The organism is Vreelandella sp. ssv (assembly GCF_059448525.1).
Genome location: NZ_CM182545.1, coordinates 345544 through 460886, shown reverse-complemented (window position 1 = coordinate 460886; position 115343 = coordinate 345544). Strand labels below are relative to the sequence as shown.

The following is a 115343-nucleotide window of genomic DNA, read 5'->3' as shown; positions in this document are numbered from 1 at the left end:
CCAGCGTCAATTTTGGCACCCACTCCGCCCAGGTGTTTGGCAGTGCCGAGACCCAAGCGTTAATCGCCGCCGTTGAATCAGCGGGCTATGGTGCCGAACCGATTGTGGACATGCGTGAATCCGAACGCTCCCGTGCAGAGCAGGATGCCAAGACATATCAAGAACGGCTGCGCGGCAGTGCTATCTCGTTGGCACTGGCGATTCCACTCATGTTGAGCATGCTATTTTTCCACCCTCATCCGATGGGGCTGGGGCGTCTCTACTGGCTGGTGATTGGTCTATTAACCCTGGGCGTTATGGCCTTCCCTGGGCGGCATTTTTTCGTCAACGCCTGGAAGCAGTTTAGGCATCGCCAAGCCAATATGGATACATTGGTTGCCATGGGCACCGGCACTGCCTGGCTCTACTCCATGGCGGTGGTTCTGTTCGCACCGTGGTTACCGGAAGTCGCTCAAGGCATCTATTTTGAAGCCTCAGCCATGGTGATCGGGCTGATTCTGCTCGGCAATGCCATGGAACTGCGCGCCCGCGGCCGCACCAGCAATGCTTTAAAGCGCCTGCTTGACCTACAGAGCCGTACCGCACGAGTTATTCGTGAAGGCCGCGAAATGGAGATTGAGATTGACGCCGTGGCAACTGGCGACCACGTTCGAGTACGGCCCGGCGAACGCCTGCCTGTGGATGGCCAAGTCACCGAAGGCGAAAGCCATATCGACGAGTCGATGCTTACAGGCGAACCTTTACCGGTAGCGAAACGTGAGGGAGATGAAGTCAGCGCTGGCACGGTGAATGGCCGTGGTGGGCTGGTGTATCAAGCCACCCGAGTAGGCGCCGATACCCGACTGGGCCAAATTACCGAACAGGTGGCGAGTGCTCAGAACTCGCGACCTCCGATTGGCGAGCTCGCCGACCAGGTCTCCAGCGTGTTTGTACCCTCGGTGATGATTATTGCCGTGCTGACAGCCCTGGTGTGGTTCAACCTAGGGCCCGCCCCCCAGGTGATCCATATGCTGGTGACAGCAACCACCGTGCTGATCATTGCCTGTCCTTGCGCGCTAGGCCTAGCCACGCCGATCTCGACCATGATCGGCGTCGGAAAAGCGGCAGAACACGGAGTGCTGGTACGCAGCGGCGATGCGCTGCAAACCGCCAGCAAGCTGACCACGCTAGTCGTTGATAAAACCGGCACGCTCACGCAGGGCAAGCCTAGCGTTACCGATGCACAGATGTTTGGCATGGAGCAATCCACCGTGCTGGAATTGGTGCACGCGCTCGAGCGCGGCTCCGAGCACCCATTGGCGGCGTCGTTAATGACCTACGCGCAGGAACATAACGCCCACCCTGCCGAGATTAATGGTTTCGACAGCGTGACCGGTGGCGGGGTAAAAGCCCAAGCTGCCGACGGCAAAGCGCTGCTGCTGGGCAATGCGCGCCTGTTAAGCGAGGCTGGAGTGGACCTCAAAGCGGGTGAAGAGCAGGCCCGCGCTCTGGAGGAGCAGGCCCGCACGCTGGTATATCTAGCGGTGAATGGCAAGCTGGCTGCTCTGTTTGGCATTAGCGACCCGCTTCGCCACGATACCGTGGCCGCAATCAAGCGCCTGCAAAAAGACGGCTTAACCATTGTTATGTTAACCGGGGATAACGAGCACACCGCCAAAGCCATTGCCCGGGAAGTGGGCATCGATGAGTTTCGCGCGGACTTGTTGCCTGAAGACAAGCACGCCGAGATCGAGCGCCGTCAAAAGGCGGGGGAAATCGTTGGCATGGTGGGCGATGGCATCAATGATGCCCCAGCGCTGGCCCGAGCAAATGTGGGCTTTGCGATTGGCCAAGGCACCGATGTGGCGATAGAGAGCGCGGGCATCACGCTAATGCGCGGCTCGCTGCACGGCGTGGCGTCAGCGATAGAAATCAGCCGCGCCACGCTGCGCAATATCAAACAGAACCTGGTCGGCGCCTTTGGCTACAACCTACTGTGTATCCCCATCGCGGCTGGAGTGCTCTACCCGCTCACCGGCATGCTGCTCTCACCGATGATTGCGGGCGCGGCCATGTCACTCTCTTCTATCACCGTGGTGAGTAACGCTAACCGCTTACGGCTATGGAAAGCCAGTCTGGAGGACGCCTCATGAGTTTATTGATCAACTTGGCAGGCCTGGGGCTTATCGCACTGATAGTGTGGTGGTTCTGGCTTGGCTAAGAAACCTCTGATTCACTATTGCGCTTGGCCATACGGCGTTAATCAGAGGTTCCTTAAACGTTTTTAGCTCACGCCAATATAGCGCCCTGGCTTATGGTTCAGAGCGATAATCAGGTTGAGTGTTAGTGCCCCCAGCACCGAGTAGCCCACGCGATCCAGCGGCAGTTGAGTCAGCGCAATCAGCAGGATAACGCCATCAATGGCGAGTTGAACGTAGCCTGCACGCAGGCCGTGTTTATCCTGCAAGTAGAGCGCGAGAATATTGATACCGCCAAGGCTTGTGCGGTGGCGAAACAGCATCAGCATACCAATGCCCATCAGCGCGCCGCCCATTAAGGCGGCGTAGATGGAGGGCACGCTGGCAAACTGCACCCAGCCTTGGGTTAACTCTGAAAACAGCGAGACCAAACCAATGGCAGCGAAGGTGCGCAGGGTAAAACTCCAACCCATGCGTTTAACCGCCAAGTAGTAAAATGGCAGGTTAATGGCGAAAAAATACACCCCAAAGCCCCAGCCGGTCACGCTGCTGGTCATATAGCTGAGCAGCAGCGCCAAACCTGCCGTACTGCCGGTCAGCAGCACCGCATGGGTGTAAAAGGTCACCCCCAGCGCGACAAAGAACGTGCCCAGCAGCATCGCCATGAGATCTTCATAGGGGCGATGTTGGTCCTTGGGTAAATCTTCAACACGCATGGGAGCGTCCTTACTTAGGCTGTTGAGGTTATCAAGTGATTAGTTTAGATAGTGCTAGCGTGCTCAACCATTAACTGCAGCGTCTCGCGGCCGCGCCAGCGGTTGCGGTTGAGCTTATAGGCGCAGTGCAGCGTATCGCCCACGTTAAACCCTGGCAGTTCCCCAGGCGTTAGAGCGCGAAACCAGATTGCTTTGCAGATCATCGGGCCAGTGGAAAGCTCTAGCATAAGGTGTGCGCCATCGGCACCCACCGGGCGCAGCGCCTCGACAATAAAACGCCCTTCAAACAGCGGCGGGTCGAATTCACGCCCGTAGGGGCCAAGGGTTTCGATCTCTTGTAAGGTGGTCAGCGAAAGCTGTGCTGTGGAGAGCTCGCCATCCGTCCAAAGGCGCGGATAGAGCGTTCGTCCCTCTAACTGCTCGCCCACTGCCTGCAAGAAAGCCGTTTTAAAGGCATCAAGCTGATCCCGTGGCACGCCCACCCCTGCCGCGCCACTATGGCCACCAAAGCGTGGTAACGCCTGGGGAGCAAGCTCAAAGGTGCGCTGAAGGGCATCGCGCAGGTGCAGCCCGTCAATCGAACGGCCCGAGCCGGTTAGCATGCCCGGTGCCGAGGCTTGCGTTAGCACCAGCGCCGGCCGCCCGTAGGCCTGCACTAACCGCGAGGCAACGATACCCTGTACGCCGGGGTGCCCGTCTTCAAGTAGCACCACCACAGCGGGTTCGTCAGCGTCCAAAGCCGCTGTGGCGAGTGTCCGCGCCTCGGCGGCCATATCTGCCTCAATCGCTTTGCGGGACTGATTATCCTGATCCAGCACGTCGAGCTGTCGATTGGCAACTCCATCGTTTTCAGCCAGCATAAAGTGCAGCGCCGCGTAGGGGTCGTCCAGCCGCGAGCGGGCATTGATACGCGGCCCCATCTGAAACGCTAACGTCTCAGCGTTAAACGGCACGCTGTCAGCGCCCAGGCGCGTGGCCATGGCACGCCAGCAAGCCGCATCCATCCGATTGATCAGCTTTAACCCTTGATTAACCACCGCGCGGTTGGCGGGACTGCCACCCAATGATACACAGTCAGCCACAGTGCCCAACGCTACGTAGGAGAGCCAGGGCGACAGCTTGGGCGTCGACTCTGACAGCGCTCCCCACTCAATCAGCACACCGCGAGCCAATGACATCAACAGCCACGCCACCATACAGCCAGCAATGGTTTTGTCAGGATATTCACAGTCTGAGCGGGTAGGATTTACGCAAGCATAAGCAGAAGATGGCGGCCCCTCGATGGGCAGCGCATGGTGGTCGCTGACGACCACATCGATACCCGCCGCTTTTAGGCGCGCGATTCGTGGCTCATCGGAGCTGCCGCAGTCGGCAGTAATCACCAGGGTTGGAAACGGCTTTTGCGCAAGGGTGCGCTCAACCAGCGGCAGACTAATACCATAGCCGTCGTGAATACGATGGCCGATTAGACTGTGCAGCTTGCCTTCCGGCACCCCAAACAGCTCCACCAGCGTGCGTCTAATCACCACGTGGGAGGTAATGCCATCCACGTCGTAGTCGGTGAGAATACCGATCGCCTCGTTCTCTGCCACCGCCTGGGCGATGCGTTCGGCGGCGCGGCGCCCGTCCGCAAGCTTCTCGGGATGCGCGAGATAGCGCAGGCTAGGCGAGATTAACGGCAACAGCTCACCGCTGTAGCCGGGCAAGCGGGACGCCAGCAGCCGTGCCTGCAGTTCGCTTAAGCCTTCAGCTTGAGCACGGGCATAAAGCGCCTCGTCCACCGGACGAGGCTCTAAACGCGGTCCGGTCTTGCTAGACGACAGCCCGCTTTGGGGTAAATCGGTCACTGAGGCCATTAATACATCAACGCCGGTTTTCCGCGACATACTGCTGCACAGCGGCAAGCTCTGCTGGCAGCACGGTGTAACGCTCTTCGCGCTCTAGCAGGTCTTCCATATGCGGCGGTAGTGGCACCCCCAGGAAGCCCGCTTTTACCACGGCTTCGGCAAACTTGGCCGGATGTGCAGTCGCCAGGGTAATAACAGGCGTTGACTGATCAGCGCGGGCACGCTCAGCGGCAATATAACCGGTCGCCGTATGCGGATCGAGCATCTCACCGGTGCGCTTATGAGCGTCACGAATCACTTCCAGAATCGTCGCATCGTCCACGCTGTAGCTGGAGAACTTCTCGCGCAGCTTGGCAAGCGGTGCATCAGCCAGGGCGGTGGGCTCCTGCTGGAAGCGCTCAAGCAGCGCCGCCACGGCCAAACCATCGCGGTCGTAGGCGTCAAACAGCAGCCGCTCGAAGTTAGACGACACCACGATATCCATGGAAGGTGCCAGCGTCGCCGCCAGCTCTTTTTTGGAGAAGTCATTGGCGGCCAACGTGCGGTGTAGAATGTCGTTGGCGTTGGTGGCGATGATGAACTGCTTCACCGGCAGGCCCATTTTGTAGGCCATGTAGCCCGCAAACACGTTGCCAAAGTTGGCGGACGGTACGCAGAAGCTCACCTCGCGGTGCGGAGCACCCAGTGCGACGCCGGAGGCAATGTAGTAAACGATCTGCGCCATAATCCGCGCCCAGTTGATCGAGTTCACTGCGACCAAACGCGTACCGTTGAGGAACGACTGGTCAGCAAAACTCGCTTTAACCATCGCCTGGGCGTCGTCGAAATTGCCTTCGATGGCAATATTGAAGACGTTATTGGCCAGCACCGAGGTCATTTGGCGGCGCTGAACTTCTGAGACCCGATTGTGCGGGTGCAGAATAAAGATATCCAGGTTGTCGCAGTGGCGACAGCCCTCAATCGCCGCGGAGCCGGTATCGCCCGAGGTCGCGCCCATGATCACCGCACGTTCGCCGCGTTTTTTCAGGAAGTGATCCAGCAAGCGACCGAGCAACTGTAGCGCCACATCTTTGAATGCCAGCGTGGGGCCATGAAACTGCTCAAGCAGGAAGTGATTGGCATCTAGCTGCTTAAGCGGCACGACCGCATCGTGATTAAACGTCGCGTAGGCTTCGGTCACAATGCGGTGGAAAGTGGCATCGTCGATTTCACCGTTCACAAACGGCTTCATCACCCGGAATGCAATCTCCGCGTAGGAAAGCCCTGCCATCTCGGCGAGCTCCTCACGAGAAAACTCCGGCAGCGTCTCCGGCACATACAATCCGCCGTCGCTGGCCATGCCGGTGAGCACGACCTCTTCAAAGGAGAGCGCGGGCGCCTGCCCACGCGTGCTGATATAGCGCATCTTGGCTTACTCCCCTTCGTCCAGGCTTTCCACGCGGATACGTGTTACCGGCCCGGCGATATCGGCCATCGACTCAATTTCACGGATCGCTTCGTTCATCTGCTTCTCTTTGGTGCGGTGGGTCAGCAGAATAATCGGCACCAATTCGCCCTCGGTGGCCTCTTTCTGAATCAGCGCTTCGATCGAGATGCCCTGCTCGGCCAGAATCGTTGCCACTCGCGCCAGCACGCCGGGGCGGTCTACCGCCAGCAGACGCAGGTAATACGCCGTGATGATATCTTCCATCGGCATAATAGGCAGTTGAGTGACATCTTCGTCGATACCGCTGAACGCCAGGTAAGGCACTCGATAATGGTGATCGGTGGAGATATCCCGCGCTACGTCGAGCAAATCGGCCACGACCGCTGAGGCAGTCGGCTCTGCGCCCGCACCAGCACCGTAGTAAAGCGTCGGTCCAACGGCATCGCCCATGATCGCAATGGCGTTTTTCACACCATGCACATTGGCCAGTAGGCGCTCTTTGGGAATCAGCGTGGGGTGAACGCGCAGCTCCAGACCTTGATCGGTGCGTTTGGAGATACCCAGGTGCTTGATCACATAGCCCAGATTATCGGCCTGCTCGATATCTTCAGACGTAATCCGTGAAATGCCTTCAGTGAAAGCTTTCTCAAACTGGAGCGGCACGCCGTAGGCAATCGAGGCCAAAATCGTCAGCTTGTGCGCGGCGTCGATACCCTCCACATCAAAAGTGGGGTCGGATTCGGCGTAGCCCAGCGCTTGGGCTTCCGCGAGCACATCTTCAAACGCCCGGCCTTCGTCGCGCATATGGGTAAGAATGTAGTTGCCGGTGCCGTTGATAATGCCCGCCACCCACTCGATACGGTTGGCACCCAAGCCTTCGCGCAGCGATTTGATCACCGGAATACCGCCTGCGACCGCGGCTTCAAACGCCACGATAACGCCCTTCTCATGAGCGGCCTTGAAGATTTCGTTACCGTGAACGGCAATCAGCGCTTTGTTGGCGGTGACCACGTGTTTGCCGTTGGCGATCGCCGTCAGCACCAGCTCGCGAGCAATATCGTAACCGCCAATCAGCTCTACCAGGACATCCACATTGGGATTGGTGGCGACTTCAAACACATCAGAAGTAGCATTGATGCCGGTAATATCGCAGTCAGGATGAATACTGCGGTGAGCAACCTGCTCAATCACAATAGGGCGGCCAGCGCGACGCGAAATATCGTCGGCGTTGCGGGTCAATACGTTAAAGGTGCCGCCACCGACAGTGCCTAAACCACAGATACCTACTCTTACCGGTTTCAAAATACTTCCCCTTTTGTGTTGGGCTCCCGCAGGCGCCGCCTCGTAAATCAATGTCTCAGCGTAATGTGCCGTCTATTCAAACGGCATTATTGCTTATCTCAATCGTCGCCCAAGCCTAACATGGCGGAGAGCCGCTCGGGGGGCACAAATCCTGGCACTAGCTGCCCATCGGGCAAAATAATCGCTGGCGTGCCCTGTACGCCCAATGCTTTGCCCAGATCATACTGACCTGCCACCGGGTTGTCGCAAGTTGCCGAGCTGGAAATAGTCTGGCCCTCTTTGGCTTGGGTCATTGCTTCGCTGCGATTGTCCGAACACCACACTTGCTGCAGCGTGGTGGCAGCTTGGCTTCCCATGCCCGCACGCGGAAACGCCATATAGTGAACGGCAATGCCACGCTCATTCAATTCGGGAATAGTGTCGTGTAACCGCGCGCAATAGGGGCACGTTGGGTCGGTAAATACCGTCACTGTTGCTTTTGGCTCATCGGCACCGCGGAAGACCACCAGCTCACTTTCAGGCACCGCCGCTAGCGCATCGGCACGCGCTTGGTTCTGCTCTTGCTCGGTTAAATTCACTAAACCATCAGGCGCATTTTGATACAGGTCGCCGACGATAAAGTGACTACCGTCCGCGTTTGAGTAGAAGGACTCTCCGCCCTCCAGCTGCACATGGTAAATACCGCTCATGGGCGTCTCTGTCACCGCTGCCACCGGCATCGCCTGACCATTAACGCTAAGGGATTCTGAAAGGCGGTCTGTTACCGCATCAGCCTGTGCAACAGCCGGTAATAGGCTGCTCGCGATCAGTAAGGGAAATACTAAAAAACGGCGTTGACGCATCATCAATTCAACCTCGTGGGTGATGTTCTGCATGTAAGCTCTCCAAGCGCGCTTGGGCCACATGGGTATAAATTTGGGTCGTCGATAAATCGCTATGACCCAGCAGCAGCTGTACGACCCGCAAATTGGCTCCATGATTCAATAAATGGGTCGCAAATGCATGGCGGAGCGTGTGCGGTGACAGTGGTCGGGTAATTCCTGCCGTGATGGCATGTACCTTAATACGGTGCCAAAACGTTTGCCGAGTCATGGCTTTATCGCCCCGGCCTGGAAATAGCGCTGGGCGTGTTGGGTCGCTCATCAAGGTCAATCGCGCGGTCTGCATATAGTGCGCCAGCCAATCCGATGCCTCTTCGCCCATGGGCACCAGGCGGTCTTTATCGCCTTTACCACGCACGCGTACCACGTTTTGACGCAAGTTGACTGCGTCGCCAGTGAGCCCTACCAGTTCAGAGACCCGCAAGCCACATGCATAAAGTAGTTCCAGCATGGCACGATCACGCACGCCTAAAGGCGTGTCCGTATCCGGCGCCATCAGCAGACGTTCCACCTCATCCTCTTCCAAGGTATTAGGCAAGCCGGGGATTACTCGCGGCAGCTTGATGTCGGTGAGCGGGTCACTCATCACCTGGTTATTTAAGCGCCCCCAGCGGTAGAAACTGCGCAACGTCGACAGCAGCCGGGCATTGCTACGCAGCTGATAGCCCTGTTCGCGGCGGCTCGTCAGCCACTCGGCAAGCCGCTCTGGCGGCGGCGCCAATAACGTTTCACCCTGGCTCTCTAGATGGCTCTGCCACGCGGTTAAATCACGCCGATAAGCGGCTAACGTATGATCGCTGGCGCCCTGTTCCAACCATAGGGCATCCAAAAAAGCATCAATAACGCTCATACGTCAGCACTCTCCGGCCGTCTTGGTAAAGCGGCATAAACATGCATGTAGATAAAAAAACCCCGCCCCGCAAAGCGGTGACGGGGTCTTGGTATCCAGGCGCAACGCAGATCAAAGTGCCGCGCTCGCCTTTGGAACAGTGGCGGTTTAAGCCAACTTTTCCTTGATACGTGCAGAACGACCGCTGCGCTCGCGCAGGTAGTAAAGCTTGGCTTGACGCACGTCACCGCGACGCTTGACTTCGATTGAGTCAACCAGCGGGCTGTAGGTCTGGAAGGTACGCTCAACGCCAACACCGTGAGAAATTTTACGCACGGTGAATGCGGAGTTCAGGCCACGGTTACGCTTACCGATGACCACACCTTCGAACGCCTGAAGACGCTCACGGGTGCCTTCCTTTACTTTAACCTGAACGACAATGGTGTCGCCTGGGGCAAAGGCAGGAATTTCCTTGCCCATTTGCTCAGATTCGATCGCCTGGATCACTTTGCTTTTGCTGCTCATCATCATACTCCTGAATAACGTGTTGGCTTGACCGCTCAATCATGGGTGGCGGAAGCCGTGATCCCGGCGCTCGAAACGAGCTTCGCGGGAGTCGTTATGGGTGACACAGGTGCGTTTTTCTGCCCTGCACCGCCGCTCTGGTTTAAGTAGTTGAAAACAAACTAGTTGAAAACAAGCTACTTAGCGGACAGAGCGTGTTCCTCGATAAACTCGTTCAACAGCTTGCGCTGTTCGGCGTCTAACGGTCGCCCTTCCAACAAATCCGGACGACGCTGCCATGTACGGCCTAGCGACTGCTTTAACCGCCAGCGTTTGATGGCTGCATGATTACCGCTTAACAGCACATCCGGCACTTGGCGCCCGTCAATTATTTCCGGACGGGTATAGTGCGGGCAGTCTAACAGACCGTCATTAAACGAGTCTTCGACAGCGGAATCCTGATGGCCCAGCACGCCGGGAATCAGCCTTGCCGCTGCATCAATCAGCACCATCGCTGGCAGCTCACCGCCGCTCAGCACATAGTCGCCAATCGACCACTCTTCATCGATATCACTTTCTACCACGCGTTCATCAATGCCTTCATAGCGACCTGCCACGACCACTAAAGGCCCGGCGGAAGCCAGTGCTTGAACGCCCTGCTGATCCAGCTTGCGCCCTTGAGGCGATAGGTAGATCACCGTCGGCACTAGACCGGTAGCTTGTTGCGCCCGCTCACGGGCAGCAAAGATCGCCGCACGCAGGGTGTCGACTTTCATCAACATACCTGGACCACCGCCATAGGGGCGATCATCTACGCTACGGTGACGATCGGTGGCATAATCCCGCGGGTTCCAGAACTCCAGTGCAACACGCTGTTTCTCAACCGCTCTGCCGACCACACCTTGCTGCGTTAGTGAGTCAAACATTTCAGGAAACAACGACACAACACCGATCCACATTGCTGGAGCAATGTCCAACGTAGGTGCTACCGTTTCGTTGCCAGTTTCCAACTCAGTTGAATCTGTACGAACATCACTACTCAAACTGTTCATAAGTTTGGTCAAAATTCAGAATCCCAATCGACGACCATACGGCCCTCTTGGGAGTTGACTTCGATAATGACATCGTCTGGCAAAAATGGCAGCAGCCGCTCACGTTTGTCGATTGCGTCTGAATCACCGCGAACCACCATGACATCGTTGGCGCCGGTTTCAAACAGGTAGCTTACCCGCCCTAACCGTTCGCCGGCCTGAGTGAAGACCACCATGCCTTCAAGCTCATGCCAGTAGTACTCGTCGTCAGAAAGCTTAGGCAGTGCTTCTTTGGGCATCAGAATGTCCGTCTGGGCCAATGCTTCAGCCGCACTACGGTCATCGACCCCTTGCAGTTGCACCACAACGCCTTTGCCCTGCCGACGCCCCTGAACGATGCTAATACGCGTAAGGGTTTCACCTTTGCGTACCCACCATTCCGGGTAGTCTAGAATGCTGTCCATCGGGCTAGTGTAGGAGTACACCTTAAGCCAACCTTTCACCCCATAAGGGCTAGTCAGCTTGCCTAGCACCACATGTGTGTCGTCAGTTTGGCTTATTTCAAAACGCGTCATCGACGACCTCGGCTAACCCAGCACTCATACTTTTATAGACAACAGTCCCACACGCAGGCTTAAGCCTGTTTGCGTGCTTCTTTAACCAGCTCAGCAACACGACCAGACAACTGGGCGCCTTGGCTCTGCCAGTGAACAACGCGATCTAGGTCAACGCGCAGGCGCTCTTCCTGACCACGGGCAACCGGGTTGAAGAAGCCGATACGCTCGATGAAACGACCGTCGCGTGCGTTACGAGAGTCAGTAACGGTCAGGTGGTAAAAGGGACGCTTCTTGGCGCCACCACGGGCCAAACGAATGGTAACCATACGATAACTATCCTTCGGTTGAGGTTACGAGAGTGTGTTTATAACGCTTACCGCTATCGGAACACTCTTCGTGCTGTTTTCTTGGCACTAAGCTTGCGCAAGGCTTTCTTAGTGCCATTAGGGCCTTCACCGAGACTGTTACCGCAACGTATTTAACGTATTTTAGGCAACACCCACGCATGAAGAGGCCGCATTCTACGCAAATGCGCTCGGCTTGGAAAGCCTGTCAGCCAGAAAACTGATAGGCCGTCAACCTCACCAAGCGCATCCGCACGTTACTATTGGTGTCTTAGCGGCGGGGTAAGCCGCCTGGGCCACCCATTCCGCCCATGCCGCCAGGACCACCCATACCGCCGGGTCCGCCTGGGCCACCGCCGCCCATCATGCCTGACATGCCGCGCATCATTTTCTGCATGCCGCCTTTCTGGCCCGCCTTTTTCATCATTTTTTGCATCTGCTTATGCTGCTTAAGCAGGCGATTAAGGTCAGGCACTTGCAGGCCTGCGCCCGCGGCAATGCGGCGTTTGCGTGAGCCGTTGATAATGTCCGGCTTGCGGCGCTCTTTGGGCGTCATGGAATTAATCAGCGCTTCTAGCTTGCCCAGCTCTTTCTCAGGTCCAGGGCCTTGAGCCATTTCGGCCATTTGCCCCATGCCGGGCAGCTTACCGAGCAAGCCGCCCATGCCGCCCATTTTCTTGAGCTGCTGAAGCTGATCGCGAAAATCTTCCAGATCAAATCCGTCGCCTTTCTTGACCTTTTTGGCCAACTGCTCGGCTTTGGACTTATCGACGGTACGCTCGGCTTCCTCAATCAGCGACAGCATGTCGCCCATCCCCAGGATGCGCGAGGCAACCCGGTCCGGATGGAAAGGCTCTAGGGCATCGACTTTTTCACCGACACCCATAAACTTAATCGGCTTGCCGGTAATGTGGCGTACCGACAGCGCCGCACCGCCACGAGCATCACCGTCCGCCTTGGTGAGGATCACCCCGGTCAGCGGCAGGGCTTCGCTAAACGCCTTGGCGGTATTGGCGGCATCCTGGCCGGTCATGGCGTCGACGACAAACAGCGTTTCCTGAGGCGAGACTGCTTTATGCAGCGCCTGGATCTCCGCCATCATCGCTTCGTCAATCGCCAAACGGCCAGCGGTATCAATCAGTACCACATCGTGAAACTGAATCTTGGCGTGTTTGATAGCCGCTTCAGCAATCGCGACAGGCTGTTGGTCAGAGCGTGAGGGGAAGAAATCTACCTCGACCTCTTTGGCCAGGGTTTCGAGCTGATCGATAGCCGCCGGGCGATAGACGTCGGCAGACACCACCAAAACCTTCTTCTTCTCGCGTTCACGCAGGTAGCGGGCCAGCTTTGCCACAGAGGTGGTTTTACCCGCACCCTGTAAGCCGGCCATCAGTACAACGGCGGGGGATCCCTTAAGCACAAAGCCGTCATTGGCTTCGCCCATAATCGCTTCCAGCTCTTGCTGGACGATTTTGACGAACTGCTGTCCTGGTGACAGGCTTTTGGACACTTCCTGCCCGACCGCTCGCTCGCGAACGCGCTCAATAAACGCCTTGATGACCGGCAGTGCTACGTCGGCCTCAAGCAGTGCGCGGCGTACTTCGCGCAGAGTGTCTTTAATATTGTCGTCGGTCAGGCGAGCCTGACCCTTAATCGACTTTAACGTCTGGGAAAGACGCTCACTTAGATTCTGGAACATGGGGCCTCTCTGCCTCCGTCACTGCCGTCGGCGCGCACGCCCTGGACTCATTAGTAAAAAGATTATACGCGCTCATGCTTTGAGTCTCCATGGGGTGTATTGAGCGCCATACCTATTTTCGTGCATTTGCCCTGCTGGGCGACACCGCTTGGATTCGTTATAGTAGCTGAATAGATTTTCGTCATAATCACACTTAATTCGTTTATTTATTCACAGCAACGCGCTGCAAGGCGCACGGATAGCATCATGCAGGCGCTCCCTTTCGCCACGATTGCTTTTATTTTTTATGTCGCCGCTGCTATTTGGCAGGGCATGACGCTTTTTCGGCGCGTACCACCCCGCCAAGGCATGGTTCGCCTGCTTGCCGTGCTGGGTTTACTGCTGCACATTCCTGTCGTGGTCAAATTGATAGGCCAATCCCCGGGGCTGCTACCCGGTTTTACCACTAGCGCCACACTACTGATGGCGGTTGCGGTCAATGTCGTGCTGGTGGCCAGCCTGTTTAAGCCGGTACTAAACGCAGGGATTGCGCTTTTCCCGCTGGCGGGCATTGCGCTCATCGCCGCCACTTGGCTACCTAATCAGGGCGGCCATACGGGACTAACGCCCGGTATTTTGCTGCATGCCGTGAGCTCTGCCCTAGCGTTTGCCGTTTTGGCCATTGCCGCCGTACAAGCCGTGCTGGTCGGCCTACAGAATCAGGCGCTGCGCCATCATCATATTCGCGGCATCGTGCAGTCGTTACCGCCACTCACTACCATGGAGCGAGTGCTTTTTGAACTGGTGTGGGCGGGCATCATTCTACTGACGCTCTCCATTGCAAGCGGCCTTATTTTTCTAGACAACTTCTTTGCCCAGCATTTGGCGCATAAAACAGTACTCTCTCTGCTGGCCTGGGTAATCTTCACAACACTTCTGGTCGGCCGTTACCGCTTTGGCTGGCGTGGCATGCGTGCCGTACGCTGGACACTGGGCGGCTGCGGCCTACTCGTGCTGGCCTATTTTGGCAGCAAGTTTGTACTTGAGGTTTTACTCAATCGATAACTACTCAACCGCTAATGGGGCGCAACCACGCCTTTGGTTGTCTTGACACACAACTCGCGACCTTCTACAAATCGAGCCTAATCCGCCACAAAGGACTTTTCGACTTGAGCGACGACTTCCCCCTGGGGTTACTGTTCGGCCTGCTAGCCTTACTGATAGTGCTTTCTGCTTTCTTCTCCAGCTCTGAAACCGGCATGATGTCGATTAACCGCTACCGCTTGAGCCACCAGGCTAATAGCGGTGACCGCAGAGCCAAACGGGTCATGCGCCTGCTCACACGCCCTGATCGCCTGATTGGCGTCATTTTGATCGGCAATAACTTCGTTAATAACTTAGCAGCGTCAATTGCCACGATTATTGCGATTCACTTTTTTGGCGACGTATCAGGGCCCGCCATCTCTACCGCCTTGCTAACCATTACCATTTTGATCTTTGCGGAAGTCACGCCCAAGACCTACGCGGCTATCAAGCCCGAGCGGATTGCCTATCCCACGTCTTACGCCCTTGAACCGTTACTAAAACTGCTTTACCCGCTGGTATGGCTGGTCAACGTGATGTCCAACGGCTTGCTCAGACTGATTGGTGTGAAGAGCGTCGATAACGGTGGCGATAGCCTGACCCGCGACGAGCTACGCACGGTGGTTCACGAAGCGGGCACCCTGATCCCCTACCGTCACCGCGCAATGCTGCTGTCGATTCTCGACCTTGAGAACGTCACCGTGAATGACATCATGGTGCCGCGCCACGAAGTGCTGGGCATCGACCTGGATGATTCCCTCGAAGATATTTTGACCCAGATTCGTACCAGCCAGCACACCCGCCTGCCCGTTTATAAGGGCGACATCAACAATATTATTGGCATGCTGCATCTGCGCAACGCTGCACGCTTTCTCTCTCGCGACGAAGTTACCAAGGCCTCGATTGTCCAAGAGGCACGCGAACCCTACTTCATCCCCGAGTCGACACCGCTACACACCCAACTGCTTAACTTTCAAAAGCAGAAGCGGCGTATCGGTATCGTGGTCGATGAATACGGCGACGTAGAGGGCTTAGTCACGCTGGAAGATATTCTGGAAGAGATCGTCGGCGAGTTCACCACCGATGTCTCCGAGGATGAGGAGATTCACCAGCAGGACGACGGCAGCCATGTCATTGAAGGCACTGCGAATATTCGTGAGATTAACAAGATGCTCGGCTGGCAGCTGCCTACGGATGGCCCCAAAACGCTCAACGGGCTCATTCTTGAGCATCTTGAAGCCTTCCCTGAAGGCCCGGCGTGCCTGCAGATCGGCAACATGCGCATGGAGATACTAGAGATTCGTGACAACCTCATTACGTCCGCGCGCTGCTGGCAAAAGCTACGGGCGCCACGCCGCTAGGCAGCGGTGAAGACAGAACGAGTGAGTTGAGAGATAGCGCCACGAAAAACAGCTTAACGGCGGCTGGCAAGATCTTGATCAGCTGCCGCTTTTAACGCCCTCACTCGGGCTTCAAGAAACCGCCGCAGCGCCATATCATCGGCATCCAAGCGGTTGAGCGGCGGGCCAAAGTGCAAACTTACCCGCGCCCGAAATCGTGTTGGGCACTTCTTAAGCGCTTTGCCACCATGGTGAGATGTCCACGACCCCCACAAACCTGCCAACCCGGCAGGAATTACCGGCACATCATCCCGCGCCAGAATCGTCTCCAAGCCGCGCCGGAAGGCATGAATCTCGCCATCGGGGGTCAACCTTCCCTCAGGAAAAACCATCACAACCTGGCCCTGGCGCAGCGCGTCGCTAACATCATCCAGGGCACGCCGAATCGCCCCCGGACTGCGCCGCTCAGACTCTATAGGAATTGCGCCCACCAGTTGGAACCACCATTTCAGCCAAGGGGAGTCAAAAATGGGCTGATCCATAACAAAACGCAGCGGGCGCGGACTAGCGCCACCCAGCACAAGGGCATCCATAAAGCTAACATGATTACATACCACCAGCGCTGCACCATGTTTGGGGATATGCTGGCGACCATGCACTTGTAACCGATAGCAAAGCCGCATCGAGACAAATATCAGCGAGCGAAGCACCTGGCGAGCCACATTGACCCACCCCGTCACGTTGCCGCCTCACGATGGCGTAATCCGGCCAGGATGGTGCTCATCAATTGATCCAGCAACTCATCCACTTTTAATTGCTGCCCCTGCCAGTAGCCCAGCCGCTCATTCAGGCCAAGCTGAACCAGTCCATGGACACTCCCCCAAAGGGTACGTCCCAAACGACGCGCTTCGAGATCATCCAGTGCGGGCTGATACGATTTCAGCGATGCCTCCACTTGGGTAAATAACGCTTCAATCAAATCGCTTTGGCGCTGGTCGAGCTCACCCTCTTTTGCCAGCGGATAATCAAAAAGCAACTGCCAGCGATAGCAATCCTGTTCGGCGAAAAGCCAGTAAGCACGGGCCAGCGAACGTAACCAAGGCTCGGGATCATCATCGACCAGACTGGTAATGGTGTGTTGCAGGCGTGCGAGTGTTTCTACATTGACGTGCTGCAATAAATTATTGAAGCTGCCATATAATTTGAGCAGCGTGCTGGGTGCACAGCCCACTTCCCTGGCCAGGGCACGCAGTGAAAGACCATGGACTGGCTGCTTAGCCAACCACTCATCACAAGCTTTCATCACCTGCGAATGGAGGGCATCGGGCGCATGCTGTCTAGGACGGGCCATGGCGATCTCTTAAGGTCAACGGCAAACAAGGAGGAATGTCTCACTGCACTTTAGTGGGAGCAAGGGGTAATATAGGATACCTTACATCGAACACTGTTTTCGACACTAAAACACTACATTTCGTGCTTTATTGCGCGAAGTCTGCCGCTATCCGGCTACACTTCCACGACGATTTTGCTTAAGGAGATAGGTATGACGGGTCGACTGCATGTGCAAAACTTACCACTGACCCGCTTATTGCCGACACTCGACACCTCTGAGCCAATGATTGAATCGCCCAATTTAGCGCCGCGGCAACCCATTTCGGGGATTCGTTTCGAGCAGGGGAAGTATCGACTCTCGTCGCTCTTCTGGGGACTTACCCCACCTTGGCTGGAAGTACTGGATCATGCGCCCCACTGTGCACGGGCTGAAACGCTTGAATCACGGGCTATGTTTCGCGATGCTTTTAACGCTCGCCGCTGCGTTATACCGGTCAGCGGTTTCTACGTATGGAAAACTCAGCCACGCAGCAAACAACCCTTCTTAGTGACAGAGGTTTCGCGGACACCGTTGCTACTGGGCGCTTTATGGTGCCGCTACCACACAACGTTAACGGCGTTCACCGACTCCGCCGCACTGATTACCGTGCCCGCTAATGTTTTATTATCGCCGCTAACTGATCGCCTACCGGTGGTCATTCCCAGCCACGCGCTATCCGCTTGGCTGCACCCCGATACCGATCCCGAAACGCTTAATTCGTTATTATCGCCCGCCCCTTTGGAACTGTTGGGTGCTTTTCCTGTATCTAAATATGTCAACAATCCCGCCTACCAGTCATCGGCTTGTGCCCACCCTACTGGGTCGATGCTGCGTTGGGCTGTGTCGTCTCAGGAGCTGTAATGTTGCAACCCTCTCGTTTAGCGCGCTGGCGCCCACTGCCTCAGCGGGCACTGCTCGGCATCATCGTCACTTTCTGGATAACGCCTTCTGCACTTGCTTCTGGTGATGTCGATGATACCGTTGCCGAGCCCGATCTTGTTCAACAAACCGTTACCCCTATCATCAGTCCTTATGACAGCCGCGACTATCGCGTTTTAACGCTTGAAAATGGCCTCAATGTGCTGCTGGTCAGCGACCCGGAAGCCGATAAAGCGGCAGCATCGATGAACGTGCGCGTGGGCAGCGCTCAAGACCCCGATGATCTTCAAGGGTTAGCGCATTTTCTAGAGCACATGCTGTTTTTAGGTACCGAGCCGTATCCGGAATCCGATGGCTACCAGCGCTACATTTCAAATAATGCTGGCTCCCATAACGCCTTTACCGCGCAACAAGATACCAACTATTTCTTTGATATTGAGCCCTCGGCGCTGCCCGGCGCACTTGACCGCTTTAGCGAGTTTTTCCTTTCACCGCTGTTTAATGCAGATCACCTAGAGAGTGAGCGTAACATCGTTCACTCGGAATATATGGCGCGTATTCGTGACGAATCCCGCCGCGAAAATGATGTGCTCAATCAGTTGCTCAACCCCGACAACCCCACCACCGGATTTGCCGTAGGCAGCCGTGAGACATTAGCCAGCCCGCCGGAAGGTGCAGCGACGCTGCGCGAAAGAGTCATTGATTTCTATGACCAGTATTACGACGCCAATGTGATGTACTTAGCGATTGTGGCGCCACAGCCGCTGGACCAGCTAGAAGAGTGGGTCGTCGAGCGCTTTGCCGACATCCCAGATAATGACCTCAGCGCGCCGACCATTGACGCTCCCCTGATCGATACCGACACCCTTCCGCGCTATATCGAGCGCCAGTCGCTGCAGGATCGTCGCCAATTACGCTTCTACTTTCCAGTGCCCGACCCCACCGATGACTACCGCAGCAAGCCCACGCAACTCATTGCTCATCTGCTCGGCGATGAAGGCGATGGCAGTTTGCTCGCCGTACTGCGTGATGCAGGACTCGCCGATAGCCTTTCCGCTGGCGTTGGACGCGGCGATGGTAACGAAGCGCTATTCACTATCTCCATCAGCCTGACACCCGCAGGCGCCGAGCGCCTAGACGATATCGAAGCCACCCTCTTTGCGGCCGTTGAGCAGCTGCGCAACGATGGCCTGAGCGACTGGCGCTATGACGAGCAGGCGAATCTGAACGAGCAAGCCTTCCGCTTCCAGCAGCATGGCGCACCTCAGCAGGAAGCAACTCAGCTCTCCATGAGCCTATCGCGCTATCCGGTAGAAGACGTCCAGTACGCGGCTTACCGCATGGATGGACCCGATGCTGACCGTCAGCAAGCCTACCTGGAGGCGCTCACGCCGGATAATATGCTGCGTTTCTACTCAGCGCCCGATATTGAAAGCGAGACCGTCTCCCCCTGGTTCAACACCGAGTGGCGCGAGCAAACACCTAATCAACCTGGAAAAGCCTTAAGCGGCTTAGCGCTTCCCGGCCCTAACCCTTTTATTGCCAATGATTTAACGCTAATCGAAGGACAGGATGAGCACCCCAGTTTGCTAGTCGATACGCCTTCGTTTACCGCCTGGCACATGCAAGATGAACGCTTTACGACGCCAAGCGTCGAATGGCGAGTCAGCTTACAGCATCCCAGCGCCAGCTACTCCGCCGAAGAAGCCGTGTTAACGCGCCTACTTGCCAGCTGGCTTAACGACAGCCTGAACGAGTCGCTCTATCCAGCGTGGCTAGCAGGCCAGGCGTTTAGCGCCTACCCTCACTCACGCGGCATGACACTGTCGTTCTCTGGCTGGCGGGATGGCCAGACCCCGTTGATCGAACAAGCGATCAAGCAGCTCAAGACTGCTGAGATCACCGACGCCGCTTTTGAGCGCGTGCGTTATCAGCTACAGCGCGAATGGCGCAATGCCCCTCAGGCATCGCTCACCGGTCAGGCAAGCCGCACCCTTGGCGAAGCCCTGCTGACGCCACAGTGGTCTACCGCTGATTTTCTCACCGCCAGTGAACGCTTTGAGCGCAGCCATTTAGAAGACTTTCGAGAGCGCTTTTTAGATGACCTCTACGTCGATGCCATGGCGGTAGGTAATTTGAATGCTGACCAAGCGGGCGAACAGGCTAAGCTGATGCGTGACCTGCTCCAGCCGCGGCTAACCCGCGGCGACATCGCCAACCTAACTCCACTTACCGTGAGCGAAGAGCACAGCGTACTGCACCCTCACAGCTCGCGGGATGAGTCTTTGGTACTGCGCTACCTGCAGGGTCGCGACCAGACCCCAGAGGAGCAAGCAACCACCGCCGTGATCGCCCAGTGGTTAGAAACACCGTTCTATCAGCAGCTTCGCACCGAGCAACAGCTCGGCTACATCGTTAACGCGGGGTATTCGCCGCTACTCGAAGCACCCGGCATTGCCTTTATGGTGCAATCACCCGACGTTGAGAGTGGCACCATTGCCGAACGGATGGATGAATTTCTCGATGGGGCTAACCAGCGACTTGAGCAACTTAGCGAGGATGACTTAGCACCTTACCGCCAAGCCGTTCACGATCAGCTACGGCAGCGAGACACCAGCCTTGCAGGCATGGCCAACCGTTACTGGCAGGCAACGGCGCTAGAAGACGTGCGCTTTGATCGCCGCGACCAACTGGCCGAGCTGGCGCTGGACGTTAGCCTTGAGGATATTAAGGCGCTATGGCCATCGCTACGCGGGCACACCCTGGACATTCGCTTCAACCCAGGTGACGAGCCTAGTGATGTCGATGTTTACCGCGAGGCACGCTCGCCACTGCCCAAAGAACGCACTGACTAAAAGCGCTATTAGCCCAAGGGTGCCAGCTCAGGCGTCAAATGCCTGAGCTGGCATCATGGCCTCCACGAACATCACCAACTCTTCCAGAATCTGACGCTCGCGATCCGTGAGAGTTTGCTGATTGTATTGAGCAATTTCTCGCGCAAATGCCTTTAACGTAAAGCCCGATAGCGCAGGATCATTGATGCGCATCCAGCGATACGCCTCCCACTGCTCGCGCTCTTCGCCTTCCAATGTATCGGGGTAACTGCGCGCCCGAAAACGAAACAGCATCTCCTCCAAGCGTGGATCTTGAAACGCAAAGCGCTGCCCTACCAAGTCCCACGGCTCCATCTCCCGCACACGCTCCATCTGCTGGCGATCAGCGGCGGAGAAGAAACTGCCAGAATAGAGCATTAGATCAGGATCTTGCGGCTCATCTTCATAGCCTGCACTAAATACCTCAGCAACTTTGGCGGCAATACCACTGGCATCACGCAGGGTTTTCCAATGCTGCCGACAGGCCGTTACATCCAAACCTAAGCGCTCGACAATGGTGCCATATTCCCCCTGTTTCGGCCCGTCTACATCTTTTAGGGCACTGGCGGGGAACACCACCGGGCAGCGATTGATATGAATCACCTTCAGCGGAATGCGCGCTTCGCCTTCGGTCAAATCCTGCTGACTGACAAACACACGCTCACGAATCTGCTCTGCCGACAGGCTCAGCATATCGTTGGGGTCCACACTTAAATCGTAAACGATCACCCCATTTGGGTTAGTCGGGTGTTCGGCCAACGGCATGACTAACGCACTACAGCCCCGGCTGGCGGGATAACGGCGGGATATGTGCAGCAGCGGTTTGGCATTGGGCAAGTCGAGCTGCTTAGCCACCGCACGCTTACCGCGCAGACCAAGCAGATAGTCGAACAGCTTGGCATTGCGCGCTTTGAGCAAACGCGCCAACGCAATCGTCGCCCGCACATCGGCCACCGCATCGTGGGCGCCCTCATGGGCAATGCCGTTAGCGGCGGTTAAATGTTCAAGTTTAAAGCTGGGAGCGCCGTCTTCGCGCAGCGGCCACTCAATGCCATCCGGGCGCAGCGCATAGAAGGCGCGCACTATATCAATCAAATCCCAGCGGGAGTTGCCGTTTTGCCACTCGCGGGCATAGGGATCGAGTAGCGTGCGGTAAAACAGATGGCGGGACACTTCATCATCAAAGCGCAGGCTGTTGTAGCCGACTACGCAAGTGCCCGGCTCGCTCATATGGCGCTGAATCTCACCCGCAAACTCTGCTTCAGGGAGACCATGGCGCTGGGCTTTTTGAGGGGTAATGCCGGTAATCAAGCAGGCCGCAGGATGCGGTAAATAGTCATCCGCCGGTTTGCAATAAAGCTCGATGGGCTCACCAATCTCATTGAGATCGGCATCAGTACGCAGCGCGGCAAACTGTGCGGGTCGATCGCGACGCGGGTCAGCCCCGAAGGTTTCATAGTCATGCCAAAGAAAACTGGCAGGGGCAGCATTGGGTGGCGCCATGAACAAACACTCCGCTGGGCAATGAAAAGCCCAAGCCTAGCACACCCGCCACCCCTTTCGCCGCGTATTCAGCGCTTAAGATCAGCTCTTCGGAAGAGTGACGTTCAGTTCTAGCACAGAGCAGTTGTCTTCACTATCCAGCGAAATCTGAATGGCATCGTCGTCCACATGTACATAACGACGGATAACCTCAAGCAGCTCGCGCTCAAGCAACGGCATATAGTCAGGCTGGCCGCGCTGACTACGTTGATGCGCCACAATAATTTGCAAACGTTCTTTGGCTACCGAGGCGGATTTCCTGCGCTCACGCTTCAAGAACTCCAGCAGTTTCATCGACGACCTCCCCCGAACATGCGGCTCAGCAGGCCTTTACGCTGCACTTCGTGAAAACGCAGCGGCATGTCCTCGCCCAGTAGGCGCGATACCGTGTCGCTATAGGCTTGACCAGCGTCGCTAGAGATATCGTGGGTGACGGGCACACCTTGGTTGGAAGCACGCAGAACGGCTTCAGATTCAGGAATCAAACCCAGCAGATTAATCGCTAAAATTTCGCGAATATCGTCTAGCGTCAACATATCACCGGAAGTAACGCGCTCTGGATTATAGCGCGTGACCAGCAGGTGTTCTTTAATCGGATCTTCACCCTGTTCGGCGCGGCGGGTTTTAGAGGCCAGTAACCCTAAAATACGGTCAGAGTCTCGCACTGACGACACTTCGGGGTTGGTAACCACAATGGCTTCGTCAGCAAAATACATTGCCAACTGCGCACCACGCTCAATACCTGCCGGGGAATCACACAGAATAAAATCGAAATCTTCTTTCAATTTCTCCAGAATTTCCGCAACGCCTTCCTGGGTCAATGCATCTTTATCGCGGGTTTGTGAGGCCGGCAAAATAAACAAATTTTCAACGCGCTTATCACGAATTAGCGCTTGATTAAGCCCTGCTTCGCCTTGAATCACATTAACTAGGTCATACACCACACGCCGTTCGCAGCCCATGATGAGATCGAGATTCCGCAGACCCACATCAAAATCGATAACGACGGTTTTTTTACCGCGCAGGGCAAGTCCTGTTGAGATGGCTGCCGCGCTGGTGGTTTTGCCGACCCCTCCTTTACCAGAGGTCACTACAATTATCTTGGCCAAGATTCACTTCCTTCTTGAAGTCGTTCGTCGCGAGCGCAAGTAGTCTAGCGCTCTGCGCATAACGAGAACATCAATGTCATCAAACATGCCATACTGTAACGGATAGAGTCATCGGCGTCGCTAGGCATGAAGCATCAACGCAAACTCATGAAAACACCTTACCCTAAAGGCTTAATTTCAAGCTGCTCTTTTGTAAAGTGAACTTCTGCTGGACGCCCTGAAAGCTGCGGATCAATATCTTCCGATCGTTTGTAATTTCCCGCCACTGATAGCAGCTCAGCTTCCAATTCACGGCAGTAAATACCCGCATGAGTGTTGCCGTGGATGCCCGCCAGGGCACGACCACGCAAGGCGCCATACACATGGATACTGCCTGCTGCCAGCACTTCCGCCCCGGCATTCACCGCGCCAATAACGACCAGATCGCCTTCAGAGGCGCTCACCTGTTGCCCCGAGCGGACGGTACCCCGGTATAGGCGAGTGGCAATCGCAGGCGCTTCTGCTTCGCTCACCTCTGCTTCTTCGCGGGCCACTTCGTGCACGGGTGAACTGTTAACGCTTTCAAGCACCCTCGCTCGGCCCTCTTCTACCGGCGGGAACCAGCCCAACCCCAGCGCCCAGGCCGACTGACGCACAGGCTCGGTACCACCGCGCACCGCGACCGGCAGTAACTTATGGTCACGACACACGGCACAAATACGTTCAAGGGCTAAGTGCGGTTCATCCAGCTTTTCCACGCTGAGCACAACCGGTGTATGCTGAAAGAAAGCAGGTGATTGGGAAAGTTTGCCAGCCAACTGCTGCCGGATTCGCTCCGGATCAGCGCTACTTAGCTCCATGACGGTCATCGGCAGCATGCCGCCTTTAAAGGTAAAGGCCACAGCGGCACTATCCACGTTAAGGCTCATGGCCGAACTCCCTGTCATGTTCAAATAAGATAAAGGTAGCGTACTATCACGCATTGTGGTCTAGAAAATAGTCGCTTACCACACCATGCTTATTACAAAATAGTAATAAGGCCAAGCTAAGCGACAGCGCCGGCGACTGCAACTGCCGTGTTGCTGACTAACGATTTTTTTCACGCTACGCACCAGCAGGATGATCCATGCACGGACTGTTTAGACGCCTGTTCGCACCTCGGTGGCAGCACCCCGACCCCGAAGTACGTCGTCAGGCCCTCCAGCGACTCGACCCTCAGCAACCAGAACAGCGCCAGGCGCTGCAGTCGCTCTGTCAAGATCCAGATAGCCAGATACGCCTTGCCGCGCTGCTGGCCTTGGATGATTGCGAAGGCCTAGTCGATGCTTACCCGCCTCATCAGCAGGATGAAGCTTGGTTCAATGCCGTTTGCCAACGGCTAAGCGGACGCGAAGGCCACACCGACCTGCAGCAACGCCAAGCACTCGTTGAACGTATGGAAGAGTCGCGCGTACTGAGCGCGGTGGCCTTACAGGCCGACAATTTGACGTTACGCTTAATGGCACTGGAAAAGTTGACTGATGAAAATGATCTGATTCATCAGGCTTGCCATAACGGTGTGGCCGCTGTTCGTCACCAGGCTGCTGAGCGTATCGAGGACGAAGAGGGACTCAAACGGCTTTTGAAGGAAGCGCGCCGTGACCGCCAGGTTGTGCGCTTGGCGCGGGAGCGGCTTAACCGCTTGCGCAGCGACGCCCAATGGCTGGAAGCTGAAGTGCAGCAGCGCGAAACGCTGCTCAACCAACTTGAGCAACATGCCCGTGCGCCTTGGGAACCGCTTTACGGCGGGCGCTTCCGGCATCTTGAGCGGCAGTGGGAACAGCTCACTCAACCGCCAAGCATTGAGCAGGAGCAGCGTTTTCACCAAGCCCTGCTAAATTGCCGCAAGACGTTGCATGATCATGAAACCCGAGAGCAGGCTCGACAGCAGAGCCTAGAGCGCCGGGACGAAGCGGAGAACACCCGCGAGCAGTTGCTTGAAGGGATAGAAGAGACGCTGGATGGACTGCGCCATGCGGCGGCCATGACCGTACAGGATATAGACAGCCTGCGCGCTCAGCGCCAGCTACTCGGCCAACGTTGGCAAACCCTTTCCGACATGCACCCGCCCAGCGATGCTATGAGTCAACGCTATACGGTGGCGATTCAAGACTACGACCAGTGTCTAGAAGCCTGGCAGCGCTGGTGCGCGATTAGCGCTAACATGGAAACGGCGCTGGCTAACGGTGATCACTCAACTTTAGCGACGCAGATCAACCAATGCCAATGGCCTGACGCCTTAACACCGCCGGCGCTGCTTGGCCGTGCCCAAACGGCTCTTAATGCAGAAAACTCGGCCACCGCGCAGCCCACCGAAGACCCCGCCACACTCAATACCTATACCGACGAGCTCGACACTTTTGAGCACTTACTCGAACGCGGTGCCTTCAAAAGCGCCAGCCGCCTTCACCAGCGGCTTAAACCCCGCATTGAAGGATTGGAAAGCACCGCCGCTCAACCGCTCAAAGCGCGCTTAAAGCATTTAGCGGCCCGGCTAGCGGAACTACGCGACTGGCGAGGATTTGTCGCCGGACCTAAGCGCGAGCAGCTCTGTGCCAGCATTGAAGCGCTCGCCAATGATCTTCACATGGCAGAAGAAGCGCTTGATCGCCACCATCTTCAGTTGGTCAAAGAGTGGAAGTCGCTGGGTGATGCAGCTGCCAACCGGGAGCAGGCCACTCGCTTTCGCAGCGCCTCCGACCGTATTCACGAACGTTTAACCCCCTGGCGCCACCAGCTCAGCGAGGAGCGTGAGACTAACCTTCAAGCTCGTGAAGCGTTATGCGACCAGCTTGAAAGCCTGTTGGCTCAACCCGCTCAAGACGCCGACCCGGATGTACTTCGGCAAATTCGCGACAAAGCACGCCTCCAATGGCGCCACTATAGCCCGGTGCCGCGAGACCGTTCTGAAGCCGTTGGGCGCCGCTTCGGCACTATCCGCCATCAGCTACAGGCTTTGATTGACCAGCGCGCTGGAACTATCGCCTCACAGAAACGCGAATTGATTGGTCAGGTCACGGCACTTCGAAGTGATGACAGCCAACCGTTAGCACAGCGCATCCACTTAACCAAACAGCTGCAGCATCAGTGGCGCGCGCTAGGTCGTGCGCCCAAAGGCGAAGAGCAGGCGTTATGGAAAACTTTTCGTCATGAGTGTGACCAGCTTTTTGCCCAGCGCGATGCGCATAAAAATGAGCAAGCGGCACGTCAACAACAACAGCTTGACGAAATGCAAACGCTGATCGATCAAATGGATAGCTGGCAGCCGATTGAGGCCAGTGAAGCAACCACGCTGGATAACTTTCTAAACCAGGCTAACCAGCTCGAACCGCTGCCACGCAATCGCCGTAGCGAAGGTATGCAACGGCGCATAAGTGGTATTGTGCGGGCGCGTCGCGAACGCTTAAATCAACTTGCCGTCGCTAATACGGTTCAGCAGTGGCACGCTATTATGCCGCTCGTGAATGCTCATTTGGCCGCTGACCAGCACTACCTTAATGAGGGCATCTCCAGCGATGTAGATGCCCAAGCCGTGCTCAACGCCTCTCTACCCGCATGTTTTAGCGAAGCACATAACACTCGCAATCAGCAGCGCCATCATATAGCGGTGCCGCTATCGGACACTGATCATGCCAAGCTGGCTGAGTCGCTTGCCCGATTAAGGGTGCACCTCTCAATGCTGGCCGTGGGGAGCGTACGGCAGAGCGATGAACCATTGCGACTCGCCATTCAGGTAGAACGCTTGAACGAAGGCTTTAAACAAGAGCGTAGCCGTGATGTAGAGGTCACCGACATCTTAGCCGCTCTTTTGGCGCTGGGGCCACTGCCTGCCCCGCTGTGGGACGCTGAAGTGGAAGAACTGGATCATCTACTGAGCCGACTGGCCCGGGTTCCACTGCCTTAGTAATGGTTTAGTGGTAGCTTGTCATATCGTTCAATAACAACGGGAGGCTGATAGCCTCCCGTTTGCGTTTCTCCCTGATAAGGGAGCTAGCGTTTATCAGACCACTAGCCCATGAACTGGCCACCGTTGATATCGATGTTAGCACCGGTGATAAATCCTGACTCCTTGTCGGCTAAGAAAGTGACCAAACGGCCAATCTCTTCTGGCGTGCCATAGCGCTTCACTGGGATTGTTTCCCGAATTGCTTCGCGCACTTTTTCTGGAATATTCATGATCATATCGGTAGCAATATAGCCGGGCGATACGGTGTTGACGGTGATCCCTTTGGTCGCCGTTTCCTGCGCCAGCGACATGGTTAAGCCATGCATACCGGCTTTCGCCGCCGCGTAGTTAACCTGGCCAAACTGCCCTTTACGACCATTGATAGAGGAAATATTGATAATCCGGCCATAGCCATTTTCAAGCATCATCTCAATAACGCTACGGCAGGTGTTAAATACGCTATTAAGGTTAGTGTCGAGCACTTCATACCACTGCTCGTAGGACATTTTCTTCATGGTGCCATCACGTGTGATACCCGCGCAGTTTACGAGCACACTGATCGGACCATACTTATCATGAATTTCTTGGGCTCCTTGGAGACAGGCGTTATGGTCGGAAAGGTCGACACCGGACAGTTCGATATTGTTATATCCGTCGGCGCGCTGCGCTTCTAGCCAGGTTTTGGCCTTATCGGGGTTGCGGTAACCCGCGACGACCATATAACCCGCATCTGCCAACGAACGACAAATTGCCGTACCGATACCACCAGTTCCACCAGTTACCCAGGCGACGGGGGCTTGATTGGCCATTGACTACCTCCCTGATATGACAAATGGCTTGGATCTAAAAGCACGCACGTTGCGCCGCAAGCCATTGTGAAAAAGCGCATCTGCGCTTGTATTACCCTAGTGCATTATTCGCGTTAGCAATGCACCAGCGTAAGCTTTTTGTTATGGCTACCTGAAGCATAGCTGTACTCCCTTCATGTTGCAGTAGGATGCACGCCACCGCTATAAGCCGAACGTGTTAATCCCCCTATTGACTTCATCTAAAATCTCTGTAGAATACGCCACACGTTGATGCGGGGTGGAGCAGTCTGGTAGCTCGTCGGGCTCATAACCCGAAGGTCATCGGTTCAAATCCGGTCCCCGCTACCAAACATAGAAAAAGCCGTTACCGAAAGGTAGCGGCTTTTTTGTGTCTATAGATTATGGAGGCGACACAATGGATTACCTGCAACGCGATATACAGCGCTGCCCCAGGGTCGCTGTGTACGGCACGCTGAAAAAGGGGCGGCGTAATCATCATTGGCTTGAAGGTGCGGCGTTCATCGGTCATGACCGATTGGATGTTATTACTCTATATGACCTTGGCCCTTACCCAGGAGCGAAACTAGCCGCCTCAAACGGGACGGTGGTCGAAATTTATGCCATTAATGCTCAGCAATTAAAGCGACTTGATGAATTAGAAGACTACTTTTATTACGCGCCCAATGAAGGTGTATACGACCGCACCGTGCTACCGACCCAGCATGGGGAGGCGTGGTGTTATCTATATAATGCAGATATTGATGATGCCCAGCACATCACCAATGGTGAATGGTAAACGGCTCTATTGTAGAAAGGTAACCTACCCCCCTTTGCCCCCTTGATCAGAGCACACCTATACCTAACTGCGCTCACCGCTACGTAACGCATTGCGCTTTATTTCTCTCCTTTTCCTTGAATCTACTGGGTAATGCCTGCATATCATGGGGAACTGTTCTTCATTTTCTGCTGATGAGTCTACCCATGTCGATTATTGATCCCCGTACAGGTAAGCCGCTTACGGCGGATACCGGAAATGCCGACGCTGCGGCGCCGACCGATGAGCAAGCAACGGTGCGCCCTGAAGATGTCATTATCGAGCTGAACGCAGGGAATATTCAGCAAGTGCTGGAAGCCTCTATGCAGGTGCCGGTGCTGATGGGCTGCTACTCGCCTTCCAACGCAAGCAGCAGCACCCTCCTCGCAGTACTGGATAAATTGGTGGTTGAGTACGCAGGCGCTTTTCTGCTCGCCAAGCTCGATATCGAAGCGAATGCAGACATAGGCGGTCAGCTCGGCGTGCGTTCAGTGCCCGATGTAAAACTGATTAGCCAGGGCGGTTTAGTAGATGGTTTTCAGGGCGCCCTACCCGAGAAGGAAGTGCGCGAGTGGCTGAATCGCTACTTTCCCGCCCCGGGTGAAGCGCCGCCCACTCCCGAAGAGCAGGCGGAAGAAGCGCTGAAAGCGGGTGATACAGCGAGCGCACGTGAGATTTACCAAACGTTAATGGGCCAGTATCCGGAGCACTACGCCTATCAGGTCGCGTTCGCTCGCGTATTGGTCGCTGAAGGGCAAGGCAATGAGGCGCGGGAAATCCTGGATAACCTGCCACCGGAAGAGCGCGATGCCGCGCCTGCTCGGGGCGTACGCGCCAGCATCGAGTTTGGCGAACAGGCACTCTCAGCCGATGAGATCGCCGCCTTGGGCGATCGTACCGATAGCGAGGCGCAGTATCAGCGTGCCCTGCGCCAGGTTGCCGATGGCCAATATGATGCAGGGTTGGAAGCACTGCTGGCACTGATGAAGCAGGACCGCGCCTACAACGATGACGCCGCGCGTAAAACGCTGCTGCAGGTATTCGACGCCCTGGGCGCCGACCACCCGCTGACCGTTGCTTACCGTCGTAAACTCTTTGCGATGCTGTACTAAAGTCTTCTGGAAGCTTTCAATCCCGCTTCAGCAGGGAATCCATACGAGATAGCGCCGCTTCAAGCTGGGAAGCGGTGGTACCAAAGTTAAGCCGCACAAAGCCGGGGCAGCCAAAGGCAGCCCCGTCGGAAAGCGCCACCCCCGCCTCTTTCAGCAGCATCTTGTGCGGTGCCTCTCCCAGCCCTGCTTCGCGCATATCCAACCACGCTAGATAGGTCGATTCTGGCGCACTCCAACGAACGCCCGGCCAGCTAGCCACTCGTGCCTCCAGCGTTGCACGGTGCTCACGCAACACGCTTAATAGCTCCTGCCGCCAAGGCTCACCATGACGATACGCCGCTTCCGCTGCGACCAAGCCCAGTATGTTGCCATCGGGCAGCAGCCCTTTTGACGCGGCGGCAAAACGCTGGCGCAAATCGGGGTCGGGAATCACCGCGCAGGCACTGGTTAAACCAGCCAGATTAAACGTTTTAGACGGTGCCCAGAGAGTAATCGTGCGCTTCACTAAAGTAGGAAACGCCGCCACTAATGGTCGATGCTGTGCCCCTTCGTCTAATAGCAGGTCGCAGTGCAACTCATCGGACACTACCCAAAGGTTGTGACGCTCTACCAGTTCAGCAAGTGCAGCAAGCTCTTCATGACGCCAGGCGCGTCCCGTCGGGTTGTGGGGCTGACACCACAGTAGCAAGCGAGTCTGCGGGGTAATTGCTGCCTCCAAGGCGGCAATGTCTAGCTGCCAGGGCTCTCCGGAAGCAGCGGGGGCGGCCATCATCGCCTGTTGGGGTAAACGCCCAGTACGCTCTGCCACCGCCAGAAAGGGAGGATAAATGGGTGCCACCGTCAATACACCGTCGCCTGGCTCGGTCAGCGCTAACGCAGCTAGATGCAAGGCAGGCACTACACCTGGCAGCCACTGCTGCCACTCGGGGTGTATGGGCCAGTCATAGTGGTGAGCACTCCACTCGCACAGGGTTTCTGTTAACGTAGCGGGCACTTCGCCATAGCCATAAACACCATGGGCGACCCTCGCTTGTAGGGCATCAATCACCGCAGGCGGGGAGCGAAAATCCATATCGGCGACCCAAAGTGGCAACACATCATCGCCGTAGCGGTGCCATTTTTGCGATGCCCAGCCACCTTCTGGGTGGCGTCGTTCCACAGGCGTGGCAAAATCATAGGCCATAACTAATCTCACTCATTTAATAAAGGTTGTGCCGAGCATGCCGCAAGATGACTTTTATACCAAAATGCGCGCAGGGCTATCAGCCCTATTGCGCCAATGGCGCTCGCTTGGCCAAGCGAATACTGACCAGCTTGCGCTTATTCTGGCCGAAACGGCAAGGGTAGCTAAATTAGGCACACCCGATGCCACGCCGAGCGGCACTACGCTGGAAGAGTGGAGCCAGGATGAGCTCGGGGAGATGCCCCTGTGGGCACCACGTACCGCGGTATTCCTACTTAATCAAATGCCCGCTCGCCCGACCCCCGATAGCGATGCCGAAGCCTGCGCCTGGGCATACTGCTGGCTACGCAATCGCTCGTTTGATTCATTACAAGCAGCTCAGGAGGCCCTCCCCGCCCACCTAAAAGCTCCTCTGCAAGAGGCGCTTGAGGCCGCCTGGCGCGACCAGCAAGGGCTGCGTTTAGTTTAATTTGCAGCACCCACGCCTAGAGAACCGAAACGGTGAGGGCCATTAAAATGGCGCCATAAAACCTCGAAACACCAATAGCAGCAAAACAATAAAAGCAAGGAACACGCCGCATGATAGAAATTCCGCTCACTTGGCAGTTAGCGAAACTCGGCCTCTCCATCAGCATGGTGTTGGGGCTAGGTGCAATCGCGGTGCGCGCAAGCCCTCGCATGGCCGGTTTATTGGCGGGCTATCCATTGGGAACGGCATTGGCGCTGTTTTTTATCGGGTTAGAAATTTCCCCTGCTTTTGCTACACAAAGCGCGATACATACGCTGGCGGGGTTTACCGCGACGATGGCGCTCGGGGCCGGTTATTTGATTGCAGGGCGACAGCCCGGCGTTAAAGGCATGGTGAGCGGCATGTTGGGGGGATTCACCGCATGGCTGGCCGTCAGCACTCTCCTTGCCCAGTTTGAATTCACACGGTTAAGCGGCACGCTGGTAACACTGGGTGCTATCGCGGTATTTAGTGGCCTGTTTCGCACTATTCCCGATGTAAAAAGTCCCGCTGGCCGTGCATTTTCGCTGCCTGCGCTTGCCGCTCGCGCCTGTCTTGCCACTGTGATTATTTTTACGATTACACGCCTTGCCCACTGGCTACCGCCAGTCTGGGCAGGAACACTGGCTGCATTTCCCGTCACAATGCTGCCTTTTTTGCTGATCCTGCACCTGAACCATGGCGCTGCACCGGTGGCGACGGTGATCAAACACTACCCGATGGGACTTGGCTCGCTACTGAGTTACACGCTATGTGTTTCCTACACTTACAGCACACTGGGCTTACTATGGGGCACATTGGCCGGCTTCGTTGCTGCCACACTATGGCTACTGGGGTGGATGCAACTCACTGCGTGGTATCAACGCCGTACCGCTTGACCAAGCGCTTGCTTGGGTTAATCCTAACCGTTGCCGTTGCAACTACCCGTACTAATACCTGTTTTTTTAATAACAAGGACAAGCCATGTTTACCCGTACCATTGAGCCCGCATTTTACGATACCGACGCCTTAGGACACATTAACAACACACGCCTGCCAGCGTGGTTTGAGCTTGCCCGTAATGACTTGTTCAAACTCTTTACCCCTGACTTAAACCCTAAGCAGTGGCGCTTGATTATGGCGCGCATGGAAGTCGACTACCGAGCTGAACTGTTTTACGGTCATGATATCGAAATACGCACTTACTTAACGCGATTAGGCAATAGCTCGTTTACTGTGTCCCAAGAGGCGCGGCAGCACGGCAAGCTCACTAATCTGGGGCATACCGTTATGGTGCAGTACGACCACCAGGCCAAGTGCGCCATGCCTATTGAGGGCGACCTGCGCGAGGCGCTAACGTCGCACCTACAAGACGCGCCTGAGTCCGCCTGATTGACCCTGCCCCGCGCCGCCGGGGCAATAGGAGCCTTATAATGGCAATACGCTACAATCTCTGGATAGACCCTGACAACGTCGCCCAGCATCGCGCCGTGGAGGCAGACCTTGAGCGCTATTTCATTGAGCGCTTTGCCGACTATCCGCATATCCGCTTGTTTGGGGCAGACCCCTACGATTATGATGCCCCCTTCAATCGCCTTTATGATGTGCTAATGGCACGAGCCGCTGAATACTGTGAGCGGACGTGGTGCTATGTCGCGTCGCCTGAACAGCTCAATCGCTGCTTTTTCCGTGCCGTTGGCCGCTCAAATAAATTTGTGAGAGACCAACCCGATGGTGATACGCACCAATCAGGCGCCTGACGAACGTCAGCTTGCCATTATTGCTCAGCAGCTTGGCCGTGCTCCGCGTGGGATCGAAGCAGTCGCCGCCACCGACGGCGAAGGTACCCCGCTAGTATTGCGCATGGCGCCCATTGTCGATGGCAAACCCTTCCCCACTCTGTATTGGCTTTGTTCCGATGTGCTGAAGGTTGAGATTTCCCGCATCGAAGCCGTTGGGGTTATCAAAGCGCTCGAACAGCGCCTTCAGGAAGAACCTGAATTTCTTGAAGCTTACCAGCAGAGCCATCGCGACTATGTATCCGCCCGCTGGGACTATATGAGCAATGCTCAGCGTGAAGAAGTTGCTAAGTTGGGTTATACCAACGTGATGACCGAACGCGGCATTGGCGGTATTAGTAACTGGCACCAGATACGCTGCCTGCACACCCAGTATGCTCACCACTTGTGCGGCGATAACGTGATCGGGCAGTGGATGGATGAGCATCATCAGGTCGACCGCTTTTTACCCTAAGCCTCTCTGATTAACTTCATCTTCTTTTTAGCTACGGTTTTAGCTACGTTCATATTTTAACGACAGGGAATAAACGAATGGCTCGAATCTGCGTTTACCTTGGCTCTCGGGAAGGCAATAGCCCAGCGTTCCGCCAGGCGACTAATAAACTAGGACGCACGCTTGCCGAACGCGGCCATACGCTGGTTTATGGTGGCGCACGCATCGGTCTAATGGGGGAGTTAGCAAATGCCGCACTGGATGCAGGCGGTGAAGCCATCGGCGTGATGCCGGACCACTTAGTGGAGAGAGAACAGGCACACTTCGGGTTAAGCGAGCTGATCCGGGTCCGTAACATGCACGAACGCAAAGCCACCATGGCGGCTAACGCCGACGCCTTTATTGCTTTACCCGGTGGGATAGGCACTTTTGAAGAGCTGTTTGAAATTTGGACGTGGGGCTATTTGGGGTTACATGAAAAGCCAATGGGCTTGCTCAATATCGATGAGTTTTACTCACCTCTGCTGACATTTTTAGACAGCACCGTCAGCCATGGTTTTTTGGCATCCGCTACCCGCGACATGCTGCTCGACGCGGCTACACCCAGTGAATTGCTCGATATAGTAGAGGCCCAGCTATCGCGTTAATCAAAATAGCTGAACGTCGTTAGCGGTTCAGATGTTCAGTGAGTCTGAGGGTATGCTGATAAGTCAATTGCAGCAAACGTGCATCTTCACCTGCCCGGTGCCGGTGAATACCGCGCTCGGCAATCATTGCTTCTTTGGTATCGCTCCATAGCGCCTGCTGCTCTTCGCTGAGCAGTATTCTGAGCGCCTCAAGGCGAAAACGCGGCAGCATACCCGCGTGGTGGAAGAGCAGGGAAAGCCAAGTGTTGTCGTAACCCCAGCTATCACTGTAGGCCTTGCCTAGCTCGCGCAGCTCGTCATTTAACCAATGTGCTACCTGACGAACCGGATAACCTTCCTGTACGAGGCGATCGCGTGAGATACCGTGCAGCAACTCGGCTTTTGGATCCCAATGCGTCCACTCGTCTAGCGGTTGAATGAGAAAGGCACAGCAGCTCCCATCGGCACGAGCGATGCCTACTTCAATGGGATAGCTGCCACGCCCAAATCCGGACGCTTCAATATCTAGTACTGTGGGTAGCGTCTCGGACACAACCTTCCTCACTCAATCAAAACGCGGTAGCGCTTTATGCGACGGCCACGTCATCTAGCGGCTGCGGTTCCGCTTGTCGCTGCCAGTAAGCGGCTCGCTCATTATCTACCGCCAAACCCAACTCACCCAGGCGATAGGCTTGGGAAAGTCGCTCCGCCGCTAAATAGTGCCCAGATTGCGCGGCGCGTGCGTACCAAGTCACCGCGTAGTCTTCACGACGCGGGTACTGAGCACAGCCATGCTCATGGATTTGTGCCACCTGATACTGTGACTTTACATCCCCGGCATGCGCCGCTTCCAAGACATACCGCGCACCACGCGCCTTGTCTTGCGGCGTCTGACTGCGATGAAACAACATATGGCCGTATACAGAGAGCGCGTCGGGATGACCCGCTTCCGCACAGCGCTTAAACAAGCGCATCGTTAAACGCTGGGTGCGCGGTGAACGCGGCAACAGCCAGTGATTATGAAACAGCCGTTCAGCTAGGCGAAACTCTAGCCGAGTAAACAACGTTGATGCCTGCAGCATGGCAAACCACCCTGCCTATCTGTTGGAACCTTGGGCCAGCAGCCACGAAAAGAGCTGCCAACCACACGAGAAACCGGCCTTTAGCCGGTCGATGGGCTGGCAAGCATACGCCTGCCTTTGCGACGACTCAACCCCATTAATTTGCTGCTTGCCAAGAGCCTCGCTAACATGCCCTTCACAGGCCGTAAACCATCCTGGTAATGGCAGCTTATCTTGTGGCAATTTCGCCTTAGCAAGGAGATAAAAATGCAAACGCGCCCACTTGGCAGAACCGGCATCGAGGTAAGTCGACTCTGCTTAGGCACGATGACATTTGGCGAGCAAAATAGCGAAGCCGAAGCCCATGAGCAGCTTGACCGAGCCGTCGCATTCGGTATCAATTTCATTGATACCGCTGAAATGTATCCCGTTCCCCCTATGGCCACCACCCAAGGTCTTACGGAGCGCTATATCGGCAGCTGGCTCAAACAGCGCGGTGCTCGGGACGACCTTATTATAGCTACCAAAGCCGCTGGCCCAGGGCTTGATCATATCCGTGGAGGTCCACGCCTTACTCGTGAACATATTCATCAAGCTATCGATACAAGCTTAGAACGGTTAAATACCGATTACATAGACCTTTACCAGCTACACTGGCCTGACCGGCAAACCAACTTCTTCGGCAAATTGGGCTATGTGCATAGCGAAGACGAAGACGCAACGCCGCTAGAAGAAACACTCTCCGCTCTGAAAGAGCTGGTCAATGCAGGTAAGGTGCGAGCCATTGGGCTGTCTAACGATACCCCGTGGGGCGTTATGCGCTCCCTGCAGCTGGCGGATCAGTTGGATTTACCCCGCGTGGCGTCTATTCAAAACCCCTACAACCTTCTTAACCGTTCCTTTGAAGTCGGTTTGGCTGAAATTGCCCACCGTGAAGACGTCGGACTGCTCGCCTATTCACCGTTAGGGTTTGGCGTGCTCTCGGGTAAGTATCTGAACGGTGCGCAGCCACCAAAAGGTCGCTTGACGCTGTATGAGCGTTTCAAGCGCTACACTTCGCCGGAAGCCGAAGCGGCCACCCAGGCTTACGTCGCTCTGGCTGAGAAACATGAGCTAGACCCCGCCCAAATGGCACTGGCGTTTGTTAACTCACGCAGCTTCTTGACCAGCAATATTATTGGTGCGACCACCATGGAGCAGCTGGAAAGCAATCTTGACAGCGAGAGCCTCAAGTTGGACAACGAAGTGCTAGAGGCAATCGAAGATATTCACCGCCGCATGCCGAACCCCTGCCCTTAAACAGCTGTTAAAGTCTCAGTCGACTCTCACCAAGCTATCACCACTATAGCCTCGGCCTTCGCTGAGGCTTGGTATACTGAGCTCACTTATCAAGCTGTTATTTACTAAAGCACGACCAGGAGCATGCGATGCTGAGTGTTATCTCTCCCGCCAAAACGCTGGATTTCGAAACCCCACCGACCACAGAGCAAGTGTCACAGCCCGATTTTCTAAAACAAAGCAAAGCGCTTATCACTATTTTGCGCGACTACTCGCCGCAACAAATCAGCGAGCTCATGGGGATCAGCGATAAATTAGCCGGCCTGAATGCAGCACGTTTTGAAGAGTGGCGTACGCCTTTCACTCTGGACAATGCCAAACCCGCCGCACAGGCTTTTCAAGGCGATGTCTATACCGGTCTGCAAGCAGAAAGCTTCAGTGAAGCAGAGAACCGCTATGCCCAATCGCATCTGCGCATACTTTCTGGCTTATATGGTTTGCTACGGCCCCTGGACTTAATTCAGCCATATCGACTAGAGATGGGTACCAAGCTGCCTAACAGTGCAGGTAAAGATCTTTATGCCTACTGGAAGCCCACCCTAGCACTCGCACTCAATGAGGCCATTGCTGAAAGCGGTTCCAACGTGCTGGTGAATCTTGCCTCGAATGAGTACTTCAAAGCGGTAGATACCCAGCAACTCAATGCGCGGATCATTACGCCAGTATTTAAAGATGAGAAAAACGGCGCCTTTAAAATCATCAGCTTCTACGCTAAAAAAGCACGTGGGCTGATGAGCGCCTGGATGATTCAACAGCAAGTCAACGACCCAGATGAACTCAAGGCGTTCGATGTTGCTGGCTATCGCTTCGATGCCTCGGCGTCTCAGGGAGATACCTTCGTTTTCACTCGTAAAGAAACCGACCGCTAAAGTAGGCCGGGGTGGTACAACCTAGTAAAAACGTACGGGGCGTGAAGAACGCGGCTTTAAAAGCCGTTGGTGCGCCTCTTTAAACTGCGCTGTGCCACAGCGGTGTAGCCATTCATAAGCCACCATATCAGCTGTCACAGCCACAGCACCGCTGGCGCAAGCACGCTCACGCGCCATCGTAGCCTCTTGTGGCCGACGGCTGGCAGACGCTTCGCTAAGCCAATACAGCTCGTAACCTGCCGCTAGCAACCCCAATCCCGTCTGAAGCACGCAGATATGCGCTTCTGTTCCACACAGCACAATCTGCGTTTTCCCTGATGCTTTTAATGCTGATCCAAATTCAGCTTCTGCCATGACGCCGAAGTGCTGTTTTTGCCATAGGCGATAGTCGCTTAGAGCGGCCAGTAGAGATGGCGCGGTACCGCCTAATTTTTCAGGGTTTTGCTCTGTTAACCATACAGGTACCTCAAGCAAGCACGCCGTTTCGCCTAGCCAAGCAGCTTCGTTAACGGCCTCTTGACCACCATCGATGACTGGCAGCAGGCCAGCCTGAAAATCGACCATCAGCAGTAGGCTTTTTTCACGTTGCAGCTGCACAGTGCCTCCTCAATTTTTATCGTTATTGGGATCATAATAGACACGATACAAAAACAAAGCAGCCGCTTTTCAGCGACTGCTTTAACTAACTGATCAAACCAATGCTCGGCCTAGTTTTCGGCTGCATCTTCCATATCTTCGCCGAGCTCTTCCATGCTCTCCCCGGCATCTTCTGCGGCATCATCAATGTTTTCACCCGCTTCTTCTGCAGGGCCTTGATCATCACAAGCGACAAGACCACCTGCCATTAAAGTCATAAATAGGGCGATGGCTAGCTTTTTGGCTAATTGCGTCGTCATACCGTTTCTCCTCCTGAGATTTTACTTCTGAGTACGTGCAACATAATACTAGATGCTGCTTGGCAACAATACCATATCTAATACGCAACTTATTGTTATAGATATATTTAAAACAACTGCTTTAATATCACACACAAATAAGTGCGGCTTTGCCTTTGCGAATGCGGTGACGCAATCTCCGGAGGCATGCTGCTGCGGGTTAATATGGCAGCATCGCAAGCTCGTTGCCATGACATGGCTTTTTTCTTTCTTCCACGCACACAAAAAACCCAGCCGGGTGGCTGGGTTCTTCGTGGAATAGGTGCCTGACGATGACCTACTCTCGCATGGGGAGACCCCACACTACCATCGGCGCTAAGCGGTTTCACTACTGAGTTCGGCAAGGGATCAGGTGGTTCACGCGTGCTATGGTCGTCAGGCGTAACTGGCTATGTATATCATGCTGACTGTTTGTAACTAAATTGTGATCGTCTCATTGCCTGCCGCCCTGGCGGTTGCCGGGGCCACACGCTGCGTATCCGGTTCCTTCACGTCATCATCACGACCAGACCCCTTGGGTGTTATAGGGTCAAGCCTCACGGGCCATTAGTACACGTTAGCTCAACGCCTTGCAGCGCTTCCACACCGTGCCTATCAACCAGCTGGTCTCGCTGGGCCCTTCAGGAGGCTCTAGGCCTCAGGGATGTCTCATCTTGAAGGGGGCTTCCCGCTTAGATGCTTTCAGCGGTTATCCCGTCCGACCATAGCTACCCGGCAATGCCACTGGCGTGACAACCGGAACACCAGAGGGTCGTCCACTCCGGTCCTCTCGTACTAGGAGCAGCCCTTCTCAAACATCCAACGCCCACGGCAGATAGGGACCGAACTGTCTCACGACGTTCTAAACCCAGCTCGCGTACCACTTTAAATGGCGAACAGCCATACCCTTGGGACCGACTTCAGCCCCAGGATGTGATGAGCCGACATCGAGGTGCCAAACACCGCCGTCGATGTGAACTCTTGGGCGGTATCAGCCTGTTATCCCCGGAGTACCTTTTATCCGTTGAGCGATGGCCCTTCCATACAGAACCACCGGATCACTAGAACCTGCTTTCGCACCTGCTCGACGTGTCTGTCTCGCAGTCAAGCACCCTTATGCTCTTGCACTCAATGCACGATGTCCGACCGTGCTGAGGGTACCTTCGTGCTCCTCCGTTACTCTTTAGGAGGAGACCGCCCCAGTCAAACTACCCACCACACACTGTCCTCGATCCGGATAACGGACCTGAGTGAGAACGCCAATGATGCCAGGCTGGTATTTCAAGGTTGGCTCCCTCCGAACTGGCGTCCAGAGTTCAAAGCCTCCCAGCTATCCTACACAGGCAACATCAGCGTCCAGTGTGAAGCTATAGTAAAGGTTCACGGGGTCTTTCCGTCTAGCCGCGGGTACACCGCATCTTCACGGCGATTTCAATTTCACTGAGTCTCGGGTGGAGACAGCGTGGCCATCATTACGCCATTCGTGCAGGTCGGAACTTACCCGACAAGGAATTTCGCTACCTTAGGACCGTTATAGTTACGGCCGCCGTTTACCGGGGCTTCAATCAAGAGCTTCGCCTTGCGGCTAACACCATCATTTAACCTTCCGGCACCGGGCAGGCGTCACACCCTATACGTCCGCTTGCGCGTTAGCAGAGTGCTGTGTTTTTAATAAACAGTTGCAGCCACCTGGTATCTTCGACCGGTTCGGGCTAGGAGAGCAAGTCTCTTCACCCTACGCCGGCGTGCCTTCTCCCGAAGTTACGGCACCATTTTGCCTAGTTCCTTCACCCGAGTTCTCTCAAGCGCCTTGGGATTCTCACCCTGACCACCTGTGTCGGTTTGGGGTACGGTCGCACATGATCTGAAGCTTAGAGGCTTTTCCTGGAAGCGTGGCATCAGTGACTTCCTGACCGTGGTCAGTTCATCTCGTGTCTCGGCCTTAAAGGATCCCGGATTTACCTAAGATCCAAGCCTACTCACTTTCACCAGGACAACCAACGCCTGGCTCACCTAGCCTTCTTCGTCCCCCCATCGCAACCATGTCCGGTACGGGAATATTGACCCGTTTCCCATCGACTACGCCTTTCGGCCTCGCCTTAGGGGCCGACTCACTCTGCTCCGATTAGCGTCGAACAGAAACCCTTGGTCTTCCGGCGAGGGAGTTTTTCACTCCCTTTATCGTTACTCATGTCAGCATTCGCACTCGTGATACCTCCAGCAGACTTCTCAATCCACCTTCATTGGCGTACACGACGCTCCTCTACCGCTCATCCCTAAGGATGAACCCGTAGCTTCGGTACCTGGTTTAGCCCCGTTACATCTTCCGCGCAGGCCGACTCGACTAGTGAGCTATTACGCTTTCTTTAAAGGATGGCTGCTTCTAAGCCAACCTCCTAGCTGTCTGAGCCTTCCCACATCGTTTCCCACTTAACCAGGATTTCGGGACCTTAGCTGACGGTCTGGGTTGTTTCCCTTTTCACGACGGACGTTAGCACCCGCCGTGTGTCTCCCACGCGTTACTCACCGGTATTCGGAGTTTGCCTCGGGTTGGTAAGTCGGGATGACCCCCTAGCCGAAACAGTGCTCTACCCCCGGCGGTACTACGTGAGGCGCTACCTAAATAGCTTTCGAGGAGAACCAGCTATCTCCGAGCTTGATTAGCCTTTCACTCCGATCCACAAGTCATCCAAATCTTTTTCAACAGATCCTGGTTCGGGCCTCCAATTGATGTTACTCAATCTTCACCCTGCTCATGGATAGATCGCTCGGTTTCGGGTCTATATCCAGCGACTGTGTCGCCCAGTTAAGACTCGGTTTCCCTACGGCTCCCCTATACGGTTAACCTCGCCACTGAATATAAGTCGCTGACCCATTATACAAAAGGTACGCAGTCACAGAACAAGTCTGCTCCTACTGCTTGTACGCACACGGTTTCAGGATCTATTTCACTCCCCTCTCCGGGGTTCTTTTCGCCTTTCCCTCACGGTACTGGTTCACTATCGGTCAGTCAGGAGTATTTAGCCTTGGAGGATGGTCCCCCCGTCTTCAGTCAAGGTTTCTCGTGCCCCGACCTACTCGATTTCACATGATCAGATTTTCGACTACGGGGCTATCACCCGCTACGGCCAGACTTCCCAATCTGTTCGCCTAATCATTCACATGCTTAAGGGCTGGTCCCCGTTCGCTCGCCGCTACTAGGGGAATCTCGGTTGATTTCTTTTCCTCAGGGTACTTAGATGTTTCAGTTCCCCTGGTTCGCCTCTTACACCTATGTATTCAGTGTAAGATACTGACCTTATGGCCAGTGGGTTTCCCCATTCAGAAATGTCCGGGTCACAGGTTGTTGCCACCTCACCGAACCTTATCGCAGGCTACCACGTCTTTCATCGCCTCTGACTGCCTAGGCATCCACCGTGTGCGCTTCATTGCTTGACCCTATAACCCGAAGGAGTCTGGATGTCGCAATGATCACGTTTCATTTTGCCGGATACGCTTGAGACGTATCACAATTTAAGAAGCACTTCTTGCGAAGTGTTCTTGTCAGCATGATATACATTGTTAAAGAGCGACTGCTATAAGCAGTGATAAGCGTTCTTTCATAGTAAAAAAGAAAAAGACCTTTAAGACCTTAAAAGCTATTTTTTTCTTTTAACGTGAAAAAATCAGAGCCACTTATCACTGCGTATCAACAGCATTCTGATCAGGTAATTCATTGTGGACGCTTACTGACTGTGACGCATCGTTTAAGGAGGTGATCCAGCCGCAGGTTCCCCTACGGCTACCTTGTTACGACTTCACCCCAGTCATGAACCACACCGTGGTGATCGCCCTCTTGCGTTAGGCTAACCACTTCTGGTGCAGTCCACTCCCATGGTGTGACGGGCGGTGTGTACAAGGCCCGGGAACGTATTCACCGTGACATTCTGATTCACGATTACTAGCGATTCCGACTTCACGGAGTCGAGTTGCAGACTCCGATCCGGACTGAGACCGGCTTTAAGGGATTCGCTGACTCTCGCGAGCTCGCAGCCCTTTGTACCGGCCATTGTAGCACGTGTGTAGCCCTACCCGTAAGGGCCATGATGACTTGACGTCGTCCCCACCTTCCTCCGGTTTGTCACCGGCAGTCTCCTTAGAGTTCCCACCATTACGTGCTGGCAAATAAGGACAAGGGTTGCGCTCGTTACGGGACTTAACCCAACATTTCACAACACGAGCTGACGACAGCCATGCAGCACCTGTCTTACAGTTCCCGAAGGCACACCAGAATCTCTTCCGGCTTCTGTAGATGTCAAGGGTAGGTAAGGTTCTTCGCGTTGCATCGAATTAAACCACATGCTCCACCGCTTGTGCGGGCCCCCGTCAATTCATTTGAGTTTTAACCTTGCGGCCGTACTCCCCAGGCGGTCGACTTATCGCGTTAACTTCGCCACAAAGTGCTCTAGGCACCCAACGGCTGGTCGACATCGTTTACGGCGTGGACTACCAGGGTATCTAATCCTGTTTGCTACCCACGCTTTCGCACCTCAGTGTCAGTGTCAGTCCAGAAGGCCGCCTTCGCCACTGGTATTCCTCCCGATCTCTACGCATTTCACCGCTACACCGGGAATTCTACCTTCCTCTCCTGCACTCTAGCCTGACAGTTCCGGATGCCGTTCCCAGGTTGAGCCCGGGGCTTTCACAACCGGCTTATCAAGCCACCTACGCGCGCTTTACGCCCAGTAATTCCGATTAACGCTTGCACCCTCCGTATTACCGCGGCTGCTGGCACGGAGTTAGCCGGTGCTTCTTCTGCGAGTGATGTCTTTCCTAATGGGTATTAACCACTAGGCGTTCTTCCTCGCTGAAAGTGCTTTACAACCCGAAGGCCTTCTTCACACACGCGGCATGGCTGGATCAGGGTTGCCCCCATTGTCCAATATTCCCCACTGCTGCCTCCCGTAGGAGTTCGGGCCGTGTCTCAGTCCCGATGTGGCTGATCATCCTCTCAGACCAGCTACGGATCGTCGCCTTGGTGAGCCATTACCTCACCAACTAGCTAATCCGACATAGGCTCATCCAATAGCGGGAGCCGAAGCCCCCTTTCTCCCGTAGGACGTATGCGGTATTAGCCTGGGTTTCCCCAGGTTATCCCCCACTACCGGGCAGATTCCTATGCATTACTCACCCGTCCGCCGCTCGTCAGCATCTAGCAAGCTAGATCTGTTACCGCTCGACTTGCATGTGTTAGGCCTGCCGCCAGCGTTCAATCTGAGCCATGATCAAACTCTTCAGTTTACAATCATTGTGATCCTTACTCGTCACCCGAAGGCAACAAAAGCGAATCAAACTTGGCTCAAGGTTCAAACGAATTCATTTCAATTTACATTGTCATGACCGCTTGCCTTGATATTTGGTGATTTGTCACCAACGTCAGCAAGCGCCCACATGAATTACCTGATCAAATTGTTAAAGAGCGTTTCGCTGCTGGGGTTACTGTGAAAGCAACCGGCTTGCCGTTGACTTGGCTTGCCTCAGCGAGGAAGGCGTATTCTACGCATTTCCTGGCGGTTGTCAATATGCGATTTTCAAAACCGCTAACTCGTTGACTAACCAAGGCTTTTACACCTCATTCACCGCTGGTAACGCTAGGCGTCCCCGGCAGCGGATGCGTACTCTACGGATTCGCTGGCGAGTTGGCAAGGGTTTTTAATACTTAAGGCTAACAAAGGCGTCACAGCTCTTGGTTAAGCGTGCGGATCGAATCCGGAACCAGCGAATTCACACCAAGATCAGCGATACGGTGCGCACCCGTAAGCGTCATGGCTACGCGCATCTCCTTTTCAAATAGCTCGAGCAAATGGGCAACACCTGACTCACCGGCAGTAGCAAGCGCATAGATATAAGCGCGCCCAAGCAATACGGTGTCGGCGCCCAAAGCGATCATGCGCACAACATCGAGCCCGCTGCGTATCCCCGAATCGGCCAGTATCGCTATGTCGCCCTTAACCGCGTCAGCAATGGCAGGCAAAGCATGCGCTGTAGAGGGAACACCATCAAGCTGACGACCGCCATGATTAGACACAACAATGCCGTCCGCACCAAATCGAACCGCCTCACGCGCATCCTCTGGGTCGAGTATCCCTTTAATGATCATCGGGCCATCCCAGAATTCTCGAATCCACTCAAGATCCTTCCAGGAGATAGCCGGATCAAAGTTGTCACCAAGCCAGGCAATATAGTCCTCAAGCTCAGTTGGCTTACCGCGATAATCAGACACATTACCCAAATCATGAGGACGCCCATTAATTCCAACATCCCAGGCCCAGAAAGGGTGCATCGCGGCCTGGGCCATGCGTCGAATCGGTCCATACTTACCACTCATACCCGAGTGAGCATCGCGATAACGCGCCCCAGGCACCGGCATATCCACGGTAAAGATCAGCGTTTTGACCCCCGCAGCTTTGGCTTTCTCCAGCGCATGCTTCATAAAGCCGCGGTCTTTCAATACATAAAGCTGGAACCAAATGGGGCGATCGATTGCAGAAGCCACTTCATCAATTGGACATACCGATACGGTTGAAAGCGTGAAAGGAATGCCTTTACTGGTAGCGGCCCGCGCTGCCTGTACTTCACCACGCCTAGCATACATACCTGCGAGGCCCACCGGCGCAAGGGCAATTGGCATGGCAAGCGACTCACCGAACAGCGTCGTTTCAAGTGAAAGTGTGGACATGTCTTTCAATACGCGTTGGCGCAAAGCGATACCGGCAAGATCGTCTACGTTACGCCGCAGCGTATGCTCGGTATAAGAGCCGCCGTCGGCGTAATGGAACAAAAAAGGCGGTATACGACGCTTTGCTGCTTGGCGGTAATCGGTGGATGCTGAGATGATCATGGCGAGCCCTATGCAATGGATGCGATATATTCACCGCCCAAGGTGGTAATTGGTTTTACCAATTGACAAAAAAGCAGTATCAACACTAGTGAGCTGACATAAGCGTGTCAAACAGAGATCCTCTATGACACCACGCCAAGGGGCTATACTTTAGTTTAAAGAGACTCTTCAAGAAGCCGGAGCCCCTTAAACGCAACCCTACCGGCACTTGAGCTAACTTGGTAAAGCTTTTAATATTGGTCTTACCAATTAAGGAGCTAACCAACATGAGCTATCCACCGCTCCGCCAACAGCGCTTGGCTGATGTCATTACTGAGCGCCTAGAAGCCATGATGCTGGAAGGCAGCCTAAAACCCGGGCAGCGCCTACCTCCTGAACGCGAACTGGCCGAACGCTTTGGCGTTTCGCGCCCCTCCTTGCGTGAAGCTATCCAGAAGCTTGCGGCACGCGGGTTACTAACCAGCCGCCAAGGCGGCGGCACCTTTGTGAATGACGACCTCAGCAATGGCTATACCGACCCTTTGCTGGAAATGCTTTCCCGCCACGATGAATTCAACCTGGATTTGCTCGAATTCCGTGACGCCATGGAGGGCATTTCTGCCTATTACGCCGCCCTACGCTCAACGCCCGCCGACAAGGCCATTCTGATCCAGCGCTTTGAAGAGCTAGATGGCGGTTTTGCCGGTGCCGACCCCATTCAAGAAGCAAAGCTTGATGCAGCATTCCACCTCGCGATTGCCGAGGCTGCTCACAATGTACTGTTATTGCATACCATTCGTGGCATTTTCCACCTGTTAGAGAAGAGCATCGTGCACAACTTGGCCCACTTGTTCGCCAAGGAAGGCTCGCGCAGCCAGTTAATGCAGCAACACCGCGCGCTACTCAATGCCATTTTGGAAGGACGAGCAGAAGACGCTCGTGCTCGCGCCCATGAACATCTGGTGTTTGTGGAAGAGGGGCTGCTCGAGATGGCCAAAGCTGAGACCCGCGCCCAGCGCGCTCTTCGTCGCGCTCAAGGCAACAGTAAGACGCTGGCATGAACAGCCCAGGTAACGGCAACCAAGTACCTCCTCCTTTACCAGTACGCTGGCGAAGCTTATGGCTACTGGTTATTTCATTCGGCTTACTACTGTGTATGTGGCAGGCCGCCCAACTTTCGCGAGAACAAGCGCTTTCCAACTTACAGGACGATGCTGAAAACGAGTTGCGACTGTCTGCCGCCAACTTAAACGGCTACCTGCTGCGCTACGATTACTTACCGCAAATGCTTGCCACTCGGGAAGGCGTCCAGCGCTTTTTAGCCTCTCCTGATAGCCAAGATCCGATGCCACTGAATATGCTGTTGGATCGTTTCCGCTTCACAGCGGGCGTCTCGGATGTGTACTTGCTTAACCGCAGTGGCGACACTATCGCCGCCAGCAACTGGCATCGCCCCAACACTTTTATTGGCCAGAACTATGCGTTCCGCTCCTACTACACCGATGCCATTGCAGGCGGCCAGGGGAGATTTTTTGGCCTAGGGATCAAGTCCCTCGAGCGCGGCTACTATTTTTCATCCCCCGTGTGGCTGGACGATACGTCGCCCGATTCACAGCCAGATGGGGTGTTAGTCGTGAAAGTTCTGTTGGATGATGTTGAAGAGAGTTGGGCAGAGCAGGACGCCGAACTGTTTGTCACCGACAGCGACAACATCATTTTCATGGCCAGCCACCCAGAGCTGCGCATGAATGCTCTTTACCCCCTCAGTGATGAAGAGCGCCAAAGACTGCACGAAACCCGTCGCTACGCCATGGAACCTCTATCACCCTCAGGTATTGAGGTTAATGCGCCTTATGGCCTGGGCAGTCAGTTGGTTAGTTTTTCTAAGGGCCCGTTAAGCGATGGGGACTATCTCAGTTTGACCCGGCCTATCCCAGAGTTTGGCTGGCAAATGCATATCTTAAAGCCGCTGACGCCCGTGATTAGCGCCCAGTGGATAGCAGCACTGATGGCAGGCGGTCTTTACGGCATAGTGGCGCTGGGTGCTGGCATCGGCTGGCAGCGCCTAAGGTTACGTCGTGAACGGGAAGCGTTTGCTGAAAGAGAACGCAACACGCTGGCACGCGTTCGCGACGAACTGGAAGTCAGCGTGGAGCACCGCACACGCGACCTGGTGGCCAGCAACCAACGCCTATCCGATGAAATTGAAGAGCGCCGCCGGGCGGAAGCTAACCTTCGCCAGACCCAGGATGAGCTCATTCAAGCCGCCAAACTGGCGGTATTAGGCCAACTCGCTGCGGGCATCAACCATGAGCTGAATCAGCCGCTGGCGGCTATTCGCGCCTATGCCGAAAACGCCCGCCGCTTTATCGCCTTAACCCGCCACGACAAAGCCGATGCCAACCTGGAGCAAATTGTCGAGCTAACAGAGCGCATGGCAGATATTAGCGCCCAGCTACGCCAGTTTTCGCGCAAAAGCAGCGAGCACCAGGAATCTATTTCAGTACAGGCCTGTATCAATTACGCCCTACGCCTTTTTCAGAGCCGTCTGCGCGAAGGCAATATCACTATTATTCAAGACTGGCCCAAGGAAACGTTATGGGTAAAAGGTGACCTAGTGCGCCTGGAGCAGGTATTGGTGAATTTGATTGGTAATGCGCTGCAGGCTATGAAAACCGTCACCGCCCCTCAACTGACACTTGGCGCCTATGTCCACCAACAACAGGTCATTATTAGCGTGACCGATAATGGCCCAGGCATTCCTGAGGAGCACTTAGGACATATTTTTGAACCCTTTTTTACCACCAAAGCACCAGGGAGCGGTTTAGGGCTAGGGCTCTCAATTTCCTCCCGTATCATGGACGATTTAGGTGGCAAGCTACAGGCGACGAACCTGCCCCATTTGGGCGCTCGCTTTACCATTATTCTGCCCCACTCCCCGATAACCCATCCTCAGGAGAACTCCTCTTATGCATGAGCCGTCGACGCTGCCGGTCATGGTGATCGACGACGAACCGCACCTGCGGATCACCGCCAGCCAAACCCTCGAGCTTGCAGGCTATACGCCCTACTGTTTTGAATCAGCAGAACAAGCCCTCGCGGCATTAACTCCCGACTTCCCGGGGGTCATTGTCAGTGACATCCGCATGCCGGGGATGGATGGCATGGCGTTACTGCATGAGCTACACAGCCGTGACGCCACCCTGCCGATTATTTTAATCACTGGCCATGGTGATATTTCTACCGCCGTTGAAGCCATGCGCGCGGGGGCATGGGATTTTCTTGAGAAACCCTTTGCCGGCGATCAACTACTGGATGTGGTACGCCGCGGCATCGAGAAACGCCAGTTGAGCCTGGAAAACCATCGCCTAAAAGCTGAACTAGAGGTGCAACAAGCTGCATTAGGGCCGCGACTAGTGGGTCGTACGGCGATCATTTCCAGGCTTGCGGCGATGATTCAGCGCATCAGTCAGGTGGAAGCCGATGTACTGCTATTTGGTGAGACAGGCACCGGTAAAGACCTCGTCGCGCGCGCCATTCACGAACGCAGCGGGCGACGTAACAGCCCTTTTATGGCAATTAACTGCGGCGCGGTGCCCGAAAACACCATTGAATCGGAGCTGTTTGGTCATGAGAAAGGCGCTTTCACCGGCGCCGTCGAGCGGCGCATTGGTAAGTTTGAACACGCAAATGGCGGCACGGTGTTTTTAGATGAAATTGAATCAATGCCCATGGCGCTGCAGGTCAAGCTCCTGCGGGTACTGCAAGAGCGAAGCGTCGAGCGGCTAGGCGCCAATGAAACCGTACCGCTCAATATTCGCGTGATAGCGGCCACCAAGGTCGATCTCAAAGCCGCCTCCGAGGAGGGGAGCTTTCGCGAAGACCTTTACTACCGACTGAACGTGGTCACCCTACCGCTGCCCGCACTGCGCGAAAGGCGTGAGGATATTCCCTTGCTCTTCCAGCACTTTGCCGTAGTGGCTGCCAACCGCAGCGGACTGGAAGCCCCCACCCTCGACAGCCCTGCGATTGCCGCCCTGCTGGCCCACGACTGGCCAGGCAACGTGCGAGAACTACGAAACCTTGCCGAGCGCTACGTGCTGCTGGGTGCCGCCTTTGATTATCGGTTGGATGCGCTGCTGGAAGGGGTCAATGCTGATACCCAAGAACCCACTTTGCCGCGTCAGGTAGAGTTGTTTGAAAAGAGCCTGATCAGCCAATCACTATCGCGCTATCACGGCCGGGTAACCGACGTGTGTCGCCACTTAGGCATTCCGCGCAAAACTTTTTATGACAAGCTTAAAAAGCACGGCCTCAATGCCGACGACTATCGCCACAGCAGTGAGCCTTGATGCAGCAACTCACCCAATACAGACCAGGGCGGCACCCAGGGTACCAACGTTAATGTGGCAATCAGCATGAGCAAATTGGACATCGGCCGACGGCTGTCGCCTAGCTTAAGCGCCGTACCGAACGAACGCTTTAGCCGCGCGCCTTCAAGGTCAACGCTGTATATCTCATCCAAACTCAAGTGAATCAAAAAACCAATCAACGTCGCCGCACCGTGAGACCACGACAGTGACCCAGGCTGGTTAAGCAAATTAAAGCTTAACGCGGCGGTGAGCAGGCTACACAAACCGCCCGCTAATAAAGAGTGCCAAATACCGCGGTGCACAGTGAAACGCGAAAACAGAATGCCTGCCAAATAACGAACACAGAAGTAAATTCCACCACAGGCAACCAATAATGCCCCCGGCGTGAGCCATGGCTGAAGCAACAGCGCCCCAAGCACCAGCGCGGGCACAGAAAGTAAGTTAAATATCAGTCGTATAGAGTGGGAACGATCTGCATCAATATCAGGCAAAATACCGCCGAATGTGACTAATGCAATCATTACCACCGCTTGAGAGGGCGGCCACCAGTGACCTTTCCAGCCTGCGTAAGCTATCAACATGCCGCCCGCCGCTGCTACCGTAATATGCGTGCGAAAATTCGCCATGACGCGGCATCCCAGAACCTGTAAACAGAAAACTGTATAAATTAACAGATTTCTTGCATCCGCGACATGACTTATTTAGAAAAAAGGTTGGCTGAGCAACTGCTTAGGCTTTTCTAAGAAAAATGACTAAAGTGACGCTTCCGCCAAGAAACGGTCTTTCAATTTAACGTAGTTGCCAGCGGTATAGGGAAAGAAAGCGCGCTCTTTATCTTTTAGCGGCCGCAGCGCTTTGGCCGGATTACCGGCATAGACGTAGCCACTTTCCAAATGCTTACCCGGCGTTACGACAGCGCCTGCAGCAATAATGACTTCGTCCTCGACAACCGCGCCATCCATGACAATCGACCCCATCCCCACTAGGATTCGATTTCCTAGCGTGCAGCCATGCAAAATCGCCTTATGACCGATGGTCACATCATCACCAATGGTGAGAGGAAACCCCTCAGGGCTGAAGTCACTAGCGTGGGTAATATGCAGCACGCTGCCGTCCTGCACGCTGGTACGCGCACCAATACGAATACGGTGCATGTCGCCACGGATAACCGCCATTGGCCACACAGAGCAATCATCACCCAGCACCACATCACCGATAACCACACTGGCCGGATCAATATAAACGCGCTCACCCAATTGGGGTTCGATACCTTGATAGCCTCTTAGCGCACTGCTCATCACTCGCTCCTAACATGTTGGATGTAAAACATTGAGAATTCGATTACACCACTATAGCAACCCGGCCAATAGAACAATAAAGGTCAGTGGAATCGACACCCAGCGAATGATATTACGCCATACCAAATAGCCGCGTTCGCCCACACCTAACGCACTAACCACTCTTGCACGTGGCATGACCCAGGCCGCAAAAAGCGCGATCAAAAGGCCGCCTAAAGGTAAGAAAACATCCGGCGGAATACTACTGACAAGCTCGAAGACATTGCGCCCAAACAGCGGGCGAAATTCTGCCAGTGAGGAAAAAGAGAAGGCTGACAGCAGCCCGATCAGCCAGACGCTAAGCCCTACAATGGCCGTTGAAACACTGCGGCGCAGCCCCAACCCCTGCAGCGTGGCGACCATCGGCTCCGCCAGATTAATCGCCGATGTCCAGGTGGCCAGTAGCAGCAATAAAAAGAACACGCTTAGCCATACCGAGCCCCACGGAAGCTCAGAAAAAGCGATAGGTAACGTCACAAACATCAAGCCAGGACCGTCGGCAGGGTCCATGCCCTGGGCGAAGACTACTGAGAAAATGGCGATCCCCGCCAGTAACGCTACGCTAATATCAAGCACCGCAACCGCAACGGCGGCTTTTGGCAGGCTTTGCTCTTCGGGCATATAAGCGCCATAAGCCATCAAAGCACAGGCCCCCACAGCTAAAGTAAAAAACGCATGGCCCATGGCATGCACCACTACCGATGGCGTTAGCGCCTCGAAAGAGGGCAGGAAGAGCCACGCCAGCGCCGTCCCAAAACCGTCAGTGGTCGCGGCATAGCCCGCCAACAGCAGCAGCAAAAGATACAACAGTGGCATCAGCAGGTTATTTAGCCGCTCTAACCCTTTGGCGACACCCGCCGCCACAACGGTCATGGTCATAAACAGGAACAGTGAGTGATTAAAAATCAGTAGCCCTGGATTGGCCAAAAAAGCCTCAAAGCCAGCGCCAATCTCAGCGGCGCTCGCGCCATTAAAATTGCCGTTGATGGAGGCAACCAAAAACTCGATCGACCAACCTGACACCACCGAGTAGAACGATAAAATGCAGAACACAGTGAATGCACCGAACAATCCCAGCCATCGCCAGTGAGGGGATGCACCCGCCTCGGCCGCCAAAGCACCCAACGCTTGCATTGGCCCGCGCCGTCCAGCGCGGCCAATCAGTATCTCCGCCATCATGACCGGAATACCCAGCAGCAACACGAACGCCACGTAAATCAATAAAAACGCCGCACCGCCGTTCTCTCCGGCGACGTAAGGAAAGCGCCAGATGTTGCCTAACCCCACCGCAGCACCCGTTACCGCTAAGATAAAGGCCCGCTTCGACCCCCAGCGCTCCAGCGTCTCGCTCATTACTTGCTCCTGCCATTGGTGGCATTAAAAGGCGGCAAGACTAGCAGGCGCTTGCGTGCAGGCCAAACCTTGGTATTACACCTAGCATTCAACCTAGTATTGAAACGCAGCTTCACTGCCCGCACTGTGTCATCATTATCGCGCGTTTTGCGCTCCCTAACGGTTTTAAAAAACGATGCCACTCGAGGTGCCTATGTCCTCCAATCCGCTGCTTGAAACGCACGAGCTGCCCCCCTTCGCTGAAATTCGCGCCGAGCACGTGGAGCCCGCCGTGGAAGCGTTACTTAGCGAAAGCCGCGAGGCCATTGACCGGCTCGCCGAACAGGCTGCCGTCGCCCCACCCAGCTGGGATAACTTCGCGATGCCGCTGGAAGCCGTTAATGACCGGCTTACCAAAGCATGGTCACCGGTTTCGCACCTCAACGGCACCATGAATTCCCCAGAAATGCGTGAAGCGTATCAGGCATGCCTTGAGAAACTTTCCGCCTTTGGCACCTGGGTTGGTCAACACGAAGGGCTGTTTCATGGCTGGCAAGCGCTGAAAGATGGCCCGGCCTGGGAAACGCTGGATCCCGCACAGCGACGTACTGTTGATAATGCCCTGCGCGATTTTCGTCTGGCCGGTGTCGATCTTCCCGCAGACAAGAAAACCCGCTATGGCGAGATTCAGTCGCGGCTCTCAATGCTGTCAAACCAGTTCTCGAATAACGTGCTGGATGCCACTCAAACATGGCACAAAGATATCGATAGCCAAGAAGCCTTAGCGGGCGTACCCGAAAGCGCCCTTGAGACATTAAAAGCCACCGCAGACGCTAAAGGCGTGGCGGGCTACCGTATTACGCTGGATTTCCCCAGTTTCTTCCCCGTGGTTAGCTATGCTGACAACCGCGAGCTGCGTCGTGAGGTTTATACGGCCTTTGTTACCCGCGCCTCAGACCAAGGTCCAGATGCAGGCACCTTTGATAATGCGGCCATCATGGAAGAGATTTTGGCGCTACGTAGCGAGATTGCCCAGCTACTCGGCTTTGAAACCTACGCTGATTATTCACTGGCCACCAAAATGGCAGAGTCACCCGAACAGGTGCTCGACTTTCTCAACGATTTAGCCCGTCGTGCGCTGCCCCAGGCACAAGAAGAGTTTGCCGAGCTAAGCACCTATGCCCGTGATGAACTTGGCTTGGAGGCGTTAGAACCGTGGGATGTTGCCTACGCCAGTGAAAAATTGCGCGAAGCGCGCCATGCTATTTCTCAAGAACAGCTTCGCCCTTACTTTCCCGCGCCACGGGTGGTCGATGGGTTGTTTCAGGTGGTCGAGCGTCTTTATGGCGTACGCTTTGAAGAAGATACCGAAGCGCCCCTTTACCACCCTGACGTACGTTACTTCCGTATCACCGAAAACGGCCAGCCGATTGCCGGTTTTTATCTGGATCTATACGCCCGTGAAGGTAAACGGGGCGGCGCTTGGATGGCCGATTGCCGCGTACGGCGTCAAACAGAGCAGGGCTTGCAACTACCGGTCGCATTTTTGACCTGCAATTTCACCGCCCCGGTAGGTAGCCGCCCTGCACTGCTCACTCACGATGAAGTCACCACGCTGTTCCATGAGTTTGGTCACGGCTTGCATCACATGCTGACCAAACAGCATATTGCCGATATTTCCGGCATTAATGGCGTTGCTTGGGATGCCGTCGAACTGCCCAGTCAGTTTATGGAGAACTACTGCTGGGAGCGCGAGGGGCTAGACCTGCTCGCCAAACACGTCGATAGCGGCGAACCGCTACCTGCAGCGCTGCTTGAGCGCCTGCAAGCGGCTAAGAATTTCCAGTCCGCCATGGGCATGATGCGTCAAATCGAGTTCTCGCTGTTTGATTTACGACTGCACCACGAGTTAAGCGCTCCCAGCGCCAGCGACGTGCAAACCTTATTAGATGACGTGCGCGATGCCGTATCTGTAATGCCGAAAGTATCGTACAACCGCTTTCAGAATAGCTTTGGCCACGTATTCGCCGGTGGCTACGCAGCCGGTTACTACAGCTACAAGTGGGCCGAAGTGCTCTCGGCGGATGCTTGGAGCGCCTTTGAAGAGGCCGGTATCTTCGACCCTGAAACAGGACAGCGCTTTCGTCGCGAAATCCTCGAACAGGGCGGCGCCCGAGACGCGGCTGAACTGTTTGTCGCCTTTCGTGGCCGTGAGCCCAGCGTCGAACCGCTGCTGCGTCACTGCGGCATACGCGCCGCATAGGGCCTTTTAAAACCACTTTCTCATGCGTGGCGCCTTGTGCGCCACGCGCTTGGAGATTCGAATGTCGACTGTTAAACGCTTTATTGCGGGCGTGACCTGCCCGCGCTGCGCGGCGATGGATCGTGTCCGCGCCTGGGAACAAAACGGCATTCGCTATCGCGAGTGCGTTAGCTGCGATTTTTTCGAGCAACTGCCCATCGAAGAAGATGCACTTACCGAAATGACCACCCGGGTCAACCAGGTACGCGATGACCAGAAACAGCAGGATGTACAACCCGTGCGCATTCTAGATCCGGGCAAGCCTTCGCGCTAACTCCCTCCTCTAATATTAGCCGTCCCAGAACAACGCAACATGTGTGCGGTTATCCGCACACTAAAAGGCCGTAGCCGTGCGAATAGTCGGACACAAAGAGAAAAAACACTTTCCACCAAAGTTGAATATTAAATTCATAAGCATTTGATTTTAAAAAAACAAAGATTAAATGGCACAACTATCGCTGTTATAACTGCTGCATAGCCTGATTAATGCCGCTCGATGAGCGGGATTGGTCGGAACCATCAGACTATGACCCCAATAACAGCTAGGAACTTTCGCCATGCGCAATCAAATGCCTAAGACGTTCACTCTTCTCGCCAGCAGCGCCCTGCTTGTGGCAGCAGCCAGCAGTGCCCAAGCCCAAACAGACCGCTCCGATTGGCCGGATAACTTTACCGTCGGTACAGCCAGCCAAGGCGGCACTTACTTCGTTTACGGTTCAGGCTGGGCAAACTTTATTGCTGATGAATTAGGTGTATCTGGCGGCGGTGAAGTCACTGGCGGCCCGACTCAAAACCTGGCGCTCGTGCACACAGGCGACATGGCATTTGGCTTAACCACTATGGGCCCCGCTTCAGACGCCATTAAAGGTGAAAGCCCGCTGGCACCTGGCATGAAGATGGATAATGTATGTGCCATGTTCCCCATGTACGAAACGCCGTTCTCCATTACTGCGCTTTCCGACAGCGGCATAGAGTCAATTTCCGACATTCCTGATGGCGCACGCATCGGTTTTGGCCCGGCTGCCTCAACTTCCGACACTTACTTCCCCGCTATCCTAGAAACCCTTGGCGTTGACTTTGAACGTCGTAACGGCGGCTGGTCAGATCTAGGCGGTCAGTTACAGGATGGCTTGCTTGACGTTGTCGCCTTCGCTGCAGGCATTCCGATCCCGGCCGTTAGCCAGTTGGAAGTACAAACTGACGTCAACATCATCGAATTTAACGAAGAAGAGCTGGCCACTGTGCTGGAAAACTTCCCCGTTGCTGAATTCATGATTCCTGCGAACACTTATACAACGCTTGAAGAAGACGCTCGCGCTGTTTCCATGTGGAACTTCGCTATCGCTGGCTGCGATCTGCCGGAAGACTTCGTTTATGAAGTCACCAAGGCGACCATGGAAAACAACGACCGTATGCGCTCTGTACACCGCAGTGCTGAAACCACCATTCCAGAAAACATCAAGCACAACACCGTGCTACCGTTTCATCCCGGCGCTGCACGCTGGTACGAAGAGAACGGTTATGACATTGCTGATGACATGATCAACTAAGCAACGTTCACCGTTCTGACTGCCCCGTTTCCGGCCCAGCCGGGCGGGGCAGCTTTCGCTGCTACTACCCCTTTGTCTGCTTTTGCTGTGAGGGTGAACTCTAATGAGTCACAAAACCGACCAAGACCCCAATGGCCTCAACGATGAGGCTCACTCGTCGTCAGCGGTACCAGAGTCTATTGCCGATGGTGTCGATGATGACGTTGTTGAATCTAATCGTCGCCTGTTTACGGGCTGGCAATTTCTACTGTTTGCGGCATTAGCGATCGCTTACTCAAGTTTCCATCTGATTTCACTCAACGTGTATCCGATGGAAACCTGGTCGTTTCGTATCGTGCATATTGCTGGCGCGCTTATTCTCGGTTACGGGCTATTTGCCGGTGCCCGCTTTGCTGACGATGATCATCAGGCGTCTGGTGATTGGATTAAGTGGGTCAGCTATGCGCTGCTGATTCCCGCTGCCTATACATTGGCGCAAGTTTTCGTGATGTATCAAACGCTCAGCGGTAGCGCCATGCGCATCGAACCGAGTGTTGAAAACTGGCACTACGGGTATCCGCTCATGGCGACCACAGCGGGAGCCATCGTGCTGTCATGGTTTTATCGTCAGGCCAGGCACCGTTTCAACCCTGCCGACTTGGTACTGATGGTATGCGCGATGGCTAGCGCAGGCTATTTGCTCGTGGCTTATAACACCAACATCCGTATGTCGACGGGAACATCCTTTGCGCCGTCAGGCATTTCCTGGGCGGCCATTGCAGGTTCTCTGCTGATTCTAGAGCTTACTCGCCGGGTGGCTGGTTTAGCGCTCGTCGTGATTTCAGCGGTCTTTTTGACCTATGTTTTTGCTGGTCCTTATTTGCCGGGCTTCTTAGGCTATCCGGGCCTGTCACTGCAGCGCTTCTTCAGCCAGGTCTACACTGACGCCGGTATTCTGGGCCCCACCACGGCGGTATCGTCGACCTATATTATTCTGTTCATCATTTTTGCCGCATTTCTTCAGGCTTCAAAAGTGGGCGATTACTTCGTTAACTTTGCCTTTGCCGCAGCGGGTCGTGCTCGTGGTGGCCCCGCTAAAGTGGCTATTTTTGCCTCTGGCTTAATGGGCATGATCAATGGCACATCGGCAGGTAACGTCGTTTCCACCGGTTCCCTGACCATTCCCTTGATGAAAAAAGTCGGCTACCCCGCCCGAAGTGCGGGTGCTATCGAAGCGGCCGCCTCAACCGGCGGGCAGATCATGCCGCCAATTATGGGCGCTGGCGCGTTCATCATGGCTGAAGTAACAGGTATTCCGTATACCGAAATTGCCATTGCGGCGGTCATTCCAGCCATTCTCTACTTTGCGTCTATCTACTTTATGGTCGACTTTGAAGCCGCCCGTAAAGGCATGCGCGGCATGCGCAAAGATGAGATCCCGCTGTTCTCAAAGCTGGTGAAACAGGTCTATCTGTTTGCGCCGATTATTATTCTGATTGTCGCGCTGTTTATGGGTTACTCGGTCATTAGAGCGGGCACCTTGGCAACCGCTTCAGCCGCCGTGGTGAGTTGGATTTCGCCCAATAAAATGGGCGTTCGTGCGATTCTTAAAGCACTGCAGATTGCGGGCACCATGTCGATTCAGATTATCGCTGTGTGCGCCTGCGCAGGCTTAATCGTCGGGGTCATCTCGCTCACGGGCGTAGGAGCACGCTTCTCGTCGCTGCTGCTTGGTTTAGCGGGTGTCAGCCAACTGCTAGCGCTTGTGTTTGCCATGTTGATTAGTATTTTGCTGGGCATGGGCATGCCGACCACCGCCGCCTATGCGGTGGCCGCGTCAGTCGTAGCGCCTGGCTTGATCAATATTGGTATTGAACCGTTGATCGCGCACTTCTTTGTGTTCTATTTTGCCGTGGTGTCGGCGATCACCCCGCCCGTCGCCTTGGCTTCCTATGCCGCCGCCGGTATCTCTGGCGACAATCCCATGGGCACATCGGTGGCCTCGTTCAAGATTGGCCTAGCCGCGTTCATTGTGCCGTTTATGTTCTTCTACAGCCCGGCCATGCTGATGGAAGGTACGCCGATGCAGATCCTACGGGTTGGCTTAACGGCGACACTAGGGATTGTGCTGCTCTCGGGTATGGTGCAGAAATGGTTCTTTGGCCCCGTTAACACAGTGCAACGTATCGTCATGCTCGTAGGCGCTCTGTTCTTGATCTATGGCGGTATCTATACCGACATTGCCGGCCTGGCGATTGGTATCGTGCTATTCATGATGCAGCGTAAGCTTCATGGCGGTGGAAATAAGACGGCTCAAGCTGGCTAATTGATACAAACCACAAAGCAGTAAGCCTAAAAAACCCCGCTCAACATTCGTTGGGCGGGGTTTTTAGTGAACCTAAAACAAGTCAAACAATGACTTAATTACTCAGGTTATCGACGACCTTCAGTACCGGAGCGGCTTGGTTAAGCGTGTAGAAATGCAGGCCTGGCGCTCCACCATCCAGCAATCGTTGGCAAAGACGGCTCACCACATCGGTACCAAAAGCGGCTATCGCTTCACTATCATCGCCATACGATTCCAACTGCTTGCGAATCCAGCGTGGAATCTCGGCACCGCAGGCGTCAGAGAAACGCGCCAGTTTGGTGTAGTTGGTAATCGGCATGATACCGGGAATAATCGGCTGCTCAACGCCCAGCGCACGGGCTTTATCGACGAAGTTGAAATAGGCGTCGGCGGTGAAGAAGTATTGGGTGATGGCCATATTGGCCCCCGCCTTCATTTTACGCGCGAAGTTTTCCACATCCTTATCAAGATTAGGCGCCTGCGGATGGGACTCAGGATAAGCAGCGACTGCAATGTCGAAATGGTCACCTGTTTCCGCGCGAATAAACTCAACCAGTTCGTTGGCATACCGTAGCTCGCCAATGCTTCCCATACCGGAAGGCATATCACCACGCAGCGCGACCAAGCTATCTACCCCTTCCTCGCGGTATTGCGCCAGCAGATCACGCAACTGAGCTTTCTCACTGCCAATGCATGAGAGGTGCGGCGCAGTAGTGATGCCGCTCTCGCTGACGGCACGCACTACCTCGCGTGTGCGTGCCTGGGTTGAACCACCAGCACCGTAAGTCACCGAGAAAAAACGTGGTTTCCGAGCGGCCAGCTCATCGCGAACGTGTATTAGCTTGTCGCGCCCAGCGTCGGTATTGGGCGGAAAGAACTCAAAGCTGATACCTAACGGATGCTCGTGGCTGCTCATGGGATTTCCTTTTTTAGATCAATAGTGATGATATTTTAAGGTATTCTCGCTTTTCCATCGCGCTGGGGCTAATGAAAGATTCCACGCTCGGCCTTTAATTCGGCTCATGTTCGCTAGTCATTACACCTAGCTAATCATTAAACCTAAGACAGGAAGATAAATGGATCTTGCACCTGGGGCACTGGTTGGTCCGCTACTGATGTTACTGAGCTATGTGGCGCTAGGCTGGCTCGCCGCACAGCGGCTTAAACTAGACCCTCGCCCGATTGCGACGCTGCTGGTTTACCTGATAGCGCCCTTTACCATTTTTCGCGCGCTGATGAACGGCGGCCCCACGCCTGACTACCTATTGCTCACATTAGCGCTGTTCATCGTGGCAAGCCTGATGGCACTCGCCGTACAACGTTTCACTCGTCACCGATTTGGTGAGCAGGAGGCCGCCCTACTGGCATTCTCCTCAGGAACGGGTAATACCGGCTATTTTGGCCTACCGATTGCGCTGATTTTGCTCCCCCCTGAAGGGGTTACTCTTTACCTGTTCTGTATGCTGGGGATTAATATTTACGAATTTACCGTGGGCTTTTACCTTAGCGCACGGGGACGCTTTTCAGTGCGTGAGAGCTTGATCAAAATTTCCCGCCTACCGCTTATTTACGCTTTTTTATTCGCCTTACTGCTTAGTGCTTTGGAAATCACCATCCCCACCGCGGTAATGAGTTCGCTACAAGTCTTCCCCGCTACGTATACGCTACTGGGCATGATGATTATTGGCATGACGCTCAGCCAAGTCACCCTTTCTGCCTGGGATTCACGCTTTGTGGTCACCTGTTTAGGGCTGCGCTATCTATTATGGCCGCTCATCATGTTAGTGTCCGTGTTAATCCTGCAATGGGCGGCACCTCTTTCCACGGAACTGGCCTTGGCGCTGCTGCTACTGGGCGTGGTGCCTATGGCCGCTAACGTCGTGGTAGTGGCAATGGAGCTGGGTATTCAGCCACAAAAAGGCGCATTAGCAGTGCTGGTGAGCACACTGCTCGCACCGCTGCTGATTCCACTTTATCTCAGCTTTATGCTACGTCTCACTGGTCTGGGGTAACCGCACTCCTAGAACCCTGCAACGCCCGCCTGCTGTAGCTGTCGCGCCATACGCTGCACTTCCGGATGGCTGAAAAATGCGACCAGTGCGTCAGCACGAACCGGTCCGACGCCGGGAACGGCTTGCCACTGTTCGCGTTGGTAATCCGCCATATCCTGCCAATCAGCGCGTACCGATTCGCTACCCGGCGGTGCGCCAAGCGCACTTAGCCATGCCGAAAATGGCTGACGACGGGCGATTTGGAACTGCTCTATGAGCGCGGCAGCAGTGACCTCGCCAATGCCATAGGCCTGTTGCAGCTGGCGTGGATCGACATCCAGCCAGCCCAGTAACTGAGTCACCACTCCCGCCTCTATCAGCGCTTGCCAAGTGCCTTCTCCAACACCCTGCATACCCAGTTGCTCGCCAAGATAGGTAAGCCGCGCCAGCAGTTGCCCCTTGCAACCGGGGGTTAATTCAAAACAGCTCAGCAGGTGATATCTTTGCGCTGATGGTGCGCTTAGCGGCGAACGCTCTTGGGTATGCCATACCACCTCCGTTAACTGGGGAATCGTCAGCCCGGCCAGCGAGATCGCCACTTGGTCGCCAGGGCGAACATCCAGAGCCTCCCAGCGTTCCAACGAGCCTAACGAGACGCGGCTGATGCGCCGTCCCTCCAGCAGTACCGGATTAAGCCACACAAGCGGCGTCACACGCCCGGTACGCCCTACGCGAAATTCAATGCCGCGTACTTCCGCGAGCGCCTGCTGGGCGGGGTATTTCCAGGCAATGGCCCACTCCGGGGGCGACGATGACCAGCGCCGGACGCCGGGACGTTCTGCTTGCTTGATTACCACCCCATCGGTGGCAAACGGCAGAGGGCCGTTGAACCAGCTATCACGCCAATAAGTAGCATCGCGACGATCATCCAGCGGTTGGGTGTAATCCGCGGTATCAAAGCCCAGTGTGGTGAGATGCGTTAAACGTTCGCTCATACCAGTAGGCCCGTCTGGCCAACCCCAAACAAACAGGCCAATACTGTCAAGGGTGGCCGCCGTAGGTGAGGATTGCGCCATTGCTCCCGCCACTGCGCCTCGCGCACCCGATGTAGGCGATTGTGACTGCACGTGTTGGGTTAACTGCCAGTACAGTTCGCCTTGGAGCACCGCAGAAATAGGCTCAGGCAACGTATTGGGAACGGCGGGGAGTTGTCGGGCACGGGCTGTCCAGTCCTGGCCCCGCTCGCCATCGCCCCGACTAACGGCTTCGATCAGCTCGCCCTCGACATAGCGCAGCGTAATCGCCACACCGTCTACCTTAGGTTGAATCCATAGGTCTTCGCGGCGGCTGGTAAAGCGCCTGACACCATCGTCATCGGCTTTAGTGAGCCCACGCTGCGCCGCCGGATGATCGAGAGTACCGCTACTTCGGGTAACGCGCGAAAGCGGATGATGGTCAGGAACATTGCCCAAACAACGCTGCCAAGTGGCTAGGCGTTCTACCGCTTGGTCGTATAGGGCATCGTCAATCAGCGCGACACCTTCGTCATGGTAGGCGGTGTCCCAGCGCTGGACCTGCTCGGCCAGTGCAATGCTTTCGCGGCTTAGGCGCTCCTCCGACCAGTCAGGGCACTCGGCAGCCTGTGCGGAAAAAGTGACAAGCCCGAGAAGAGCGCCAATCGCCCATGTTAAGACTGCTCCAGATAATCTCCCTGCAGACATTCCAGCCCCCTTAACAGTACTCACAATGATCGACAAACAGACCTAGCCTAGCGCAACGGGCATCAAAAAAGCCCCCGGCCAGAGGCACGGAGGCTTTTTCATACATTTCTTACAAATAGCGTAGCGAATATCTTACAAATTGGCGGCCTGACGCAGCGCATCGGCTTTATCAATCTTTTCCCACGGGAAGGCGGTAAAGGTTTCCGTATGTTCTTCGCCTTTATCATCGCTCCAGGTGTAGCTGTGCTCGAACGGCGCACGACCAAAGTGGCCATAAGCGGCGGTGAGCTGATACATCGGGTGCAGCAAATCGAGCATTTTGGTGATCGCGTAAGGACGCAGATCGAAATGCTCACGCACCAGCGCAACGATCTGTTTATCGTCAATTTTGCCGGTACCAAAGGTATCGATCGACACGGAAGTCGGCTCGGCAACACCAATAGCGTAAGAGACCTGAATTTCACATTTGTCAGCGAGGCCCGCAGCCACCACATTCTTCGCCACGTAACGGCCCGCATAGGCGGCACTGCGGTCAACTTTAGATGGATCTTTGCCTGAGAACGCACCACCGCCGTGGCGCGCCATGCCGCCGTAGGTATCGACGATGATCTTGCGGCCAGTCAGACCACAGTCGCCTACCGGGCCGCCAATCACGAACTTGCCGGTCGGATTAATGTGGTACTGGGTGGTCTCATCCAGCCATTCAGCGGGAATCACTTGCTCAATGACCTCGCGCTTGATCATTTTGCGCAGATCTTCCTGGTCGATGTCGGGGTCGTGTTGCGTGGAAAGCACGATGGCATCGACGCCGCAGGGCTGGCCTTCGGCGTTATAGCGGAAGGTTACCTGGCTCTTGGCATCCGGGCGCAGCCACGGCAACAAGCCATTTTTACGCAGTTCGGCCTGACGCTCGACCAATCGGTGAGAGTAATGGATAGGCGCAGGCATAAACGAATCGGTTTCATTGGTCGCATAGCCAAACATTAAGCCCTGATCACCTGCGCCCTGATCTTCAGGCTTGCTGCGGTCAACGCCCTGGGCGATATCGACACTCTGCTTGCCAATCAGGTTAACCACGCCGCAGGTTGCGCCATCAAAACCGACATCAGACGAGTTATAGCCAATGCTGATAATCACATCGCGCACGAGGGTTTCTAAATCGACCCAAGCGGAGGTGGTAATTTCGCCGGCAATGATCGCCACCCCGGTTTTCACCATGGTTTCACAGGCAACACGCGCCTGTTTATCACGGGCGATGATGGCATCTAACACCGCATCAGAAATCTGATCGGCAATTTTATCGGGATGACCTTCGGAGACGGACTCTGAGGTAAACAGGGAATATTCGCTCATCGCGCACTCGACCCTCTGTATGACGGCTGCAGATAGTCCACAGCATCAGCAGGAAATCATGGCAGGTGTCCCCTGCCCGTATTAGCGAAGTGATGACATTCTCCATCACTTCGGGAGGCAGAGTCTACACGCTGTCGGCGACGCTTCCCAGAAAGTGATCCCGAGAATTTGTCGCTACATTTGCCGCAACATGGGAAGTCAGCGACAATAGCGCCTTTATAATTTCTGTTTTCAGGCGAGGAGCACCCCCATGCCGTCCCGTTTTGAGCTAGCCAATGCCATTCGCGCCCTGTCCATGGATGCCGTTCAGAAGGCCAAGTCCGGTCACCCTGGCGCCCCCATGGGTATGGCTGATATCGCCGAGGTGCTATGGAATGACTACCTCAAGCACAACCCCGAAGACCCCAAATGGGCCGATCGTGACCGCTTTGTGCTTTCCAATGGCCACGGCTCCATGCTGCTCTACTCGCTGCTGCACCTCAGTGGCTACGAGCTGAGCCTGGAACAGCTACAGAATTTCCGTCAGTTGCACTCGCCCACCGCGGGCCACCCGGAATTCGGTTATGCGCCGGGCATTGAAACCACCACTGGACCGCTGGGACAGGGTTTCGCCAACGCTGTGGGCTTTGCGATTGCTGAAAAAACCATGGCGGCGCAGTTCAACCGCCCCGGTCACACAATTGTGGACCATCACACATGGTGCTTTGTAGGTGACGGCTGCTTAATGGAAGGCATCTCCCATGAAGCGGCCTCACTGGCCGGTACCCAGCAGTTGGGTAAGCTGATCACTGTATACGACGATAACGGCATCTCCATTGATGGTGAAGTGGAAGGCTGGTTTACCGATGATACCGCCAAGCGTTTTGAAGCCTATGGCTGGCACGTGGTACCCAACGTTGATGGTCATAAGCCTGAAGAGATCAAAGCCGCTATTGAGCTGGCCAAGAGCCATGACGATAAGCCGAGCCTGATTATCTGCAAAACCATTATCGGCTTTGGTGCCCCCAACAAGCAGGGCAAAGAGGACGCCCACGGCGCCCCCCTTGGCGATGATGAAGTGGCCCTGGCCCGCACCCAGCTCGACTGGCCCCACGCTCCGTTCCATATTCCCGAACCAATCTACTCGGGCTGGGATGCCCGTGAAGCTGGCAAAGCGGCCCAGCAGACTTGGGACGCGCGTTTCGCCCGCTATGCTGAAGCCTTCCCCACGGAAGCGCGAGAGTTCACCCGCCGGATGAAGCGCCAGTTGCCTGCGGAACTGCCTACCGAAGCCTTGATTGAGCAGGCCCAAGAGCGTGGCGAGACCATCGCGTCACGCAAAGCCTCCTTTGAAGTGTTAAATGCCATTGGTCCGAAAATGCCGGAGCTGCTGGGCGGCAGTGCCGACTTGGCGCCGTCTAACCTGACCTTCTGGAAAGGCGCCAAAGCGATCACCCCGGAAGATGCTAGCGGTAACTACCTGCACTACGGTGTGCGTGAGTTCGGCATGGGCGCGGTCATGAACGGCATCGCCCTGCACGGCGGCTTGGTACCTTACGGCGCGACCTTCCTGATCTTTATGGAGTACATGCGTAACTCGATCCGCATGGCGTCATTGATGGGTCAGCAGGTGATTTACGTGTTTACCCACGACTCCATCGGTCTGGGTGAAGATGGCCCGACCCACCAGCCGATTGAGCAGCTCACCAGCCTGCGTACAACGCCGAATCTAAACACCTGGCGCCCCTGCGATGCGGTCGAAACCGCCGCCTCTTGGGATGCCGCCATCAAGCGTCACTCTGGCCCCACCGCGCTAGTACTGTCACGCCAAAACCTGCCCCACCAGCAGCGCACTAAAGCGCAATTGGCAGCCATTCAAAACGGTGCATACGTTCTTAAGGACAGCGAAGGAACGCCAGAGTTGATTCTGATTGCCACCGGTTCTGAAGTCGGCCTGGCGATGGATGCCGCCGCCGAGCTTGAGCAGCAGGGCAAAGCCGTACGCGTGGTCTCCATGCCGTCGGCCTACCGCTTCAACGGTCAAGACGCCGAATACCGTGAAAGCGTACTGCCTAAAGCAGTAACTAAGCGTATTGCTATCGAAGCAGCTCACGCCGACTACTGGTACAAGTATGTGGGTCTGGAAGGCCGTGTCATCGGCATGACCACTTACGGCGAATCAGCCCCGGCAGGTGATCTGTTTAAACACTTCGGCTTTACTGTCGAGAATGTGGTCAAGCAAGCCAACGAACTACTCGGCTAAGCCATGTCCGTACTCAGTGGCTTTCTATGGTTGATTAGCTACTGGCTGATCGGTGAAGTGGTGATCCACTTCACCGCTTTGCCGATCTCGTCAGGCGTGATCGGCATGCTACTGCTATGCGTTACTCTCGCCATCCGTGGTCGCGTTCCCAGCAGCATCGCTGCGGCCGCCCAGCCGCTTATTGCCCTGCTCGCGATGCTGATAATGCCCGGTGTTGTCGGTGTATTTTTCATCATCGGCGAGCTGGCCGGGCAGTGGAGCGCTATCCTCATCGCGCTACTGTTAGGCACGCTGCTAAGCGTGGTGACAACACTATGGCTGCTCAAACGGCTGATCAAACCTACCCATGCTCGCTGATACATCACTGCTCGCCCTGTTAACGTCCACTCCGTTATTTGCCGTGGGGTTAACGCTGACTGCCTATTTAATAGGTAATGGTGTGTTTCAGCGTCTCAAGCGCCCCTCTTGGCTACCCGCCATCTTAATTGCGGCACTGCTACTGGCGGGTGCATTAGCGCTGATAGGGCTGCCTTACGCGACTTATTATCAGGGCGCCACTTGGCTCACGGTGCTGCTGGGGCCTGCTACCGTGGCGTTGGGTATGCCGCTTTATCAACAGTTGCCACGTATCTATGAACTATGGCGGCCGCTAGCTATTTGCCTGCCCATTGCCGCTACGCTGGCGGCCTGCTACTCGCTGGCCATTGCTTGGTTGCTGGGCAGCGCGGACACCATACTCGCCTCCATTGCCGCTAAATCGGTGACTGCCCCCATTGCTATCGGTATTACCGAGCAGCTTGGCGGTACGGTTGCACTCCTTATGGGGGCGCTATTGATAACCGGAGTGATCACGATTCCCTGCGTTAGCCTCGCCGCACGTTGGTTGGATATCGATGACGAGCGGTTAATCGGTTTCGCGCTTGGGCTTAATGGACATGCCATTGGCACAGTGCGGGCTTTTGAGATTAGCCCTACCGCTGGGGCGTTCGCGTCACTAGGGATGAGTCTAACCGGTATTTTCACCGCTGTGCTGCTACCGCTCGCCTGGCGGCTGATCGGTATGGGAAACTGATGGGGAAAGGCCGTCGATAAGAATCGCTGGCTGAAATGCGTTATCATCCCACTGTTTTCGACTTCGTTTTGTTCATTGACTCACTTTTAAGAGCCACCCTTCTGCATGGCTAATTCTGCTCCCAGATATCGCATCGCCATTAACGGTTACGGTCGCATTGGCCAATGTGTGCTTCGGGCTCTCGTTGAGCGGCATCATCCCGAGCTAGAAGTGGTCGCCATTAACGAGCTCTCTGATCTTGCGACCATCACTTACCTGACGCGCTACGACACCACCCATGGCCGCTTTCCAGGTGACGTCGACCATGATGGTCAGAGCCTCATGGTTAACGGGCAGCGCATCCAGGTGTTATGCGAACAAGATCCACGCAAGCTACCCTGGAAGGCGCTTGATGTGGACCTGGTGCTGGAGTGTTCTGGGAGCTTTAAAGATCGCGTCACCGCCGAGCAGCATCTAGAGGCTGGCGCTAAACGCCTGCTGTTTTCTCAGCCTGCGGAAAATGATGTCGATGCCACCATCGTTTGGGGCATTAATGAGCGTGAGTTAACGCTATCTCAGCGAATCCTTTCGGCCGCTTCGTGCACGACCAATTGCCTTGTACCGCTGTTAACCATTCTTGATGAAGCCCTAGGGCTTGAACACGGCGTTACCACCACCATTCACTCGGCAATGAATGACCAGCCGGTGATTGATGCTTATCACCAAACCGACCTGCGCCTGACTCGTTCGGCAATGCACTCTATTGTGCCAGTGGATACCGGCTTGGCACTCGGCATTAGCCGCTTAATGCCTCATTTAGCGGGCCGATTTGAGTGCCTGCACGTGCGCGTTCCTACCATTAATGTCTCTGCCATGGACCTCGCGCTCTCGGTCAGTTGCGACACTCACCGTGATGACGTCAATGCGCTGCTTCTGGCCGCCAGTCAGCAGCGCTTAAAAGGTGTACTTGGCTATACTGAAGCCCCCATGGCGTCGGTTGATTTCAATCACGACCCACGCTCAGGCATTCTAGACGCCACGCAAACCCGGGTGGCTGGCAAGCGTCTTATCAAGCTGCTGTGCTGGTTCGATAACGAGTGGGGATTCGCCAACCGGATGCTCGATATTAGCCAGCGGTTGGCCACGCTTTCGGCACAGAGCTAACCTGATTGCATTAATTGTTTACCTTTAGTTCAACGGCATAAACACGAGGAAACCGCTCACATGAACGTGAATAAGATGACTGACCTTCCCTTGGAAGGGCAACGCGTGCTGATCCGTGAAGATTTGAATGTGCCCATCAAACATGGCCGCGTCTCCAGCGACGCCCGCCTGCGCGCCGCACTGCCGACGATTCAAGCGGCTATGAAGGCTGGCGCGAAAGTAATGCTGATGAGTCACTTGGGCCGTCCCAATGAAGGCGAGTTCGCTGATGAGTTCTCCCTTGCGCCGGTGGCTGAGCAATTGGGTGAGCTGTTAGGACGCCCAGTCCCGCTCATCAAAGCGTATCTTGGTGAGACGTTAGAAATCGCCAACGGTGATGTGGTGCTTCTAGAGAACGTACGCTTCAACAGTGGTGAGAAAAAAGACGATGAGCAGTTGGCAAAGCAGTACGCCGCGCTGTGTGACATTTTTGTGATGGATGCTTTTGGCACAGCTCACCGCGCACAAGCGTCTACCCACGGCGTGGCGCGCTTTGCTCCCAGCGCTTGTGCAGGACCGTTACTCGCCCAAGAGCTCGATGCTTTACAAAAAGCCTTGGCGAACCCTGCACGTCCCATGGCGGCTATCGTTGGTGGCTCAAAAGTCTCTACCAAACTGGATGTGCTCACCGCGTTGGCTGATAAGTGCGATCAGCTCATCGTCGGCGGCGGCATCGCCAACACCTTTATTGCCGCCGCAGGCTACAATGTCGGCAAATCGCTATACGAAGCCGACTTGGTAGACCAGGCGAAAGCCCTGATGGAAAAAGTGTCGATTCCGTTACCCACCGATGTTGTGGTTGCCACGGAGTTTTCTGAATCAGCACAAGCCGTCGTTAAACCGGTCGATCAAGTGGCCGACAACGAGATGATTTTAGATATCGGCCCAGATACCGCCGCTCACTTGGCAAGTATGCTGAAAGATGCTGGCACTATCCTGTGGAATGGCCCTGTCGGGGTATTTGAACTAGATCAATTCGGCAAAGGAACTCAGGTAATTGCCCAGGCGATCGCCGATAGTGCAGGTTTCTCTATTGCCGGTGGCGGTGATACGTTAGCGGCTATTGATAAATATTCCATTGCGGATCGTGTGTCCTACATTTCTACCGGCGGCGGTGCGTTCCTTGAGTACGTCGAAGGTAAACAGTTGCCTGCCGTTGCTGCACTCGAAGCCGCCGCCAAACGCGGTTAACATTGCATGACTTGAATGTGCACGCTCAAACTTCACAACTCAGTCTCTACAACTCAGATAAGGTAACTTCATGGCTTTGATCAGCATGCGCCAGATGCTCGACCACGCCGCCGAATACGGCTACGGCATCCCGGCATTTAACGTCAATAACCTTGAGCAGATGCGCGCCATTATGGAGGCTGCTGATGCCACGGATTCTCCCGTGATCGTGCAAGCCTCTGCAGGCGCCCGTAAATATGCTGGTGCCCCATTTCTACGCCACCTGATTTTAGCTGCCGTAGAAGAGTTCCCGCATATTCCCGTCGTTATGCACCAGGATCATGGCACTAGCCCTGCGATTTGCCAGCGCTCTATCCAGCTTGGTTTCTCCTCGGTGATGATGGATGGCTCTTTGGGCGAAGACGGCAAAACACCCACCGACTATGACTATAACGTCGATGTCACTCGCCGTACGGTTGAAATGGCCCATGCCTGCGGTGTTTCCGTTGAAGGCGAACTGGGCTGCCTGGGAAGCCTGGAAACGGGTATGGCCGGAGAAGAAGACGGTATTGGCGCTGAAGGCAAACTGGATATGGAGCAACTGCTTACCGATCCAGAGGAAGCGGCCGAATTCGTCAAAGCGACGCATGTCGACGCCTTGGCAATTGCCATTGGCACTAGCCACGGCGCTTACAAATTTACCAAACCACCCACTGGCGACACGCTCTCTATTCAGCGCATTAAAGAGATCCACGCACGCATTCCCGATACCCACCTCGTTATGCACGGCTCTTCATCCGTGCCGCAGGAGTGGCTGGAAGTTATCAACCAGTACGGCGGCAAAATTCCAGAAACGTATGGCGTTCCGGTGGAAGAGATCGTTGAAGGGATTAAGCACGGCGTACGTAAGGTAAATATCGATACCGACCTACGCTTAGCCTCTACCGGCGCTGTACGTCGTTTTCTGGCACAAAATCCTGCCGAATTCGACCCGCGTAAATTCCTCAAAGAAACCGTTACGGCAATGCGGGACCTATGTATTGCGCGCTATGAAGCTTTTGGCACTGCTGGCAACGCTAGCAAGATCAAACCGATTAGCCTTGAGGCGATGTCCCTGCGCTACGAGCGCGGCGAAATGGCTCCTAAAATCAAGTAAGTCTGCTAGTACAATTGCTTAATAAAAAGACGACCAGCCGGTCGTCTTTTTTTTAGTTAACCCACGTTATGCTCGACGAAATACATGTTGTATTGCTGCATTGATACGCTAACACTGGTGATGTGTCCACGAGGTTTCGTGTTCAAATATAGAGGCCAATACTCATGAAAAGCACCAAAACGACGCCGTTTATGCCTGTTACTCCGCTAGCAATGTTCGATGTTTGGAAGGCCGGCCTAATGGCATTTGAGCTCTGGACTACGTCTCTATCGACCATCAGCATGCGCAATCATTTATGGCAAACACAGCCCTTTTTCAGCCCTAATATGATGAAAGAAAATCAGAAAATGGTCACCGAAAAGCTCGAAGCCAGTATGGAAGCTGGCCTCGAAATGCAGAAAGCGCTGATTAATTCAATGAATGGGCAGTTAGCTCCCTGGTGGGTTACCAGCCAGCGCACAATGAAACCTTACCATAAGCGCAGCAGCGCGAATTCACGCCGCCTTGCTAAATAGTATTACTGGCACTGACGTTACTCGTTATCGTCAGTGTCATCGTTTTTATCATTTTCGCTATTTTCTTCTTCACTGCTATGGATGGCGTCATCTGGGCTACCGGTGCCGCCAGTACCCGCTGCTGGGCTTCTTTCTTCACTGCTGCCCGGCTCTAGTTCTACATCATCCTCTCCAGCGCTAGTAGCTACTTCTTCGTTTTTCTCTTCCTCTTCTTCACGGTCATCAGCACCTTCAGAATCGCTAGATGAAGTGACTTCATCACGCTTTACTGATCCCGCTTTAATGCCGTACTCCTCTTCAAGTGCAGCATCATCAAGAGGCTCGTGCTGCTGTCCCTCTGACTCGTGAGTATCAGCAAAGACATAGCCAGTCGTCGTTAGCAAAGCAGCGCTGAGTGCAAACGGTAGGAACCAAGGGGCTAATCGCATTGGGCGTACTCCATTTTTGGTTATGACAGAATAGTGTATCCATATTACCTCTTCCGCGCAGGCGTCTTAAAACATTCATTTCAACTGTCAGTTGCCCAGCGGCCACTGTCATTAAAAAGACAGCATCAGACACCTTTTATACACAACGTTTAGCATCAAAGTCAGCCTAGTCGTAAAAGCTGGCTCAAAAGTGATACCCAGGCAAGCAAAAAATAACAAAACAGTGTTCACAAATGGCGTAAAATCCCGTTCAATAGAGGTATGGATGGCCTTAACTAACACTGGCAGCGCTTGAGCCGCTGCAAGGAACCACAATGCCGCTCCCACTTTTGCTGTTTGACTGTGATGGCACTCTCGTCGATAGCGAGCCGCTGCTGGCCGAAGAGATGGCCGCCGGACTTAATTCAGTAGGGCTGCCATTTGCTTCTACCGATTACCTAGGCGAATTTCGTGGGGCGCGCTTTCGACGTATTGTTGCTGAACTCCAACAGCGCTACGGTGAAGTCGAACCTGACAAGCTTGACCGCATGGAAACCTCAATGCGAGCCAATCTGGCGACTCGACTTGCCCAGGAGTTAACGGCCATACCAGGTGCCCGTGAAGCATTAGCCATACTAGCCTCCTACCCTAGTGCAGTGGTTTCTAATGGCCCTGATAGCAAAATTCGTACGGCGTTAGACGCTACGGGCCTTAGCCACTATTTTGGTAAACGCCTGTTCAGTGGTTATACCGCCAACTGTTGGAAGCCTGAGCCCTGTTTACATTTACACGCAGCAAGTATCATGGGCTATGCAGCACGTGACTGTATCGCCATAGACGACGCTTTGGTTGGGGTTCGTGCGGCGCTGCAAGCAGGGATGACGGTCATTCATTTAAACCGCTTTCCAGATGCGGAAACGACACCAGAAAATGCCATTATGATCAGCAATATGTACCAGTTACCCGCCGTGGTGGAGCGGCTCACGCGTGAATATTGGCAAACACCCGTGCCTCAACACTCCATAGGAGGATGATAATGGCCTCTTTGCGTGACCAATTGGGTGGGCTTGTTTACTCGACTGAACATGGTAAAACCTGCCCTACCTGCCGAGAAGCACTTGAATCCTGCCTGTGCGATGATCTAAACGAACAGCAACGCTTAGCAGCCCTAGATGGCGTAGTACGCATTCGGCGCGAAACCAGCGGTCGTAAAGGCAAAGGCGTGACGACTGTTAGCGGCATTCCTTTGCCCAGCGAAGAACTCAAAACGTTGGCAAAAACGCTTAAAAAGCGTTGCGGAACCGGTGGAGCCGTTAAAGAAGGTATCATTGAAATTCAAGGCGACCATCGCGATGTTCTGCGCCAAGAGCTAAGCGCACTCGGCTACAAGGTTAAACTCGCTGGGGGTTAAAGCCTTCTACATCACCAAGACTTACCTTTAAGTAAGTCGTTATAGGGCAAGGCACTGCAATGGCTTGGCTGGAATACTTGCTACCCCTCATTTTTTTATTCCCCATGGCGGCCATGGCCAGTATTGTTCTGGCGCTGCGCAATCTTCACGATGCTCGCGTTCATTCGCCCTTCAAGGCTCCTCTTCATGAACCCGGCCAAGCGTTACGGCACCGTCTTGATCAAGCTTTTTCCAGCCTATTTCTAAACGGGGCATTAGGGCCCATCATTAGCTTGGCCCCACTGGTGTACGGCATGGGCCGAATGCTATTTGTGGATCAGCAGGATTGGGTCGAATGGGCCTTGTATGGGCTACTCAGCACGCTACTCGTACTGACATTTTCATTACTGCTGGTACGTGATTATCAACGTATTCGGCGCTTGAAATTAGGCCTCGCTTGCGAGCTTGCCGTTGGTCAAGAGCTTGAGCGCCTAGTTCGCCCTGATGCACACCCGTACTACGTATTTCACGATGTGCCCACCGATAGCTTCACAATTGACCACGTTGTAGTAACACCCCATGGGGTATTTGTGGTGGAAACAAGGGCAAGAACACTCGCTATCGGCACTGATGGCAACGAACTCAATACCGTGGCGGTAGAGCGCGAGCGTTTGCGCTTTCCACATTGGCAAGAGCGCCGACCGCTCCACAAAACACGCCAGGGGGTCAACTGGCTTACTCATTGGTTAGAGCGCCGCTGTGGCATGCCTGTACCCGTGCGTGGCGTATTGGTATTACCAGGCTGGAAGATAGATAACAGCGAAGCCGCGCCGGATATACTGGTCGTAAGCGGAGATACGTTAGCGAAACAGATAACGGAGCTAACGCCAGGCCCGCTCAACGACGCGACTCATGACAAGGTTATTAATGTTTTACTGGAGCGCGCCAGATTGATGGAATTGAAGCACTTACGCCAACCTTCGGTATAAGTGCTACAGGCCTAATCTCCGCGTAACCGACCGCCCATCTCCTGGGCTAAATCTACTGCGTAGTGATCCGTCATTCCCCCAATAAAGTCCAGCATTCGACGGTAGCTATCATAAAGAGGCCAAGAAGGTAGCGGGGTGTTTTCGCCAATAAGGGCCAACACACGCTGGTGTTTAAACGATGAATGCCCGGTGTGATGTAGCTCATGGGCAGCGCCAATAAAAGCCTCTAAGAGAATACCTAGCGTCGTATAGGCGCCAATCTCTAATTTTGCTTTACGCTCGTTTTGGAAAATACGTTCTCGTGCAAGCTGCTTGGCCGCCTGCACCCCCCAGCCTAAATCGGGATGGCATAACTCTAATAGATCGTCGCTTAGAGTGCCGCTTAACAGAGCCTGCTCATGCTGTACAAACACCGCGCCGACATCATTAACGGCACGCTCCATCGCAGCACCACGTAGCAACGCAATGCGACGCCGCTGGGACACATTACGCTCTTGCATATCGGCATACTCTGGCGGGAATTCTCCAGCAATCTGGCGAAGAATATCAACCACCTCTTCATAGCGCAGGATGCCCATCTCAAGCCCGTCTTCCAGATCGAGCAGCGCATAGCAGATATCATCGGCTGCCTCGACCAGCCAAGCCAGCGGATGGCGACACCAACGTTGCTCTCCATTGGGTAGCAAACCCACGGCTTCAGCGACCTCTTTGAGCAGTGTCTGCTCGGATTGGTAGGCGCCGAATTTGCCTGCGCGCCCGCTGTAACGAACGGTCCATGGGTACTTGAGCAGCGCACCAAGCGTGGCTGCTGATAGGCGCATACCGCCATTGAACTGGTTGTACTCGATCTGGGTAATCACCCGAAAGCCTTGGGCGTTACCTTCGTAAGTCAACAGGTCTTCACGCTCTGCATCTGAAAGCCCTTCCAATAGGCCGCTACTCTGGGCGCGCTGAAACCAGTCGCGAATAGCATACTCACCGGCGTGGCCAAAAGGGGGGTTTCCAATGTCATGTCCTAAACAAGCTGTCTGAACAATGACGCCAAGATCGGCGGGTGTTATCCATACAGGCAAGCGATCATGTAACAGTTCGCCCACAATCATACCCAAAGAACGACCGACACAGCCGACTTCAAGCGAATGAGTTAAGCGAGTATGAATATGATCATTTTCTGTCAGCGGATGCACCTGCGTCTTACGCCCAAGACGCCTAAACGAGCCTGAGAAAACAATTCGGTCGTGGTCTTTATGAAACGGGCTGCGACCGATTTCACGGGTACTTGTTGAGCGTTGGTCGTGAAGACGTCGTGGGGAAAGTAGCTGTTCCCAGCGCATCTGAGTCATGGGCATTCCTCCTTGAGGAGTGCATTTTGCCATAAAAAAAACCCCCAGAGCGTTAGCCCTGGGGGTTTTTTGGTATAGGTGCCTGACGATGACCTACTCTCGCATGGGGAGACCCCACACTACCATCGGCGCTAAGCGGTTTCACTACTGAGTTCGGCAAGGGATCAGGTGGTTCACGCGTGCTATGGTCGTCAGGCGTAACTGGCTATATATCATGCTGACTATTGCTACATTGTGATCGTCTCACTGCCTGCCGCCCTGGCGGTTGCCGGGGCCACACGCTGCGTATCCGGTTCCTTCACGTCATCATCACGACCAGACCCCTTGGGTGTTATAGGGTCAAGCCTCACGGGCCATTAGTACACGTTAGCTCAACGCCTTGCAGCGCTTCCACACCGTGCCTATCAACCAGCTGGTCTCGCTGGGCCCTTCAGGAGGCTCTAGGCCTCAGGGATGTCTCATCTTGAAGGGGGCTTCCCGCTTAGATGCTTTCAGCGGTTATCCCGTCCGACCATAGCTACCCGGCAATGCCACTGGCGTGACAACCGGAACACCAGAGGGTCGTCCACTCCGGTCCTCTCGTACTAGGAGCAGCCCTTCTCAAACATCCAACGCCCACGGCAGATAGGGACCGAACTGTCTCACGACGTTCTAAACCCAGCTCGCGTACCACTTTAAATGGCGAACAGCCATACCCTTGGGACCGACTTCAGCCCCAGGATGTGATGAGCCGACATCGAGGTGCCAAACACCGCCGTCGATGTGAACTCTTGGGCGGTATCAGCCTGTTATCCCCGGAGTACCTTTTATCCGTTGAGCGATGGCCCTTCCATACAGAACCACCGGATCACTAGAACCTGCTTTCGCACCTGCTCGACGTGTCTGTCTCGCAGTCAAGCACCCTTATGCTCTTGCACTCAATGCACGATGTCCGACCGTGCTGAGGGTACCTTCGTGCTCCTCCGTTACTCTTTAGGAGGAGACCGCCCCAGTCAAACTACCCACCACACACTGTCCTCGATCCGGATAACGGACCTGAGTGAGAACGCCAATGATGCCAGGCTGGTATTTCAAGGTTGGCTCCCTCCGAACTGGCGTCCAGAGTTCAAAGCCTCCCAGCTATCCTACACAGGCAACATCAGCGTCCAGTGTGAAGCTATAGTAAAGGTTCACGGGGTCTTTCCGTCTAGCCGCGGGTACACCGCATCTTCACGGCGATTTCAATTTCACTGAGTCTCGGGTGGAGACAGCGTGGCCATCATTACGCCATTCGTGCAGGTCGGAACTTACCCGACAAGGAATTTCGCTACCTTAGGACCGTTATAGTTACGGCCGCCGTTTACCGGGGCTTCAATCAAGAGCTTCGCCTTGCGGCTAACACCATCATTTAACCTTCCGGCACCGGGCAGGCGTCACACCCTATACGTCCGCTTGCGCGTTAGCAGAGTGCTGTGTTTTTAATAAACAGTTGCAGCCACCTGGTATCTTCGACCGGTTCGGGCTAGGAGAGCAAGTCTCTTCACCCTACGCCGGCGTGCCTTCTCCCGAAGTTACGGCACCATTTTGCCTAGTTCCTTCACCCGAGTTCTCTCAAGCGCCTTGGGATTCTCACCCTGACCACCTGTGTCGGTTTGGGGTACGGTCGCACATGATCTGAAGCTTAGAGGCTTTTCCTGGAAGCGTGGCATCAGTGACTTCCTGACCGTGGTCAGTTCATCTCGTGTCTCGGCCTTAAAGGATCCCGGATTTACCTAAGATCCAAGCCTACTCACTTTCACCAGGACAACCAACGCCTGGCTCACCTAGCCTTCTTCGTCCCCCCATCGCAACCATGTCCGGTACGGGAATATTGACCCGTTTCCCATCGACTACGCCTTTCGGCCTCGCCTTAGGGGCCGACTCACTCTGCTCCGATTAGCGTCGAACAGAAACCCTTGGTCTTCCGGCGAGGGAGTTTTTCACTCCCTTTATCGTTACTCATGTCAGCATTCGCACTCGTGATACCTCCAGCAGACTTCTCAATCCACCTTCATTGGCGTACACGACGCTCCTCTACCGCTCATCCCTAAGGATGAACCCGTAGCTTCGGTACCTGGTTTAGCCCCGTTACATCTTCCGCGCAGGCCGACTCGACTAGTGAGCTATTACGCTTTCTTTAAAGGATGGCTGCTTCTAAGCCAACCTCCTAGCTGTCTGAGCCTTCCCACATCGTTTCCCACTTAACCAGGATTTCGGGACCTTAGCTGACGGTCTGGGTTGTTTCCCTTTTCACGACGGACGTTAGCACCCGCCGTGTGTCTCCCACGCGTTACTCACCGGTATTCGGAGTTTGCCTCGGGTTGGTAAGTCGGGATGACCCCCTAGCCGAAACAGTGCTCTACCCCCGGCGGTACTACGTGAGGCGCTACCTAAATAGCTTTCGAGGAGAACCAGCTATCTCCGAGCTTGATTAGCCTTTCACTCCGATCCACAAGTCATCCAAATCTTTTTCAACAGATCCTGGTTCGGGCCTCCAATTGATGTTACTCAATCTTCACCCTGCTCATGGATAGATCGCTCGGTTTCGGGTCTATATCCAGCGACTGTGTCGCCCAGTTAAGACTCGGTTTCCCTACGGCTCCCCTATACGGTTAACCTCGCCACTGAATATAAGTCGCTGACCCATTATACAAAAGGTACGCAGTCACAGAACAAGTCTGCTCCTACTGCTTGTACGCACACGGTTTCAGGATCTATTTCACTCCCCTCTCCGGGGTTCTTTTCGCCTTTCCCTCACGGTACTGGTTCACTATCGGTCAGTCAGGAGTATTTAGCCTTGGAGGATGGTCCCCCCGTCTTCAGTCAAGGTTTCTCGTGCCCCGACCTACTCGATTTCACATGATCAGATTTTCGACTACGGGGCTATCACCCGCTACGGCCAGACTTCCCAATCTGTTCGCCTAATCATTCACATGCTTAAGGGCTGGTCCCCGTTCGCTCGCCGCTACTAGGGGAATCTCGGTTGATTTCTTTTCCTCAGGGTACTTAGATGTTTCAGTTCCCCTGGTTCGCCTCTTACACCTATGTATTCAGTGTAAGATACTGACCTTATGGCCAGTGGGTTTCCCCATTCAGAGATGTCCGGGTCACAGGTTGTTGCCACCTCACCGAACCTTATCGCAGGCTACCACGTCTTTCATCGCCTCTGACTGCCTAGGCATCCACCGTGTGCGCTTCATTGCTTGACCCTATAACCCGAAGGAGTCTGGATGTCGCAATGATCACGTTTCATTTTGCCGGATACGCTTGAGACGTATCACAATTTAAGAAGCACTTCTTGCGAAGTGTTCTTGTCAGCATGATATACATTGTTAAAGAGCAGCTGTTCAATGAACAGTGATAAAGCGGCGTATAATAAATACAACAACGCAGCGACTTATCAGTGGTCACGAAACATTCACAAACGGTAGTTAAGGTAAAACAGCGTGATAGCGTAATGGTGGAGCCAAGCGGGATCGAACCGCTGACCTCCTGCGTGCAAGGCAGGCGCTCTCCCAGCTGAGCTATGGCCCCATCGAGTCACTCTTCGTCACAGTCACCTCTGGCCAATTTTATTTAACGCAAGGCATTTCATGGCGACACATAGCCTGCTATGCGAGTCATAAAATAACGCAGCGAGAGATAAAATTTGGTGGGTCTGGGCAGACTTGAACTGCCGACCTCACCCTTATCAGGGGTGCGCTCTAACCAACTGAGCTACAGACCCAAGAGGGGATCGTGCTTTTACCGTTTGCTCTATATCTGATCAGGTAATTCATTGTGGACGCTTACTGAGCGTGACGCATCGTTTAAGGAGGTGATCCAGCCGCAGGTTCCCCTACGGCTACCTTGTTACGACTTCACCCCAGTCATGAACCACACCGTGGTGATCGCCCTCTTGCGTTAGGCTAACCACTTCTGGTGCAGTCCACTCCCATGGTGTGACGGGCGGTGTGTACAAGGCCCGGGAACGTATTCACCGTGACATTCTGATTCACGATTACTAGCGATTCCGACTTCACGGAGTCGAGTTGCAGACTCCGATCCGGACTGAGACCGGCTTTAAGGGATTCGCTGACTCTCGCGAGCTCGCAGCCCTTTGTACCGGCCATTGTAGCACGTGTGTAGCCCTACCCGTAAGGGCCATGATGACTTGACGTCGTCCCCACCTTCCTCCGGTTTGTCACCGGCAGTCTCCTTAGAGTTCCCACCATTACGTGCTGGCAAATAAGGACAAGGGTTGCGCTCGTTACGGGACTTAACCCAACATTTCACAACACGAGCTGACGACAGCCATGCAGCACCTGTCTTACAGTTCCCGAAGGCACACCAGAATCTCTTCCGGCTTCTGTAGATGTCAAGGGTAGGTAAGGTTCTTCGCGTTGCATCGAATTAAACCACATGCTCCACCGCTTGTGCGGGCCCCCGTCAATTCATTTGAGTTTTAACCTTGCGGCCGTACTCCCCAGGCGGTCGACTTATCGCGTTAACTTCGCCACAAAGTGCTCTAGGCACCCAACGGCTGGTCGACATCGTTTACGGCGTGGACTACCAGGGTATCTAATCCTGTTTGCTACCCACGCTTTCGCACCTCAGTGTCAGTGTCAGTCCAGAAGGCCGCCTTCGCCACTGGTATTCCTCCCGATCTCTACGCATTTCACCGCTACACCGGGAATTCTACCTTCCTCTCCTGCACTCTAGCCTGACAGTTCCGGATGCCGTTCCCAGGTTGAGCCCGGGGCTTTCACAACCGGCTTATCAAGCCACCTACGCGCGCTTTACGCCCAGTAATTCCGATTAACGCTTGCACCCTCCGTATTACCGCGGCTGCTGGCACGGAGTTAGCCGGTGCTTCTTCTGCGAGTGATGTCTTTCCTAATGGGTATTAACCACTAGGCGTTCTTCCTCGCTGAAAGTGCTTTACAACCCGAAGGCCTTCTTCACACACGCGGCATGGCTGGATCAGGGTTGCCCCCATTGTCCAATATTCCCCACTGCTGCCTCCCGTAGGAGTTCGGGCCGTGTCTCAGTCCCGATGTGGCTGATCATCCTCTCAGACCAGCTACGGATCGTCGCCTTGGTGAGCCATTACCTCACCAACTAGCTAATCCGACATAGGCTCATCCAATAGCGGGAGCCGAAGCCCCCTTTCTCCCGTAGGACGTATGCGGTATTAGCCTGGGTTTCCCCAGGTTATCCCCCACTACCGGGCAGATTCCTATGCATTACTCACCCGTCCGCCGCTCGTCAGCATCTAGCAAGCTAGATCTGTTACCGCTCGACTTGCATGTGTTAGGCCTGCCGCCAGCGTTCAATCTGAGCCATGATCAAACTCTTCAGTTTACAATCATTGTGATCCTTACTCGTCACCCGAAGGCAACAAAAGCGAATCAAACTTGGCTCAAGGTTCAAACGAATTCATTTCAATTTACATTGTCATGACCGCTTGCCTTGATATTTGGTGATTTGTCACCAACGTCAGCAAGCGCCCACATGAATTACCTGATCAAATTGTTAAAGAGCGTTTCGCTGCGGGGGTTACTGTGAAAGCAACCGGCTTGCCGTTGACTTGGCTTGCCTCAGCGAGGAAGGCGTATTCTACGCATTTCCTGGCGGTTGTCAATATGCGATTTTCAAAACCGCTAACTCGTTGACTAACCAAGGCTTTTACACCTCATTCACCGCTGGTAACGCTAGGCGTCCCCGGCAGCGGATGCGTACTCTACGGATTCACTGACGGGTTGGCAAGGGCTTTTTGACAGAAAGTTCAAATAAGCGTCACACGGGCGTAACGTTTCTTACCCGCCTGAATAACATAGCTCTTACCTGTCGCCAGCATGGTGTCTTTAGCAACGACGTCGCCGTCGACTTTGACGCGGCCATTACCCAACATATCTTTGGCCTGGGCACTGTTGTTCGCAAGCTCTGCTCTATTAAGCACTGCCGCGATGGGCGCTTGCTCGCTGCCTTCAAAATCGACCGTGACTTCCGGCAGGTCTTCCGGCAGCTCGCCATCGGCCAGCTGATTACCCGCAGACTTGTGCGCATTGGCTGCTGCTTCGTCCCCGTGATAACGAGCAATCAGCTCCCGCGCCAGCTCCATTTTGATATCCCGCGGGTTTGCGCCCTGCTCAACGCTGTGCTTAAGCGCGTCGATCTCTTCGTTCGATTTCAAAGAGAGCAGCTCAAAATAGCGCCACATCAAGCTATCCGGCATGGAGACCAGTTTATTGAACATGGAACCCGGCGCTTCATCGACACCAATGTAGTTGCCCAAGGACTTCGACATCTTCTGCACGCCGTCTAACCCTTCCAACAGCGGCATGGTAATGACCACCTGGGGTTCCTGGCCGAAGTGCTTTTGGATCTCGCGCCCCATTAGCAGGTTGAACTTCTGGTCCGTACCACCCAGCTCGACATCGGCCTCAAGCGCTACCGAGTCATAGCCTTGTACCAGCGGGTAGAGAAATTCGTGAATAGCAATGGACTGATTGGCTTTATAGCGCTTTTCAAAGTCGTCCCGTTCCAGCATACGGGCAACGGTGCTTTGGGCAGCCAGTTCAATCATTTTGGCGGCGGAGAGCTCGCTAAACCACTCGGCGTTAAAACGCACCTCGGTCTTTTCAGGGTCGAGAATTTTAAACACCTGCTCTTTATAAGTTTCGGCGTTGGCTTTCACGTCCTCTTCAGTGAGCGGTTTGCGCGTCACGTTCTTACCGGTGGGATCGCCGATACGACCAGTAAAATCGCCTATCAAAAAGATAACCGTGTGCCCTAAGTCTTGAAATTGGCGCATTTTGGTTAATAACACGCTGTGCCCCAGGTGCAGGTCAGGGGCTGTAGGATCAAAACCCGCTTTGATACGCAGTTTGCGGCCTGAAGCCAGCTTCTTCTTTAACTCATCCTCTACCAGGATTTCATGCGTACCGCGCGATAACAGCGCTAAAGCCTGATCCACCTCACTCATTGCCTCTCTCCACTATAAAGAACCGCCCATACCGGGCTCAGGTGATAAATAGCCGACGATGTTACCATGCTCGCTCGCCTTGGTTGAGCCTTGGTTTAGCGCTGACCCTGGTTTAGCCTCAGCCCAGCTTTGTACGAGTTCGCTTATGAAAACGCCTACCGCTTCGCCGCTTTACTATATTGGCCTGATGTCCGGCACTAGCCTGGACGGGATTGATGCGGCACTCATCGCCATCGAAGGTGATTCGCCACCGCGCCTGTTGGCAACCCATGCCGAGCCCATGCCGGATGATCTGCATCGTCTGCTGCTCACGCTATGTCATGCAGCGCAGGTGAGTTTTGCTCAGCTCGCAGCAGCGGAGCACGCGTTCTGTCAATGCCAAGCCCGCGCCGTACAGCACTTATTAGCACCCCTTTCAGTGAGCGTAGAACAGGTCAGCGCCATCGGCAGCCACGGACAAACCATTGAACACGCACCCGTGGGACACAACGATGGACCGGCGTATACGCTTCAGTTGGATAATCCAAGCCTGTTGGCAGAACTGACTGGCTGCACGGTAGTGGCCGACTTCCGCCGCCGCGACCTTGCAGCAGGAGGCCAGGCCGCTCCACTGGCACCGGCGTTTCATCAAGCGCTGTTTGGTAGATCATCAGCGCATCAGTTGGTGCTGAACCTGGGTGGCTTTGCCAACCTCACCTGGCTTTCCAGCCAACCGAGCGACCCAGTGATCGGGTTTGATACCGGGCCCGCGAATGTTTTATTGGATGGCTGGTTTGCCTTGCACCAAGGGGGCCGCTTTGACAGGGACGGCGATTGGGCCGCGAGCGGAAAAGTAGATGAAGCGCTGTTAGCTCGGTTGTTGTCAGAATCCTTTTTCCAGCAACCACCGCCGAGAAGCACTGGACGAGAGCTATTTCATCTGGATTGGCTACGAAAACATCTTAGCGGGCAGGAAGCCGCCGCTGATGTGCAGGCGACGCTTGCAGAGCTCACCGCCGTCAGTGTCGCCCAGGGGATTGAACAACTGCGGATCAATGACGACCCGCTCACGCTGATCACCGCTGGCGGCGGCGCTCACAACGGCTACTTAATGCAGCGCCTTGCCCATCACCTGCCTCGCGCCACGCTCACTTCGCCAGCGGCGTACGGCTGGCCTGAAGACTGGATAGAAGCCGGCGCCTTTGCCTGGCTAGCTCACCAGCGATTGAATCATCTGCCTGGCAACTTACCTTCGGTCACCGGTGCGCAGGGCCCGCGAGTGCTGGGTGGTATTTATGCTGCGTAGCTTATGCTGCGTTGCTAACGCTTAGTAATCATCGCCATCGCGCAGTCCCAAATGGCTCGGCACCTGCTCCTCTAGTGAGAGGTTACGCTCCTTGGCGTCACTGACGTTGAGCAGCATGCGTAGGTCGTTAGCCGAGTCGGCGTGGGCCATGGCCACCTCTCTGCTTATATGCCCCGCCTGATGCAGGTCGTGCAACGCCTGATCGAAGGTCTGCATTCCAACATCACGGGACTTGGCCATTGCTGCTTTAATCTCGGCGACGTCTCCTTTACGGATCAAGTCGGCAATGCGCGGCGACTGCAGCATGATCTCAATGGCCGCACGGCGCCCGCCCGCAATCGTAGGTAGCAATTGCTGGGCGACGACTGCACGCAGATTCAACGAAAGATCCATCCATATCTGCTCATGGCGTTCATGGGGGAAGAAGTGAATGATGCGCTCCAGCGCTTGATTGGCATTATTGGCATGTAGCGTTGCCAAGCAGAGATGCCCGGTTTCAGCAAAGGTCAGCGCGTGTTCCATGGTTTCTCGGGTGCGGATTTCACCAATCAGAATCACATCCGGCGCCTGACGCAGGGTATTTTTGAGCGCCACCTCAAACGATTCGGTATCGATCCCCACCTCACGCTGATTGACGATAGCGCGCTTGTGCGGGTGCAGGTACTCAATGGGGTCTTCGATGCTGATGATATGGCCGCCAACGGTTTCGTTGCGCTGCTGAATCATTGCCGCCAGGGTTGTCGACTTCCCAGTTCCCGTGCCGCCCACCACTAGCACCAGCCCGCGCTTGGCCAGAGCTAATTCAGCCAACTGCTCCGGCACGCCCAGCGCCTCCAGGCGAGGAATTTCAATCGCGATGCTGCGTACCACCATCGCCATCTGGTTGCGCTGCTGAAACGCGCTGACCCGAAAACGCCCTTTGTCCTCGCGACTCAGCGCGAAGTTCGCCTCATGCTCGCTGGCAAACCGCTCGCGCAACCCTTCTGGCAGCGTGTGGATGACCAGCTCGTTGACCTGGTGGGCGGTTAAACGCTGCTGTCCCAACGGCACCAGCCCATCGGGCATTTTCAGGCTTGGCGGCGCACCCACGGAGATGAGTAAATCGGAAGCGTTCTGCTCAACCATAATATCGAGTAGTTGATGCAGCCACTGGGTGGGCGAAAGTTGGGCACCTGGCACTCTATGCTCCTTAGTCATCCTTCATCGACAGCGTTCCCTTCGCACTCAGCTGCGCCTCTTCCAAACTTACCGTACCCTCTTTCACTAACCGGGAAAGCGCGGCATCCAGCGTTTGCATGCCAAGGCTACCGCCGGTTTGAATGGCCGAATACATCTGCGCCACCTTGTCTTCACGGATCAGGTTGCGCACCGCAGACGTGGCAATGAGAATTTCATGTGCCGCCACGCGGCCTCCGCCCTGGCGTTTAAGCAGCGACTGCGAAACCACTGCCTGGAGCGATTCGGACAGCATCGAACGCACCATGGCTTTCTCTTCACCGGGGAAGACATCAATGATGCGGTCAACGGTTTTAGCGGCCGACGTAGTGTGTAGCGTACCCAGCACTAAGTGCCCCGTCTCTGCCGCGGTAAGCGCCAGACGGATAGTTTCTAGATCACGCAGCTCACCGACCAAAATAACATCGGGGTCTTCACGCAGCGCGCTACGCAACGCATCGGCAAAGCTATGGGTGTCGCGATGCACTTCGCGTTGGTTAATCAAACAGCGCTTGCTGGCGTGGACAAACTCTACGGGATCTTCAATGGTCAGAATGTGCTCGTAGCGATGATCATTAATGTAATCGATCATCGCGGCCAGCGTGGTGCTCTTGCCCGACCCCGTTGGCCCTGTCACCAGCACCAGCCCCCGCGGCAACATCGCCAGGCGCTCAAATACCTCGCCAAGCCCCAGCGTCTGCATGGAAAGCACTTGATTGGGGATGGTGCGAAACACCGCCCCTGCACCGCGCGCTTGAGTGAAAACATTCACGCGAAAACGTGCAATCCCCGGCACCTCAAAGGAAAAATCAATTTCCAAGTGCTCTTCGTAGTCGCGCCGCTGTCGATCATTCATGATGTCGTAGATCAATTTGCGCACACCATTATTATCGATCGCGGGCACATTGAGCCGACGAATGTCCCCATCAACACGTATCATGGGAGGCAAACCGGCCGAAAGGTGCAAGTCAGAGGCATTCTGCTTTGCCGAGAATGCTAGCAGTTCGGTAATATCCATCTCTCTTCCCAGCTGCGGTAAGGTGCTTGAGTATGACAGACATCGCGCTTAACGAGTCACTCGGTCATTCATACGATCAGGCGCGTGAACGCCTGCGCAACGCATTAGAAGGCGCGGGACGTGCTCAGGATGCGGCCAAGTTGCTAGCGGTTAGCAAGACCAAACCTGCGGCAATGATTCGCCAGGCTTGGCAGTTAGGCCAGCGTGAGTTTGGTGAAAACTATCTGCAAGAAGCGCTAGAGAAGCAGACTGAGCTTGCTGATCTTGACGACATTGTATGGCATTTCATTGGGCCGCTGCAGTCCAACAAGACCCGCGCTGTCGCCGAGCACTTTGATTGGGTGCACAGCGTTGATCGTCTAAAAATTGCCAAGCGCCTCAGCGAACAGCGCCCAACGCACCTTGCGCCGCTGAACATCTGCCTGCAGGTTAATATCAGCCGCGAAGAGAGCAAAGCCGGTGTGCTGCCGGAGGCGTTAGAAGAGTTGGCCAAAGAAGTCGCCACCCTGCCTAATCTGCGCCTGCGCGGCTTAATGGCGATCCCCGCTCCGGCAGAGGGTATCGACGCCCAGCGCCAGCCCTTGGCAGCGCTGCGCGAGGCGTTCACCGCTTTACAAAGCAGCTTGCCAGACGCGCCTCTTGATACGCTCTCGATGGGCATGAGCGACGATTTAGAAGCGGCGATACTGGAAGGCGCCACACTGGTAAGGTTAGGCACCGCGATTTTCGGCGCCCGCTAATCGGCGTAGGCGGGCAGTAGCCTACCTTTACACTGAACATACTTTTACTTAAGGACACCTGGCATGGCGAATAAAATTACCTTCATTGGCGCTGGCAATATGGCCAGCGCCATTATCGGCGGCCTGATCGACAGTGGCGTCGCGCCTTCTACTATTACCGCCACCGCGCCAAATGACAGCGAGCTGGCATCGATTAAACAACGCATGGGCATCAATACCCACACCGACAACAATGCGGCGGTGGCTGAGGCCGATGTGGTGGTACTGGCGGTGAAGCCACAAATCATGCGCAACGTATGCGAAGCGCTGCACGAGAGCGTACAGCGCCAGCAGCCATTGGTTATCTCGATTGCTGCCGGTCTGGATGCCAATACGATTGATCAGTGGCTAGGTGGCAATAACGCCATGGTGCGCTGCATGCCCAATACGCCCTCGCTGGTTGGCTATGGTGCAAGCGGCCTCTACGCCAACGCGAAAGTAAGCGACGAGCAGCGCGATGTGGCCACCCAGCTAATGGAAGCAGTCGGCATTGTCGAGTGGGTAGAAGAGGAAGCTCTGCTGGACGCAGTGACCGCTGTTTCCGGCAGTGCACCGGCCTATTTCTTTCTGATGTTCGAAGCCATGGAAGAAGCCGCTGTTAAACTCGGCCTGCCTGCCGCCACCGCACGCCGCCTCGCTATTCAAACCGCACTGGGTGCCGCTACGATGGCGCAGCAGAGTGATAAAGACCCGGCCACGTTGAAAAAGAACGTGATGTCACCGGGCGGCACCACCGAACGAGCTATTCAACATATGGAAGAGGCACAGTTGCGCACCACGATTGCCGGCGCCATGCAGGCATGTGCTGATCGCGCCCAGGCAATGGCTAAGGAACTGAGCGGAGAGTGACATAACGGTTCAGTAACACCACTGCTTCGCAACGAATCATCAAGGAGACATAATAATGGGCAATGAATTGGGAAGTGCAGGGTTAATGCTGGTTAATACCCTAATCAATATTTACCTTTTTTTACTGATGCTGCGCTTTCTGCTGCAAGCGTCGCGGGCGGATTACTACAATCCGTTGAGCCAGTCGGTGGTCAAAATCACCCAGCCGGTAGTCGGCCTGTTTCAGGGGTTTTTAGGCCCTGTTGCTGGTCGTTTTGATCTCGCCACGTTGGCGGCAGGCTTTGTCTTGAAAGTCGTCAGCATTGTCGCCATTTTCATGGTCATCGGCGTTGGCATGCCACCGATTCCTGGACTGCTGATTGCGGGCGTGGCGGCCTTGGCGAATGCGATTTTAAAAATCTACTTCTTCGCCATGATTGTCATGATCATCTTAAGCTGGGTAGCACCTAACGCCAGCCACCCAGGCGCTCTGCTCATCATGCAGTTGGTGGAGCCGATTATGGCACCGGTGCGCAAGGTAGTTCCATCATTGGGCATGATCGATCTTTCGCCTATCGTGGTGTTTATTGCCATTAACCTAATCGATGGTTTGGTGGTCGGCTCAATGATTCGTGCGGCGGGCATTTCCGGCGCGCTGGTTGGGTTGTGATGGCGACGGCCAGTGCCTATTTAGCAAGCTTCATTCAGTCGCAAACCTTCAGCAGGACTAGCGCCTTCAATGCCTGATTCAGACACTCTTGCCTTTGCAGACCGGCCGGCGACATCCGTCGGCCTTGTCACTCCGCACGTAGCACGCTTCGACACGCCCCTCGCACTGGCGTGTGGCAAAGTGCTGCCTGCCTACGAGCTGATTTACGAAACTTACGGCACGCTGAACGCTGAGCGCAGCAACGCCGTGCTGATTTGCCACGCACTTTCAGGCCACCACCACGCGGCGGGCTACCATAGCGAGGATGATCGCAAGCCCGGCTGGTGGGATGCCCATATTGGCCCCGGCAAAGCGATCGATACCAATCGCTTCTTTGTTGTCTCGCTGAATAATCTGGGCGGCTGCCACGGCAGCACCGGGCCGGTCAGTCACAATCCCGAGACCGGCCGCCAGTGGGGGCCCGAATTCCCCATGGTGACAGTTAGCGACTGGGTAGCCAGCCAAGCGCGGCTAGCCGACCAACTGGGAATTGAGCGCTGGGCTGCCGCCGTCGGTGGCAGCCTTGGCGGCATGCAAGTCATGCAATGGACCATGACCTATCCGGAACGCGTCGCTAACGCGGTGGTGATTGCCGCAACGCCACGGCTCTCGGCACAGAATATCGCCTTTAATGAAGTGGCCCGCCAGGCGATTCGTTCAGATCCAGAGTTTTATGATGGCTGGTACGCTGAGCACGACACCGTACCCAAACGAGGACTGAAGCTGGCGCGTATGGTGGGCCATATCACCTATCTGTCAGAAGACGCCATGGGCAGCAAATTTGGCCGCGACCTGCGCAGCGATGACCTTAATTTTGGCTTCGATGTCGAGTTTCAAGTGGAGTCCTATCTGCGCTATCAGGGCGACACCTTTTCCACCGCTTTCGATGCCAATACCTACCTGCTGATGACCAAGGCGCTGGACTACTTTGACCCGGCGGCGACCCAGGGCGGCGACTTTGCCAAGGCGCTTGCGCCTGCGCAGTGCCCGTTCTTAATTGTCAGTTTTACTACCGACTGGCGCTTTCCGCCTTCGCGCTCCAGGGAACTGGTCGATGCGCTCACCCGGGCAGGTAAATCGGTCAGCTACGCCAACATTGACTCGCCCCATGGGCACGATGCTTTCTTACTCTCAGAGCCACGCTACGACGCTATCGTCAGCGCCTTTATGAACCGCGCCGCCCGGGAGCTGAATCTCGCCCCGCTGGGTAAAGACGAGTCGAGCACGGAGGAGACACCATGATGCGCGCCGACCTTGAACTGATTTACGACTGGGTGCCTAAAGGGGCGCACGTGCTTGATCTTGCCTGCGGCGATGGCGAGCTGCTGGAGACCCTGGCACGCAATAAAGGCGTGACGGGCTATGGCCTGGAGATCGACCATGACGGTATTAATGCATGTGTGGCACGCGGCGTCAGCGTGATTGAGCACAACCTGGATGACGGCTTAAGCAGCTTTTGCGACAATAGCTATGATCAAGTGATCATGACCCAGGCGCTGCAGGCGCTGCGCCGCCCCGATAAGATGCTGGATGAAATGCTGCGCGTCGCCGAAGAGGGCATTATCACCTTCCCCAATTTCGCCTACTGGCGCCACCGTATTCATTTAGGTCTGCGCGGCTATATGCCAGTCTCCAAGTCGCTCCCTCACGCCTGGTATGACACGCCCAACATTCACCTCTCAACATTCAATGACTTTGAGCATCTATGCCGTGAAAAGGGCCTGATGATTGTTGATCGCGCGGTGGGTGTCGGGGATCATCAAGGCCACTGGAAATCACGTTTATGGCCCAATCTGTTTGGTGAAATTGCCATTTTCCGCGTTCGCCGCCGATAGGCTGATACGTTTACCAAGGCTTATGACGATTTATGGAGATACGCTCATGTTACGTCGCCTAATGATCAGCGCCGCCCTTATCGGCACGCTCGTCACAACTGCTGCTGCCTACGCTGAACAGTTCACCCGGGTTGGCGATTATGAAATTCATTACAGCGCGGTGAACAGCAGCTTTCTGACGCCTGAAGTGGCGCAAGCGAACAACATCCAGCGCAGCGCTACCCGTGGTTTGGTCAATGTTAGCGTGCGTGAGCGCCAGGAGGATGGCACTACTCGCGCCGTCAATGCCAGCGTTCAGGGTCATGTGAGCGGTTTAACCGGGGCTCAGGAGTCACTCAGCTTTCGTACCGTTCATGACGGCGATGCCACCTACCATATTGCGCCTTTCACAATGCGTGAAGATGAAAGCATGCGCTTTGAGTTAAGCGTGCGCTATGACCGAAATGCAGCCCCTGAACCGGTGAACTTTATTCAACGTTTTTATATTGATCGCTAAGTCACACCTGTATAGCTCTCGACAAGATAGCTCTCGACATGCCGTAGGTAGATTGATGCAAGGGCGCTTTAGACCCATCCTTGCTTACAACTACCCACGGCTGCTGGTCATATGCCAACGCAGGCAAAGCTTGCTCTACCTACAGCCGTACAGGCAGGTTACGGGTTAACCGCACTCCAATGGGACGCTGTTGCTCACGGATCACGTCAATACCATAGGCCAGCACTTCCACCCCGCGGGCCGAGGCCTCTAAAAGGGCTGCTGCGTAAGTAGCGTCGATATGGGCTGCGGCGGCCACGTCAGCAATGCCTTCGTGGGCAACACAAAACAGCAGCACCGCCCGCTCGCCCTGCTCTGCCAATACCCGCAGCGAATGCAGATGCTTGGTGCCGCGCACGCTCACCGAGTCAGGAAAGTAGCCATGGCCATCCTCCTCTTTCAGGGTGACCTGCTTCACCTCGATATACGCCCGCCCTCGCGATGGATCATCCAGCATAAAATCGAGTCGGGCATCGACTACTTTCACTTCCCGGCGCAAGCTGGCATAGCCTTTCAACGGCGCCAGTTCACCCGCCTCCAATGCCGCTTCGACAATGCGATTAGCACGGCCGGTATGCACCGAGGCGAGCGCCACCTTTCCATTGGCTTGTGGCAGTTCGATAAACTCCCAGGTCCAGGCCAGTTTACGCTTAGGGTTATCGCTGGGTGACAGCCACACTCGGCAACCCGGCACATTCACTGCTTTCATTGAGCCGGTATTGGGACAGTGCGCGACCACCTCGCGGCCATCATCTAAAAGGACATCGGCAAGAAACCGCTTATAGCGCTTGAGCAGTATGCCCGGCACAAGCTCTGGATAGCCCAGCATCATAACCTGCCCACAAAGCGGGCAATCCTCGCCACCGCCTCTTCCAAACGCGCCACATCATTGGTGAAGGCAATACGCACATGATGCTCGCCACCGCGCACGGCAAAATCAATACCGGGGGTAATCGCCACATTCTCTTCCAGCAACAGGCGCTCACAGAAGGATTGGCTATCATGGCTATAATGGGAGATATCCAACCATAAATAGAATGCCCCCTGGGGCGGTAGATCCGGCGCCAGGCCTAAGCTTGCCAAGCCTTTCAATAGCACCTGACGGCGCTCTTTCAGGGTCTCACGGCGCTGCTCGAGAATCGTGCGGCACTCGGGCGTAAACGCCGCCAGGGCGGCATGCTGGGAAGGCGTCGGTGCAGCCAGAAACATATTCTGCGCCAGCCGCGTTAATGGCTCTACTGCATGCTCGGGTGCCACCAGCCAACCCAGGCGCCAGCCGGTCATGCCAAAGTATTTTGAAAAGCTGTTGACCACAAAGGCGTTGGCGGAGAGCGAAGTCGCTGAGAGCGGCGCATCGTCATAGTTGAGGCCCTGATAAATCTCATCGACGATGACCTCGCCCTCGCGCTCAGCAACCGCCGCCAGAACTGATGAGAGCTGTTGCGCGCTCAACGTATGGCCGGTGGGGTTAGAAGGCGACGCCAACATCGCAAGGCTTGTGTCCTTACGCCAATGCTGAGCGACCAGTCCAGCGTCCAACTGCCAGCCGCTACCACGCCCCACGGATACCGCGTCAATCTCAGCACCAGCTAGCGCCATAAAGTGACGATTGCAGGGGTAATTCGGATCAGCCATCAGCACCCGCGAGCCGGTTTCTACTAATAACTGGCTAGCCAGCAGCAGTGCCCCCGATGCGCCGGGGGTTATCAAAATGCGCGCCGGATTTATTGTGGCGTTAAAGTGCTCTGCATAATGCCCGGCAATCGCCTCACGCAGCGCGGGCAGCCCCGCAGCTGGGGTGTAGCGGGTATGGCCATTGGCAAGTGCCTGCTGCCCGGCAGCTATAATCGGCTCTGGGGTAGCAAAGTCCGGTTCGCCCACCTCCAGATGAATCACATCGTGACCGAGCGCTTCCCGTGCCTGGGCCATTTCCAGCAAATGCATGACCCGAAAAGGGGCAACGTGATCGACACGTGAATTCCAGGCCATAACGGCTCCTTCGTCTCATCATTTTAAAATTTGGGGGATACTATTAAAATCTAACTAAAACATGGCACTAATTTTTTATCGCACAACACTATGGTCGAAAACGCACCATTATGCTTGCAACCTAGCCATTTTTCAGCTAAACAAGCATCCCTTTGGCGTGAGATCGTGACATACGCTCATGGTCGATCAGTAGTCACATATGTAAGGGGCAGTCCCATGCCAGTAGCAGAAAAGAAAACGGAAGCGTCCAAGTCCTTCACCCCGTATGAGCCAGCTCCGGGTGAAGAGTATATGAACGAGCAGCAGCTAGCGCACTTCCGTCAGCTGCTGCTGGATTGGAAACAGGATCTCATGGAAGAGGTGGATCGTACCGTACGCCACCTGCAGGAAGATGCGAATAACTACGCCGACCCCGCCGACCGCGCTACCCAGGAAGAAGGCTTTAGCCTGGAACTGCGTACTCGGGACCGCGAGCGTAAGCTACTTAAGAAAATCAACGAGACGCTGGATAACATCGATGATGACGATTACGGCTTCTGCGAAGCCTGTGGCGTTGAAATCGGCATCCGTCGTTTAGAAGCTCGCCCCACCGCTACGCTCTGCGTGGATTGCAAAACCTTGGCTGAACTGAAAGAAAAACAGCTCGGCGGCTGAGCGCTAAAAGAACGTTCTATTCGAACTCGGGCACCTAAGGGTGCCCGTTTTTGTTAATGACTTTTTTTCATGACAAAAGCTTCCGACAACGACGCTACTATGAAGAATTCTGTTCGCTATCGTGGCCGCTTTGCGCCCACGCCCTCTGGCTCGCTGCACTTTGGCTCACTGGTCGCCGCCCTAGGCAGCTATCTGGATGCCCGTGCGGCCAATGGGCAGTGGCTGGTGCGCATTGAAGATATCGACCCCCCACGCTGTCCGCAGGGGGCTGCAAGCACTATCCTGCGCCAACTGGAAACCTTTGGTCTTGAGTGGGATGAAGAGGTCATGTGGCAGCACACCCGCGGCGATGCTTACCAACTAGCTCTTGACCAGTTTATCCAGCTCGGGCTTGCCTACCCCTGCAGCTGTTCGCGTAAGCAGTGGCAGGCGTTTGATATCTACCCCGGCTGGTGCCGGAATGGCGTTTGCGATGCAAATAAACCGGTGGCTTGGCGGCTGCGCTGCGACCGCGGCGAGCGCCCGATCCGCTGGCAAGACCGGCTATTCGGCGAACAGCAGTTTGACCCGGCTGAACTGGGCGATGTGGTATTAAAGCGCAAAGATGGGCTATGGGCATATCAGCTCGCCGTCGTAGTGGATGACGCCGAGCAACAGATTACCGATATAGTGCGTGGACGCGACCTACTTGATAACACGCCCTGGCAGCGCCAGTTGCAGAGCGCCCTTCAGCTACCCCAGCCGCGCTATCTACACTTACCGCTCATCGTGACAGCGGAAGGTCAAAAACTCTCTAAGCAAAACCTCGCCCCCGCCCTGGCGGAAGATGCACATGGTGTGCGCCAGCAGCTTTTTCAGGCACTGGAAGCGCTTGATCAAGCGCCGCCCAAAGACCTTGTCTCCGAGCCCCCGACGACTCAGTTACACTGGGCGATAGCGAACTGGTCGAATAAACGACTAAGCCCAACGGCACACCGCCTAACTCCCTCTTTACGTTTAGCAGGAGATTGATATGTACGTCTATCGCATCATGCTATTTTTGGTGTTTGGCGGCTACCTGCTCTCGCCACTGCTGATGAATGGCTGGAGCGATCCTGACTCTGCCTGGTATCGGCCATTTGCGATATGGGCCGGTTTGATTGCTCTCACGCTCTGGCTAGAGCAGAAGAGGAAGCTTGATGAACGTTGAGTTAATCGGCGTCCTATTGCTTGGGTTGGGTTACCTAGCGCTGCTGTTTGGCTGCGGTTTTGCCGTAGAGCGCGGCTGGGTGCCGGTGCACATTACTCGTCATCCGATTGTTTATACCCTCGCCTTGGGCGTTTACGCCAGCGCCTGGGCAATCTACGGCAGCGTAGCAATGGCTGCCCACGCAGGGTTTGGCTACCTTGCCTACTACCTGGGCGCGGCGGGTGCTTTTTTGCTGGCTCCCGTACTGTTAGTGCCGATCCAGCGCATTACCCGTACCTACCAATTAACGTCGCTTGCAGACCTATTCGCCTTTCGCTTTCGCTCGCGTTGGGCGGGCACGCTGGTGACGTTAGTCAGCCTGTTAGCAGTACTGCCACTATTGGGCATTCAGGTACAAACCTTGAGTGATGCCATCGACATCATGACGGCTAGCCGAGCAGGCGGCAGCGTTGCACTACTTTTTTGCATTGTCATCGCTGCTTTCGCCGTGACATTTGGCGCCCGTCGCAGCCAGTCCCATGGTCGGCACGACACGCTGCTCAGCGCTATCGCATTTGAATCCATCGTTAAGCTGCTGGCCATGCTCGGGCTCGGTGCGGTAGCCCTGTGGATGGTATTTGACGGCCCCGGCGACCTACAGCTGTGGTTGGAAGGCCCTGGTGCTGCTCTTCAACAGCAGACGCCCAAACTTGCCCCGGCCCAGTGGCGTACCCTATTGCTACTGTTCTTCGCCGCGGCGTTTATGATGCCGCACCTCTTTCATATCAGCTTCGCGGAAAGCCTGTCGCGGCACACCCTGCTACAAGCCAGTTGGACGCTGCCGCTGTTTCTTCTGCTAATGGCGCTGCCCGTGCCTCTAATCTGGTGGGCGGCTCAGTCGGTTAATCCCGATATACCCATCGCCGCCTACGCCGCCTACTTGATGACCGAACACTGGTGGGTCGGTGCGCTGGCATTCATCGGCGGGCTAGCCGCCGCCAGCGGCACCATGATTATGATTGCGCTGGCACTCTCCGGCATGGTGTTGAATCACATTGTGCTGGTGGCCAGACCGCCTGAAGCACGTAGCGACCTCTATGGCTGGCTGCTATGGCTGCGGCGTGGCTTAGTCGTTGCGGTGATTATTGGCGGCTGGCTGTTTTATCAGTGGGTCGGCCGCTACCACGGCTTAATTGGCCTGGGGTTGGCAGCTTTTGTAGGCATGGCCCAGTGTCTGCCCGGCATGCTGGCGCTGCTCTATTGGCCTGGCGCTAACCGTAAAGGCATGATTGTTGGCTTGGTGGCAGGCGTCAGTATCTGGCTGTGGGGGTTGTGGCTGCCGCTTATGCTTTCGCTGCCTCCGCCTGTGCTGCTCTTCACGCCGTTCACGGCTGCCGATGCGCCGCTTTGGTACAACGTCACTCTGGTGTCGCTCGCCGTCAATATTTTGCTGCTGATTGTGATTTCGCTGTTTACGCGCATCTCTGAAGGGGAACAATCCGCCGCAGAGGCGTGCTCGGTGGACGCAGTGATCCGCTCCAAGCGCTTTCCATTAGAAGCCGCCACCGCTAGCGACTTTTCCGCGCATTTAGCCCATGCACTGGGCGATGAAGCCGCCAGCCGTGAAGTCGCCCGCGCCTTGAAAGCGCTCAACTTAACGCCTCAAGAGCGTCGCCCCTACGCGCTGCGTCGTTTACGCGACCGCATTCAGGCCAACCTGTCTGGCCTAATGGGGCCTTCCGTCGCACGGGACATCGTCGACCGCTACCTGCCCTATCGCCACGATGATGCTCCTGAAACCGACGATATCCACTTTGTCGAGAGCCGCCTGGAAGCCTACCGCTCGCGGCTGACAGGGTTAGCCCGCGAGCTCGATGGCTTACGCCGTCACCACCGCCAGACATTGGCCTACTTACCGGTAGGGCTATGCGTACTGGGCGATGACGATGAACTGCTGATGTGGAACCAGGCGCTCTCGCAACTTTCAGGTATTAGCGGGGAAAGCGTGATCGGCTCACGCCGCGACAGCCTACCCGCCCCGTGGCCAAGTTTGCTGGGCAACGTGCTTGAGACAACGTCAACGCCACTCTACAAACAGGCCGTCACACTGCATGGCAAGGACTACTTCCTTACGCTGCACAAAGCCATTCTCAGTGGCCACGACAGCCGTGGTGGCAGCGTCATTTTGATTGAAGACCATACCGAGATGAAGTGGCTGGAGGATGAGCTGGTGCATGCGGCACGGCTCGCCTCGATTGGCCAATTAGCTGCCGGGGTCGCCCATGAAATCGGCAACCCCATTACCGGCATCTCGTCATTGGCTCAGAACCTACGCTACGACACCGACGATCCCGTCCTGCTGGAAACAGCCGACCAGATCCAACAACTGACCCAACGGGTGACGAAAATCGTCAATTCACTGGTCGGCTTTGCACATGGCGGGCGCCAGACGGTCCCGCTTCCCGCCTCGCCTGTGGCGCTTTCATCGATTAGTGAAGATGCATTGCACTTGATCCACCTCGCCCGCTCGGGAGAGGATGTTACATTGACCAATGAAACGCCCGACGATTTGGTGGTTCGCGGTGATTCTCAGCGGTTAACCCAGGTAATGGTCAATTTACTTAGCAATGCCCGAGATGCCTGCGGCCAAGGCGGTCTAGTGCACATTGACGCCGGGTGCGATGACCAGCTTGCCTGGTGGCGAATAACGGACAACGGCCAGGGGATTGATCCCCGAGTACGTGACCACTTATTTGAGCCATTCACCACCACCAAGCCAGCAGGCGAAGGTACCGGCCTCGGTCTTTCCCTGGCTTATCAGATTATCAATGAGCACCAGGGTAAAATAGACGTGGCATCGCCACCGCCCGGACAGCCTCGCGGCACTGCCATTACGTTATGGTTGCCGCTTTACCAACAGGATGATCAGCCAGCCCATGCCCAGGATTCTGATTGTTGAAGATGAAGCCATTATTCGCAGCGCGTTAAAGCGCCTGCTGGAACGCCACGACTATACGGTCAGCGAAGCAGCCAGCGCTGAAGAGGCCTGCCTGCTTGAACTCACGGGGTTTGACCTCATCATCAGCGATCTCCGCTTGCCTGGCGAGCCAGGCACTTCCTTAATTGCCGCTGCAGCACCCGTGCCAGTGCTGATCATGACCAGCTACGCCAGCATGCGTTCCGCAGTCGAAGCGCTCAAACTGGGCGCCGTGGACTACGTTGCGAAACCATTTGATCACGCGGAACTACTGGAAACTGTCGAGCGCATTCTGCATAAACAATCGATGCAGCAGAGTCCGCCGCCGAACATCACCGACGCTGGCGGCGGGCGGCAGACCATGATAGGCAACTGCGTTGCCATGCAGCAGGTTTACACCCGCATCAGTAAAACGGCGCCTGCGGATGTCACCGTCTTGATTCTTGGCGAATCTGGCACGGGCAAGGAGCTCGTGGCACGTGCCATTCACCAGCAAAGCAAGCGCGCCAAAGCATCGCTTATTAGCGTTAACTGTGCGGCGATTCCAGAAACGCTGATCGAATCTGAACTGTTTGGTCATGAGAAAGGTGCTTTTACCGGCGCCAGCGCGGCGCGCACTGGCTTAGTCGAAGCTGCCGACGGCGGCACGCTGTTTTTGGACGAAATTGGTGAGCTGCCGCTGGATGCCCAGGCGCGCCTGTTGCGCGTATTACAAGAGGGTGAAATTCGCAAAATCGGCTCGGTCGAAACCCGCCACGTTAACGTCCGCTTGATTGCCGCTACCCATCGCGACCTGCGCGCACTGTCGAAGACCGGCGAGTTTCGTCTCGACCTGTACTATCGCCTGAATGTAATGCAGATCGAGCTGCCGCCACTGCGCGAGCGCGAGGATGATGTGCTTGAGATTGCTGATATTCTGCTCGAAAAAGCGTGCAAACGACATGAGCGCACAGGCCTACGCCTATCCCGTGCAGCTCGCCAAGACCTACGTGACTACCCTTGGCCAGGCAACGTGCGCGAGCTGGAAAACGCCCTTGAGCGCGGAGTGATACTTGCGGAAGGACACTTGATCCACCCGGATGATTTAGGCCTAGGGCCCATCACCGCTCGTCCTCATGGGCTATCAAACAACACCTCGGCTACCGGCGGCAGCCCAGACAAAATCGCTGAAGAGAATGAAGATGACCTCTCCTTAGAGGATTATTTTCAGCATTTTGTGCTCGAACATCAGGATCAAATGAGTGAAACCGAACTGGCGCAAAAACTTGGCATCAGCCGAAAAAACCTTTGGGAACGTCGCCAGCGGCTTGGCATACCGCGTAAAAAAACCGCTCGTCGCCCAGGTTAAAGGCTTGTTAACGAGCCAAAACAACACGCTGCGATTATCTACGACTATCGTCTAATACACTGATTTAATTAAGAAACATTCCACCTAGAAGGCCACAGGCACTGTTACCTTCCCACACAACAACGCGCACAAACGGTAGAGTAATGGGTAACACTTCTCGCGCTGCAAAGTTCCTGTCTATTTAAAAAAACGCCAACCTTTTGAAATTCATAATTTATCTCATAGGTGGCACACCGCCTGCAGTATTACTGGTTAAGAAAAACAACTGGGCATAGCGGTAGGTCGCTAACAAAAACAACATGACCACGCCCCAACCTGAGCCACAACAAAAACAACAGGGCCAGGTAGAGATAAAGGTACTAACAAGAACAACAGGCTTGAATCTCATTACTTGCTGGCACAGGCAACACAGGTGCCGCAAACAATTATAAAATTAGCAAGTAGCCCGAAAGGACGCGACGTACACCAGCACTTAGCACACAAATAACAACAATAGCAGTCAATGTGTACACCCCGGCGCTAATAATAATTCCCCGGGGGGAGAAAAGTTCGCGGTTGGATTATTGTTTTGAATACGAGGCGGTCGGAACCATCGTGATCCTTACGCCTACCGACTGCGGTGCGTATTCAGGGCGATGTGCCATCATGAAGAAAAACAGCAGCATGGATGCTGATTAATTGCTTAATAGGGGAGGCTCTCTTAGCCTCCCCTTTCCGTGTTTGGCGCTTGAGCTTACACGTCAGCGTCAAGTGCTTCGCAAGCCACTCTTTGCAAGCCATCAAGGGTCGGCTACACTCAGCCACTAATTGTTTATGTTCAGTACTCCTTTGAAGTACTTGCTAATGACTATTTTTACGTACCCTGCGAGTTGAAATTATCGCATGTTTAAAGGATTTACCCGTTTCCTACACAGCCCGGGGGAGCAATTGAAAACCTTGCTCGATCCCCAAGAGAGCACCACCACGACTCTCTCTCCGCGTAACATTCCTCGGTCCGAGCACCCTGTTTCTCGCCAGCATATTAGTGATGCCGCTTTAAAAGTGCTTTATCGCCTTAGCGGCGCTGGGTTTGATGCTTATTTGGTGGGTGGCTGCATTCGCGATGCGCTGCTTGGCAAGATGCCTAAGGATTTCGACGTCGCCACTAATGCGACCCCCGAGCAAGTTCGTGATCTGTTTCGTAACTCACGCCTAATTGGCCGCCGTTTTCGGATTGTCCACGTACGCTTTGGCCGAGAGGTCATTGAGGTCACCACCTTCCGTGGCAAACCCCAAGACGAGCATGGCGATCATATTGCCCACCAGTCCGATGAAGGGTTACTGCTGCGTGACAATGTATGGGGCAATATCGAAGAGGATGCGCTACGTCGCGACTTCACCGTTAATGCCCTCTACTACAACATCGCCGATTTTAGCATCACTGATTTCGCTAATGGCGCCGTGGACATCAAGACCCGCACTCTGCGACTGATTGGCGACCCAGCGACTCGTTACCGCGAAGATCCGGTTCGGATGCTCCGGGCAGTTCGCTTTGCGGCTAAGCTCGACTTTACGTTAGACCCAGCCACTGAAGAACCAATGTACGATCAGGCGCCGCTGTTGCTGCAGATTCCCCCTGCTCGGCTATTTGATGAAGTGCTCAAGCTGTTTATGTCGGGCCACGGTTTGGTAACCTTCCGACTACTCAGCCACTACGGTTTGTTCGGCATGCTCTTCCCTGAAGCTGAAGAAGCCATGGCCGATGCTGCTTGGGCCGAGGAGCTGATTGAGCAAGCGCTGACTAACACCGACAAACGCATTGCCGAAGAGCGCCCGGTCACGCCTGCGTTTCTGCTAGCAGCATTTCTGTGGGCGCCGGTCAAACAGCGCCAGGAAGAGCTGGAAAAAGAGGGCATGCCGGCGATTCCCGCCTTGCAAGCTGCCGCTCAGCAGGTGGTCTCCCGTCAGTTAGAGTTCACCTCAATTCCTAAGCGCTTTGGGATTCCCATGCGTGAAATTTGGGAATTACAGCAGCGACTTCCTCAACGCCGCGGTAAAAAAGCTTTTCAAACGCGAGAACACCCTCGCTTCCGTGCGGGTTACGATTTACTGCTGCTGCGCGAACAGGCGGGCGAGATACCCCATGGTTTAGGCGACTGGTGGACTGCGTTTCAACGTGGCGATGAGCACGAACAGCGGCGTTTACTGCAAAAAGTGGGCGGTGATCCGGCGAGCCAGGGTGATCGTCGTCGCAAACGGCGGCGTAAGCCACGTGCAGCAGAGTAACGAAACAGACGTGGGCGCATTACCCCAACTCGCTTATATAGGCATTGGCAGCAATCTTGAGTCACCCGTTGATCAGGTTCGCGAAGCCCTTCATGAACTTGCATTGCTGCCGCTTAGTCGAGTCACCGCAGCGTCCTCGCTGTATGCCAGTCGCCCGGTGGGGCCGCAGGATCAGCCGGACTTTATCAACGCCGTGGCGGCACTGGAAACACACCTCTCGCCATTGGCGCTGCTCGACCAGCTTCAGGCGTTAGAGCAGCAGCATCGCCGCCGCCGACAGCGGCATTGGGGCCCTCGAACGCTAGACCTTGATCTGCTGCTTTACGCCAACGACGCTATCGACAAACCACGCCTACGCGTCCCCCACCCGCAAATGACCGCCCGAGCCTTTGTACTGTTACCGCTGGCAGAGATTGCGCCTTCACTCGATCTTCTCCAAGAGCCGCTGACAGCATGGCTTAGACGCGTTGAAGACCAGGGCTTGGTACGACTACCCAACGCCTAGCGCGCGCTCGACGCTACCATCTGACACATATCTCGACACCGACACCCCATTCAGGTAACAATTGCCGGTTACGCCACTTCGCGCATGCAGGGATGCAGCGTAAATAATGGCCGCTGCCTATGTCGCAGTGGTCTTGTATAAAGAGAGCACGCCATGAAAACCGTCACTCTAAGCACGCTGCAGGCCTACAAGCAGGCTGGCGAGACGTTCAGTTGCCTAACCGCTTACGATGCCTCCTTTGCCCACGCGGCCAGCCAGGCAGGCATTGATGTACTGCTGGTCGGCGATTCGCTAGGCATGGTGCTACAAGGCCATAACAGCACCTTACCGGTCACTATTGACGACATCGTTTACCACACCCGCTGCGCTGCACGTGGCAAAGGCCATAGCCTGCTGATGGTTGACCTGCCATTTATGAGCAATGCCACCACCGAGCGACTGCTGGAAGATGCCGGTGCGGTTATGCGCGCGGGTGCTGAGCTGGTCAAGCTGGAAGGCGAAGCCTGGATGGCCGATGGCATTCGTGAACTGACTCGCCGCGGCGTCCCGGTATGTGCGCATCTCGGCTTAACCCCGCAAACCGTCCACCAACTTGGGGGTTATAAGGTACAGGGCCGCGAAACTGCTCAAGCTGAGCGAATCATCAACGATGCCAAGATTCTTGCCGATGCGGGTGCTTCGGTAATTCTGCTAGAGTGCGTTCCCGCTAGCCTGGGCAAAGCAGTCACCGAAGCGCTGGACGTACCGGTGATCGGCATTGGTGCGGGTCCTGACACCGACGGTCAGATTTTGGTGATGCACGATGTTCTCGGTGTTACCCATGGCCGCACGCCACGCTTCGTTAAAAACTTTATGGTTGACGCTGACAGTATTCAAACGGCTTTCCAGCACTACCACGAAGCGGTCAAATCACGCACGTTCCCGGCCCAAGAGCATTGTTTTTAAATACCGTTATTGAAGACCCTTTTTAAAGACCGCTTTTAGAAGAAGACATCTCGACTATGCGCACCTTGCGAGAAATTGATCAGCTACGCAGCACGCTGCGAGAACACCGGCAGCGCGGTCAGCGCATTGCTCTGGTGCCGACCATGGGCAACCTGCACGCTGGCCACTTAGCGCTGGTCGACTGCGCGCGACAGCACGCTGACATTGTAGTTTCCAGCCTGTTTGTAAACCCGATGCAGTTCGGCCCAGGCGAAGATTTGGATGGCTATCCGCGTACCTTTAGCGCCGATCAGGCGCAACTGGTTGAAGCTGGCTGTGATGTCCTTTTCGCGCCAGCGGTAAGTTCGCTCTATCCAAACGGGCTAGACACCCAAACTCGCGTTCATGTCCCCGTGGTGGGCGAAGGGTTGTGTGGCGGCTCGAGACCTGGCCATTTTGACGGCGTCTCTACCGTGGTGAGCATGCTGTTTAACCTCGTACAGCCAGACGTCGCCTGCTTTGGGGAGAAGGATTACCAGCAGCTTGCGGTCATTCGTAAGCTGGTGCGCGACCTGCATATGCCGATTGAGATTATCGGGGTACCTATCGTGCGTGCGGTGGATGGCTTGGCGCTCTCATCCCGCAATGGCTATTTAAATAGCGCGGAGCGCGCAACCGCTCCTGCGCTCTACCGAACCTTATGTATGCTGCGCGATGCTCTGGAGCGCGGAGCCCCGATTGAAGAGGCTCTTGATCAGGGCAAGGTCGCGTTAAGTGAAGCTGGTTTTACACCGGACTACCTGGAGTTGCGTGACGCATCGCTGGCATCGGTTAGCCCAACCACCCGCCACGCGGTACTGCTGGCAGCGGCAAAGCTAGGCCCGGCGCGGTTAATCGACAATATCACTATTCAACTCCCGGCCAGCGCGGTCACTGACGTCAGCGAATAAACAACGGGTAATAGAGGAAATCACATGCACACTATTATGCTCAAAGCCAAGCTTCACATGGCGCGCGTCACTCACGCGGTACTCAACTACGAAGGCTCATGTGCCATCGACGGCGACCTGCTGGATATGGCGGGCATTCGCGAAAATGAGCAGATCCAGATTTATAACGTGGAGAACGGCGAACGCTTCACTACTTACGCCATTCGCGGCGAGGAAGGCTCTAAGCTTATCTCGATCAATGGCGCTGCGGCCCACCTTGCCGCACCTGGACATCGCATTATTATCTGCAGCTACGCCCACTACTCCGAAGCCGAGCTGGAAAAGCACCAGCCCTCGCTGGTGTATCTTCAGGAAGGCAATCACGTTAGCCACACCAGCAATATTATTCCGGTGCAGTTAGCGTAGCCTTAGTGCCTCTAACGCTTTCTCCTGACGGGCCACATGTTGGCCCGTTTTTATTTGCCTATAAAAGCGTATTGCCGCAAAGCACACCCATCCCCTATGCTGAAGAGACGGCTGACAGAGCACGCCTATCGGGCATCTGGTTTCAGAGTGTCTGTTATTTACTCCAGGAGTCATCTTATGCAAGAAGTAGTCATTGTTGCGGCACGCCGCACCGCCGTGGGCGCTTTCGGAGGTTCCCTAGCTGGCATTCCAGCGAGCGATCTTGGCGCTCTGGTGATCAAAGATATCCTCGCCTCGACCGGTGTTTCGCCCGATCAAGTGGACGAAGTGCTGCTGGGTCAAGTGCTCACTGCGGGCGTTGGTCAAAATCCGGCTCGCCAGGCGGCTATTAAAGGTGGCCTACCAGACTCGGTACCGGCCATGACCATCAACAAAGTGTGTGGCTCAGGACTTAAAGCGCTGCACCTCGCAACACAGGCAATTCGCTGCGGCGATGCGGAGCTGATTCTGGCGGGTGGTCAGGAAAATATGTCCGCTTCACCCCACGTGCTACCAAACTCCCGCAACGGCCAGCGCATGGGTGATTGGAAGGCGATTGATTCCATGGTGCACGACGGTCTATGGGATGCCTTCAATAACTACCATATGGGCATTACTGCCGAGAATCTGGCCGAGAAATACGGCATCACCCGCGAAGCGATGGATGAGTTCGCCGCAGCGTCACAGCAGAAAGCCGCTGCCGCCATCAAAGAGGGCAAGTTCAAAGGCCAGATCGTGCCGGTGGAAATTCCCCAGCGCAAAGGCGATCCGGTGGTGTTTGATACCGACGAAAATCCACGCGAAGTGACCGCTGAGAAGCTTGGCGGTATGCGCCCCGCATTTAAGAAAGACGGCACCGTTACCGCCGGTAACGCCTCGGCGCTCAACGACGGCGCGGCAGTGGTCATGCTTTGCTCCGCCGAAAAAGCCAAGCAATTAGGGCTAGAACCACTGGCACGTATAGTGGCCTATTCCAATGCAGGCGTTGACCCTGCCATCATGGGTATCGGCCCCGCACCGGCGACTCGCCGCTGCCTGGAAAAAGCCGGCTGGAGCCTGGACGACCTGGACTTGGTAGAGGCCAACGAAGCGTTTGCCGCCCAGGCGCTATCCGTCAACAAAGAGCTAGGCTGGGATACGTCTAAAGTGAACGTCAACGGCGGCGCGATCGCCTTAGGCCACCCTATCGGTGCCTCCGGTTGCCGCGTACTGGTCACGCTGCTGCACGAAATGATCGCCCGCGACGCCAAAAAAGGTCTCGCGACGCTGTGTATCGGCGGCGGACAGGGTGTAGCGCTAGCTATCGAGCGTCCTTGATTATTGTCTGAGGTAAGCGCATAACCAATGCCCCCGCTGCTTACGGGGGCATTTTTTTGCGCCCATTGGCTCAACGTGTTTTCTGGCCAACGACCTTGGCGGGCGTACTTAGTACCAGTAGCGCGCCTAGCAGGAATAATCCCGCTGCAGCCCACATAGCCATGGGCAGGCTAGTGCCATCGACCAAGCGACCCCCTAGCATGGCGCCCAAACCTATCGACATATTGAAGGTAAACGCCATCAACGCCGTGGCGGCCTCGGTATTCGGCGCGGTGCGTAAAATCCAGGTTTGGATACTCACCGACACACTGCCAAACACCGCACCCCACACCATCAGCAGCATGACACCGCTGCTTGGCTGAATCCCCAGCAGCGGAAATACAGCTACAACGATAAGCAGTAGGCTCGGAATCGCCAGCACAGCGCGGTAGGGGTGGCGCCCGGCAAACATGCCTGCCGCTATATTACCCATAATGCCTGCCGCCCCATACAGCAGCAGCAGGCTGCTCACATGGCGTTGGGAAATACCGCTGATCTCTTGCAGGATGGGGCTAATAAAGGTGTAGGCAGCGAAGTGTCCAACGACCACAAAGGCTGTCGTGAGCACCGCCACCCGCACGCCACGATTGCTAAACTGCTGGGCGAGCACTCGGAGTCGCACCGGCTCTCGTGGGGGTAGTGGTGGCAGCCAGCACCATAGCGCCACTGCCGTTAACAGGCTTAGTAGGCCGAGCGTCCCAAAGGCGACCCGCCAGTTGCTAAGATCCCCCAGCAGCGTTCCTAGTGGCACACCCAGCACTGAGGCCGCCGCAACACCACCAAATATCATCGTCATCGCTTTTGGTACCTGAGCCTCAGGCACAAGGCGCGGGGCAATGCTGCCTGCCACCGCCCAAAACCCACCAATACTAAGCCCTACTAATACGCGGGCAGCGAGCAGCAACACAAAGCTGCTCGCCAGCGCCGAAAGCACACTCCCGACGACCATCACGACCATTAGCAGAGTGAGCATAATGCGCCGATCCAGGCGCCCCACCGCAACCGGCAATAGTGGCGCAGAAAAGGCAGCGACCACACCGGGCACAGTGACCATTAAACCTGCCATGCCAGGGGTAACGCCCATGGAAAAAGCCACTTGAGAGAGCAACCCAATCGGCAGTTGCTCAGCGGTTACCAGTAAAAAAATGCCGATCATCACGGCCGCCACTGCCCACCAGCGCGGCGCTTGTTCCTGCTCCATCTGCTGCTCCCTGACTCTCTCTAAATCCCGGCGAACAAACCTACATCTGACAAAAACCGATTCCTAACAAAAACACCGCCCCCGCAGCCAGAGGCTACGAGGGCGGTGTCAGAAACCTAGCTAACGATTTAGATCATCGCTTATAAATTTAAGCTTAAATCGCCGCCTCGGTTTCCGCTGCTTCTGCTGTGAAAGCGGCTTTCTCTTCTTCGGTAATCTCTTTCATCGACAGCTTAACGCGGTTGCGGTTGTCGATATCAAGCACCTTAACGATCACATCATCGCCTTCGTTCAAGAAGTCGCGCACGTTATTAACGCGCTCGGCTACGATCTGCGAGATGTGTACCAGGCCATCGGTACCCGGCATGATGTTAACAAACGCACCGAAGTCGGCAATACGCACGACCTTGCCGTTATACAGCTTGCCGATTTCCGCTTCAGCGGTAATCGCCAGTACGGTATCAATCGCGCGCTTCGCGGCGGCTTTATCTTCCGCGTAAATCCGCACGGTGCCATCGTCGTCAAGATCGATTGAGGCGCCGGTGTCTTCGCAGATTTTACGAATCGTCGCGCCACCTTTACCGATGACATCACGAATCTTGTCTGGATCGATTTTGATCGTTGCCATGGACGGCGCGTTGTCGGAGACATCGCTACGGCTCTGGCTGATCACGACATTCATCTGTTCGAGAATACTCAGGCGCGCGGTCAGTGCTTGCTGTAGCGCGAGCTCCATAATCTCTTCGTTGATGCCTTCGATCTTGATATCCATCTGCAGGGCGGTGACACCCTCTTCGGAACCGGCGACTTTAAAGTCCATATCGCCAAGGTGATCTTCATCACCCAGAATATCGGTCAATACCGCAAAGCCGTCAGCGTCTTTCACCAAGCCCATGGCAATACCGGCCACCGGTGCTTTTAGCGGTACACCTGCGTCCATCAAAGCCAGCGAAGAGCCACATACAGAGGCCATGGAACTGGAACCATTAGACTCGGTAATTTCAGAGACGACACGGATGGTGTAGGGGAAGACGTCTTCTGACGGTAGCATCGCCTGCACGCCACGACGCGCTAAGCGGCCATGGCCGATTTCGCGACGTTTCGGGCCACCCATAAAGCCAGCTTCACCCACCGAGTAGGGAGGGAAGTTGTAGTGCAGCATAAAGCGATCTTTACGCTCGCCTTCCAGTGATTCGATTAACTGTGAATCACGCAGTGTGCCTAGTGTTGCTACGGCAATCGCCTGGGTCTCACCACGCGTAAAGATCGCCGAACCGTGCGCTTTAGGCAGCACACCGACTTCAATGGCCAGCGGACGCACGGTTTGATTGTCACGACCATCAATACGCGGCTCGCCTTTTACCACCCGTGAACGCACAACGCGCTTTTCCAGGGCAGCAAAGGCACCTTTCACTTCATCTTTACTGAACTTGTCATTAACCGGTTCGCCTTCATCGGCTGCCAGTTGTTCAATCGCCTGGTCTTTCAACTCAGCCAGTGCATCCTGGCGCTGCATTTTGTCGGTGATGCGGTAAGCATCGCCCACCTTCGCTTCAAACGCACCGGCCATGGCAGCTTTGAGCGCCTGGTTCTCTTCGGCGGCCTGCCACTCCCAGCGCGGCTTGCCCGCTTCAGCGGCCAGTTCCTTGATCGCATTGATGGCGACCTGCATTTCCTGGTGGCCAAACAGCACGGCACCCAGCATTTCGTCTTCGAGCAGCTCTTTGGCCTCAGACTCAACCATCAGCACGGCTTTTTCAGTACCGGCGACGACCATGTCGAGTTCAGAGGTGGCCAGTTCTTCAACCGTTGGGTTGAGGAAGTAGCCTTGCTCTTCGTTAAAGCCCACGCGCGCTGCGCCAATCGGGCCACTAAACGGTACACCAGAGATGCTCAGCGCCGCGGAGGTGCCAAGCAAAGCGGCAATATCCGGGTCGTGGTTACGATCAGTGGAGAGAACGGTACAGACGACCTGTACTTCGTTCATAAAACCCTTTGGGAACAGCGGACGGATCGGGCGATCAATCAGGCGCGAGGTCAGCGTCTCTTTCTCAGTGGGGCGTCCTTCGCGCTTGAAGAAGCCGCCAGGAATTTTGCCCACTGCGTAGGTTTTCTCTTGGTAGTGTACCGAGAGGGGGAAAAAGGGTTGGCTCGGGTTTGCCTCTTTACGAGCAACCACGGTACACAGTACGACGGTGTCATCCATTGTGACCATGACAGCGCCGGTAGCCTGGCGAGCAATACGCCCGGTTTCGAGCGTGACGGTGCTACGACCGTACTGGAACGTTTTCTTTACCGGATTCACAGCGACTTCCTTCAGCATTATCAATATCTACTTGTCTATTCGTTTAGGTCGTTTTGACTCGCTACCATTCTAGGCGCTGGAGCGCGATACGGCTACCTGTTCTGTCTCGCGCTCAGGACTATTAAGGTAAACACGACACATAAAAAAACGGGCAGCTCTTTGGGAGCTGCCCGTTTCTAATCGTTGCCGTTAACGCTTAACGACGCAGACCTAAACGCTGAATCAGAGACTGATAGCGTTCGAAATCTTTACGCTTTAGGTAGTCCAGCAGCTTACGGCGCTGGTTAACCATGCGGATCAGACCACGACGAGAGTGGTGATCCTGTTTGTTGGTCTTGAAGTGATCCTGCAGGCCATTAATGTTGGCGCTCAGCAGTGCAACCTGCACTTCAGGGGAACCGGTATCGTTATCGCCGCGGCCGTATTCGGTGACGATCTCGGCCTTCTTCTCAGCGGTTAAAGCCATCTGTCTCTCCAGTAAGCAATATGCCTAAAAATGAATGGTTGAGACCACGCATATTTGCAGTCTCAGGCTACTATTTTCACGTAGATGGTCGCTTCCTTGCAACGTATCTCACGAAATAGCGACGGTACTTAACAGTCGCTTAGGCGCCACTTCCTGGGCACCTTTCACTACGCCAAGGCCGATAAACGTCTCAGCGTAATAAAGTCTAGCTACTTCGTCCGGGGCTAATGCGCCGGTTTCGAGAGTAGCGGGCTGGCCATGGGCCAAACGAGAATGGGCTGTGTCGTCTACCGTTAGTAACGGTAAATGATCGACCAGCACATCCACGGGCATTAGCTCAGCTTCAAGCGCCGCTTGATCCGCCAATGCTTCCAGCGCCTCTAGCGTCCACATCGCGTCGGCTAAAAAAGGCCCTGTTTTGAGCCTTCTTAGTTGACTGATGTGCGCGCCACAGCCAAGCGCTTGACCAATATCTTCGGCTAACGTGCGGATGTAAGTGCCTTTACTGCAACTGACTTCCAGCTCGAAAGCAGTGCCTTCAAACGATAGCAGGCGCGCATCATACACGCTTATGCGCCGTGCTGCACGCTCTACGTGCTTGCCTTCACGGGCTAACTCGTAGAGTTTTTTGCCCTGATGCTTTAGCGCCGAATACATCGGCGGCACTTGGTCAATCTCACCACGAAAACGGGTGAGCACGGCCTCCACGTCATCGACGGTTAGGCTGGGAACCTCATGCTGCTCAATCATCGCGCCTTCCGCATCACCGGTATCGGTGATCACCCCTAGCTCTACCCGGGTGCGATACACCTTGTCGGCTTCTAGCAAGTGCGATGAAAACTTGGTCGCTTCACCTAGGCAAATCGGCAATAAGCCGGTTGCCATAGGGTCTAGCGTGCCGGTGTGTCCAGCTTTTTGAGCCTGAAACAGCCGACGCACACGCTGCAGCGCATGGTTGCTGGAAACACCCTTAGGCTTATCCAGCAGCAATACGCCATTGACCGGCAAACCGCGACGTTGACGCGCCACTAGCGAGTTTCCTCACTTTGCTGGGCGTCAGTGTCCTGGCTACTGTCTTGGTAATCGTCGCTATCTTGATAATCATCATCGTTTTCATAGCGTGCACGATCCGTGGTCACGGCTTCATCAATCAATGAAGAGAGATGCTGACCGCGTACCACGCTTTCATCGAAATGAAAACGCAGCTCTGGGACGTGACGTAGCTTGATGCGCTTAGCAATCTGACTTCTTAGAAAACCGGCAGCGCGCTTAAGCACCTGCAGGTTCTCTTTAATACGCTCGGGCTCTTGCTCACCCAACAGAGTGACATAGACATCGGAGTAGCCAAGATCACGACTAACGGTGACACCGCTCACCGTGACCATGCCTAAACGTGGGTCTTTCACTTCGCGTTGAATAAGTACCGCCAGCTCCTTTTGGAGCTGGTCGGCTACCCGGTCGGTACGCTTAAATTCGCGCATGTTTAGCTCCTCGCAGCCTTACAGGCTACGCTCGACCTTCACTTGGTCGAAGACTTCGATCTTATCGCCGACTTGGACATCGTTGTAGTTCTTCACGCCGATGCCACACTCCATACCGTTGCGCACTTCCTGCACATCGTCTTTGAAGCGGCGCAGCGATTCGAGCTCGCCTTCGTAGATTACTACGTCATCACGCAACACGCGGATCTTCTTATTACGATGCACGTTGCCTTCAATCACCATACAACCGGCGATGGCACCAATTTTCGGCGCACGGAAGACGTCGCGTACTTCAGCAATACCAACGATCTCTTCTTTCCACTCAGGTGCGAGCATACCGCTCATCGCCTGCTTGACCTCGTCGATCAGCTGGTAGATGACGCTGTAGTAACGCAGATCCAGGCCTTCGCGCTCAACAATCTCACGGGCAGCGGCATCAGCACGGACGTTAAAGCCGACGACGATGGCTTCAGACGCAAGCGCCAGGTTGGCATCGGTACCGGTGATACCACCGACACCCGAAGAGACCACCGCCACTTCGACTTCATCGGTGGAGAGCTCTTCCAAGGCGCCTTTGATCGCTTCCAGCGAGCCTTGAACGTCGGCTTTGAGGACGATGTTGACCTTGGCCACTTCGTCTTGGCCCATCTGGCTGAACATGTTCTCCAGCTTGGCCTTCTGCTGACGTGCCAGGCGCACTTCGCGGTATTTGCCTTGACGGAAGTTCGCTACTTCGCGAGCTTTCTTCTCGTCAGCAACGACCATAAAGTCATCACCGGCATCCGGCGTACCGCCCAAGCCTTGAATTTCTACCGGCATCGCAGGGCCAACCGAATCAACCTGCTGGGCAAGTTCGTTGGTCAGCGCACGTACACGACCGTAGTGCAGGCCAGCCAGGACGATATCGCCCTTTTTCAGCGTGCCGTTCTGAACCAGCACGGTAGCGACCGGACCACGGCCTTTATCAAGGCGTGATTCAACTACAACACCTTTACCCGGCGCGGAAGGCACGGCTTTTAACTCAAGCACTTCGGAGGCCAACTGGATCGCTTCCAGCAGCTCTTCCATACCTTCACCGGTCTTAGCAGACACGTGAACAAACTGAGTATCACCGCCCCACTCTTCTGAAATCACGCCGTGCTGGGAAAGCTCGTTCTTGATGCGATCCAGGTCGATGCCCTGCTTATCGATCTTGTTCACCGCCACCACCATCGGTACTTCAGCGGCTTTGGAGTGCTCAATCGCTTCAATCGTCTGCGGCATCACGCCGTCATCTGCGGCGACAACCAGAATGACGACGTCCGTTGCCTTGGCACCACGGGCACGCATAGCGGTAAACGCCGCGTGGCCTGGGGTATCCAGGAAGGTAACGCCACCGTGGTTATCTTCCACGTGGTAGGCACCGATATGCTGGGTAATACCACCCGCTTCACCGGTCGCTACTTTCGCTTTACGGATGTAATCCAGCAGCGAAGTCTTACCGTGGTCAACGTGACCCATCACCGTAACAACGGGTGAACGCGTGATCTCTTCACCTTCATAGGAGATGCCTTCAAGCATTTCCGTTTCCAGCGCGTCATCTTTCACCAGCTTCGGCGTATGGCCCATCTCTTCTACCACGATCGCAGCCGTATCCTGATCGATGGTTTGGTTGATGGTAACCGCCGCACCCATGTTAAACATGGCCTTGATCACTTCATTGGCTTTGATTGACATCTTGTCGGCCAATTCCGCTACGCTGATCGATTCAGGGATCGATACTTCACGCACGATCGGCTGGGTCGGCTTCTGGAAAGCGTGCTTGCCATTGCCGGTTTGGTTGCCACCACGACGACCACCACGACGTTGCTCGGCACGTTTGACCTTCTTACCGCCGCCACCGCGCTTGCGCTCTTCGCGGTCACCACGATCTTCATCGTCACGACGACCTTTGGCCTTCGCTGCCGTTTTCTTCGGCGGAGCGGTACGACGGTCAGAGCGGCCTTCTTTCGGCGGCGCTGGCGGCATATCGTCACCGGACGGCGTGTCATCAATCTCTAGATTGGGCACTTCAATATCAGGCGTAGCAGCTGTTTTGGCGGCTTTGGGCGTTGATTCAGCTTCTTTATTGCCACGTGCCGTCGCTTCAGCTTCTTTATTGCTGCGCGCAGTGGCTTCCGCTACCTGTGCAGCGCGAGCTTTCTTCGCAGCGGCTTTTTCTTCAGCTTCACGCGCATCGGTTACTTTGCGCTCGGCTTCCGCTTCCGCCATATCGCCGACTAACTGGCGTGGGCCCGTGTAGCTAGGTTCTGCGGCTTTCGGCTTCTCATCTTCAGCACTTTTAACGTAAGTTTTCTTTTTACGTACCTGCACTTCGATGGTTTTGCCACGTTCGCCGGTATTGATACGGCTACGGGTTTTGCGCGTCAGGGTGATGCGATTTTTACCCGCTTCAGGGGTATCGCTACCACCGTGGCTCTTTTTCAAGAAACTTAGCAGCTTCTGCTTATCTTCTTCAGACACAGCATCGCTTTCAGAAGCGTGCTTTAAGCCCGCTTCTTTCATTTGCTCTAGTAGGCGAGGCACATCACGGCCCACCTTTCCTGCGAAATCTTTAACTGTCATATCTGACATATTGACCCTCCTCAGCCCGTGACCTGTTTACTGTGTGTTCGAATCCGATGCGTCATCGACTTCAAACCAGGGCGCACGGGCAGTCATGATCAGTGCCGCTGCGCGCGCTTCGTCCAACTCCTCGATATCGACCAGATCGTCGACAGACTGCTCGGCGAGATCTTCCATGGTAACGATGCCGCGACTGGCCAGAATGAAGGCCAGGTGGCGCTCCATGCCATCCATTTCCAGCAGATCTGCTGCTGGTTGGGCACCGTCTAGCGCTTCTTCCGAGGCAATTGCCATCGTCAGCAGCTCGTCTTTCGCACGTGCACGAAGCGCTTCGACTAAATCTTCATCGAACTCTTCGATTTCGAGCATCTCTTCCAGCGGCACGTAGGCGACTTCTTCCAGGGTTGTGAACCCCTCTTCCACTAACAGGCGGGCGACATCTTCATCCACTTCAAGGTGCTGGATAAAGGAGTCGACCAGGCTATCAATCTCTTGGTCGCGCTTAGACTCTGCTTCCTCTTCGGTCATGACGTTAATCCGCCAGCCGGTAAGCTCAGAGGCTAAACGTACGTTCTGACCGCTCCGGCCAATGGCTTGAGCAAGGTTATCTTGTGCCACGGCCACATCCATCGCGTGGGCGTCTTCGTCCACTAGAATAGACCCAACATCGGCGGGCGCCATGGCATTGATAACCAATTGGGCGGGATTGTCGTCCCACAGCACGATATCAACGCGTTCATTTTGCAGCTCCGAAGAGACGGCTTGAACGCGCGAACCGCGCATACCCACGCACGCACCGACGGGGTCAATGCGGCGATCATTGGTTTTAACGGCAATTTTGGCGCGCGAACCGGGATCACGAGCAGCACCTTTAATCTCAATCAGCTGCTCAGCGATTTCGGGTACTTCAATTTTGAACAGCTCGATGATCAATTCAGGACACGTGCGCGACAGCTGGAGTTGGGCGCCGCGAGCTTCTGGGTCTACTTTGACCAACAAGGCGCGCACCCGCTCGTTCATGCGGTAACGCTCGCCGTGAATCATTTCATTGCGCGGCAAAAACGCTTCGGCGTTTTCGCCCAAATCAATGATCAGGCCATCACGTGTGGTCTTTTTAACGATGCCCGCAACCAGTTCGCCTTCGCGATCGGCATATTGGCGCACTACCTCAGCCCGCTCAGCTTCGCGTACTTTCTGTACGATCACCTGCTTGGCGGTTTGTGCAGCGATACGACCAAACGACGCATTTTCGATGCTTTTTTCGACCACATCGCCTAGTTTCAGCGGCGGATCACGCTGCTCAGCGATGGTCTCTTTAATTTCGTAATCTGGCGTTTCGAACTCGTCGTCTTCCACGACCGTCCAGAAGCGGAAAGTTTCGTATTCACCGGTGCGACGGTCAATATGCACGCGCACATTGGCTTCTTCTTTATCAAAACGCTTACGTGACGCACTCGCAAGAGCGGCTTCTACCGCCTCGAAGATAACGTCACGCGGGACGCCCTTCTCATTGGAGATCGCGTCAACGACCATTAAAATTTCTTTACTCATGCGTATGCCTCGCCAGAAAACCTATCCTTATGTGCATCACCCCGGCAGCCTGCCGGCAGCGCCGCCACTCGGTCAATCGTCGAACCGCGGTACAATGTGAGCAGAATCAATACTCTCAATAGGAAAGCAATACTCTTCGCCATCCAGCTGTATGAGTACTTCATCTCCCTCAACACCGACCAAAAGCCCTTGATACTTGCGCCGCCCGTCAAAGGCAGTGCGCAACTTGAGCGCGACGTGATGACCTTGAAAGCGGGAAAACTGATCCAGGGAATACAAGGGACGTGCCATGCCTGGCGAGGAGACTTCCAACCGGTATTCACCGGCAATGGGGTCTTCCACATCCATAACAGCACTGACTTGGCGGCTAATATCTGCGCAGTCTTCCACGCTGACACCACTCTCGCGCTCGATATAAATCACCAGCCGCGAATTTTTGCCCTGGGAAAGATGGTCG

The 115343-nt window shown here is 55.1% G+C and carries 97 protein-coding genes, 3 tRNA genes and 6 rRNA genes (2 of these 106 only partly in view); 53 read left to right on the top strand and 53 right to left on the bottom strand.

The window, feature by feature from the left end; all coding sequences use genetic code 11:
* A protein-coding gene (locus AC5TBW_RS02180; protein WP_495510504.1) for a heavy metal translocating P-type ATPase crosses the window boundary here: on the top strand, positions 1 to 2132 show its 3' portion. It extends 442 nt beyond the left edge of the window; only the last 2132 of its 2574 coding nucleotides appear in the window; its start codon lies beyond the left edge, outside the window; its stop codon occupies positions 2130 to 2132.
* Between the two features lie 131 nt (positions 2133 to 2263).
* Here AC5TBW_RS02180 and AC5TBW_RS02175 read toward each other — a convergent pair whose 3' ends face one another.
* From AC5TBW_RS02175 to ffh, 11 genes are all read right to left on the bottom strand, one after another.
* Complete coding sequence (locus AC5TBW_RS02175) at positions 2264 to 2893, bottom strand: YitT family protein (RefSeq protein ID WP_495510503.1); 630 nt, start codon at positions 2891 to 2893, stop codon at positions 2264 to 2266.
* A 44-nt stretch (positions 2894 to 2937) separates the two neighbouring features.
* The gene (locus tag AC5TBW_RS02170) at positions 2938 to 4749 is read right to left on the bottom strand and encodes a single-stranded-DNA-specific exonuclease RecJ (protein ID WP_495511900.1); all 1812 of its coding nucleotides are present in this window, start codon (positions 4747 to 4749) and stop codon (positions 2938 to 2940) included.
* Positions 4750 to 4756: 7 nt separating this feature from the next.
* The gene (gene thrC, locus AC5TBW_RS02165) at positions 4757 to 6145 is read right to left on the bottom strand and encodes a threonine synthase (RefSeq protein ID WP_495510502.1); all 1389 of its coding nucleotides are present in this window, start codon (positions 6143 to 6145) and stop codon (positions 4757 to 4759) included.
* A gap of 6 nt (positions 6146 to 6151) precedes the next feature.
* Positions 6152 to 7468, bottom strand: a complete 1317-nt coding sequence (locus tag AC5TBW_RS02160) for a homoserine dehydrogenase (protein ID WP_071695243.1) — start codon at positions 7466 to 7468, stop codon at positions 6152 to 6154.
* Positions 7469 to 7566: 98 nt separating this feature from the next.
* Positions 7567 to 8343, bottom strand: a complete 777-nt coding sequence (locus AC5TBW_RS02155) for a DsbC family protein (RefSeq protein ID WP_495510501.1) — start codon at positions 8341 to 8343, stop codon at positions 7567 to 7569.
* Positions 8318 to 9199: a site-specific tyrosine recombinase XerD gene (gene xerD, locus AC5TBW_RS02150; protein WP_495510500.1), complete on the bottom strand. Its 882-nt coding sequence runs from the start codon at positions 9197 to 9199 to the stop codon at positions 8318 to 8320. The genes AC5TBW_RS02155 and xerD overlap by 26 nt, the downstream gene beginning before the upstream one ends.
* A gap of 147 nt (positions 9200 to 9346) precedes the next feature.
* Positions 9347 to 9703 (bottom strand): 50S ribosomal protein L19, encoded by a 357-nt coding sequence (gene rplS / locus AC5TBW_RS02145; RefSeq protein WP_008958726.1) that lies wholly within the window; start codon positions 9701 to 9703, stop codon positions 9347 to 9349.
* Positions 9704 to 9879: 176 nt separating this feature from the next.
* Positions 9880 to 10641, bottom strand: coding sequence for a tRNA (guanosine(37)-N1)-methyltransferase TrmD (gene trmD / locus AC5TBW_RS02140; RefSeq protein WP_495511899.1), 762 nt, complete (start codon positions 10639 to 10641; stop codon positions 9880 to 9882).
* Positions 10642 to 10742: 101 nt separating this feature from the next.
* On the bottom strand, positions 10743 to 11288 hold the full coding sequence (gene rimM, locus AC5TBW_RS02135; RefSeq protein WP_495510499.1) for a ribosome maturation factor RimM: 546 nt from the start codon (positions 11286 to 11288) through the stop codon (positions 10743 to 10745).
* Positions 11289 to 11347: 59 nt separating this feature from the next.
* Positions 11348 to 11596: a 30S ribosomal protein S16 gene (gene rpsP, locus AC5TBW_RS02130; RefSeq protein WP_007111767.1), complete on the bottom strand. Its 249-nt coding sequence runs from the start codon at positions 11594 to 11596 to the stop codon at positions 11348 to 11350.
* 289 nt (positions 11597 to 11885) lie between these two features.
* Entirely contained in the window at positions 11886 to 13313 is a 1428-nt protein-coding gene (ffh, locus tag AC5TBW_RS02125; protein WP_495510498.1) for a signal recognition particle protein, read from the bottom strand.
* A 246-nt stretch (positions 13314 to 13559) separates the two neighbouring features.
* Between ffh and AC5TBW_RS02120 the strand changes: the two genes are divergently transcribed.
* Together AC5TBW_RS02120 and AC5TBW_RS02115 are read left to right on the top strand one after the other, a co-directional pair.
* Positions 13560 to 14357 (top strand): cytochrome C assembly family protein, encoded by a 798-nt coding sequence (locus AC5TBW_RS02120; RefSeq protein WP_495510497.1) that lies wholly within the window; start codon positions 13560 to 13562, stop codon positions 14355 to 14357.
* A gap of 104 nt (positions 14358 to 14461) precedes the next feature.
* Positions 14462 to 15736, top strand: coding sequence for an HlyC/CorC family transporter (locus AC5TBW_RS02115; protein ID WP_495510496.1), 1275 nt, complete (start codon positions 14462 to 14464; stop codon positions 15734 to 15736).
* Between the two features lie 53 nt (positions 15737 to 15789).
* Here the strand turns inward: AC5TBW_RS02115 and AC5TBW_RS02110 are convergent, their stop codons facing one another.
* Together AC5TBW_RS02110 and AC5TBW_RS02105 are read right to left on the bottom strand one after the other, a co-directional pair.
* Positions 15790 to 16455 carry a 1-acyl-sn-glycerol-3-phosphate acyltransferase gene (locus AC5TBW_RS02110; protein WP_495510495.1) on the bottom strand — a complete coding sequence of 222 codons (666 nt, stop codon included), beginning with the start codon at positions 16453 to 16455 and terminating at the stop codon, positions 15790 to 15792.
* Positions 16452 to 17066: a TetR/AcrR family transcriptional regulator gene (locus AC5TBW_RS02105; RefSeq protein WP_495510494.1), complete on the bottom strand. Its 615-nt coding sequence runs from the start codon at positions 17064 to 17066 to the stop codon at positions 16452 to 16454. The genes AC5TBW_RS02110 and AC5TBW_RS02105 overlap by 4 nt, the downstream gene beginning before the upstream one ends.
* Before the next feature lie 192 nt (positions 17067 to 17258).
* On the opposite strand from AC5TBW_RS02105, the gene AC5TBW_RS02100 reads away from it, so the two are divergent.
* Positions 17259 to 17948: an SOS response-associated peptidase gene (locus tag AC5TBW_RS02100; protein WP_495510493.1), complete on the top strand. Its 690-nt coding sequence runs from the start codon at positions 17259 to 17261 to the stop codon at positions 17946 to 17948.
* Entirely contained in the window at positions 17948 to 20821 is a 2874-nt protein-coding gene (locus tag AC5TBW_RS02095; protein WP_495510492.1) for an insulinase family protein, read from the top strand. The genes AC5TBW_RS02100 and AC5TBW_RS02095 overlap by 1 nt, the downstream gene beginning before the upstream one ends.
* 27 nt (positions 20822 to 20848) lie before the next feature.
* On the opposite strand, the gene sbcB is transcribed toward AC5TBW_RS02095, so the two are convergent.
* From sbcB to minC, 4 genes are all read right to left on the bottom strand, one after another.
* Positions 20849 to 22342 carry an exodeoxyribonuclease I gene (sbcB, locus tag AC5TBW_RS02090; RefSeq protein ID WP_495510491.1) on the bottom strand — a complete coding sequence of 498 codons (1494 nt, stop codon included), beginning with the start codon at positions 22340 to 22342 and terminating at the stop codon, positions 20849 to 20851.
* A gap of 81 nt (positions 22343 to 22423) precedes the next feature.
* Entirely contained in the window at positions 22424 to 22675 is a 252-nt protein-coding gene (gene minE, locus AC5TBW_RS02085) for a cell division topological specificity factor MinE (RefSeq protein ID WP_035564989.1), read from the bottom strand.
* Positions 22672 to 23490, bottom strand: a complete 819-nt coding sequence (minD, locus tag AC5TBW_RS02080; RefSeq protein ID WP_495510490.1) for a septum site-determining protein MinD — start codon at positions 23488 to 23490, stop codon at positions 22672 to 22674. The genes minE and minD overlap by 4 nt, the downstream gene beginning before the upstream one ends.
* Before the next feature lie 158 nt (positions 23491 to 23648).
* Positions 23649 to 24398, bottom strand: coding sequence for a septum site-determining protein MinC (gene minC / locus AC5TBW_RS02075; protein ID WP_495510489.1), 750 nt, complete (start codon positions 24396 to 24398; stop codon positions 23649 to 23651).
* A gap of 197 nt (positions 24399 to 24595) precedes the next feature.
* On the opposite strand from minC, the gene AC5TBW_RS02070 reads away from it, so the two are divergent.
* A complete protein-coding gene (locus AC5TBW_RS02070) occupies positions 24596 to 27412 on the top strand; it encodes a DUF349 domain-containing protein (RefSeq protein ID WP_495510488.1) in 2817 nt (938 codons plus the stop codon).
* Positions 27413 to 27516: 104 nt separating this feature from the next.
* Here AC5TBW_RS02070 and phbB read toward each other — a convergent pair whose 3' ends face one another.
* Positions 27517 to 28263: an acetoacetyl-CoA reductase gene (phbB, locus tag AC5TBW_RS02065; RefSeq protein WP_495510487.1), complete on the bottom strand. Its 747-nt coding sequence runs from the start codon at positions 28261 to 28263 to the stop codon at positions 27517 to 27519.
* Positions 28264 to 28534: 271 nt separating this feature from the next.
* On the opposite strand from phbB, the gene AC5TBW_RS02060 reads away from it, so the two are divergent.
* From AC5TBW_RS02060 to AC5TBW_RS02050, 3 genes are all read left to right on the top strand, one after another.
* Positions 28535 to 28611: transfer RNA gene (locus tag AC5TBW_RS02060), tRNA-Met, on the top strand.
* Between the two features lie 67 nt (positions 28612 to 28678).
* Positions 28679 to 29059 carry a gamma-glutamylcyclotransferase family protein gene (locus AC5TBW_RS02055; RefSeq protein WP_495510486.1) on the top strand — a complete coding sequence of 127 codons (381 nt, stop codon included), beginning with the start codon at positions 28679 to 28681 and terminating at the stop codon, positions 29057 to 29059.
* Between the two features lie 185 nt (positions 29060 to 29244).
* Positions 29245 to 30189 carry a co-chaperone YbbN gene (locus tag AC5TBW_RS02050; protein ID WP_495510485.1) on the top strand — a complete coding sequence of 315 codons (945 nt, stop codon included), beginning with the start codon at positions 29245 to 29247 and terminating at the stop codon, positions 30187 to 30189.
* A 16-nt stretch (positions 30190 to 30205) separates the two neighbouring features.
* On the opposite strand, the gene AC5TBW_RS02045 is transcribed toward AC5TBW_RS02050, so the two are convergent.
* A complete protein-coding gene (locus AC5TBW_RS02045) occupies positions 30206 to 31372 on the bottom strand; it encodes a MalY/PatB family protein (RefSeq protein ID WP_495510484.1) in 1167 nt (388 codons plus the stop codon).
* Between the two features lie 37 nt (positions 31373 to 31409).
* Between AC5TBW_RS02045 and AC5TBW_RS02040 the strand changes: the two genes are divergently transcribed.
* The 6 genes from AC5TBW_RS02040 to AC5TBW_RS02015 all read left to right on the top strand — a co-directional run bounded on the left by AC5TBW_RS02040 (position 31410) and on the right by AC5TBW_RS02015 (position 34738).
* Entirely contained in the window at positions 31410 to 31841 is a 432-nt protein-coding gene (locus AC5TBW_RS02040) for a hypothetical protein (RefSeq protein WP_495510483.1), read from the top strand.
* Between the two features lie 110 nt (positions 31842 to 31951).
* Positions 31952 to 32758 (top strand): hypothetical protein, encoded by an 807-nt coding sequence (locus AC5TBW_RS02035; RefSeq protein WP_495510482.1) that lies wholly within the window; start codon positions 31952 to 31954, stop codon positions 32756 to 32758.
* An 85-nt stretch (positions 32759 to 32843) separates the two neighbouring features.
* Positions 32844 to 33251, top strand: a complete 408-nt coding sequence (locus AC5TBW_RS02030; protein ID WP_495510481.1) for an acyl-CoA thioesterase — start codon at positions 32844 to 32846, stop codon at positions 33249 to 33251.
* Between the two features lie 41 nt (positions 33252 to 33292).
* Positions 33293 to 33619 (top strand): hypothetical protein, encoded by a 327-nt coding sequence (locus AC5TBW_RS02025; protein ID WP_495510480.1) that lies wholly within the window; start codon positions 33293 to 33295, stop codon positions 33617 to 33619.
* The gene (locus AC5TBW_RS02020; RefSeq protein WP_495510479.1) at positions 33591 to 34112 is read left to right on the top strand and encodes a DUF501 domain-containing protein; all 522 of its coding nucleotides are present in this window, start codon (positions 33591 to 33593) and stop codon (positions 34110 to 34112) included. The genes AC5TBW_RS02025 and AC5TBW_RS02020 overlap by 29 nt, the downstream gene beginning before the upstream one ends.
* 77 nt (positions 34113 to 34189) lie before the next feature.
* Positions 34190 to 34738, top strand: a complete 549-nt coding sequence (locus AC5TBW_RS02015) for an LOG family protein (protein WP_495510478.1) — start codon at positions 34190 to 34192, stop codon at positions 34736 to 34738.
* A 19-nt stretch (positions 34739 to 34757) separates the two neighbouring features.
* On the opposite strand, the gene AC5TBW_RS02010 is transcribed toward AC5TBW_RS02015, so the two are convergent.
* Both AC5TBW_RS02010 and AC5TBW_RS02005 read right to left on the bottom strand, forming a co-directional pair.
* Positions 34758 to 35270 carry a hypothetical protein gene (locus AC5TBW_RS02010; protein WP_495510477.1) on the bottom strand — a complete coding sequence of 171 codons (513 nt, stop codon included), beginning with the start codon at positions 35268 to 35270 and terminating at the stop codon, positions 34758 to 34760.
* A 34-nt stretch (positions 35271 to 35304) separates the two neighbouring features.
* Positions 35305 to 35799 carry a tetratricopeptide repeat protein gene (locus AC5TBW_RS02005; RefSeq protein WP_495510476.1) on the bottom strand — a complete coding sequence of 165 codons (495 nt, stop codon included), beginning with the start codon at positions 35797 to 35799 and terminating at the stop codon, positions 35305 to 35307.
* A gap of 246 nt (positions 35800 to 36045) precedes the next feature.
* Between AC5TBW_RS02005 and AC5TBW_RS02000 the strand changes: the two genes are divergently transcribed.
* Both AC5TBW_RS02000 and yaaA read left to right on the top strand, forming a co-directional pair.
* Positions 36046 to 37077 (top strand): NADP(H)-dependent aldo-keto reductase, encoded by a 1032-nt coding sequence (locus AC5TBW_RS02000; RefSeq protein WP_495510475.1) that lies wholly within the window; start codon positions 36046 to 36048, stop codon positions 37075 to 37077.
* Positions 37078 to 37205: 128 nt separating this feature from the next.
* Positions 37206 to 37985: a peroxide stress protein YaaA gene (gene yaaA / locus AC5TBW_RS01995; RefSeq protein ID WP_495510474.1), complete on the top strand. Its 780-nt coding sequence runs from the start codon at positions 37206 to 37208 to the stop codon at positions 37983 to 37985.
* Between the two features lie 21 nt (positions 37986 to 38006).
* On the opposite strand, the gene AC5TBW_RS01990 is transcribed toward yaaA, so the two are convergent.
* From AC5TBW_RS01990 to lldD, 6 genes are all read right to left on the bottom strand, one after another.
* On the bottom strand, positions 38007 to 38582 hold the full coding sequence (locus AC5TBW_RS01990) for an isochorismatase family protein (RefSeq protein ID WP_495510473.1): 576 nt from the start codon (positions 38580 to 38582) through the stop codon (positions 38007 to 38009).
* 110 nt (positions 38583 to 38692) lie between these two features.
* Entirely contained in the window at positions 38693 to 38881 is a 189-nt protein-coding gene (locus tag AC5TBW_RS01985; protein WP_495510472.1) for a hypothetical protein, read from the bottom strand.
* Positions 38882 to 39184: 303 nt separating this feature from the next.
* Positions 39185 to 39300, bottom strand: a 5S ribosomal RNA gene (gene rrf, locus AC5TBW_RS01980).
* A 145-nt stretch (positions 39301 to 39445) separates the two neighbouring features.
* Positions 39446 to 42337, bottom strand: a 23S ribosomal RNA gene (locus tag AC5TBW_RS01975).
* A 309-nt stretch (positions 42338 to 42646) separates the two neighbouring features.
* Positions 42647 to 44179: ribosomal RNA gene (locus AC5TBW_RS01970) — 16S ribosomal RNA — on the bottom strand.
* Together the 16S, 23S and 5S rRNA genes form the textbook arrangement of a ribosomal RNA operon.
* Positions 44180 to 44615: 436 nt before the next feature.
* Positions 44616 to 45779, bottom strand: a complete 1164-nt coding sequence (gene lldD, locus AC5TBW_RS01965) for an FMN-dependent L-lactate dehydrogenase LldD (protein WP_495510471.1) — start codon at positions 45777 to 45779, stop codon at positions 44616 to 44618.
* A 266-nt stretch (positions 45780 to 46045) separates the two neighbouring features.
* Here lldD and AC5TBW_RS01960 point away from each other — a divergent pair, with 266 nt between their 5' ends.
* From AC5TBW_RS01960 to AC5TBW_RS01950, 3 genes are read left to right on the top strand one after another with little or no spacing between them, the layout of a single operon-like run.
* On the top strand, positions 46046 to 46819 hold the full coding sequence (locus AC5TBW_RS01960) for a GntR family transcriptional regulator (protein ID WP_495510470.1): 774 nt from the start codon (positions 46046 to 46048) through the stop codon (positions 46817 to 46819).
* Positions 46816 to 48735 carry a sensor histidine kinase gene (locus AC5TBW_RS01955; protein ID WP_495510469.1) on the top strand — a complete coding sequence of 640 codons (1920 nt, stop codon included), beginning with the start codon at positions 46816 to 46818 and terminating at the stop codon, positions 48733 to 48735. Before AC5TBW_RS01960 ends, AC5TBW_RS01955 begins: the two co-directional genes overlap by 4 nt.
* The gene (locus tag AC5TBW_RS01950) at positions 48728 to 50110 is read left to right on the top strand and encodes a sigma-54-dependent transcriptional regulator (RefSeq protein ID WP_495510468.1); all 1383 of its coding nucleotides are present in this window, start codon (positions 48728 to 48730) and stop codon (positions 50108 to 50110) included. The genes AC5TBW_RS01955 and AC5TBW_RS01950 overlap by 8 nt, the downstream gene beginning before the upstream one ends.
* Here the strand turns inward: AC5TBW_RS01950 and AC5TBW_RS01945 are convergent.
* The 3 genes from AC5TBW_RS01945 to AC5TBW_RS01935 all read right to left on the bottom strand — a co-directional run bounded on the left by AC5TBW_RS01945 (position 50086) and on the right by AC5TBW_RS01935 (position 52821).
* A complete protein-coding gene (locus AC5TBW_RS01945) occupies positions 50086 to 50757 on the bottom strand; it encodes a metal-dependent hydrolase (protein WP_495510467.1) in 672 nt (223 codons plus the stop codon). The two genes, AC5TBW_RS01950 and AC5TBW_RS01945, sit on opposite strands and share 25 nt — an antisense overlap.
* 126 nt (positions 50758 to 50883) lie before the next feature.
* Positions 50884 to 51429, bottom strand: a complete 546-nt coding sequence (locus AC5TBW_RS01940) for a gamma carbonic anhydrase family protein (protein ID WP_495510466.1) — start codon at positions 51427 to 51429, stop codon at positions 50884 to 50886.
* 51 nt (positions 51430 to 51480) lie between these two features.
* On the bottom strand, positions 51481 to 52821 hold the full coding sequence (locus AC5TBW_RS01935) for a sodium-dependent transporter (protein WP_495510465.1): 1341 nt from the start codon (positions 52819 to 52821) through the stop codon (positions 51481 to 51483).
* A 193-nt stretch (positions 52822 to 53014) separates the two neighbouring features.
* Here AC5TBW_RS01935 and prlC point away from each other — a divergent pair, with 193 nt between their 5' ends.
* The 4 genes from prlC to AC5TBW_RS01915 all read left to right on the top strand — a co-directional run bounded on the left by prlC (position 53015) and on the right by AC5TBW_RS01915 (position 58957).
* The gene (gene prlC / locus AC5TBW_RS01930) at positions 53015 to 55063 is read left to right on the top strand and encodes an oligopeptidase A (protein ID WP_495510464.1); all 2049 of its coding nucleotides are present in this window, start codon (positions 53015 to 53017) and stop codon (positions 55061 to 55063) included.
* A gap of 61 nt (positions 55064 to 55124) precedes the next feature.
* Positions 55125 to 55376, top strand: coding sequence for a YheV family putative zinc ribbon protein (locus AC5TBW_RS01925; protein ID WP_495510463.1), 252 nt, complete (start codon positions 55125 to 55127; stop codon positions 55374 to 55376).
* A gap of 283 nt (positions 55377 to 55659) precedes the next feature.
* Positions 55660 to 56652 carry a TAXI family TRAP transporter solute-binding subunit gene (locus AC5TBW_RS01920; protein ID WP_495510462.1) on the top strand — a complete coding sequence of 331 codons (993 nt, stop codon included), beginning with the start codon at positions 55660 to 55662 and terminating at the stop codon, positions 56650 to 56652.
* 103 nt (positions 56653 to 56755) lie between these two features.
* Entirely contained in the window at positions 56756 to 58957 is a 2202-nt protein-coding gene (locus AC5TBW_RS01915; RefSeq protein ID WP_495510461.1) for a TRAP transporter permease, read from the top strand.
* A 94-nt stretch (positions 58958 to 59051) separates the two neighbouring features.
* Here AC5TBW_RS01915 and metF read toward each other — a convergent pair whose 3' ends face one another.
* Complete coding sequence (gene metF / locus AC5TBW_RS01910) at positions 59052 to 59894, bottom strand: methylenetetrahydrofolate reductase [NAD(P)H] (protein WP_495510460.1); 843 nt, start codon at positions 59892 to 59894, stop codon at positions 59052 to 59054.
* A 160-nt stretch (positions 59895 to 60054) separates the two neighbouring features.
* Between metF and AC5TBW_RS01905 the strand changes: the two genes are divergently transcribed.
* Positions 60055 to 60990 carry an AEC family transporter gene (locus AC5TBW_RS01905; protein WP_495510459.1) on the top strand — a complete coding sequence of 312 codons (936 nt, stop codon included), beginning with the start codon at positions 60055 to 60057 and terminating at the stop codon, positions 60988 to 60990.
* 8 nt (positions 60991 to 60998) lie between these two features.
* Here the strand turns inward: AC5TBW_RS01905 and ligB are convergent, their stop codons facing one another.
* Together ligB and metK are read right to left on the bottom strand one after the other, a co-directional pair.
* Complete coding sequence (ligB, locus tag AC5TBW_RS01900; RefSeq protein ID WP_495510458.1) at positions 60999 to 62690, bottom strand: NAD-dependent DNA ligase LigB; 1692 nt, start codon at positions 62688 to 62690, stop codon at positions 60999 to 61001.
* A gap of 132 nt (positions 62691 to 62822) precedes the next feature.
* A complete protein-coding gene (metK, locus tag AC5TBW_RS01895) occupies positions 62823 to 64043 on the bottom strand; it encodes a methionine adenosyltransferase (RefSeq protein ID WP_495510457.1) in 1221 nt (406 codons plus the stop codon).
* Between the two features lie 250 nt (positions 64044 to 64293).
* Here metK and tkt point away from each other — a divergent pair, with 250 nt between their 5' ends.
* From tkt to AC5TBW_RS01860, 7 genes are all read left to right on the top strand, one after another.
* Entirely contained in the window at positions 64294 to 66285 is a 1992-nt protein-coding gene (gene tkt, locus AC5TBW_RS01890) for a transketolase (RefSeq protein ID WP_495510456.1), read from the top strand.
* A 3-nt stretch (positions 66286 to 66288) separates the two neighbouring features.
* Entirely contained in the window at positions 66289 to 66642 is a 354-nt protein-coding gene (locus AC5TBW_RS01885; protein ID WP_495510455.1) for a CidA/LrgA family protein, read from the top strand.
* Positions 66632 to 67357 carry an LrgB family protein gene (locus AC5TBW_RS01880; protein ID WP_495510454.1) on the top strand — a complete coding sequence of 242 codons (726 nt, stop codon included), beginning with the start codon at positions 66632 to 66634 and terminating at the stop codon, positions 67355 to 67357. The genes AC5TBW_RS01885 and AC5TBW_RS01880 overlap by 11 nt, the downstream gene beginning before the upstream one ends.
* Before the next feature lie 105 nt (positions 67358 to 67462).
* Positions 67463 to 68500, top strand: coding sequence for a type I glyceraldehyde-3-phosphate dehydrogenase (locus AC5TBW_RS01875; protein WP_495510453.1), 1038 nt, complete (start codon positions 67463 to 67465; stop codon positions 68498 to 68500).
* A 60-nt stretch (positions 68501 to 68560) separates the two neighbouring features.
* Positions 68561 to 69730 (top strand): phosphoglycerate kinase, encoded by a 1170-nt coding sequence (locus tag AC5TBW_RS01870; protein ID WP_495510452.1) that lies wholly within the window; start codon positions 68561 to 68563, stop codon positions 69728 to 69730.
* A 70-nt stretch (positions 69731 to 69800) separates the two neighbouring features.
* Positions 69801 to 70865, top strand: a complete 1065-nt coding sequence (gene fba / locus AC5TBW_RS01865) for a class II fructose-bisphosphate aldolase (RefSeq protein WP_495510451.1) — start codon at positions 69801 to 69803, stop codon at positions 70863 to 70865.
* 164 nt (positions 70866 to 71029) lie between these two features.
* Positions 71030 to 71380: a hypothetical protein gene (locus AC5TBW_RS01860; protein WP_495510450.1), complete on the top strand. Its 351-nt coding sequence runs from the start codon at positions 71030 to 71032 to the stop codon at positions 71378 to 71380.
* A 17-nt stretch (positions 71381 to 71397) separates the two neighbouring features.
* On the opposite strand, the gene AC5TBW_RS01855 is transcribed toward AC5TBW_RS01860, so the two are convergent.
* Positions 71398 to 71808 carry a hypothetical protein gene (locus tag AC5TBW_RS01855; RefSeq protein ID WP_495510449.1) on the bottom strand — a complete coding sequence of 137 codons (411 nt, stop codon included), beginning with the start codon at positions 71806 to 71808 and terminating at the stop codon, positions 71398 to 71400.
* Between the two features lie 314 nt (positions 71809 to 72122).
* Between AC5TBW_RS01855 and AC5TBW_RS01850 the strand changes: the two genes are divergently transcribed.
* The 3 genes from AC5TBW_RS01850 to AC5TBW_RS01840 are packed head-to-tail and all read left to right on the top strand — an operon-like array spanning position 72123 to position 74166.
* Complete coding sequence (locus AC5TBW_RS01850; protein ID WP_495510448.1) at positions 72123 to 72821, top strand: HAD family hydrolase; 699 nt, start codon at positions 72123 to 72125, stop codon at positions 72819 to 72821.
* A gap of 2 nt (positions 72822 to 72823) precedes the next feature.
* Positions 72824 to 73198 (top strand): translation initiation factor Sui1, encoded by a 375-nt coding sequence (locus AC5TBW_RS01845; protein WP_495510447.1) that lies wholly within the window; start codon positions 72824 to 72826, stop codon positions 73196 to 73198.
* A gap of 59 nt (positions 73199 to 73257) precedes the next feature.
* The gene (locus tag AC5TBW_RS01840; protein WP_495510446.1) at positions 73258 to 74166 is read left to right on the top strand and encodes a nuclease-related domain-containing protein; all 909 of its coding nucleotides are present in this window, start codon (positions 73258 to 73260) and stop codon (positions 74164 to 74166) included.
* A gap of 11 nt (positions 74167 to 74177) precedes the next feature.
* On the opposite strand, the gene AC5TBW_RS01835 is transcribed toward AC5TBW_RS01840, so the two are convergent.
* The 7 genes from AC5TBW_RS01835 to tyrS form a co-directional block, all read right to left on the bottom strand.
* Complete coding sequence (locus AC5TBW_RS01835; RefSeq protein WP_495510445.1) at positions 74178 to 75509, bottom strand: deoxyguanosinetriphosphate triphosphohydrolase; 1332 nt, start codon at positions 75507 to 75509, stop codon at positions 74178 to 74180.
* Positions 75510 to 75589: 80 nt separating this feature from the next.
* A 5S ribosomal RNA gene (gene rrf / locus AC5TBW_RS01830) occupies positions 75590 to 75705 on the bottom strand.
* 139 nt (positions 75706 to 75844) lie between these two features.
* A 23S ribosomal RNA gene (locus AC5TBW_RS01825) occupies positions 75845 to 78736 on the bottom strand.
* A gap of 249 nt (positions 78737 to 78985) precedes the next feature.
* Positions 78986 to 79061, bottom strand: a tRNA-Ala gene (locus AC5TBW_RS01820).
* Between the two features lie 116 nt (positions 79062 to 79177).
* A tRNA-Ile gene (locus AC5TBW_RS01815) sits at positions 79178 to 79254 on the bottom strand.
* Positions 79255 to 79337: 83 nt separating this feature from the next.
* Positions 79338 to 80870, bottom strand: a 16S ribosomal RNA gene (locus AC5TBW_RS01810).
* A 424-nt stretch (positions 80871 to 81294) separates the two neighbouring features.
* Positions 81295 to 82494, bottom strand: a complete 1200-nt coding sequence (tyrS, locus tag AC5TBW_RS01805; protein ID WP_495510444.1) for a tyrosine--tRNA ligase — start codon at positions 82492 to 82494, stop codon at positions 81295 to 81297.
* Positions 82495 to 82639: 145 nt separating this feature from the next.
* Here tyrS and AC5TBW_RS01800 point away from each other — a divergent pair, with 145 nt between their 5' ends.
* On the top strand, positions 82640 to 83779 hold the full coding sequence (locus AC5TBW_RS01800; protein ID WP_495510443.1) for an anhydro-N-acetylmuramic acid kinase: 1140 nt from the start codon (positions 82640 to 82642) through the stop codon (positions 83777 to 83779).
* 21 nt (positions 83780 to 83800) lie between these two features.
* Here the strand turns inward: AC5TBW_RS01800 and AC5TBW_RS01795 are convergent, their stop codons facing one another.
* Both AC5TBW_RS01795 and AC5TBW_RS01790 read right to left on the bottom strand, forming a co-directional pair.
* Complete coding sequence (locus AC5TBW_RS01795) at positions 83801 to 84976, bottom strand: PilT/PilU family type 4a pilus ATPase (protein WP_495510442.1); 1176 nt, start codon at positions 84974 to 84976, stop codon at positions 83801 to 83803.
* Entirely contained in the window at positions 84969 to 86012 is a 1044-nt protein-coding gene (locus tag AC5TBW_RS01790) for a type IV pilus twitching motility protein PilT (protein ID WP_495510441.1), read from the bottom strand. The genes AC5TBW_RS01795 and AC5TBW_RS01790 overlap by 8 nt, the downstream gene beginning before the upstream one ends.
* Before the next feature lie 32 nt (positions 86013 to 86044).
* Here AC5TBW_RS01790 and AC5TBW_RS01785 point away from each other — a divergent pair, with 32 nt between their 5' ends.
* The 6 genes from AC5TBW_RS01785 to AC5TBW_RS01760 all read left to right on the top strand — a co-directional run bounded on the left by AC5TBW_RS01785 (position 86045) and on the right by AC5TBW_RS01760 (position 90659).
* A complete protein-coding gene (locus AC5TBW_RS01785) occupies positions 86045 to 86752 on the top strand; it encodes a YggS family pyridoxal phosphate-dependent enzyme (RefSeq protein ID WP_495510440.1) in 708 nt (235 codons plus the stop codon).
* Positions 86753 to 86815: 63 nt separating this feature from the next.
* The gene (proC, locus tag AC5TBW_RS01780; protein WP_495510439.1) at positions 86816 to 87640 is read left to right on the top strand and encodes a pyrroline-5-carboxylate reductase; all 825 of its coding nucleotides are present in this window, start codon (positions 86816 to 86818) and stop codon (positions 87638 to 87640) included.
* A gap of 55 nt (positions 87641 to 87695) precedes the next feature.
* Positions 87696 to 88289: a YggT family protein gene (locus tag AC5TBW_RS01775; protein WP_495510438.1), complete on the top strand. Its 594-nt coding sequence runs from the start codon at positions 87696 to 87698 to the stop codon at positions 88287 to 88289.
* Positions 88290 to 88358: 69 nt separating this feature from the next.
* Positions 88359 to 89570, top strand: a complete 1212-nt coding sequence (gene metX / locus AC5TBW_RS01770; RefSeq protein WP_495510437.1) for a homoserine O-succinyltransferase MetX — start codon at positions 88359 to 88361, stop codon at positions 89568 to 89570.
* Positions 89570 to 90163, top strand: a complete 594-nt coding sequence (gene metW, locus AC5TBW_RS01765) for a methionine biosynthesis protein MetW (protein WP_495511898.1) — start codon at positions 89570 to 89572, stop codon at positions 90161 to 90163. Before metX ends, metW begins: the two co-directional genes overlap by 1 nt.
* A gap of 46 nt (positions 90164 to 90209) precedes the next feature.
* Positions 90210 to 90659 carry a DUF4426 domain-containing protein gene (locus AC5TBW_RS01760; protein ID WP_495510436.1) on the top strand — a complete coding sequence of 150 codons (450 nt, stop codon included), beginning with the start codon at positions 90210 to 90212 and terminating at the stop codon, positions 90657 to 90659.
* A 139-nt stretch (positions 90660 to 90798) separates the two neighbouring features.
* Here AC5TBW_RS01760 and sfsA read toward each other — a convergent pair whose 3' ends face one another.
* Both sfsA and AC5TBW_RS01750 read right to left on the bottom strand, forming a co-directional pair.
* Positions 90799 to 91527, bottom strand: a complete 729-nt coding sequence (gene sfsA / locus AC5TBW_RS01755; RefSeq protein WP_495511897.1) for a DNA/RNA nuclease SfsA — start codon at positions 91525 to 91527, stop codon at positions 90799 to 90801.
* Positions 91527 to 92687: an aminotransferase class I/II-fold pyridoxal phosphate-dependent enzyme gene (locus tag AC5TBW_RS01750; RefSeq protein ID WP_495510435.1), complete on the bottom strand. Its 1161-nt coding sequence runs from the start codon at positions 92685 to 92687 to the stop codon at positions 91527 to 91529. The genes sfsA and AC5TBW_RS01750 overlap by 1 nt, the downstream gene beginning before the upstream one ends.
* Before the next feature lie 216 nt (positions 92688 to 92903).
* Here AC5TBW_RS01750 and dksA point away from each other — a divergent pair, with 216 nt between their 5' ends.
* The 11 genes from dksA to AC5TBW_RS01695 all read left to right on the top strand — a co-directional run bounded on the left by dksA (position 92904) and on the right by AC5TBW_RS01695 (position 105239).
* Positions 92904 to 93341, top strand: a complete 438-nt coding sequence (gene dksA / locus AC5TBW_RS01745; protein ID WP_008958813.1) for an RNA polymerase-binding protein DksA — start codon at positions 92904 to 92906, stop codon at positions 93339 to 93341.
* Between the two features lie 99 nt (positions 93342 to 93440).
* Complete coding sequence (gene gluQRS / locus AC5TBW_RS01740) at positions 93441 to 94352, top strand: tRNA glutamyl-Q(34) synthetase GluQRS (RefSeq protein ID WP_495510434.1); 912 nt, start codon at positions 93441 to 93443, stop codon at positions 94350 to 94352.
* Between the two features lies 1 nt (position 94353).
* The gene (locus AC5TBW_RS01735; RefSeq protein ID WP_495510433.1) at positions 94354 to 94530 is read left to right on the top strand and encodes a hypothetical protein; all 177 of its coding nucleotides are present in this window, start codon (positions 94354 to 94356) and stop codon (positions 94528 to 94530) included.
* Positions 94520 to 97468, top strand: a complete 2949-nt coding sequence (locus AC5TBW_RS01730; protein ID WP_495510432.1) for an ATP-binding protein — start codon at positions 94520 to 94522, stop codon at positions 97466 to 97468. The genes AC5TBW_RS01735 and AC5TBW_RS01730 overlap by 11 nt, the downstream gene beginning before the upstream one ends.
* The gene (locus AC5TBW_RS01725) at positions 97446 to 98834 is read left to right on the top strand and encodes a sigma-54-dependent transcriptional regulator (protein ID WP_495510431.1); all 1389 of its coding nucleotides are present in this window, start codon (positions 97446 to 97448) and stop codon (positions 98832 to 98834) included. The genes AC5TBW_RS01730 and AC5TBW_RS01725 overlap by 23 nt, the downstream gene beginning before the upstream one ends.
* 882 nt (positions 98835 to 99716) lie before the next feature.
* Positions 99717 to 101099 (top strand): polynucleotide adenylyltransferase PcnB, encoded by a 1383-nt coding sequence (gene pcnB, locus AC5TBW_RS01720; protein WP_495510430.1) that lies wholly within the window; start codon positions 99717 to 99719, stop codon positions 101097 to 101099.
* Between the two features lie 10 nt (positions 101100 to 101109).
* A complete protein-coding gene (gene folK / locus AC5TBW_RS01715; RefSeq protein WP_495511896.1) occupies positions 101110 to 101604 on the top strand; it encodes a 2-amino-4-hydroxy-6-hydroxymethyldihydropteridine diphosphokinase in 495 nt (164 codons plus the stop codon).
* Between the two features lie 153 nt (positions 101605 to 101757).
* Complete coding sequence (gene panB, locus AC5TBW_RS01710; RefSeq protein ID WP_495510429.1) at positions 101758 to 102549, top strand: 3-methyl-2-oxobutanoate hydroxymethyltransferase; 792 nt, start codon at positions 101758 to 101760, stop codon at positions 102547 to 102549.
* Between the two features lie 56 nt (positions 102550 to 102605).
* Positions 102606 to 103478: a pantoate--beta-alanine ligase gene (gene panC / locus AC5TBW_RS01705; protein WP_495510428.1), complete on the top strand. Its 873-nt coding sequence runs from the start codon at positions 102606 to 102608 to the stop codon at positions 103476 to 103478.
* Positions 103479 to 103502: 24 nt separating this feature from the next.
* Positions 103503 to 103883 (top strand): aspartate 1-decarboxylase, encoded by a 381-nt coding sequence (panD, locus tag AC5TBW_RS01700; protein WP_495510427.1) that lies wholly within the window; start codon positions 103503 to 103505, stop codon positions 103881 to 103883.
* Positions 103884 to 104060: 177 nt separating this feature from the next.
* Positions 104061 to 105239 (top strand): acetyl-CoA C-acetyltransferase, encoded by a 1179-nt coding sequence (locus tag AC5TBW_RS01695; protein ID WP_495510426.1) that lies wholly within the window; start codon positions 104061 to 104063, stop codon positions 105237 to 105239.
* 70 nt (positions 105240 to 105309) lie between these two features.
* Here the strand turns inward: AC5TBW_RS01695 and AC5TBW_RS01690 are convergent, their stop codons facing one another.
* From AC5TBW_RS01690 to rimP, 8 genes are all read right to left on the bottom strand, one after another.
* Positions 105310 to 106479 carry an MFS transporter gene (locus AC5TBW_RS01690; RefSeq protein WP_495510425.1) on the bottom strand — a complete coding sequence of 390 codons (1170 nt, stop codon included), beginning with the start codon at positions 106477 to 106479 and terminating at the stop codon, positions 105310 to 105312.
* Positions 106480 to 106633: 154 nt separating this feature from the next.
* Positions 106634 to 108802 (bottom strand): polyribonucleotide nucleotidyltransferase, encoded by a 2169-nt coding sequence (gene pnp, locus AC5TBW_RS01685; protein ID WP_495510424.1) that lies wholly within the window; start codon positions 108800 to 108802, stop codon positions 106634 to 106636.
* Positions 108803 to 108980: 178 nt separating this feature from the next.
* The gene (rpsO, locus tag AC5TBW_RS01680) at positions 108981 to 109250 is read right to left on the bottom strand and encodes a 30S ribosomal protein S15 (RefSeq protein ID WP_007111823.1); all 270 of its coding nucleotides are present in this window, start codon (positions 109248 to 109250) and stop codon (positions 108981 to 108983) included.
* Between the two features lie 108 nt (positions 109251 to 109358).
* Positions 109359 to 110279 carry a tRNA pseudouridine(55) synthase TruB gene (gene truB / locus AC5TBW_RS01675; protein WP_495510423.1) on the bottom strand — a complete coding sequence of 307 codons (921 nt, stop codon included), beginning with the start codon at positions 110277 to 110279 and terminating at the stop codon, positions 109359 to 109361.
* Positions 110279 to 110731: a 30S ribosome-binding factor RbfA gene (gene rbfA / locus AC5TBW_RS01670; protein ID WP_495510422.1), complete on the bottom strand. Its 453-nt coding sequence runs from the start codon at positions 110729 to 110731 to the stop codon at positions 110279 to 110281. Before rbfA ends, truB begins: the two co-directional genes overlap by 1 nt.
* An 18-nt stretch (positions 110732 to 110749) precedes the next feature.
* Complete coding sequence (gene infB / locus AC5TBW_RS01665; protein WP_495510421.1) at positions 110750 to 113344, bottom strand: translation initiation factor IF-2; 2595 nt, start codon at positions 113342 to 113344, stop codon at positions 110750 to 110752.
* A 27-nt stretch (positions 113345 to 113371) separates the two neighbouring features.
* Complete coding sequence (gene nusA / locus AC5TBW_RS01660) at positions 113372 to 114886, bottom strand: transcription termination factor NusA (RefSeq protein WP_495510420.1); 1515 nt, start codon at positions 114884 to 114886, stop codon at positions 113372 to 113374.
* Positions 114887 to 114958: 72 nt separating this feature from the next.
* On the bottom strand, positions 114959 to 115343 hold the 3' portion of the coding sequence (gene rimP / locus AC5TBW_RS01655; protein WP_495510419.1) for a ribosome maturation factor RimP. 77 nt of this gene lie beyond the right edge of the window; the window shows 385 of its 462 coding nt (coding positions 78-462); its start codon lies beyond the right edge, outside the window — the gene reads right to left on this strand; it ends in the stop codon at positions 114959 to 114961.

What these genes read in the sequence shown, in the direction of transcription:
- AC5TBW_RS02175 (WP_495510503.1), bottom strand. Translation starts at nt 2,893, where the DNA reads ATGCGTGTTGAAGATTTACCCAAGGACCAACATCGCCCCTATGAAGAT.
- AC5TBW_RS02170 (WP_495511900.1), bottom strand. Translation starts at nt 4,749, where the DNA reads ATGGCCTCAGTGACCGATTTACCCCAAAGCGGGCTGTCGTCTAGCAAG.
- thrC (WP_495510502.1), bottom strand. Translation starts at nt 6,145, where the DNA reads ATGCGCTATATCAGCACGCGTGGGCAGGCGCCCGCGCTCTCCTTTGAA.
- AC5TBW_RS02155 (WP_495510501.1), bottom strand. Translation starts at nt 8,343, where the DNA reads ATGCAGAACATCACCCACGAGGTTGAATTGATGATGCGTCAACGCCGT.
- xerD (WP_495510500.1), bottom strand. Translation starts at nt 9,199, where the DNA reads ATGAGCGTTATTGATGCTTTTTTGGATGCCCTATGGTTGGAACAGGGC.
- rplS (WP_008958726.1), bottom strand. Translation starts at nt 9,703, where the DNA reads ATGAGCAGCAAAAGCAAAGTGATCCAGGCGATCGAATCTGAGCAAATG.
- trmD (WP_495511899.1), bottom strand. Translation starts at nt 10,641, where the DNA reads ATGTGGATCGGTGTTGTGTCGTTGTTTCCTGAAATGTTTGACTCACTA.
- rimM (WP_495510499.1), bottom strand. Translation starts at nt 11,288, where the DNA reads ATGACGCGTTTTGAAATAAGCCAAACTGACGACACACATGTGGTGCTA.
- rpsP (WP_007111767.1), bottom strand. Translation starts at nt 11,596, where the DNA reads ATGGTTACCATTCGTTTGGCCCGTGGTGGCGCCAAGAAGCGTCCCTTT.
- ffh (WP_495510498.1), bottom strand. Translation starts at nt 13,313, where the DNA reads ATGTTCCAGAATCTAAGTGAGCGTCTTTCCCAGACGTTAAAGTCGATT.
- AC5TBW_RS02120 (WP_495510497.1), top strand. Translation starts at nt 13,560, where the DNA reads ATGCAGGCGCTCCCTTTCGCCACGATTGCTTTTATTTTTTATGTCGCC.
- AC5TBW_RS02105 (WP_495510494.1), bottom strand. Translation starts at nt 17,066, where the DNA reads ATGGCCCGTCCTAGACAGCATGCGCCCGATGCCCTCCATTCGCAGGTG.
- AC5TBW_RS02100 (WP_495510493.1), top strand. Translation starts at nt 17,259, where the DNA reads ATGACGGGTCGACTGCATGTGCAAAACTTACCACTGACCCGCTTATTG.
- AC5TBW_RS02095 (WP_495510492.1), top strand. Translation starts at nt 17,948, where the DNA reads ATGTTGCAACCCTCTCGTTTAGCGCGCTGGCGCCCACTGCCTCAGCGG.
- sbcB (WP_495510491.1), bottom strand. Translation starts at nt 22,342, where the DNA reads ATGGCGCCACCCAATGCTGCCCCTGCCAGTTTTCTTTGGCATGACTAT.
- minE (WP_035564989.1), bottom strand. Translation starts at nt 22,675, where the DNA reads ATGAAACTGCTGGAGTTCTTGAAGCGTGAGCGCAGGAAATCCGCCTCG.
- minC (WP_495510489.1), bottom strand. Translation starts at nt 24,398, where the DNA reads ATGAGCCTTAACGTGGATAGTGCCGCTGTGGCCTTTACCTTTAAAGGC.
- AC5TBW_RS02070 (WP_495510488.1), top strand. Translation starts at nt 24,596, where the DNA reads ATGCACGGACTGTTTAGACGCCTGTTCGCACCTCGGTGGCAGCACCCC.
- phbB (WP_495510487.1), bottom strand. Translation starts at nt 28,263, where the DNA reads ATGGCCAATCAAGCCCCCGTCGCCTGGGTAACTGGTGGAACTGGTGGT.
- AC5TBW_RS02055 (WP_495510486.1), top strand. Translation starts at nt 28,679, where the DNA reads ATGGATTACCTGCAACGCGATATACAGCGCTGCCCCAGGGTCGCTGTG.
- AC5TBW_RS02050 (WP_495510485.1), top strand. Translation starts at nt 29,245, where the DNA reads ATGTCGATTATTGATCCCCGTACAGGTAAGCCGCTTACGGCGGATACC.
- AC5TBW_RS02045 (WP_495510484.1), bottom strand. Translation starts at nt 31,372, where the DNA reads ATGGCCTATGATTTTGCCACGCCTGTGGAACGACGCCACCCAGAAGGT.
- AC5TBW_RS02040 (WP_495510483.1), top strand. Translation starts at nt 31,410, where the DNA reads ATGCCGCAAGATGACTTTTATACCAAAATGCGCGCAGGGCTATCAGCC.
- AC5TBW_RS02035 (WP_495510482.1), top strand. Translation starts at nt 31,952, where the DNA reads ATGATAGAAATTCCGCTCACTTGGCAGTTAGCGAAACTCGGCCTCTCC.
- AC5TBW_RS02030 (WP_495510481.1), top strand. Translation starts at nt 32,844, where the DNA reads ATGTTTACCCGTACCATTGAGCCCGCATTTTACGATACCGACGCCTTA.
- AC5TBW_RS02025 (WP_495510480.1), top strand. Translation starts at nt 33,293, where the DNA reads ATGGCAATACGCTACAATCTCTGGATAGACCCTGACAACGTCGCCCAG.
- AC5TBW_RS02020 (WP_495510479.1), top strand. Translation starts at nt 33,591, where the DNA reads ATGGTGATACGCACCAATCAGGCGCCTGACGAACGTCAGCTTGCCATT.
- AC5TBW_RS02015 (WP_495510478.1), top strand. Translation starts at nt 34,190, where the DNA reads ATGGCTCGAATCTGCGTTTACCTTGGCTCTCGGGAAGGCAATAGCCCA.
- AC5TBW_RS02005 (WP_495510476.1), bottom strand. Translation starts at nt 35,799, where the DNA reads ATGCTGCAGGCATCAACGTTGTTTACTCGGCTAGAGTTTCGCCTAGCT.
- AC5TBW_RS02000 (WP_495510475.1), top strand. Translation starts at nt 36,046, where the DNA reads ATGCAAACGCGCCCACTTGGCAGAACCGGCATCGAGGTAAGTCGACTC.
- yaaA (WP_495510474.1), top strand. Translation starts at nt 37,206, where the DNA reads ATGCTGAGTGTTATCTCTCCCGCCAAAACGCTGGATTTCGAAACCCCA.
- AC5TBW_RS01985 (WP_495510472.1), bottom strand. Translation starts at nt 38,881, where the DNA reads ATGACGACGCAATTAGCCAAAAAGCTAGCCATCGCCCTATTTATGACT.
- lldD (WP_495510471.1), bottom strand. Translation starts at nt 45,779, where the DNA reads ATGATCATCTCAGCATCCACCGATTACCGCCAAGCAGCAAAGCGTCGT.
- AC5TBW_RS01960 (WP_495510470.1), top strand. Translation starts at nt 46,046, where the DNA reads ATGAGCTATCCACCGCTCCGCCAACAGCGCTTGGCTGATGTCATTACT.
- AC5TBW_RS01955 (WP_495510469.1), top strand. Translation starts at nt 46,816, where the DNA reads ATGAACAGCCCAGGTAACGGCAACCAAGTACCTCCTCCTTTACCAGTA.
- AC5TBW_RS01950 (WP_495510468.1), top strand. Translation starts at nt 48,728, where the DNA reads ATGCATGAGCCGTCGACGCTGCCGGTCATGGTGATCGACGACGAACCG.
- AC5TBW_RS01945 (WP_495510467.1), bottom strand. Translation starts at nt 50,757, where the DNA reads ATGGCGAATTTTCGCACGCATATTACGGTAGCAGCGGCGGGCGGCATG.
- AC5TBW_RS01940 (WP_495510466.1), bottom strand. Translation starts at nt 51,429, where the DNA reads ATGAGCAGTGCGCTAAGAGGCTATCAAGGTATCGAACCCCAATTGGGT.
- AC5TBW_RS01935 (WP_495510465.1), bottom strand. Translation starts at nt 52,821, where the DNA reads ATGAGCGAGACGCTGGAGCGCTGGGGGTCGAAGCGGGCCTTTATCTTA.
- prlC (WP_495510464.1), top strand. Translation starts at nt 53,015, where the DNA reads ATGTCCTCCAATCCGCTGCTTGAAACGCACGAGCTGCCCCCCTTCGCT.
- AC5TBW_RS01925 (WP_495510463.1), top strand. Translation starts at nt 55,125, where the DNA reads ATGTCGACTGTTAAACGCTTTATTGCGGGCGTGACCTGCCCGCGCTGC.
- AC5TBW_RS01920 (WP_495510462.1), top strand. Translation starts at nt 55,660, where the DNA reads ATGCGCAATCAAATGCCTAAGACGTTCACTCTTCTCGCCAGCAGCGCC.
- AC5TBW_RS01915 (WP_495510461.1), top strand. Translation starts at nt 56,756, where the DNA reads ATGAGTCACAAAACCGACCAAGACCCCAATGGCCTCAACGATGAGGCT.
- metF (WP_495510460.1), bottom strand. Translation starts at nt 59,894, where the DNA reads ATGAGCAGCCACGAGCATCCGTTAGGTATCAGCTTTGAGTTCTTTCCG.
- AC5TBW_RS01905 (WP_495510459.1), top strand. Translation starts at nt 60,055, where the DNA reads ATGGATCTTGCACCTGGGGCACTGGTTGGTCCGCTACTGATGTTACTG.
- ligB (WP_495510458.1), bottom strand. Translation starts at nt 62,690, where the DNA reads ATGTCTGCAGGGAGATTATCTGGAGCAGTCTTAACATGGGCGATTGGC.
- metK (WP_495510457.1), bottom strand. Translation starts at nt 64,043, where the DNA reads ATGAGCGAATATTCCCTGTTTACCTCAGAGTCCGTCTCCGAAGGTCAT.
- tkt (WP_495510456.1), top strand. Translation starts at nt 64,294, where the DNA reads ATGCCGTCCCGTTTTGAGCTAGCCAATGCCATTCGCGCCCTGTCCATG.
- AC5TBW_RS01885 (WP_495510455.1), top strand. Translation starts at nt 66,289, where the DNA reads ATGTCCGTACTCAGTGGCTTTCTATGGTTGATTAGCTACTGGCTGATC.
- AC5TBW_RS01880 (WP_495510454.1), top strand. Translation starts at nt 66,632, where the DNA reads ATGCTCGCTGATACATCACTGCTCGCCCTGTTAACGTCCACTCCGTTA.
- AC5TBW_RS01875 (WP_495510453.1), top strand. Translation starts at nt 67,463, where the DNA reads ATGGCTAATTCTGCTCCCAGATATCGCATCGCCATTAACGGTTACGGT.
- AC5TBW_RS01870 (WP_495510452.1), top strand. Translation starts at nt 68,561, where the DNA reads ATGAACGTGAATAAGATGACTGACCTTCCCTTGGAAGGGCAACGCGTG.
- fba (WP_495510451.1), top strand. Translation starts at nt 69,801, where the DNA reads ATGGCTTTGATCAGCATGCGCCAGATGCTCGACCACGCCGCCGAATAC.
- AC5TBW_RS01860 (WP_495510450.1), top strand. Translation starts at nt 71,030, where the DNA reads ATGAAAAGCACCAAAACGACGCCGTTTATGCCTGTTACTCCGCTAGCA.
- AC5TBW_RS01855 (WP_495510449.1), bottom strand. Translation starts at nt 71,808, where the DNA reads ATGCGATTAGCCCCTTGGTTCCTACCGTTTGCACTCAGCGCTGCTTTG.
- AC5TBW_RS01850 (WP_495510448.1), top strand. Translation starts at nt 72,123, where the DNA reads ATGCCGCTCCCACTTTTGCTGTTTGACTGTGATGGCACTCTCGTCGAT.
- AC5TBW_RS01845 (WP_495510447.1), top strand. Translation starts at nt 72,824, where the DNA reads ATGGCCTCTTTGCGTGACCAATTGGGTGGGCTTGTTTACTCGACTGAA.
- AC5TBW_RS01840 (WP_495510446.1), top strand. Translation starts at nt 73,258, where the DNA reads ATGGCTTGGCTGGAATACTTGCTACCCCTCATTTTTTTATTCCCCATG.
- AC5TBW_RS01835 (WP_495510445.1), bottom strand. Translation starts at nt 75,509, where the DNA reads ATGACTCAGATGCGCTGGGAACAGCTACTTTCCCCACGACGTCTTCAC.
- tyrS (WP_495510444.1), bottom strand. Translation starts at nt 82,494, where the DNA reads ATGAGTGAGGTGGATCAGGCTTTAGCGCTGTTATCGCGCGGTACGCAT.
- AC5TBW_RS01800 (WP_495510443.1), top strand. Translation starts at nt 82,640, where the DNA reads ATGAAAACGCCTACCGCTTCGCCGCTTTACTATATTGGCCTGATGTCC.
- AC5TBW_RS01795 (WP_495510442.1), bottom strand. Translation starts at nt 84,976, where the DNA reads ATGACTAAGGAGCATAGAGTGCCAGGTGCCCAACTTTCGCCCACCCAG.
- AC5TBW_RS01790 (WP_495510441.1), bottom strand. Translation starts at nt 86,012, where the DNA reads ATGGATATTACCGAACTGCTAGCATTCTCGGCAAAGCAGAATGCCTCT.
- AC5TBW_RS01785 (WP_495510440.1), top strand. Translation starts at nt 86,045, where the DNA reads ATGACAGACATCGCGCTTAACGAGTCACTCGGTCATTCATACGATCAG.
- proC (WP_495510439.1), top strand. Translation starts at nt 86,816, where the DNA reads ATGGCGAATAAAATTACCTTCATTGGCGCTGGCAATATGGCCAGCGCC.
- AC5TBW_RS01775 (WP_495510438.1), top strand. Translation starts at nt 87,696, where the DNA reads ATGGGCAATGAATTGGGAAGTGCAGGGTTAATGCTGGTTAATACCCTA.
- metX (WP_495510437.1), top strand. Translation starts at nt 88,359, where the DNA reads ATGCCTGATTCAGACACTCTTGCCTTTGCAGACCGGCCGGCGACATCC.
- metW (WP_495511898.1), top strand. Translation starts at nt 89,570, where the DNA reads ATGCGCGCCGACCTTGAACTGATTTACGACTGGGTGCCTAAAGGGGCG.
- AC5TBW_RS01760 (WP_495510436.1), top strand. Translation starts at nt 90,210, where the DNA reads ATGTTACGTCGCCTAATGATCAGCGCCGCCCTTATCGGCACGCTCGTC.
- sfsA (WP_495511897.1), bottom strand. Translation starts at nt 91,527, where the DNA reads ATGCTGGGCTATCCAGAGCTTGTGCCGGGCATACTGCTCAAGCGCTAT.
- AC5TBW_RS01750 (WP_495510435.1), bottom strand. Translation starts at nt 92,687, where the DNA reads ATGGCCTGGAATTCACGTGTCGATCACGTTGCCCCTTTTCGGGTCATG.
- dksA (WP_008958813.1), top strand. Translation starts at nt 92,904, where the DNA reads ATGCCAGTAGCAGAAAAGAAAACGGAAGCGTCCAAGTCCTTCACCCCG.
- gluQRS (WP_495510434.1), top strand. Translation starts at nt 93,441, where the DNA reads ATGAAGAATTCTGTTCGCTATCGTGGCCGCTTTGCGCCCACGCCCTCT.
- AC5TBW_RS01735 (WP_495510433.1), top strand. Translation starts at nt 94,354, where the DNA reads ATGTACGTCTATCGCATCATGCTATTTTTGGTGTTTGGCGGCTACCTG.
- AC5TBW_RS01730 (WP_495510432.1), top strand. Translation starts at nt 94,520, where the DNA reads ATGAACGTTGAGTTAATCGGCGTCCTATTGCTTGGGTTGGGTTACCTA.
- AC5TBW_RS01725 (WP_495510431.1), top strand. Translation starts at nt 97,446, where the DNA reads ATGCCCAGGATTCTGATTGTTGAAGATGAAGCCATTATTCGCAGCGCG.
- pcnB (WP_495510430.1), top strand. Translation starts at nt 99,717, where the DNA reads ATGTTTAAAGGATTTACCCGTTTCCTACACAGCCCGGGGGAGCAATTG.
- panB (WP_495510429.1), top strand. Translation starts at nt 101,758, where the DNA reads ATGAAAACCGTCACTCTAAGCACGCTGCAGGCCTACAAGCAGGCTGGC.
- panC (WP_495510428.1), top strand. Translation starts at nt 102,606, where the DNA reads ATGCGCACCTTGCGAGAAATTGATCAGCTACGCAGCACGCTGCGAGAA.
- panD (WP_495510427.1), top strand. Translation starts at nt 103,503, where the DNA reads ATGCACACTATTATGCTCAAAGCCAAGCTTCACATGGCGCGCGTCACT.
- AC5TBW_RS01695 (WP_495510426.1), top strand. Translation starts at nt 104,061, where the DNA reads ATGCAAGAAGTAGTCATTGTTGCGGCACGCCGCACCGCCGTGGGCGCT.
- AC5TBW_RS01690 (WP_495510425.1), bottom strand. Translation starts at nt 106,479, where the DNA reads ATGGAGCAGGAACAAGCGCCGCGCTGGTGGGCAGTGGCGGCCGTGATG.
- pnp (WP_495510424.1), bottom strand. Translation starts at nt 108,802, where the DNA reads ATGCTGAAGGAAGTCGCTGTGAATCCGGTAAAGAAAACGTTCCAGTAC.
- rpsO (WP_007111823.1), bottom strand. Translation starts at nt 109,250, where the DNA reads ATGGCTTTAACCGCTGAGAAGAAGGCCGAGATCGTCACCGAATACGGC.
- rbfA (WP_495510422.1), bottom strand. Translation starts at nt 110,731, where the DNA reads ATGCGCGAATTTAAGCGTACCGACCGGGTAGCCGACCAGCTCCAAAAG.
- infB (WP_495510421.1), bottom strand. Translation starts at nt 113,344, where the DNA reads ATGTCAGATATGACAGTTAAAGATTTCGCAGGAAAGGTGGGCCGTGAT.
- nusA (WP_495510420.1), bottom strand. Translation starts at nt 114,886, where the DNA reads ATGAGTAAAGAAATTTTAATGGTCGTTGACGCGATCTCCAATGAGAAG.